This is a genomic window from Gallibacterium sp. ZY190522 (genome assembly GCF_054166015.1).
Genome location: NZ_CM135118.1, coordinates 519,044 through 632,915 on the forward strand (window position 1 = coordinate 519,044; position 113,872 = coordinate 632,915).

Genomic DNA, 113,872 nt, shown 5'->3' on the forward strand with positions numbered 1-113,872 from the left:
TGCCATTAAAATATCGTTAACTGTTAATCGCCCACTAAGAGTTTGATCTCCTGTAGTGTTTAGTTTTGAATTGTCTTTATTACCTTTAATAGTTAATACACCTGAGGCATCACTATAAACCTCAGCCAATCCTGTCCCAGTTACACGTGTTGATGATCCTACTGCGTTTGCAGATTTTCCTCTCGTCTCGACAACATTGAGATAAGTATTGCTGTTAGATGTCGCAACGTTAGATATACCAGCTTCAGATGTACTAGTAACAAGCCCGACAGTTAAATTATCTGCAGTATTAATAGATAAATTACCAGAGCCGTCAAAAGATCCTGACCCTGACACTGCTCCCGTCAACGAAATCGTACGTGCGGTTGCCAATTTGTTAGCGGCAACCGCCGTCGCAGTAGCACCTAATTTGCTATTTGCTGTATTTAATGCTTCAACACCTTTTTCATATGCTGTTTTAACACTCAATGCTGAACCAGCAAATTTACTTGATGCAAAGTTTATACTATCAGTAAGTTGTGTAATGCCGTATTGAGATGTTGTTGCTTTATCTATTGCGTGTGTATGACCTGTCATATCAAAAGCATTTGTTGTATTTCCAGTGATCCCTTTTGGTTTCACTTCAAGTCTAGTTGCATAAACAGTTGTGCCATCAACAGTTAATTCAACGTTATCTACTGATTGCACTTTCAAGATAAGTCTAATCAACAATGATTGACCGCTTCCGCTGGCTAAGATCGGTTTATATGTTTCAGGGTAGTTTCCGACCGCAATTAATTGATCTCTATCGTTATACACACCCAGCTCCCTTATGTACCATCCCCCAACATCTGGCGGTATATTTAGTTCAACAACTACATTTTGTGGATTTTTTGTATCTGCAGCGACAGATGTTACTGTGTTACGATATACTTCATTGACTAGCTTAGTTTGAGTTCTTTTCGGTACAACAATTACACCATTCCCATCTCCAATTGCGATTTTTTTTATTTTTATAGTACCAGCGTCAGATATTGCTTGTGCAATATCTAATTCACCTTGTGCGGTTAAAATAGAGTAATATTGTTTTTCCATATTTTAGTCTCGCGGATAGATTTCTGTTATTGTTCCTGATGTGATAGTACTTGCTACGTTTGTGTCGCAGATGTTTGTTAATGTGATAATGAGTTGACGTAGCGTGCGTGATACGGGTTTTGTGTTATCAATTAAGCGTAGTAATTCTTTATTTAGCTTTTCCGTTAATCCTGATGCGGGCACTTCAATCGATAATCTAAATGTTCCCTCTTGTGCTGCGGGAGTTTCTGCAAACCATTCCGTCAAATCAGTGATATAGCCAAACGGCTCAATCGCGCGCTTGATTGCTGAAATTGTTCCTTTGTATTTATGCGTTCTGAATGCATTACGAATTACTTCACGTTTCTTTTCTTGATTCCAACTTTCTTCCCAATAATCGACAGACAATGCCCATGCCAAGAAAGGGAGTAACGGTTCTGGGCATTTGTCTGCGTTCCACAAAATCGAATAGTCCACATTCAGATGCTCAGCTAATGCACAAATTTGAGCTGCTTTTTGTTCTAGCTGACTTGAGCCAACGGGTAACAGTGATTTAGTCATCTGATTCTGCGACCTCCAAATTGATGGACTCACAGTAACCAGCTTGGTCATGTGCTAGCACAATGTTTTGCGTTGGTTGTGTTACTTCTACGCGTTGTACGCCTTCAACGTGTAGTGCTGCATGGATTGCAGAGATATTAATATCTTTACCAAGCCGCAATTGGCGACTAACAAATTCATTAATTCTTTTTAATGCTTCGGCTTTAATCGGTTCGGCTTCTGGACCCTTATATGTGTATAACGTTGCTTGGATTTGATAGGTTTTAATTTGTGCGGATTGTACTGTTACACGGTCGGCAACAGGACGCACATTTTCATCATTTAATGCAGCGCGTACTTTATTTAAGAGATCTGCTTCTGCTGTCCCGTTGCCGTTATACGACAAAACGGAAACAGTCACATAACATGGCTGTGGCGAATAAACATCAACATCCGCAACACGTCCATCACTCGATAAAGTGTGATATTCATAGCTTGACTTTGCGCCAGCGGTACTAATCGAATCAAATGCTAATTGAGTGCGATAGCGTAACGCTTCATCACTTTCTAATATTTCAGGGATCGGTGGATTTGCAGTATTGTCTGCTTGCTGAATAACTAAACGTGCTACATTGTAATTAGCGGCGATAGCATCAAGATCTGCACCAGTTGCGTGTGCCAGTGATACAGCTAATGCACCATTATTAATACGTTGTCTAAGTAATAATTCTCGATAAGCATTTTCTTGTAATAGCTTAACGATTGGCTCGCTTTCTAACTGCAATCGTTGTAGCCAAAAATCTTTGTCTTCTTGCTTGTCGTATAATGCAATAAATGCTTGTTTTCTTGCTTCAAAGATCGCTTCAAAATTTAATGCTTCGACAAAATCTGGCTGCGGTATCTTTGATAAATCAATTAATGCACTCATAACGTTAAGCCTATTTTTTGATAGTTGATGTTTTGTTGATTACGTTTAAGTACACCGCTTAGATCTGCGACAATTTTTTGATCTTGCAGATAGACCTTAAATGCTTTTATGTCGATACGCGGCTCCCATTGCTTTATTGCAATAATGCAAGCCGCAGATATTTGCAGCATTAGCGCTTGACTTAACGGACGATCGATAAGTTGATAGAGATAACTCCCGTATTCGCGTCGTTGAATTCTTGATCCGACTGCGGTAATTAAAATATCGGTAACAGACTGTTTAATATGTGCTATTTCATCGGTGATTTGTGTGCCGTTACTTTTGTTCATTACTGCGGTTTCCCTGTTTTGCCACCGCTGTCGCCCGGGTGAATGTGCTTAACTAGACTAATGCCTGACGCGATTACATCGCCATCAACCGTCACAGTTCCGCTAATATGCACATTGCCAGTACAGTTGACTTGTGGGGTATCAGCAGTAATCGATTGACTTGCTTCAATCTGTGCCGTTGCAATACCACTCGCGGTTAAAGCGTGCGTTTTTTGGTTGTATTTGATGACGGCGTTATCAGCGAATTTGATAACGTGTTCATCAGGGCTATTGCTCGGTGATTGATTTTTTAAATAGATACCAGTAATAACCACGCCTGTATTGAGTTCGCCGCTTGGTGCAAGCAATAGGCATTGTTCGCCGATAGTCGGCGGCGACCAAGTGACGGTTGATCCCGTGCGCAAAGTCAAAAATGGCAACCAGTCACTAATGATTTGTCCTGATTGCACCCTTGCTCTTGCTTGTTGATAATCCACGGCGTGGATAACGCCAATCTTGATCAAGCTTTCAAGTCGGCGAATGATGTCTGCGATATTCATACCGCTATTATTGAGAGGATAAAGAGGGTTGGCGAGCTGATAAGATTGTGAGATTAGTTATCACAAAAAAGGAAAGTTGTTCACTTTCCTTTTTGGTTTGATTTGTCAATTATTGGGTAATGTATTGCGTTTGGTGGCTTGCTTGATTAAACGGTTTAATTTCAGCAAGCGCAATAGCAATTTTTTCTTCTGTGATTTGTGCATCGTAATGTGTTTGTAAGTTTAGCCAACTTTGTGCGTCTGTGCCAAAAAATGCAGCTAAACGCAATGCAGTATCAGCAGTAATACTACGTTTACCTTGCACAATTTCATTAATTCTACGCGGCGGCACATTAATAGCTTTAGCCAACGCGTATTGACTAATGTTTAGTGGGATTAGCCAATCTTCTAATAATATTTCACCTGGATGTACTAGTGGCACTTCACGATCTTTCATATTGCCTCCTCAATGATAATCCACAATCTCAACGTTAGCAGCGTGTCCATTTTGCCAGACAAAGCAGATACGCCATTGATCGTTAATCCTGATACTATACTGACCGACTCTATCGCCTTTTAATGCCTCTAAATGATTAGCAGGTGGAATCCGTAAAAAAGCTAAGTCTGTCGCCGCATTAAGTTGTTGTAATTTTCTCATTGCAACACGTTCAAAACTGATAAATTTCTTTATCCTTTTGCCATTAAAAAATTGTTCTGTTTCTTTGCAGCGAAAACTTAATATCATTATTAACGTTCCTCGTTATTGGTTGTTATAATAATAACGTTATTCGTTATTAAATGCAATGCTTTTAATCTCTATCGGACAATAAACTACGATTTTTTACTTGTTGTTGTCGTTGTATAGACTCAATTTCTTTTCTTACCGCTGTCGCGATTGCTTCTGGATTGCCGTTTTGCACATTGATATTTATTGAGATATTCATTGGCGTAGATTGCACTTGTGTTTGTCGCTGTTGTTGCACGGCAATAGGCGGTCTATTGTCAACGCTAACAGGTTGAGCAAAGGCGACACTACTCGCTAACCCTGCTGCAAGCATTCCCGCTTTGGCAGTTTTGGCTTGGTGTAGCGTGGATAAAAAGCCCGTACCTAGGCGAGATGTTGCCTCTTTTGTAAAGACAAATTCGCCACGGTGTACAATGCCTGCTGGATCGTATTTGCCACCGCTACCAGTATAACCGCCTGTGGCGTACAAGTCAGGATCGCTCATTGCCCCGACAACTCTTCTCGCTGTTCCTGTTTTTCCGTAGGCTGCGTCTAAGACTTCCTCTTTTGTTTTTTTTGCCTCTTGAGCTTTTTCATTTATCGATGGCGTGTTATCTACAATCCACTTGATAGCATTAATTACCCATTGCAATGGTTTTGTGGCAATATCTATCCCTTTTGCGATCCATTTGCCTAGTTTTTTTCCTGCTGCCGCTGCTTTATCGAGTTCAGCTGATGTCGATTTAGTTGGCGATAATAAATTACTGATATAGTTAAATGCTTTTTGTACCCAACCGACAAGCACCCCGAAGAGATCGCTTAGCGGTCTAAACGCCTCGATCACAGGTGCTAGTCCAGTCATTAAGCCACCAATAAATCCACCAAAAAAGGCTTTTACTTTGTCCCAGTTTTTGTAAATTAGTGTAGCACCAACAATTAGAGTGGTAATAAATAATCCAATTGGCGTCATTGCCAACAAACGTATTACAAGCAACAATCCCTTCAATATATTTATTACTGACAATGTTGCAAATTTTATATATGTTAATGGGTTTAATAGTTTAAACAGTGTAACACCTAAAAATTTTGCTCCTGTTAAAGCATTACGTCCTGCTTTATTCCAATTCAACCACGCACCAGCATTAGTAATACTGGCTTTATTAACATTTCCTATCACTTTAATTAGATCTTTAAATGATTCTATTTTTAAGCGATTAAGTCTTGTTATATTTGCAATTCCAAGCCCCATTCTAGCAAGAGGATAAAGCATAAAACTGGATGCAATACTTACAGCACCGATTACTGTTGCGGCACTCGCTAAAATAGCAACCCATCTAATAATTTTCGAGGTAAGTTCTGGATTTGCTTTGATCCATTCATTCACTGTTCTTAGCCAACCTGTTGCGGTTTGTGTAAGTTCTCGCAAGGCTTTTGATTGTCCGTCAAAAATAGTAATACCTAAGGCTTCACGAGCAGAATCAAGACCTTTTAAATCGCCCATTAAGTTATCAGACATAACATCTGCAACTTTTTGACTAGTATCTTGAGCTTCTTTTAGTTTTCTAAAAAACTCTTCAATATTTCCTTCGCCTGCTTGTTTGATTAATTCTGCTGCTGCGGTTGCGGCTTCTTCGCCAAAAATGTCTTTTAAAATGGCAATTTGATCTGCACTACCCATTTTTTTTGTTTTCTTGGCAATATCAGCTAAAATATCAGGTACTGCACGTAAATTTCCTTTTGCATCTTTTGTCTTAATACCTAATTTATTGAGTTGTTTTGTCGCTTCTTTAGTTGGTCCAGATAATCGGTTGAGCATAGCCCGTAACGCCGTCCCTGCTTGTGATCCTTTAATCCCTACATTACCAAGCAACCCCACCATTGCTGCCATACTTTCAAAACTTTGTCCTGTTTTAGTAGCAATAGGACCGACATATTTCATCGATTCTCCGAGCATTTCTAAGTTTACGTTGGAGATAGTAAAGGTAAGCGTTAGCACATCTGCAACATGCCCCATATCTTCGGCTTTTTTGCCAAAACCGCTTAAAATATCTGAGCTAATATCTGATACTCGCCCCATATCCATATCAGCCGCTTTTGTCATATTGAGGATGGCTGGCATTGATTGAGTGATTTGATCAGTGTTAAATCCTGCCATTGCTAAATAATTTTGTCCATTAGCGACATCGGTTGAGGTAAACGAGGTAGTTGCTCCTAGATTGATCGCTTGATCTCGCAATGCTTTTATTTTTGCTGCGTCTTCTGAATTGTTCTTATCTAAGCGAGTCAAAGCTTGTACTTTTGCAAAGGCTTGCTCAAATTCAACCGCTGGCTTTATCATTGCTGCACCAGTCCCCAGCACAGCGCCGCCCATTACCATTGAGCGTTGTCCAAATTCTTTTGTTTTATCACTCGTATTTTTTAAAGTTTCTACTTGTTTTTGATATTTTTGTTGTTGTGCTTGTACTTTATTTAATCTTTCTAGTGATTGTTTTTGTTTATCAATAGATTTAGTAACACTATCAATTTTAGTTTTTAGTTTTGTATCTTCTGCCGATAAATTTTTACTGCTTATACCAGCTTGCTGTAACGCTGTCCGCATTTCTTTTAATTTTGCGATTTGTTCAATATGTTTTACTTTCAGCTTTTGCACTGACTCTTGTGCCTTTTTATAGCTGTTTGTGAGTTTTGTTGTTGGGTTATCGCTATTTTTTAACTCTGTTTTTAGTTGCGATGCTTTTGTTTTCGCTTGATCAAATTGATTAGCCGTTTGAGAGAGTGTTTTCTCTAACTCGCGATAAGCACCAATAAGTTTTTGCTGTTTTTCTAATGTTTTTCGCTGTTCATATTGGTCTTTTAATGCTGTTGATAATGTATTACTAGCTTTTGCTGCACTTTTAAATGGTGCAGTAATTTTATCTACTGCACTTAATAAAATATTTAAATTGAGATTACTCATATTTTGCCCTTATTTTTATTGACATTAATGATTAATGCTATTAATAATGCTCTTAATAGAGGAGATAAAGTAAATGGCATTGTTATTAATACCGTTATTTCTAATAGGCTTTTTTGTTGCTTTACCGTTTGTTTTAATGGCTTTCGCATTTGATACATTTATTCAGTTATTACCAAGTTTAATTGCTGTTTATGTTATGTTTCTTGTTATGGGCTTTTTTGTATTGCCACTAAAACCAATAATGAATAAATATGCGAAGCAGTTAGATACCATAGGGAAAATTATTGGCTTGATTTTTTTCGGTCCTCTTGTTCTATTTTTATTAGGTACAATTCTTGCGTTGCCTTTTGTGCTAATTTATTCTTTATCTGATAATCCCATTCAATCTCTCGTGATGACTTTCGCAATAATCTTTGCTGTTATTTTGATTAATGTTATTTATTACAAATTACATCGATAGTTGATGAATAATTAACTCTTCCACTAATGCCTTATCCTGTTCAGTGAACCCTAATAATTCCCGTTTGGCGTATTGAGTTGAAATATTATGTTTTTCGTTTACTACACCTCGTTGCCCAAATTGATGCACGGCAGCAATATTTGCTGCAGAACCGCTAAAGCCAACCACAACTTGATTGGCGGTACTTTTGGCTTTTAAGTGACGCGCCATTTTTAACTTTACAAACATCTTTTGCCGTTTAATTCGCCCTTTCTTTTTTCTTAAATTTTTACGCGGAATAAAACTTGTGCCATCTGGGTTTTGTTGATTAGTAATACGTTGGCGTTGGGATTGTGTGATTTTCTGCCCGATATTTTTTGCGAGATGACGTCTAGCTTGCGGTGATAAATTAGCGATTAAAGCACTTAATTTATTGGTTAATTCATCAACGTTATCCATGATGCTCACCATCAGTCGAGGTAATAAATTCGTCTTTGATATAGAGTTCTAATCGCTCAAGCGTTTCGTTGGCTGCGATTGGCTCTGGTAGGTAAGTGATTTCAGTACCTTTTTCAGTTTGTTCGACTTTTACGCGTTCGGTTAATTTGATTTTAAGTGATAAATCTTGAGTAGTCTGGTTAATTAAATCTGTTTCAAAGGCAACTGTGTCTTGTCGTTTTGCTGGATTATCAAACAGTTCATTCTGGTTTTTGCGTAAGTAGGCAAGCAGTGGCACGATAATGATCGCCATATCCTTATCAAAATCGGTAATGATAATATTTAGGGTATATTGATATTCGTAGCTTAGTGATGTGGCATTTGTTGCGATAATATGCCCGTCATCAATAAAAATTTGTAGCCTATCTGGATTATTGCGTAAATATGGATAGGCTTTTTCAATTACTTCTCTTAATTGTGCTGGCTTTTTCATTTGCGATATTGCTTCTGTTGCTGTTCGTAAATAGTTTGACAGTCAATACAACGTGTTACGCCCTGTAACTTTCTTCTATTTTCTGGGATAGGTTCGTTACAATCGATACAGTGCGTTAAACTTTGCCTTACTGTTTTTTGTTGTCGTTGTTGCAAGTTGTAGTCACGTTCTAATTGCGCCAATTCGTTAGCTCTGTCAATTTGATCCATCTTTATTCTCTATACAGTCAATTAATGCTTGTTTTTCAATTTTGCAGATTTCAATCGTATTTAATGTGTCTGTTAATGTTGTTACTAAATCGCCATTGGTTTTAATTTGTATGTTTGGCGTTTGGCATTGATTGCTTTGTGGGCAAATAATGCGGTTAGTTGTTGGTTTTGTTTGTGTTGAGCAGGCGGCTAATGTCATCAGGCACAGGCTGATCACGCCAGCTTTTATTGTTTTCATGTTGTAACACCTCGTTAATTTTTTGCTTTTGTTTCGTTGCTTGTTGCTGTTGTTGTTCCAGTAATCCCAACAGGCGCTGTTGTGATTGTTTAAATTGATCAATTTGTTGTGTTGTTTGTTGTAATTGTTGAGTAAGGTCGCTGATTGTTTGATGTTGTCGCTTTGTTTTGTCGTACAGTGTGCTGCTTAATGTTGCTAACACTACACAAGCAAACAAAACGATGACCTCGATCACGATTGTTAGTTTAAGCATAATGTACGCTCCTTGTTTCGGCGCTGGATTAAGCCGTTGGATTTCTGCCCAGCAATATAGACCCAACGGGTAAACTGATCACACATGGCAGGCGTGTAGCCTTGGCGAGCCATCTTAAATAACGTTGAATTTTGTAATTTTGTGCAGCCAACGTTAAAAGTAATAGACGTTAAAGCATCGAATGCCCCCTGTGGCATCGCTTGTCCATTAGCGTAACGATTAACGCATTGTTCAGCGATTTTTATATCATTGACCCAGCGTTCTGCGATTTCTTGCAAGCTGAATTTACGTTGTTCTATTGCTTGTCCGCTTGCTTCGGTTGAGCCTATTCCAACGGTTAGTACGTCATTTGGGCATTGGTAAGGTTGTTGCACGCAGCCTTCCGCATTGCCGATTAGTGCTAATCCTTGATGTGACGTTCTGATTTCTGTCCCAAACTGGCTTAACACAAGCGCAATCACTGCCGTTACACTGCAATATTTAATGGCTTTCTTCATCATATTGTTGTTTCTTTAGTTTGAGTTTTAATTCTTCGTTTTTGAAATACCAATTAACTAAAAATGTGGCGATACCTAGTCCAATCCCAATGAGCGATGCCCATTCATTGATTGACAATCCGCTCAAAAATGAGAGGACTGCACCCCAATATGCATAAGTTGTTGAATCTTTCATACTCAATCCCATAGATTCACAGTTTGAATTGTTTTTCCTTGTTTTATTGTTTCTTCATCGGGTAAATTGACTTCCGTTCCCATTTCAATTATTGCGTTGTTGGTTAGATGTGGATTGAGAGCTAATGTTGGCTCTAGCAAGCCGTCAACCCGACCAAAATAACGGTAAATAATCGCATCTAAGTTATCGTTTTGTATCGCAAATACTTTCATAATAAAGTCGCCGTGATTTTTGGTTTGCCGAGAATCGTCCGAATCGCAAAGCGTGCATCGCGCCGTAAATCGCCGATACTTTCTTCTAGCATTGTCATGCGTTTTTCGCCGTCGTTAGTCAAGTCATAACTAGCGTATCGCTCGTACAACGTCGCCACCGCTAAACAGTAAACCGCACGCAAGTAGTGATGTGTTTGTTGATTTTGGTTATCAATCATTACACTTTGAATGTTTGCAAGTGTGGTTACGTTAGCTTCAAGCTGTGCCGCTTTAAATGCGGTTAACTCTTCATTGACATCTAGCACGGCGTGCAATGTAGCCTCTTTTAGGCGTTCGTTTGGTACATTGCTATCAATTCGCATTGCGTTGCGTAATACTGTCAGTTCAATGTTAGGGTAAAACGGATCGTTATTGATGATGTCGTTTGCGGGTTGCGATTGCTCCACGTTTTTTTGTACCGCTGGCATAGCAAGATCATCATCTGGATACATAGTAATCGTAAGATCTGCCATTTTGTTACTCCTTAAAAAACGGGGTGAGGATTACTTAATTACCTCGAAGAGGCTTTTTCATCCGCCCCGTGCGTTGCGTGGTCGCATTCTTGCTATTCGGTTTCTTCGATTAAATTTAATTTTTTGCGCAAGGCCTTAATTTCACCTTTAACCCCGACATTTTGGTTAAGTGATAAAGCACGAGTTAAATTGATTAACGCTTGTTCTGGGTTACTTTCTTTTTGTTGTAAGCCCAATTCTTTCAGTAATCGCGCACGGCTTTCATCTGGCATATCGCTATTTTGAGTGACGTCATTTGCTTTTAGTAATAAATTCAAATCAAATTCTTGATTTAATGTTGCTGCTTTACTTGCTGCGTCGGCAAACTCTTCGGCGATTGCGGTTGCTGTGGTACGGTTAAAGCCGTCTGGTAGCGTCAGTTCGTGGAATAGGGCATATTCGCCGATCTTTAATGCTAATTCGTATTCGCCGCAGTCTGTCGCCCAAATCAGCCACATCATTAATACATCATCTTGGCGTCCTGTTCCTGCTTGCATCACGCCGTTAAGCCAGTCGAGATAGTCGGGCAAAATTTTGCGTTTATATTCAGCTTTGGCTTCCCGTGACTGAATGTTGTGTAAGTCTTTTTTGTGACGTGCTAGCAAGTACAACATCTTGTCGTATTCGCTAAGGTGTGCTAGATCTTGTTGTTCGCCTTGTAACTGTGCAGCGATATGCTGCACATGGCGTTGAGCGGGTGATAATCTTGTCATTATGCTGCGTCCTCGAAAGTAATATTTTCGATTAATGCGGCACAATCGTAGTCTTCAATTTTGAAATCAATGTTTTTCGAGATGTAATCTTCAATGCGATTGCGTTTTGGGTTGTTGATAATCGCACGGCGGAGCGATTGATTTTGATAATACACAGATAGGTTATCTAATCTGGTGATCAAGATCGCATTCGCCGGGAAATAAGGAACTCGAATTGCTTTTAGCCCGCCGATTTGTTTTTGTGACATAATGATTTGTCCTGCAAGTTCTTCGGTTGGCCCAGTAGTTTTGTTGACCATTTGGAAATATTTATCATTCAGGATTTCTCTGCCACAAATTGCAACTAATTCGGTATCATCGGCATACACTTCACTAATTAAATTGTTCGTTGCGTCTAATACGAGTGCATCAAGGTTTTCATAGCCTTTACCTGCGTTTGCGCCTGTGCCTTGTCCTTTTCCGACTTTGATTTTATTTTCAGTGGTTGCGCCATTCATTACGTGCGTTGGCATATCTTCACGGAGTTGTTGTAACCAACCTTTTTTAACATCTTGTAACAAAGTATTGCTGTTTGGGTTTGAGGTTTCCGCGCGGCTAGTACCGTTTAATGCCATCATTATAATATTAAGGGCAATAGTTCGCTGGGTTTGGTTGGCTAATTTTTGTTGGAAATCAGGGAATTTTGCCCATTGGTCTAAACGTTGGTAAGTGACGTGAGTGTCAAAATTGACTTGTTCGCAGAGATATTTGCGAGAGTCTAATTTTACAATATCTTTTGTTTCACGATCTTTAGCGTTGGTGTCAGTAGTGCTAGCGATAACATTCGCAACTGACAAGCCAATTAATTCTCCTGTCATTTCGTCAACATTAACTGAATTGACTTTTTGCAAAAATTCGGAACTTAAAAGAACCTTCTCAAATAATTTTTGTTCTGGTGTCGGCTCAACGCTGAAACCCTCTGCCACATCTTTTTCAGCAATTCCATTAAGTTGAGCAATACGAGCAACGTAAGCATTATATTGTTGTTTTGTAGTATTTTTCATTGTGCGTTCCTTATTAGCAATCTGTTTCAATCATTGATTTTTCTGCACCCGTAATTACTGGGCGATTAAATTCAACGGGTTCTTTTTCTATGGTGGTGACTTTTTGTTCTAACGCTTGTAATTGTTGCGTTAATTCGATGTTCGCAGTGCTTAATTCGTTAAGTTGTTGCGTAAGATTTTCGTTTTCTTCTTGGACTTGCTTAATTTGTTCAGTTAATAACGTGCCAACATCTTCTAGCATTTTGTAGAGTTGTTGTTCTGTTTGCTGTGAGTTTGTTTTTGTTGTAAACATTGCTTTGAGTTTATCTAACAAACTTTCTTTTTCTTGCTCTTCAAGTTCTAGCGTAAATTCGATCGCTTCACTAAAGAGGTTATCTTTATCTTGTTTGCGGTGGGCTAATGGGTTTTGTTTTGCTTGTGCAGAAAAAGCGAGCATTTCTGTGCCTAAACTCGCTGGGTCGTCAGTAACAGCAAGCCCCACAAGATAAGCACTGTTTAAATCAGCAAAATTTGGGTTGACTTCAATCGAGGTATAAACTTTTTGTTTATTTTTTACCATTTCGATCAAGTCTTTTGTCGGTTCAATTTGTGCTAACAAACGGAGCTTTCCGTCGCGTTCTTCGGTTTTTAACGCTAATACATCGCCAAGACGTTTAAAGTCGCCGTCAGGAAAAATACCTTTGAAATGTTCCAAGTTGACCCTTGCTCCGTAAAGTGTTGGATCATAGTTAACCGCCATTTCTTCCAGCCATTTTCGTTCAATATTGCGTCCGTCTGCGGTTGCGCCTTCAGTCGCTACCACAAACCATTTTGATTTTGTTGACATAGTTTTTGCTCCGTTTTTGACATTGCCAACAATATTGAACGCTTAAAAATATTTTTCTATTTTTGGCTAGTGTGGTAACGAGAATCACAAATAACAAAACAAGCCAATTTCTATGCGCTATCTATGATTAACGCATGGAAAAAGAAAACATTAAAACAACACTATCCGCGGAACAAAAACGCCAAGCACAAATTATGTACTGGGCGGGTTATCGTATTGCCGAAATTGCGAAAACCTTAGCCATTCCCGCCTCGACAATCTCAAGTTGGAAAGAACGCGAGAAATGGGAAGATACGGCACCAATTGGGCGAGTAGAAGTTTCTCTAGAGGCAAGGCTTTGTTTGTTAATTAACAAAGAAGATAAGACGGGTCATGACTTCAAGGAAATTGATCTATTAAGCCGGCAAATGGAACGTATCGCACGTATTAAAAAATATAGTAACGGCGGTGGTAATGAAACTGATTTAAATCCAAATATTAAAAATCGTTATAAAGCAGAGCGCAAACCTGCAGAAAAAAATGCGATTAATGAGGAACAGGAAGAAGCATTAATTAATGGCTTTTTGTCTGAAATGTTTGCGTATCAGCGCAGGTGGTACGACGCTGGACTGCAATATCGGATTCGCAATATTTTAAAAAGTCGTCAAATTGGTGCGACTTATTATTTTGCGCACGAAGCTTTTATTGATTCGCTAAAAACAGGGCGGAATCAGATCTTTTTATCAGCCAGCAAAAAACAAGCTTTACAATTTCGTAGTTACATTTGTGATTATGCAAAAAAAACGGCAGATGTTGATTTAAAAGGTGAAACAATCAAATTACCTAATCAAGCCGAATTGATTTTTTTGGGTACAAATTCTAATACTGCGCAATCGTATCATGGTAATTTGTATTTTGATGAAATCTTTTGGGTGCCGCGTTTTGAGGAAATCCGAAAGGTGGCGTCTGGTATGGCGTCGCAAAAGCAATTTAGGCAAACCTATTTTTCTACCCCATCTGCTATTTCTCATTCTGCTTATCCTTTTTGGTCAGGTCAACGTTTTAATAAAGGACGTCCTGCAGATCAACGCAAAGAGTTTAATTTATCGCATGAATATTTAAAAGCTGGTCGATTAATGCCTGATGGGCAATGGCGTCAGATTGTGACAATTTATGATGCTGAAGAGGGCGGTTGTAATCTATTTGATATTGAAGCCTTGAAGCTAGAATATTCCGTTGAAGAATTTGAGCAGCTTTTTTTATGTCAATTCATTGATGATAACAGCAGTGTATTTAAGTTCATTGATTTGCAGAAATGTGGTATTGACTCGCTTGAAGTGTGGAAAGATTTTAACCCATTTTATCAACGCCCATTTGGTAATCGTCCTGTATGGATTGGCTATGATCCCGCTTATACAGGAGATAGGGCCGCGTTGGTAATTGTTGCTCCGCCTGCGGTTGAGGGCGGTAAGTTTAGATTGCTGCATTATCAAACTTTTCACGGCATGGATTTTGAGCAGCAAGCTGCACGGATTAAGCATTATTGTGATTGCTATAATGTGGCACGTATCACGATTGACAAGACGGGTATGGGGGAGGGCGTTTTTCAATTGGTTAGTAAGTTTTTTCCAACTGCTCAAGGTCTATCTTATAACTTAGATGTAAAAAATGAGATGGTCTTAAAAACGTTGAATATTATTCAAAAACGCCGCTTTGAGTTTGACCAGGGAGATAAAGATATTATTACTAGCTTTATGACCATCAAAAAGCAAGTAACTAAATCTGGGCGTCAGATTACTTATATATCGGATCGCTCCGAAGAAGCAAGCCATGGCGATATTGCGTGGGCAATTATGAGTTGTTTTATTAATGAGCCTTACGATGCTAAAAACAACACCTCGGCCAGAATTATTGAATTTCACTAAAGGAACTAACAATGACTACACAACCTAAACTATTTGCTTTTGATGATCCAATCCCTGTTATTGATAAAGCGGAGATTTTATCTTACTTTGAAAGTTCGATTTATCTTAATAAGTATTATACAACGCCAGTGAACTTTACTGGTTTAGCCAAAGCATTTCACTCAACTTCATATCATTCAACTGCACTTACAGTAAAGAAAAATATTTTATTAAGTACATTGCAAACATCTTATTTAATCTCACGTTTAGATTTAGAGCGATTTATCTTAGATTATTTGATTTTCGGCAATGCTTATTTTTATATTCACAAAAATAAATTCGGAATGCCGATTAGACTACAAGCTATGTTAGCAAAGTATGTCAGAAAAGGTGTTAAAGATGGAATCTATTATCAAGTCACTAATTTTGTAGAGGACTTTGAGTTTCCTAAAGATAGCATTTATCATTTTATCCAACCTGATTTTAATCAAGAAATTTACGGCTTACCAGAGTATCTATCGGCATTGCAATCATCATTTTTAAATGAAGCTGCTACTTTATTTCGCCGCAAATATTATATTAATGGTGCTCATGCAGGAAGCATTATCTATTTGACTGATCCGCTACAATCGGAAGCGAGTATTGATAATTTGGAACAACAAATCAAATCCGCAAAAGGGAAAGGTAATTTTAAAAACCTTTTTATCTATTCGCCAAATGGCAAAGAGAAAGGGTTGCAAGTAATACCGCTTTCCGACATTACCGCAAAAGATGAATTCTTGAACGTCAAGAACACTAGTCGTGATGACATCTTAGCCGCGCACCGAGTACCTCCTCAATTACTTGGCATTATCCCTAATAATACAGGTGGCTTTGGTGATGTTGAGAAAGCGGGGAAAGTCTTTTTTATTAATGAGATTGAGCCGTTACAAAGGAAGCTCAATGAAATTAATGTTTGGTTTAGAGATAACTATAATATTAATCAAAATTTGATTAAGTTTAGTAATTACAGACTGCTAGACACAGAAAATTAATTTATATTTTTATAATTAGATAAAGATAAAAAGCTATTGAGTGTTTTCTCAATAGCTTTTTTCTTTTTTTGATGTTCGTTACCAAAAAATCGCGATGCGTACCTCGCCACGCCCGCACAATAAATGTGTAGAAAATTACGCAAAAACGCAAACATCACAGATCCTTTTTATAGCTAACAGATCTTCTATTTGATACCAGATCTTTTTTAACGCATTTTTACGCAAAACAATGCAATTTTTATGATCTAAACTGATCCGTTTTTTTTGATTTAGATCACAAATATATAATATTTTTAATCTTAATATCAGATTGCTCAATATTGCACCCAACATATATTCTATTATTGATTTATAAGATTATTTTGTACAGGCCCTAGGCACCACTAAAAGATTTCAAAAAAAGACCGCCGATAAAAAGGCGGTTTTTTGTTGTCACTGTATCTTCATTGTTCTGTTTAATTAAATCTTTACGAACTATTTTATACTTTTCAAGCTTTTTGAAAGCGCTAGAAATTTTTTATTTGTCCCTTTGTCAGACCTAAGATTTTATCTATTGCATTTAATAAAAAAGTAAGGTGCGAACTGTTCATAAATTAGTTCAACAATTATTCCTCAATAGATGTGATAAATAAAAAAGAGATCTAACCATTTAGATCTCTTTATTATGCAGATATAGATGATAAATTATGCTTGGTAACGTTTGAACACTAATGTTGCGTTAGTTCCGCCGAAACCGAAGCTGTTTGACATCACAGTCTGTAAGTTGGCATTACGAATGGTTTTAGTGATGATATTACAACCTTCAGCACGTTCATCAAGTGTTTCAATATTGATGCTTGGAGCGATAAAGTCGTGTTCTAACATTAACAGACTATAGATAGCTTCGTGTACACCTGCTGCACCTAAAGAATGACCGGTCATTGATTTTGTTGAAGAGATTGCTGGTATTTTATCAGCAAAGACATTTTTGATCGCTTCAAGTTCTTTTACATCACCAACCGGAGTTGAAGTGCCGTGTACGTTAAGATAATCAATCGGAGTATCAACGGTAGCCAGCGCTTGTTTCATACAACGTTCTGCACCCTCTCCACTTGGAGCTACCATATCGTAACCATCGGATGTTGCACCATAGCCTACAATTTCAGCATAAATTTTTGCGCCGCGAGCTAAAGCGTGTTCTAATTCTTCAACCACGACAATACCGCCACCACCGGCAATGACGAAACCATCACGGTTTGCATCATAAGCACGAGAAGCTTTTTCCGGAGTATCGTTATATTTTGTTGAAACTGCACCCATCGCATCAAATTCACAGGCACATTCCCAAGACAACTCTTCAGCTCCGCCAGCGAAAACAACATCTTGTTTACCCAATTGAATTAATTCAACTGCGTGACCAATACAGTGCGCGGAAGTGGCGCAAGCTGAACTGATACTGTAATTGACACCTTTAATTTTAAATGGAGTTGCTAAACAAGCTGAAACACTTGATGCCATTGTACGGGTTACTGCATAAGGTCCGATAGCTTTAACTCCGCGAGGTGTACGCATTGCATCAGCAGCTACGATTTGATTATGTGCGGAACCTGTACCAGCACCTACCACTAAACCGGTTCTTTCGTTGGATACTATCTCTTCGCTTAATCCAGCATCTGCAATAGCTTCTTTCATAGAAAGATAGGCATAAGCAGCAGCATTTCCCATAAAACGCATTACTTTGCGATCAATGTGTTCGCTTGGTGTGATTTTCACTGTGCCGGCAATGTGAGAACGCATTCCCACTTCGATAAATTCCGGCATAGTAGTAATACCTGATTTCCCTTCTAATAATGACGCCAACACTTCGTCTTTGTTATTTCCAATGCTGGAAATAACGCCAAAACCAGTAATTACAGCTCTTTTCATTTGTTGTCCTTAATGTCGTTTTTGATGTAAAAATTAAAAAATTGTTGGTTGTTATACTAGGAATTTCAGAGATTACAAGAAATTTTTGCAAAACCACCAACAGATAAGACCATTTTAAAACTCTATTGAACAATTCAAACATAGAATAGTGAAATTATTCATATTCGACAGGGTGTTTGATTCTTCGATAAATTATCGGTGATAAAGTCGAATGTTTCAACTGATCAGGAGATTTTGGTGAAATTGAGCGCTCATTATAATATCATTAGCTACCTTGATAAAGATTGTTATGAGTTGTTATGTCTATTCAAAAAATCTCGTTTGCAAAGATTTCTTTTGAAGTGCAAACGCCGAAATCGGAACAGTTTGGAGATGTTTATTTTTCCGCTGAAGATGGATTAGAAGAGAGTCGTTATGTTTTTCAGCAGGGAAATGCGCTATGGCAGCGTTGGCAACAACATTCTGCATCACATTTTGTGATTGCAGAAACCGGATTTGGTACTGGTTTAAACTTTTTTGCGGTTTGTGAACTTTTTCATCAATTTAGAGAGAGTTTCCCGCAATCACCGTTGAAACGGTTATTTTTTATTAGCTTTGAAAAATATCCGCTTACTAAAACTGCATTGGAGCAAGCTTATCAGGATTACCCTCAATTCCAATCATTGTTACAACAACTGTTGTTTCATTGGCAACAACCGATTGCTGGTTGTTATCGTTATCATTTTTCGTCAGATATTTATTTGGATTTGTGGTTTGGTGATTTGAATGAGAATTTGCCTCAGCTTGGCGATTATTATAATGAACGTGTAAATGCTTGGTTTTTAGATGGTTTTGCGCCAAGTAAAAATCCAAGTATGTGGAGCGATTTTCTATTTCAACAAATGTTCCGTTTAACAGCGATAGGTGGCACATTTTCTACTTTCACATCGGCTTCTTTAGTGCGTAAAGGCTTACTTTCAGCAGGTTTTCAAGTGGAAAAACGGAAAGGTTTTGGGCGAAAAAGAGAGTGTCTACAAGGTGTGAAAACTACGGCGATAAGACAGGAGTTTGTGTTACCTTGGTATTTACCACAAGAGGCACAACAAAAGGATGAAGTGGCTATTATTGGGGGTGGTGTTGCCAGTATTTGTTTAGCTTATTCTTTAATTCAGAGAGGTTGCCGAGTAACGATATATTGTAAGGATAATGCTCCGGCCTTAAATGCTTCCGGCAATAAGCAGGGAGCATTTTATCCGCAATTAAGCGATGATGATGAACGTCATTGCCGATTTTATGCTTATGCTTTTGCTTATGGACAGCAGTTTTTAAAACAGTTAGCAAGCAGGGTTGATTTTGAACATCAATGGTGTGATGTGTTGTTATGTGGTTATCAAGCATCAGTGTTGAAAAAATTGCATAAAATTGCCGAACGTGGTTTTCCGGAAAATCTGTTCCAGTTACAGACGGCGGAGCAGTTAAGTAAACGAGCAGGTGTTGAGATAAATTGTGATGGTGCTGTGATTCAAGGCGCTTCTTGGCTGAATCCACGACAAATGGTGCAGAATACGGCTCAATTTTTGCAACGACAAGGGGTAAAAATTGTGACACAAACTGATATTGATTGTTTGCAGTATGAGCAAGGGAAATGGACGTTGTTCAGTGGTAAACAGCAGTTTGAACATCAAACAGTCGTGATTGCTAATGGGCATAAATTAAATTGTTTTTCACAAACAGAAGAATTGCCTACCTATTCGGTACGAGGGCAAGTTAGCCAAATTCCGACTTCACCTCATTTGCAGCAGTTAAAAGCAATATTATGTTATGACGGCTATTTAACTCCTGTGGATACAGCTAAACAATTCCATTGTTTAGGAGCAAGTCATATACGAAATTGTGAAACGAGAGATTTTAGCGAACAGGAACAACGAGAAAATCAGCAAAAAATTCAACAAAATTTAGCACCGTCACGCTGGGTGGAAGAGATTGATGTGAGTACGAATTTAGCGAGAACAGGTGTACGCTGCAATGTTCGTGATCGACTGCCGATTTTTGGTAATGTCGGTGATTTTGCTCAACAAGCTCAGGATTATCATAATATTTTTAATTTACGTCGACGCCGTCAATCAATAGTAAAAGCGGCATATTATCCGAATTTATATCTGCTGGGCGCATTAGGTTCAAGAGGTTTGACTTCCGCACCATTATTGGCAGAAACCTTAGCTTCCTTAATTTATGGTGAACCATTACCGTTGGGGCAAGATATTCTAACAGAGTTGGCTCCGAATCGTTTTTGGTTACGAAAATGGCTCAAGGGTACGCCGGTAGTGAGTAGAGCGAAAAGAAAAATAGAGGGATTTGATTTATAACTGTTTTAAGAAGGTAAGAATGAAATTATATAGTAAAAATCAAAGAGTATTAGATCTTTCTCAAACACAAGTGATGGGAATCCTTAATGTAACACCAGACTCTTTTTCTGATAGCGGTAAATTTTTTTCATTGGATAAAGCATTGTATCATACAGAAGAGATGTTAAAGCAAGGAGCGAGCATTATTGATGTTGGTGGTGAGTCAACACGTCCAATGGCGGAGGAGGTAACGTTACAGCAAGAATTGGATCGAGTGATTCCTGTGGTTGAAGCGATTAGGCAGCGTTTTGATTGTTGGATTTCAGTAGATACCTCAAAAGCAGAGGTAATGAAAGCCGCTGCGAATGTTGGAATGGATTTGATTAATGATATTCGAGCATTAACAGAAGAGAGGGCTTTACAAACGGCTGTGCAATTAGATTTACCAGTCTGTTTAATGCATATGCAGGGACAACCGAAGACAATGCAAGTTGATCCTGAATATCAGAATGTAGTAGAGGAAGTGTTGGCGTGGTTGCTACAACGAGCAGCAATTTGTGAACAGGCAGGTGTACGAAAAGAAAATATTATTTTGGATATTGGATTTGGTTTTGGTAAAACCTTACAGCACAATTATCAATTATTGAATCATTTAGAACAATTTGTTTCGACCGGTTATCCGTTGTTAATTGGTTTATCACGAAAATCAATGATCGGTAATCTATTACAGAAAGATGTCAATCATCGCTTAGTCGGTAGTGTTGCCGGTGCTTTAATTTCCGTAATGAAAGGAGCTCATATTGTAAGAGTACACGATGTTGAAGCGACAGTTGATGCTTTAAAAGTATGGCAAGCGACAAAAGCAGCAATTTGAATAAATTTTTAGGGTTTACATACAGATTAATAGTCAATTTAGAGTAGAATAGCGACATTTTACTGTTTGAACAAACTGAATAAGGAATAAAAATGGCAGAACGTAAATACTTTGGTACTGACGGCGTGCGTGGTCGTGTCGGTACTTATCCTATTACACCAGAATTTGCATTAAAATTAGGATGGGCGGCCGGAAAAGTCTTGGCAACCCAAGGTTCAAGAAAAGTGTTAATTGGTAAAGATACGCGTATTTCCGGTTATATGCTGGAATCAGCATTAGAAGCTGGTTTGGCGGCAGCGGGGTTGTCAGCGGCGTTTGTTGGTCCAATGCCAACACCTGCAATTGCCTATTTAACCAGAACTTTCCGTGCGGAAGCAGGAATAGTAATTTCTGCATCACATAATCCTTATTATGATAATGGTATCAAGTTTTTTTCAGCCCACGGTACCAAATTACCAGATGATATTGAATTAGCTATAGAAGAGTTATTAGAACAACCAATGACCTGTGTAGAATCAGCAGAATTAGGTAAAGCTAGTCGTATCAATGATGCCGCTGGTCGTTATATTGAATTTTGTAAAAGCACATTTCCAGCACATTTAAGCTTGGAAGGGTTAAAGATTGTGGTTGATTGTGCAAATGGTGCCACTTACCATATTGCACCTAATGTTATGCGTGAGCTTGGTGCAACCGTGATAGAGATCGGTACAAAACCGGATGGTATGAATATCAATGAACGTTGTGGTGCAACCGATGTGCGTGCGTTGCAGGAAGTGGTTGTACAAAGTAAAGCGGATGTTGGTTTAGCTTATGATGGAGATGGTGATCGTATTATGATGGTTGATCATCTAGGAAATAAAGTTGATGGTGACCAAATTCTTTTCATTATTGCGCGTGAGGCCTTGCGTTCCGGTAAACTTTCTGGTGGTGTTGTGGGGACTTTGATGAGTAATATGAGCTTGGAATTGGCATTAAAAATGTTGGGTATTCCATTTATTCGTGCCAAAGTGGGTGATCGTTATGTATTGGAGCAAATGCAGGCACGCAACTGGAAATTAGGTGGTGAAAATTCTGGACACATTATTATTTCTGAGAAAAACACAACCGGTGATGGTATTGTTGCTTCATTGGAAGTATTGGCAGCAATGGTTAATCACGGTTTATCATTGAATGAGTTGGCTAGTGGGGTACAGTTATTCCCACAAGTGTTAATCAATGTTCGTTTTGAAGCAGGAAGTAATCCTTTAGAAAATGAAACTGTTAAACAGGTGGCTACTGAAGTTGAACAAAAATTATACGGTAAAGGTCGAGTGTTGTTACGTAAATCTGGTACAGAACCTGTTATTCGTGTGATGGTTGAATGCGAAGATCAAGAGTTTGCTCAACAGTATGCAGAGGAAATTGCGGCAATTGTGAAGAAAAATTAATTTAAATAAATGCAAAATGTGCTTTTATTCGGTAGAATTAAAAGTGTTTTTTATTATTTTTAACATAAAGGATAAAGTTTATGAAATTGACAAAATTGCTCATTCCTACAGCATTATCTATTATATTGTCTGCTTGTGGAAATTTAAGTAAAGTTAGTGATGAGGGAACAACGGATAAACCGGTATGGCCAAAAATTGAAGAAAGCTTATTCAATAGTAATGGTTCTCAAAAAGGAACTTGGCCAAATTGGGATAATGTTCATATGATTGAAAAAGGAATGAACAAAGATCAGATTTATTACTTGATTGGTCGTCCTCATTTTGCTGAAGGGCTTTTCGGTGTACACGAATGGGATTATGTATTTAATTATCGTGAAAATGGTGTGCATAAAATTTGTCAATATAAAATCTTGTTTGATAAAAATATGGAAGCACAATCTTTCTTCTGGTTACCGGAAGGTTGTGGTGATCGTACCGAGTATCAGCTTTCAAGTGATTTCCTATTTGACTTCGATTCAGCCAACTTAAAACCGGAAAGCCAAAAAGTAATTGAAGATTTAGTCAATAAATTGTCTAAAAATAAACAGATTTGGATCACTGGTTATACGGATCGTTTAGGTTCAGAGTCTTATAATTTAGCTCTTTCTCAACGTCGTGCTGTAGCTGTGAAAAATGCGATGGTGGCGTTAGGTATTCCAGCTTCTCGTATTCAAGCAATAGGAATGGGGAAAGCAGATCAGGTTAAAGCTTGTGAAAAAGAAACAGGCTCTGCATTGCGTCAATGTTTAGCACCGAATCGTCGTGTTGTGATCTCAACTAATTAATTGCTCTTCTTATTTGATAAAAGGCTTGTTAAAAATATTAATAAGCCTTTTTCTTTTCAATTTATTTTTAGTAGTGCTAAGTGTAAAATAAGTCATTTATCTTAAGCTATAACAACCAATAATCAAATGGCTTTTATATGCGTTAATCTTTTTTATTAAGATTAAACATAAAAAAGAAAGCATAAAGGATATCTCAAGTATGACATCAGAATCTAATGTAAGATCAGACAATAATTTTAATCTTATTATTTTATTTCAATATTATTGGCGTAAAAAATGGTGGATTTTGTTATCTACTTTATTGTTTACTTTTGTTTCTTATCTTTATGTAAGTACAATTAAACCGGAGTGGAGTAGTAGTGCTGAAGCAGTGCCGGCAAGTAATGGTTCTATTGAGGCATTGTTAGATTTGCAGCAACGTTATAGCTTAATTAGTAATGAGCCTTTTTCTATGCAGGGTATTTCAAGTTCTTTGTTTAATCAGTTCGTTAATAATATTTCGATTATTGATATTCGTAAACAATATTTTTTGGAATCTCCCCTTTATCAACGACTCAGTGTAAATCAAAGCGACACGCAGAAGCAAGCTCTTTTGAATAGATTAATTAAAAGTATTTCAGTAATTACACCAGATATGACGAAAAAAGGAAATAATATTACTGTAATTACGGCAGAAAATAGGGCTTTAGCAGATATTCCATCCGTTAAAATTAGTTTTATTGATAATGATGAGCAGCTATTGCAATCAACATTGGATGGCTTTGTAAAATATGTCAATCGTATTACTTATCAACAAGAAATTGAAAATTTATTAATTCAAATTAAACAGAAAATTAAGGCTTTAAAATACCAACAACAGCAAATTACTGATCAGTTAATGTTGGAAAAACAGACTTATTTGCAATATCTACAGACTGCTTATAATGTTACTGCATTAGTAGAGAAAAATAAGGGAAATAATATTAATATCAATGTTAATATTGATTTGGCGAAAAATATAACACAATTAGATAATCCTTATCTGTATTTATTAGGACGAGAAAATTTAGCTGCACAAATTGAAGCAATACAGCAGCAAAATATTATTTATCCTATTTCTTATTATCAAGCAAAAACACAGATAGCAGAGTTGGTAAAATTGGTAGATGAAACTGATAAATTGAAAATAAATATTTTTCAATATAAAAATCCTCCAAGTTTTCCGGTTAAAATTAAACCACAAAAAAGTTTAATTTTGGCAATTGGCGTGTTGTTTGGATTTATATTATCGTGTTTAATTTTACTATTTATTAAAGTATTAAAGAAAGATTAATATGTCGAATACAATTGGTGATAAGTTGATCAAAAATACCCTGATCTATAGTATTGGTAGTTTTGGTTCAAAAATTTTATCATTTCTATTATTGCCTATTTTTTCTCTTTATTTAACGACAGTAGAAATGGGGCAATATGATTTAATTTTAATCTTTGCTTTGTTGATTACTCCATTAATAACGTTACAATTATCAGATGCAGTTTATCGATGGTTAATTGTAGATGATAAAATAAATATTGCAGGAAAAATAATTACAACAGCTTTAAGTTTATTCCTAGTTGTGACCATAGTTGTATTTATTGTGGTGGGGATTATTGTTTATTTTTATCCACAACCTTATGTCGTGGAAACAATGTTATTTCTTTTCTTTTCTGCACTCTTTTTTATTTTACAACAAGTATTACGTGGACTAGGATTAATACAAAAATTTGCATTAATCGGTATTTTATATTCGTTATTATTAGTATTATTTTCATTAGTCTTTTTATGGACTTATGATAATAAGTTACGAGCTATATTATTAGCAATGATTGTAGCAAATGTTGTCGTTAATATTATTATTTTATGGCGTTGGAAAGTTTATCATTATTTATCAGGAAAATATATTGATATAAAATTAATCATACCGATGTTAAGTTATTCATTACCATTAGTTCCTAATGCAGTGAGTTGGTGGTTAATGACTATGGCAAATAAATATATTATTTTTCAACAGCTAAATATGGAAGCAAATGGTATTTATGCAGTTTCATCACGATTACCTAGCATTTTAATGATTGTTTTTTCACTCTTTTTACTCGCGTGGCAAGATATCATTTTAAAAGAGGATAAAGCAGATTATTTTGAGGAAATAACAAATACATTTTCACAGTTATCTAGATTTATGTTCTCAGTAGGTCTAATTTTTATCAGTATTAGTGAACCATTAATTCATTATCTTTTTTCATCTCGCTTTTATGAAGCTTGGAAATATATGCCGATATTGGTATTAGCAACAATATTTACTTCATTCTGTGCATTCTTAGGGATAGCATATCAACAGAAAAAGAATACATTAAAAATATTAACGACAACAATTTTTGGTGCTGTAATTAATATTATGGTTAGTTATTTCCTAATTGAATATATTGGGTTATTTGCAGCAGCATTGGGAACGTTATTAAGTTTTATTTTGGTATTTGTTATTCGTCAGCAGGATGTAAAAAGTTTTTATCCTGTAGTTTTAACAATAAAGTCTTTCTGGATGCCGCTTATTTTAAGTTTAGGCTATTGTTATCTTGTTAGTTTAAATCAGGTTTATATTAATTGGAGTTTGTTTGTAATTGCATTAATTATTTCTCTATTTTTAAATCAGCAATTACTTAGCAAAATCGTACAGAAATTAAAAGAGAGAGTTTTATGATTAATCCAAATAGAAAGCAGTTATCTCGTTTAAGTGAAATTATTTATGATCGTCTTGATCCATTAATTGATGGAGATTATGTATTATTAGACATTCCGGATCATCAAAATATTGGTGATCAAGCAATTTGGGCAGGTGAATTGGCGTATTTATCTCGACTTCCACATAAACTCAAATATTCAGCGCCTTATTACAATGTCGATATGAAGAAAATCGATAAGAGTGATATTATTTTATTTCATGGTGGTGGTAATTTCGGTGATGTGTGGGAAGTGTGTCAAAAATTAAGAGAAAATATTACTTCTCATTGCAGAGAAAATAAAATTATTGTTTTTCCACAAACAGTTTATTTCCAATCACAACAAAATTTAGAAAAGAGTGCTGAAATTTTTAATGCACACGGTAATGTAACTATTTGTGCTAGAGATCAAATTTCTTATGGTATTTTGAATAAATATTTTACAAAGTGTCAGATCTTACTGCTGCCTGATATGGCATTTTGTTTAAATTTGGATAATTTTATTCAAGAAGAAAAAAGTGGAAAAACATTATTTGTAAAACGTACAGATAAAGAATTAAATATAGAGGTAGATTATCACGAAGTAACCGAATTAGAAAATGTTACTGTATCTGACTGGCCAAGTTTTGAAAAAGAATTTAAACAACTGATTAAATATAATCCTAATTTTTCTTCTTTTAGTTTTAGAGAGTTTTTATTTAAAGTCGCTAATCATATGCCGATATTTATGCCGTTGTATTGCCAGCCGATTGAAAAAATAGAAAATCGTCGAGAATTTTATATGGAATTAGGAATTAATTTTCTGAATTATTACGATACTATTTATACTACACGTCTTCATTGTTTTATTTTGGGTATTCTTTTAGGGAAAGCAGTTTATATTTATGATAATTCTTATGGTAAGAATGCCTCATTCTACCAAACGTGGTTACAAGATTTTGAACAATGTTATTTATTGAATGAGTCAAAATAATGAAAAATGAAGCTTTAGTTTCAGTTATTATTCCCTGTTATAATGCTGAAAAATATATTGAAGCGGCGCTAATGTCGATTTTGCAACAGAGCTACCACCATTTAGAAGTTATTGTTATAAATGACGGTTCTACTGATAAATCAGAGGAAATTCTATTGCAATTTGCTCAGCAGGATTTACGAGTTCGTTATATTGAAAATGAAAAAAATCTAGGCTTAATTGCAACCTTAAATAAAGGTATCCAGTTAGCACAAGGGAAATATATTGCACGAATGGATGCTGATGATATAGCTTTGCCGGATCGTATTGAAAAACAGGTAGATTTTTTATCAATTCACCCGAATATTGCCGTATTAGGTGGTGCAATGAAAACATTTGGTGAAAATGTTCAATCTGAAATTTTAGCATTACCAACAGAAGATAATGAAATAAAAGCTTATTTATTTTTAGCTTCGGCTTTTAATCATCCGACAGTGATGTTTAATTTATCTGTATTGGATCGTGATGATATTTTTTATCAACAGCAATATTATCGTGCAGAAGATTATGGTCTATGGATACATTTATTGGCGAAAGGATATCAATTTGCTAATTTAAAAGATGTGGTATTGAATTATCGCATATTGGAAAATAGTGAAACACGTCTATCAGCAAAAAATCTTGAGCAGCGTAATCAGATAATATCAAAGATTCACTATTATTTATTGACTCATCTTAAATTATCATTAACGGATAATGAAATATTACAATATTCTTTGTCTACGAATAGAGCTAATATTGCGCAATTAAATTTAATGATGCTATGTCATATTTATCGCAAGATCAGTAGGACAGTGAGTTATCCAGTGGGTAAATTATTATTTACCCGATGGATCAAACTTTTAGGTTTAAAATGGATGAGAAAATAGGTATAACTAAGTGAGGAAAATAATGAGAAAAGTTATATTTTATTGGTTATTTCTCACTTGGTTATTTAATATCAAATATAATTTTATTCCATTACACCCATCATTTACGATGGGTGTAATTGGTATTTATTTAGTATTCCAAAATTATATTAACCGAGAGCGTATCGCAGTGAATATACTGCCACTAGCTTTCTTATTTTTGCCTTTCGCCTTTTCATTATTGCCGGCAAAATTATTAAATCCTAGTGGGTTTGAAGTTGCTTATTTAATCCAAAATGGATTAACGCCTATTGTTTATCTGTTCGCTGCTTATTTTCTCTATTGTTTTGCTACTTGGATTTATCAACGTGTTGATTACCAGAAATTAACTTCTATCTGGATTACTGCAGTTGTAATTCAGTCAATATTGACACTTGGCGTCAATATGTTGCCTTTTATGCAACAATTATTACTGTTTCTGATTAAATATAGTGAAGGTCGGGGGTTAATCATTGCTTCATTGGAGCAAGGAAATCGATTTATTGGCTTTGGAACACAATTTTTTGGAGCGGGAATTATTTATGCCTTCACTTTAATTTTGTTGAGTTTCCGTTTATCAAGACAGAGAAATAGTATTTTATTTATTCGTGATTTGATTTTATTTGCGTTTATCAGTTTAGTCGGTTTATTGTTAGCGAGAACAGTGCTTGTTGGTATTGTTATTGGTGCAGTGATTTTCTGTTTTCAGCGTTATTTTATTAATTATTATCGATTAGCGTTACTTTGCTTCTTATTAATTCCAGGCGTGTTACTATTGTTATTACTGTTCCTTTATGCTGTATTAAATAATTTACTTGGAATTGATTTAATGCATTCTAAATTATTCTACTTTGCAGCAGAACTTTTTATTAATCTATTTTCCGGGCAAGGACTAGAAACAGAATCAACAGATATTTTATTGGAAATGTATCAAATTCTACCGACAACATTGACAACTTGGTTGGTTGGTGATGGATTTTATTTAGCACAAAATAGCATTGATGGACTCTATTATATGGGAACGGATGTTGGCTATTTGAGAATTATTTTTGCTACTGGAATTATTGGAGTAGTCATTAATATTGCTGTGCATGCCTATTTATGTGCAAAAATAATGGCAATTACACCATCAAGAGCAATGCTTTATTTTGCTTTATTGAGTCTTTATTTAATTTTATTGATTAAAGGGATGGTGAGTTTTATTGCTTTATTTGGTTATTTTTATATTGCTGAATTAGCGAATGGAACAGAGAAAAATGCAGAATAATAAAATACATATCTTATATTTTTGTGGTATAGCAGTACACGGTGGAGTAGGTAGTTATTTAAAAACAGTAGCGCAAAATTTCCCACAAGGAAATTATGTCTTGCATATTAGCTATTATGCGCCACAGCGATTTGTTGAATTTGAAAATCAAATTTTAGCAGTTAATCCAAGTGTGGTTTTTCATCATCTACCAATGTTTTCAATTAAAAATTTAATTACCGGAAAATTATGGAAAGCAACCAAGCAAATTTATCAACAATATCATTTTGATTTAGTCCATGCACATAATCCTTATCTATCTTTTATGCATTTTTACTGTGCAAAAAATAAACATATAGGGCGTATTTTGCATTCACACAGCAGTCAGCCTTCGGGTAGTAAGATTAAAGCCTTAATTAATCGTTTATTTTATTCATTAACAAAACCATTAGTAACAGATCGAATTGCGTGCAGTCGGGTAGCAGGAGAATTTTTATTTAAAAATCAGTATTATAAAATTATTTATAATGCGATTGATTGTAATAAATTTGTTTTTAAAGCAGATATTAGAGCATTATTACGTAATCAATTTAATTTATCTGATAATACTATTGTTTTAGGGCATATTGGTAATTTTGAACCTGTTAAAAATCATCATTTTTTATTAAATTTAATTTCAATATTAGCGAAAAGAACGGAAAATTATAAATTGTTTTTAATTGGTGTCGGTGCTAGAGAAAATGAGTGCAAGCAATGGGTGCAAAAGCATAAATTACAAGATAAAGTTGTCTTTTTAGGTTTTTGTCAGGATGTACCGCAATTATTAAATATATTTGACCTTTTTTTATTACCCTCTTTTTTTGAAGGGTTTCCACTTTCCGTGTTGGAAGCACAATGTAACGGACTACCTAATTTGATCAGTGATCGAGTTACAAACGAAGTGGCTATTACCGATTTAGTTCAGTTTTATTCAATAGAAAATATTGATCAATGGATTGATGCAATTAGTGTGATGCAACAGAATCAGAAGCGTGAGGACTATGCTCATATTATGTCGGAAAAAGGGTTTTCTATTGAACATCATATACAACAATTAATAGATGTATATCAGCAAGTTTTACAACGTTCACACTGAGTGTGAAGGAGTTTTTAATGAAGTTTTCAGTTTTGATGTCTTTGTATTATAAAGAAAAAGCGGAATATTTGTCTCAATGTTTTGCTAGTTTAGCGGTACAAACTGTTCCGGCGAGTGAAATTGTTTTAGTGTTTGATGGGCAGATACCGCAGCAGTTGCAAGATTGTGTTGATGAATGGCAACAGAAATTACCGATTAAGATTGTGCCGCTACCAGAGAATGTAGGTTTAGGTAAAGCGCTAAATGCTGGATTGATAGAGTGCAGCAATGAATGGGTATTCCGGATGGATACTGATGATCTGTGTGTTCAAGATCGTTTTGCGAAACAGGTTGCTTATATCGAAGCCCATCCGGAGGTGTCTATGGTTGGTGGACAAATCGAGGAATTTGATGAGGCTAATCCGGGAGTTACTTCAATTCGCCGTGTGCCGGTTGAAGATGCAGATATCAAAAAAATGGCACCGGTGCGCAGCCCGTTCAACCATATGGCATTGGCATATAAAAAATCAGCAATTCAAGCAGTAGGCGGTTATCAGCATCACCTATTTTTAGAAGATTATAATTTATGGTTACGTTTTTTAAGTGCCGGTTATATTGCACATAATTTGCCTGATATTTTAATTAAAATGCGAGCAGGGCAAAATATGTATAATCGTCGTCGTGGTATGCAATATTTTAAGAGTGAATGGAAATTAGCCAAATTAAAAATGAAATTAGGTGTACAGAATCCAATCGGCGCATTAGTAGTATTTTTTGTGCGTGCATTTACCCGAATTTTACCGGGAAAACTATTAGGGAAAGTTTATAAATTATTAAGAAAAATTTAGGAATAAAAATGAAAAAAGTGGCATTAATTCCGGTATTTTCATCAGAAAAGTTAATGAATAAAAATGTGTTGATGCTGGAAGGTAAATTAGTTGCCGGTTATAGCATAGAAGCAGCACTGGCAACAAAATGTTTTGAACGAATTATTGTTATTACTGATAAACAACAATATCAAGATGCATTAAACACTTACCCTATCGATGTTTTTCAAGTAGAAAAACCGATCTGTTCAGTACAAGCATTATTGACTATTTGGCAACAATTAGATCCAAAGGCAAAACAAAATGATTATGCCGTGATTTTAATGCCTGAAACACCTCTACGCACAATCGAACAGATCGTGCAATGTTGTCAATTATTCGAACAACAGGAAACAGATTATTTATATTCTATTGATCCGAAAAAACAGGAAAATCATTCAATTTATTTGTATCGATTACCATTTAATACGTTAAATAAATTGGCGAATATTCAAACTTATATGATGGATAAAGAAGGATCATTATTTATTGAAGATAGCTTTGAATATGAATGGGTAAAAGCAATTTTGCAATTAAGAATAAAAAATCAAACTTCTTTATTAAATGTTCAACGTAGAATAAGAGAAAAATCTAAAGATTTTAATCGTATTTCCGATATTACATTGGTAGGGCATTCTCTTTGGGATTATTGGCAAATTGAACAGTTAAATAATATTGAAGTGAACAATTTAGGCATCGGCGGCATTACCACTCAACAATATGTTGAACTAATTTTACAGAAGCAATTAATAAAAGGGTTAGGAAAAGATACCTTAATATTTTTAGGTATTAATGAAATGTTTCGTGTTGGTTGGCACGCAGAAGATACGCTTTATTGGTTGGATCAAACAGTGCAATATTTGAGAAAAATTAATGCAGAAAGCCGACTCTATTTAATGGAAGTGAGTTATGTTGCTTTTAAACGAGAAGTTAACAGTAAGATGATTGATGATTTTAATCAGCAATTGAGAGATTATTTTTCTGATAAAAATATTACATTGGTTGATGTGAACAGTGTTTTGCAGGATCAATATCATCAATTAGACTTAGCATTCACTTCTGATGGATTGCATTTTAATCCTATTGGATATAAAAAATTAGCCACCTTATTGCAAACTGTATTATTTAATTAGGACTTAATAGATGCTGCAATTAAAGCTACCAGTAAAATTACTTATTTTTTCAATTTTTTTATTTTTATTTTTCCGATTATTATTTATTGGATTATATCCAGATTATTTTCTTGATCAGATTAGTATAAAAGAGCTACTACAATCTTTTTTGTATGGAATTAGGTTTGATCTTAATATTAGTGTTATTTTCTTGTCTCCTATTTTATTAATTAGTATATTACCTTTTTCTATAATTGGTTCTTTAAGATTTCAAAAGGTTTTATCTTATTTTTCACTAATTGTTTTTATTGTTTTTTCTATCATTTCTTTGATAGATTTGGCTTATTTTGGTGAAGTGTATCGTCATTTGGGTAGAGAAATTTTTTTAGTTAATAAAGATATAGGTTTTCTTTTTGATGTTGCTTTTAAATCACGTTTACTATACACCATTTCAGGATTTATTATATTAGGGATGATAATATTAAGTTATATTGCTTTTATTATTTATCCATTAAAAAATAGTGTAAATCTGAATTCGAGTTCTATATTTTATCGCAGTTTATTGGGAATTTTTTTTCTTATTTTTTGTTTTTGGCTAGCACGAGGAATGATTATTCAAGGTAGACCAATTAGTTATGCGGATGCTTTCGAGAATACAATATCAGCTTCACAAGCTAATCTAGTTTTAAATAGTCCATTTGTGGTGTGGAAGCAGTTCCGTAAGCAAGAAAAATTAGGGCCAATAAATTTATTAACGGATAAAGAAAAAGATCAAATTTCTTTTAGAGATGATGTATTTTTATTCCAATCAAATGAGAAAGAAAATTATAAAAATATAGTTTTTATTTTACTGGAAAGTTGGAGTTATAAATATATTGATGGTTTGGCACATCGTAATTATAATGTTACACCTTTTATCGATTCATTAATTAAAAAATCAATAGTTTGGGATAATTATTATGCTGCAGGGAAAAGGAGTATTATTGGTATTCAAGCAGTTCTATCGTCTGTACCAGCATTAAATAATCATCCGGTATTGGGTTTTGGATTAGAATTAAATAAGATAAGTAGGATTGGTAAAATATTAAATGATCATCAGTATCGCACTATTATGATGCAGACATCCAACCGTAGATCTTTCAATGTAAACAGTATTGCTAATGTTCTTGGATTCCAAGAATATTATGGCAAGGAAGATGTTCCTATTATAAAAAAATATCCACAGGAACCACCACATTTCGGCTGGGATTATGATAGCCTACAATTTTTATTAAATAAATTAAATGAAACACCAGAAAGTAAACCTTTTTTTGCTTTTTTATTTACTGGATCTACACACGAACCTTTTGCAGATGCTGGTAAAGAGTTTCATATTTATCCGCATGATCAATCTAATGAAAATGGTTTTTTAAATACTCTTCGTTATTCTGATTGGTCATTGGAACAATTTATGAAAGCAGCCGAAAAACAGCCTTGGTATCAAAATACTATTTTTATTTTTACTGCGGATCATACATTAAATTCATTGCCTTCAGAAAATTTAAAAGAGCAGTTTCATATTCCTTTGATTGTTTATTCACCGGATGGCAGTTTATCGGCAAAAAGAGAATCTCAATTTGCTTCACAATATGATTTATTTCCAACAATGTTGGATTTATTGGGTATTGATACGCCGATATCTACTTTCGGACAATCTTTATTACATCCAAAAACAACTGCACCGACATTATTTGTCAGTAACGGACAAATTATTGGTATGATCAGTCCTGCCGGAACAGCTACTTTTTTAGAACAGAAGCAGTTGTCTATAAGTAATGATAATGATGAATTAAGACAGCAAATATTAAAATTCAAACAAAGAGTTACTTTAGCGGATATGATGTTGGATAATAACCAATGGGCTAAGTAAAGGGAGATAAATATGCAACAGCTAAATTCGGAAAATAAAAATATAGATCAGCAAGAATTGGATAAATTTTCCAAAATGGCGGCGAGTTGGTGGGATTTAAATGGTGATTTTAAACCAATTCATCAATTAAACCCTTTGCGTTTGAATTATATTTTGCAACACAGCAATGGGTTGAATGGGAAAAAAGTGCTGGATGTTGGTTGTGGTGGCGGTATTTTATCTGAAAGTATGGCAAAATCCGGCGCAAACGTAACCGGTATTGATATGAGCCCACAGCCACTTGCCGTTGCCAAACAACACGCACAAGACAATAATTTAATAATCGATTATCAGCAATCTACAATTGAGGATTTTTTACAGCAACATCAACAACTTCAAGCAGAAAAATTTGATGTAATTACTTGTATGGAGATGTTGGAACACGTTCCTGATCCGCTCTCAATTATTCGTAGTTGTCGGGAGTTATTAAAACCTGATGGTGTATTGTTTATGTCCACCATTAATCGCACTTTGAAAGCTTGGGCATTAGTGGTAATTGGTGCAGAATACATTTTGAAAATGTTGCCAAAAGGCACGCACGATTATGAAAAATTTATTAAACCGGCGGAATTATTGGCTTATTGTGATCAAGTCGGACTAACCTGTCAGCAGTTGAAAGGTTATCACTATAATCCGCTTACCGGTAATTTTTGGCTTAATGATGATGTCAGCGCCAATTATTGGGGAGTATTTTGCCATAGTCAGAATGAGGTATAACAATGTTGTGTGCTATTTATAAAAGTCGCAGAAAAGAGGGAATGTATCTTTATATTGAAAAAAGAGATGATTTTTCATCAGTGCCTGAATCATTATTAAACGCTTTTGGGACACCTCAATTTGTGATGTTGTTTAATTTAGACGGAAAAAAGAAATTAATTCATACAGATAATCAAAATGTTAAAGAGCAGATTGAGCAAAATGGATTCTACTTACAGATGCCTCCGCCGGTAGAAAATCTCTTGAAAACACTTAAAAATTAGTTAATTCTTCCGCAACACAACCCACTCAGCACAATATTGTGCTGAATATGTCGAGGAAAGAAAATTGTTTAGATAATGCTGCTATGGAAAGTTTCTTTGGTCGGATGAAGGTGAAATGTTTTTATAACAACACCTTCGAAAGCATTGAAGAACTGGAATTTGTTATCAAAGAATATGTTCGTTATTACAATGAAAACAGAATTTAATTAACATTAAATGGACTGAGTCCTGTTCAATATAGAATTCAGTCCTTAAAACAATAGCCAAACTTTTCGGGATCAGAGCATTCAACTCTTTTGCTTTTTTCTTTATTTATATTGTTTACGCCAAAATGGAGTAGTGATATTAAATTTTCTGTTTATACAAGCTAACATATTGATTATATTGAGTTTATTTGAAAGGTGTTTTTAAATATTTCTATCCTTACGTGTAAATTTACATTTATTTAGTAAAATTTACTTGCCCCCCCCCCCTAAAAACTTATGTATACTCCTACGTAAATTAACTTAATCCTGAAGGAGTATTTGAAAAAATGAAAAAATTACTTTTAACAACTTTAATTACCGCTGGTTTAGGCTTATCGGCACAAGGTGCGTTTGCAGATACACCAGCACAAAAAGGCACTATTACTATCAACGGTAAAATTGTGGATACTACTTGTACGATTAATGGTGGCTCTGGTGCTGATATTACTTTTACCTTAGCTACAATTTCTAAATCTGCATTGCCTAACGAAGGTGATACTGCAATGGATACTCCATTTGAAATTAAACTAACAGGTTGTACTAAATCAGGAGGCGGAGCATTTACTAGTAGCGAAAAAATTTATGCTGCCTTTATTAATGATCCTCAAAAAGTGAGTACAGGAGGGCGTTTACTTAATAAAGCCACTGATACTCCAGCCACTAACGTGACTATTGAAATTGCTAATAATGCTTTGGATAACACTAGCGTAATTGATATTTCTAAATCAGATATTGCACAAGGCTCTAAAACTGTAGCAATAGAGGGCGATTCACCAAATGGTGAAGCGACTTTACGATATAAAGCACGTTATTATGCAGAAAAAACTAATGGTGTTACTGCTGGTAATGTTAGAGGTACAGTTGATTATATGATCGCATACGAATAATCTATGTTCTAGTTCTTTTTCGGGCAGATATTCTGCCCGATTTTTTATCATCTTTGTATTTGTTGGCGGATGTTTATGTTAAAAAAAAGATTTGCTACGATTTTTATATTGGCTGCTTTCTGGGCTTCTTCCTCGACAGCAAATATTGTTATTACAGGCACGCGGGTAATTTATCCGTCTGATGCCAAAAATGTGAGTGTTCAATTAACCAATGTAGGCGACTCACCTTCATTAGTGCAAGCTTGGATTGATGATGGTGATGCTAATACACCACCAGAAAAAATTCAAACGCCCTTTGTGATTACACCGCCTATTTCTCGTGTTGATGGGAATAAAGGTCAAACATTGCGTTTAATTTATACAGGGGGATCATTGCCCTCAGATCGGGAATCACTTTTTTATTTAAATGTGTTAGATATTCCACCGTCACCAAAAGATAAGAGCAAAAATTATTTACAAATTGCATTACGCAGCCGTATTAAGCTATTTTACCGCCCTGCGAATCTCTCTCTTTCACCATCAGAAGCTTATACCAAAGTAAAATGGCAATTAAAAGGTAAACAATTACAAGTGGATAATCCAACACCATATTACATTACCTATGTCGGTGCGGGTGTCGGTCAAGGGAAAAATATGGCTAAAACCTCACGAGCTAATATGATTGCACCGTTTTCTAAAGCTGTTTTTGAATTGAACAAAGTTCCTTCAGGAAAAGATACTACTGTACAATGGGATATTCTTAATGACTATGGTAGTGATTCACTTGGAAGCAGCCCATTACAACATTAATGCCTAATGATTATGCGAAATATTTTCTTACCCTTAACAAAATTTAGACGTAGCTATATATCATTGGTGCTATTTAGTAGTTGTTGCATCAATAGTTATGCTAGTGACTACGTTGAATTTGACCCTGGCTTCTTATACGGCAGTGAAGCTCAAAAAAATATTGATATTCAACGATTCAGTTATGGGAATCCCATTCCTGCTGGTGAATATCTTGCGGATGTTTATGTAAATAATGAATTACGTGGACGTATTACTTTACAATTTGTGGAGCTTCCTGATCAAAAATCTATCGGACTTTGTGCTACACCAACGTTGCTAACATTATTAGATTTAAAATCTGCTGCGTTTTCAGGTAAAACTCATCAAGTTAAGCAATGTCGCTTATTTGCACCACAAGTGCCAGAGGCAAAAGTAAATTTTGATACTGGACAATTGCGATTAGATGTAGATATTGCACAGGCTCTAGTTGTGCAACGTCCAAAAGGTTATATCTCACCTGCACAATGGCAAGATGGTATTCCTGTGGCATTTTTGCGTTATAACGCTAGCCATTATCGCTACCAATACAGTGATCAAAATTTTTATCAAAGCTATCTAGGCATTGAGTCAGGTATAAACTTGTTTGGTTGGGCATTACGTCATCGTGGGTCTATGAGTTGGAGTCCGCAACAAGATTCTCATTACCAACGGATCGCTACTTACTTACAACACGATGTTGCCGCACTTCGTGGGCAATTAACTATCGGTGATTTATATACTAATGGCGTTTTGATGGATAGTTTATCACTGCGTGGAATAAAGTTAGCATCTGATGATAGAATGTTGGCTAGTTCTGAACGCGGTTATGCTCCCGTTATTCGTGGCGTTGCGAATAGCAATGCTGTTGTTAGCATACGGCAAAATGGCAATTTATTGCGAGAAGTGTCTGTTCCTCCCGGTGCGTTTTCAATTGATGATCTCTTTCCAACAGGGTATGGTGGTGATATTCAAGTAGAAATTTTAGAAGCAAATGGAGAAAAACGCACTTTTACTGTTCCTTATACTGCGGCAGCACAATTAATTCGTCCAGGCTATAGCCGTTATCAAATTGCTGCTGGACGTTATCGTTATGGTAATGTTGTTTTTGATACAAATGTTGCACAAGCCACTTGGCAGTATGGTTTAACTAATAATTTAACATTGAATCTTGGGGCGATCCTGTCTAAAGATTACCATTCTGAGCTGTTAGGTCTTTCTTTTAATACGCCGATTGGAGCATTTGCGGCAAATGCAACGCTCTCTAATGCAACTTTTCATAATCTTGATCAAAAATTTAAGGGATACAATCTTTATTTTAGTTATAACACGCATATCGAACCAACAAATACAAACGTTACTTTAGCTGCATATCGTTATTTATCACGCGATTACTTCAGTTTACAAGATGTCATTTTAGCAAATGAACGGAAATTTGCTTACGAAAACGGACTGAATTTATCATTGAATAGCTATCGCCCAAAAAATCAATTTCAGGTATCTGTAAGTCAAACATTTAAAGATGGATGGGGTGGGGCTTATATTACTGGAAGTACGTTTACCTATTGGGGAACTAAGCAAAAACGCAATGAATACCAAATTGGCTATAGCAATAATTACAAGAAATTAAATTATAGTCTGTCATTTTCTCAATCAATTAATAATGATGGCAACAATGATAAACGAATTTATCTTTCTCTATCATTACCATTAGGTGATAACGCGAATGGCTCTTATCTTTCACAAGATATTAGCCATAGCGTTAAGGATGGCTATTCTGCCTATACGTCATTATCTGGTACATTGGGTGAACAACAGCGTTATACCTATACTCTCTCTGTCAGTAAGCAACAACAAAGTGATGTTAGTTCAATTGCTTTTAGTAACACCTATTCTAGTTCCTTTGCTCGTCTTAATGGTTCATGGAGTCGTAGTAATAAAGGTAATCAACAAATGTCTGTTGGTGCTTCTGGAGCTGTTGTAGCTCATCCAAAAGGCATTACATTATCCAATGATTTAGGTGACAACTTTGCGATTATTCACGCTAAAGGTGCAAAAGGTGCGTTGATTAATAGCGCAATAGGTAATGAAATTGATTATTTTGGTAATGGTATCGTGCCATATGTTGAACCATATACTATCAATTATATAGGATTAGATGGCAATAATTTGCCGAGTTCTGTTGAATTAGCTGCTACCGAGCAACAAGTTATTCCTCGTGCTAACCAAGCACTTTTAATTAATTTTGCAACCACAGCAGGCTCAGCCGTGTTCTTTGAAATCGAAAACAAAGAACAATTGCCACCATTAGGAACAGAAGTATTTGATCAAAATGAGAAATCTATTGGTGTTGTTGCACAAGGTGGCAAAATTTATACCAGAGGTATTGCTGAAAAAGGTGAGCTTCATCTCAGCTGGGATGAGCATCGTTGCCGAGCGAATTATCAGTTACCAGAACAAGAAGACGGTAAATTACTTATCGTGCCAATACAATGCCAGTTTTATTAAAAGGGGAAAAAATGAAAGGGAAAATAATTCATTGGTTTATATCGATGATGGCTTTGGTGATTTTGTTTAAACCATCATTTTCTTTTGCCTATACATTTGATGGGAAAGATGTTGGAGGACCAAGTGGAGTACCAACACAAGAAAAATATATTAGCGCTAATTATAATCGTGTTGGTTATAATGAGGTGGTTTATCGTTGGAATATAGGTGAAATAATGGCGGGAGGCTACTGTAAGAGACGCGCCGGTGTAACGAATCCAACGGATCAATTTTGGCTAGAAATTAAATATTTTGATACACAAGATAAAAATAGTCAGTATTTTGAAAGAAGATTACTGGAAGTAAATAATCATCTAGTAACTATTGACGGTACAGGTCCATATCAATTTGCCATTGTTGACCGAGGAGAATCACTGATTTTTGATTTAAGACTAAAGCTAAAAGATACTTTTCTCTATAATTCAACGCCAGCGGATATTTCTATTCCGGCAAACACGCCTTTGGCAATCATTACGATGTTATGTGTGGATAAAACGACATCAGGTAATACCGTAGCGGATTATCAAGCTAATGATAATAGGGCTTATAAATATAACTCATTCTCTATGATAAAAGTTACCTCCACGAATCAGGCAACTTTTAGTTTTGCCCGAACCTGCACACTGGAAAATAATAACCAAACGGTTAAACTAAAAGATGTGACTGTAAAAGAACTTAATGAGAATGACGAAGTGCTAGGTAACACTTTTGATATTGGGCTTAATTGCCCCGGAGGAAGTGTAAAAAATGCTTATATTCTTTTTACTGATGCCAATTCTTCATCAAATACAGGCACGCTACCGTTTTTGGGGGCAATTGGAGGATTGAGTTCACCTGAAACCGCTGCTACACAGACTGTATTAAGCGTAAAAGATTCAGTGACTAAACAGTATTTAACTTATAGACAACCTTTAATAGCAAACGGTGATTTTTTTAATAAGCCAACAGGAGATCAAGCGGCAGGTTTTTACTCATTTAATCAGGAGGCATTAACTATTAATCAAAAGCCTAAGCATCGTTATGAGGTTTATTATCGTAAAGTACCAAATAAAACACCAAAAGGTGGAACAATATCAGCCAAGATGACTTACAATATTTATTACGATTGATAAAAAACTATTCCCACTTTTGATCTGCACCCTAAAGTTGGACTGATTATCCAACACACAGAGGTGCAGATTTTTTATGACCAAAAACAGCCAAATATTTAAAAATCTGTTTTTTTACCATCCAGAAAATCTGACCAGAATGAGGAAAAGCAAGCGCTCAGAGTGCTTTCCCCATTCTCTTTGGGCAAACAAAGACAACCCTACGGGTTGAACGTTGCTTTAGCAACGGCACGAAGTGCAAGGCGCAGCCGCAGTAAAATGGGGTCGCTCTTTAGGGTGAAATCTAAGCCTCAATACAAAACCAAAACATTAACATCCTCACCATAATGCATTACAATAACACGCCAATTTCCTAACAATATAATTAACCAAAATGTTCAAAAAAGCAGTACTCACCGTTCTCACCTTAGCATTGGTAGGTTGTGGCAGTTCCACTAATAAAACGCCATCCGATGTTAATTATTCCCAGCCACGCTCTGTTGCTAACTTTGATCAATATGTCGATTATCTGCGCCAACAGGCGGTAAAACAGGGCGTTGATGCCAATGTGGCATATTCTCAACAAAATATCCGTTTTGTTGAACGTTCAATAGAATTGGATCAACAGCAGGCAGGGCGTAAGCGTACAGCTAAACCTAATCAACCTAATCCAAACGGTGTGACCAATTATCTTAATAAAGTGCTGACAATGAATAAAATTGCGTTGGCAGTGCGTTATTTCAGCGAACAGAATCAAGAAATAATGACTGCCAGTCACCGTTTTGGTGTGCAACCACAATATTTGGTGGCATTGTGGGGAATGGAAAGCAGCTTCGGACGTTATCAAGGTAATTTTGATGTACTGTCTGTATTGGCAACATTAGCCTTTGAAGGCAGACGAGAATCACTGTTTGCACCGGAATTTATTAAAGCGTTAGAAATTATTGATCGAGGTCATATTGAGCGTGAACAGATGAAAGGATCGTGGGCAGGCGCAATGGGACAAACGCAATTTATGCCAAGTTCATATTTAAGTTATGCCAAAGACGGTGATGGTGATGGTATCGCTGATATTTGGACAAATTATTATGATGCGTTTGCCTCTATCGCTAATTATTTAGCTACCGTTGGTTGGAATGATAAATTGCCGTGGGGCGTTGAAGTTCAGCTTTCCACTTGGATTGATCCTTCATTAAGTGGAATAGAAAAATATAAAGCAAAATCAGTCAGTGATTGGTTGAAACGAGGCGTTGTTGTGCCACAGGATCGATTTTCACAACAGGCATTGGCGAAGCTTCAATCCGATCCGGTTTGGTTAGTGTTGCCAAACGGCTTGGCAGGACGGGCATTTTTAGTATCTCAGAATTTTAAAACCATTATGGACTGGAATAAATCTTATTACTTTGCTATTAGTATCGGTAAGTTTGCCGATGCAATAGCACAACGAGTGATGTTGTGATGTTAACAACTGTTTGTATCTAAACTCCGTTTCTAGCGGAGTTTTTTATGAAATTTAGTCTTGTGTATGGTTTTATCTTGTTCAAGAAAGAAGAATAGACAACGGAAACTTTGAATAAAGTTTAATAACAAAAAGGAGAATATTAAGGATTATCTGAGATAATATGAAAAGGATGGCGGAGGAAAAGAGATTCGAACTCTTGGAGGACGTAAATCCTCGCCGGTTTTCAAGACCTTTGCTATTAAAATAAGATAATTATAAATTACACTATATAAATCAAAGACCTACGCACCTAGTCGCACCACTAACCGACGAAATTTTATTTAATTAATTGCCATTAAATACCATCAATTCACACCAAAATTGACAAACTTTTGTCAAACACTCACGCCGTTTTCCTCAATAAAATCTTTCATTTTCTCACTAGTTTCTTCATCAATTAAACCTTTCTCAACACCGTTATTTAGTCGTCTGAATAATTCCTCTTTGATATCGTCTTCTGTTATTTCATCAATTTTAATATCGTTATAACTTAAATCATCTCGTCTGTTTAATTCGTATCGTAAGGCATTTAATTGATTCGGTAATCCAATAGGTAATTCAATATTCACAATTTCAAATGCAATACCGACATCGTTGCCAAATCGCAAGTAAAGCACATCGCCTTTTTCTAAAACAAAGGCATTCTCTTCCAACGGCTCAATTAAGGCTTTTCGCCTAACAATACTATCATTCATCATTAGGCTGTCCTTAATAATATCCGATACTTCATAAGGATCGACAAACAATAGTCTTGCCATACCTATGGGGATATATTCCACGTCAGGATGATCTTCACCTTCAAGTCCTAAAACCTGAATGCCTGCTATTGTATTTTTGTCGTCCTCTTCTCGTGTGTACTCCGCACGTGAGCATACCACGTAAAAGCCATTAGGATGATTTAAAACGACCATTCTGGCCGCTTTAAATGTTTGTGAATGTGTTTGAATTTGCGCCATTTTTTAAATACCTTCGCTTTTTAATATTTCCATTGCCAATTTGATCTGTTCTTCTGAGAATTTGCCTGTCTGGCTAAATTTATTCAGTAATCCTTGATATTTAGTGATGTTGTTTTTAACTTCACTAGAAAACTTGCTGTTTGTCATTTTCTTTGATTTTTTAATGTTTCTTGTGATCACATTTTTATCATTCGTGAAAAGCGTACTTTTATTATATTCTTTCGCACGGTTGGCAGATTTACGACCTCTTGTTGTTAACACGGTTTCGCTGTTTTCTTCCATTTCTTTAATGTGTTTTCGTGCGTCTTTTTCGCTAATTCGTTCTTTATTTTTCCCTTTCCGTTCCATTTCGATCGCTTTTGCTAACTGATTATGAAAGCGGCTGTCACCAATAATTGTCTGCATTGTCCTTAATACGTGTTTACAAGCAACACCGCTTAATCGTGGGTTGCGGATTTTCGGGAAAGCGTGTTCCGCTCGGCTATCTCCACCGATATAGGCAAATTTACCTGCAGTTGCTAAATAGCGATACCAGAATGTATGACGGCCACAATCGCAATCGAACTTCACATAAGAGTTAGTTAGTCCCTTGACAATTTTATCCATTTTAAGCGGAGAAGAAACCGCCTGATAAAATGCCGGAAACTCTACAGTAACATAGTGTTTAGTAGCATCATTTTTTTGACTGGCGTCTGTCGTAAATTTAAAGACATTCCCTCGCCTATGCGACATAATCGAAAATTTAATCTCGTTATTCGAACGTTTCCTATCAATAGGCAATGAGCGATTTATAACTTGTTGCGGTGTAATGCCACCTTTGTATTTTTTCCCGATTTGAGCAGCCGTGCGTTGTATCTGTTGCAAGTCTTCCAGCGTTAACGCCTGTATAAATTGCCCTTTTGTGCTGTTTAATCGAGTTAAGAGGGTATTAAAATCAGTGTGAAAGTCATCAGGCGATAACATTTTCCCTTGTCTGTTCGCCTGTTTCCATTTAAAAAGCCCTTCTTTTGCGAGAGAACTTCTTTCTTTTAATGAACCTGTAACAAATTTTTCAACCCTTGCCATTACATAATCCTTTGACCATTTCCAGCTATTCCACCTGTCACAATATGAGCGATTTTCCGATCGGATAAATCTTGTGTGAGAAGAACACCTAAATCATTATTCGATTTTTTATTCTCTTCCTTTTCTTTCTCACGTTGTTTTTCTTTTTCCTTTTTCTCCGCTTGATAGCGGCGTTGGCTTTCTTGAACAGCTTTTTGTCCTGAACGCTCAATAGATTGCGTTGTTTCAGTCACTTGAGATTGAATAGCTAAACTAGAAGGTATAGGAATTGGCGCATTAGTAACAACATTACCAGTAACATTACCAGTAGAAAATGGCAACTGAGCCGCTTTTGATAATTTAGCATTAATAGAAACGCCTGAATTAGGCACAGCTTTATTTTTCTGATAAGTGGCAATAGCTTCACGATAATATTTACTTGCTGCTGTTCCATTACCATCTTTTTTATCAGTTCCTTTAGCAATATATTTTGCCGCATTACCTGCGCCAACTAAATGTGAAGCTGCGAGATACCCTAGTAATTCTTCGACGTTTGCCGGTTCTCTACCGATTAACTTTTTAAAAGATTTAGCATTTCTTGCGGTGTATTGTTTCATTACAACATCTTGCAACTGTTTATCAGCTAGGAATTTTTCTTTAGAAAGTCCATTGTTCCAGTTGCTAGGATCAGCTAAAAAAGCCTTATGTGCTTCTTTATTTACACCTTTTTTCACGCCACCATATTTTTTATCCCAAGCGTCAAGTTTATCTTTATTAACTAGCCCTAGATCAGCCAATGCAGCTGCACCGAATTGATATGTTCCGATATAACCAAAATCATTTTCCGCAAATTGATTATTACCACTTTCTTTATAGCCAAGATAACTCATTAAAGAGTCTGTCTGCTGGTGATCTAATCCTTCAACATTGCCTGCAGTAAAATTACCTGCATTGATATTAGGCACGGCACTACTTCCCATACCTTGTTCAGTGTATTGCGTGTAGTCAGTATTATTAATAGATATTTTTTTAACAGCAGAGATCAAGTCTGTAAAATATCTAGTAAATTCTTTTCTAGTTTGTTTAGCCTCGTCTTTCAAATCCTTAGTAGATTTATCCACAGATTCGGTAGTTTTACTAATATCATTAGTGGTTTCAGAAACAGTAGATACATCACTTTTTACTTCTTCACTGGTGTCGTTGTTCCAAATATTACTAATAACATTTTTTGCTGATTCTAAACGTTTAGAAACATAATTACTGACTGCGGTTTTCGTACTTTCATAGGCATTTTTAACAGTTTCTTTAGAACCTTGCCATTTATCAGAAACCCACGATTTAGACTTATTCCAAGCGTTGGAAATCCTATTTTTTGTTTTTTCCCACGTTTCAGAAAGACTATCTGTAACAGAGTTCCATTGTTTTTTAATAAAATCAATAGAACTATCCCAAGTGTCGCTAATAAAACTAGTGGCGGTTTTCCAATAGTTTTCAATATTTTTAGAAACATCTGACCAATTTACGGTTGAAAGCCAACCCCCGATTTTTTCACCAACAATATCACCTAGGATTGAGCCGATCGCCATTCCTAACGGGCCACCTAAAGCACCGATCGCCATACCTGTAATAGAGCCGACGCCGCTACCAATCTTTTTAGCTCCATTAGATTGACCGGTTTCATCAACAGTGTTATCTCGTAATCCATCAATAATATCAAAAGCGGATAAGCCAGCACCTAACAAAGGAATGCGTTTAAATATACCTTTACCGAATTTTCCGACTGTTCTCGCCGCTTTGCCGGCGCCTGTCGCTGCTTTACCTAATGCGCCTCCACTGGCTTTATTAAGTTTACCGGCGGTGCTTGCAACAGCTTTTGCACCTTTACTCAGTAATCCGCCACCGGCTTTTACTCCTGTAGTAATGGCATTTTTAAACAGTTTTCCTGTAGAGGTAATAACCCCAGCGATACCTTTTAAGATAGCATCAATAATTGATTTAACGCCTTTCTGAATCAGTTTAAAAGCACTGTGAATAGGCTTTGTTACGCCTGAAATTATTGATTTAACAGCCTTGCTAAAGCCACTAAAGATAAATTTAAAGCCTTTCCCAATGCCTTTTAAAATGCGATTAAAACCGGTTTTAACTCCTTTTACTGTTGAGGTCAGCATTTTCAACAGTAATGAAAAAATAAAAATGAAAGGCGAAAATATGGTTAACAGAGAACGTAAAAATAACCCTGAAAGTAGTCCAGAGAAACCATCGCTTGATGATTTTTTATTTTTAATATCCTCAAGATTTTCATTTGTTTTTTTCGCTTTCTTGTCGCTTTCTTTGACTGACTTTTTATGAAAACTGAAAAAACGATCACGCCAACGGTTAGCCTTAACTTCTTCTGGATTATCTTTCTGGTTAAATAGCTTTTTAGTGGCATCAAATGCACCGCCAACAGTAAATTTAATTACTTTCCCTATAACTTTTCCAATACCTGCACCGCTTTTAATGGTTTCGCTAACTTCATTAATCGCATCAATGGTAGGATCGACATTTTCGGGTGTGGCGGTGTCTTTGATTTCTTCTCCGACCTCCTCCACCGCCTCAAGAATTTTCCTAAAACGTGAATTTTCTTTAGTTTCTAAAGCACTGTCATCACCGTTTTTACTTATGATTGGTCTTCCTTTTTTATCAAATTTAGCAAAACGACCTTTTTCATCACGCCATTTGCCATTTTTATCTTTTGACCAGTTATTAGGTATGCCGTTAGATTTACCTTTTTTAGCTGTTTTTTTCTTATTGTTATTCTTATCTTTCGCTTGATCATTTTTAGCCGTGGATTTAGCGTCTTTTGTTCTTGGCTCAGGAAAAACGTTATTTTTTAATTCTGGTGATACGTTGTTTTCTACTTTTTCTACTTGCGAAATAGCCTGTTTTAATTTTTCCTCTTTAGGAAGGTTAATCTTGACTACCTTATCATCATCTGTTTTAGCAACGCTTTTAACATTGTTTTTAACATTATTGTTAACATCGTTTACACCATCTGCAATCTTGTTTAATGTAGATAAAATTGCTTTCTGTTCTGTTGTCAGGTTTTTATGCGGTGTTAAATCAATTGTTTTTGGCAGATCAATAGCCGTTTTAGCCTCAGGCGAAACGTTATTTTTTAATTCTGATTGAGTTTTAGACGTATTAGGAAGAGTCGTATTGGAAAGGGTAGTATTTAACTGTTTAAATCCCTCTTTCTGCGCTTTTTCAGCCGCTTTCATTCTGGCAATCGCTTGACCGCCGAATCTGTCTAAAATAGATTGAATGCTCGTTGTGTCATTCTTGATCTCTTTTAGAATCTCATTATTTTCAAGATCAATACTTTTATCGTTAGGATTATCGAAAAGACCGTCATCAGTCTGTTTAAAAATAGCCATAAATAACCTCAAGTTTAAAATTTAATAGGTCTAGTATGGCGGTTTAAAAACGTGATCTATTTCTACTTTTCCTGTGATAAATTTAAATAAAAAGCCCCTTAAATTAGGGGCTGATTTTTGCTTAAAATCCCATACGACGGCGGATTTTAAACGATTTAATACGGCGCATTTTAGCCGCACTTGAGTTAGCTTTTCGTTGTGCTTTCCGTAAAGCCTGTTTCTGTTTAGCGGTTAAGCGAACCACACCGGAAACACGTTTATTTACTCGTACTTTTCTACCATTACGAATTGCGAAACGTTTACGGTAAGCAGCATCAAGATAGAATTTTTTAACTTCATCTTCATCAGTGCTATCGAAAATCGATTCGTTTTCATCTGCGCTAAAGACAACTTTATCAAATTCATCATTTAAAGCGTCATCGCCTTCCGGTAATTTTTCAAGTAAGAAATTGCGGACGGTTTCAGCTAAGTCATTGTCAAATTCTTCTAACAATGAAACAGCGTTTTCGTTAGAAACGCCTTTAGATACCAGATAATCATAAATGGCATTTTGAGCAATGTTAGCAATATCGGCTTCATCATCATCAATTTCGCCATTTTTATTATCATCAGCCACACCGACCACCATCGCAAATAAACGGTCGCCATAACCTTCGCCTTCTTCTAAATCCTCTTCCTGTGTTTCTAACCATTCAGAAAAATATTGAAGGGCTTGACTTGCAATGGCTTGTTCTTGATAAACCGCAATATCACTAGATAACGCCGCTTCTGGATCGTCGCTGATATCATCTAAATAGTTTTTTTCAACGATTTCTTTCGCAGTTTTACGACGTCCGTCACGTTGGTGAATTTGTCCAAATTCACTGACTAAGTTTTGATAAATATTCATTTATAAAATCCCCTTTACTTCGTTACTTCTGGAGTAATTATAACTTGTCGTACACAACCTTCAGGGTGCATTCTTACTTTGATATTCATTACATCTAGAGGTCGCATTTTATTTGCCACAGCCCCAATTTCAAAGCCAGTTGGCAATGTTTCAGAAACTGTTAACCAACCTGATTTTACGCAAGATTCTAAATAAGCTGTTCCAACTTCGATTGTCGTTTTGATCGCCTCTTGCATTGGAAGGAATAGTAAATAGTGTTTAGCCATTCTTGCAATATAGCGTTCAATGGATGTAACAATTTCAACTGCAGGTAACAGATTTAAAGCACTGGTATTTTTACCTAAAAGACTAATTACATCGTTGAAGATAAATGCACCGTCTGAATAGATAACTGGAGTAATACCGGCGGCAGCTAAATCTGATAATTCCTCATCGTTCGGGTTATATAAGACCTTCATTCCTTGCCGTTGAATTGGGTAATTCGCACCAGCAATTGGATATTGTTTCGGAGCTAAACCAAAAGCATTTAATTGTGCGTTTCTTGCTGCCGCTAAAGAGCAACGCAAAGCGGAAGTAGGCATAACAATTCGACCACTTACACCTGCAGGATCACGACATTCAACCGGATGCCATAATACAGAGATTAAATGTCCTTTTAAGCCTAGCTGTTTAATCCACGCAATCGCTTGTTTAGGCTTGAATGTTCCGTTAATATCAATCGCTACTGTAATATCACGATCGAACGCCAACTGTGCTAAAGCGGCACATAATGAGGTATTTTCAGAGCCAAAAGAGGATAACTGAATAAAACGCACGCTAGCTTGGCGTAAGCGTTCCACCGCCTCATTATAGTTTTGAGTAGTGAAAGAGGTTGAACCTTCTTCAAAAGCGTTTAACACGTCAGAAACGACTTCACGTTGAATGCCGCTCGCATTTTTACCGTAAGCCATTGTGTCTTTAGCAATTACCGCATCAGCCGCAATGACCATTTCATAATCTTCTGAAGAAAAGTTTTCGACAATGCTCGCTAAATCATTAGGATAACCATCAGCGTCAACAGAGTTACTATCAATAGAACCGGTGAAAGAATCAAGTTCAGTTCCGTTTCTATCCATAATTCTTAAAGTAATATCTGTAGCATCCTTTTCTGTTTCGCCGTCGTCTTCATATACCGCTTTAGCAGATACGGCAATTTTAATACCGTCATTAAAACAACCTAAATGCTTGATAGCAAATAAAAAGTTTTCTGTTGGCTTTTCATCAGCTACTTTAATATCAAGTTTAAACCGTTCAACCTCTACAGCATCTTTCGATTCACTTTTCTTAACTACTACCCATTTCACTTTTGCGTCAGAACCAACTAAACGGCTCACTAACACACGCTTCGCTCCTTTTTGAGTAGCTTCCATAAGCAGAGATTGTGCAATGTTAAGAGGGTTTTTCTTGATTGATTCAGGCATTCCCACAACACGATAGAAGTTTGCTTTATAGACCTCGAAAGCACGATCGATCGGACCACGTGTTAAGCGCATTACACCGGCGATTGTTTGTTCTTCCACAGCGTCATAAGCTAGCCCACCTGAATTATCTACAGTAGGACCTAGCTGCACACCGGGTTCATTCCCTAACTGTCTTGTAAAATCAGCCATTTTATCCTCCGTTATCCATTATTTTTTTTAGAATTGCGTGTCTTTTTTACAGCATTAGCTTCTTCTGCTTCTTCAGCTGCCGGTTGTTCCTTTTCAGCTGTTTCAGCTGCCGGTTGTTCCTTTTCAGCTGTTTCAGCTGCCGGTTGTTCTTCTAAACCGTTGATTTCTATCACTTCTTTAAAACCGTGCGCTTTTGCAATGTATTGCATATCAGTAATGAAATTGCGCAATAAAAAGGCTTTATCAAAAATAACTTCTGATTCATCGCCGACTTTACCTTTCGGCTGTAAAAAAATGGGCGGATGACTCATTGTGGAAACGATTTGAATCGGTGATAAATTTCGTAAGCGTAAAGAAACAGGGAAGTTAAACTCCCCGTGTTTCTGTAACGCTTCGTTGATCACATCGTCTTGTGAATTGATTCCAATAATCAACATAAGCGTATCTCCTTTTAATTAACCTAAAGCGGTGTTAGTTACTGTGATTGAAGCGTATGATTTTGCATAATCGCTGTAAGGGTTTTGTGACAAGAACGCTTTTCCAAGTAACCAAGAGCCAGAGTTAGGACTATCTACGGTCGGATTAGCAGGCTGGATTTGAGGCGGTGTGGCATCACCGATAATGACTGGATTAAATGCACTGTTGGACGCATTAGCCCCGATTAACAACATATTAGTTCCAGTGCGCAATCCTTTTGGTGTGTAGTAAACTTCATATTTACCGGCTAGGCGACCTAAGCGATATGCACCGGCACGATCTTCAATGCCAGACGGCACGAAGTATTTCGGATCAAGCGCAAGTAAAATTGCACGCACTTTTTCATCAACATAAATATGACTTACGCCGTGAGAACCGTTGGTGTTCGCCATATCTTGAGAAATTTTGCCGATCATTGCTAATAATTCAGCAGTGATTTCAGCTGTGCTTTTATTTTTACCGGCTTCGCTCCAGTTGTAGTCAAAAGTCGCACTTAAACCATTATGTTTACCGATTTCACAACCGTCTGATAACGCTTTATAGAGGTTTTCTTGACTCAATAAAGAACGTGCAACCATAATCCCTTCGAATTTCGGATCAACCCCGATTTCATTTTGGAATTGACTTAAAGCCTCAGGAGTTACGACCACTTTCGCACGATACGGAGTTGCCCACAAAGAACGTGTAAATGTATCGGTTTTAATTTCCGGAGAAGAGTAATTGGCGGAATTAGCCTCAACATTCAAGTAGCCACGCACTTTTACTTCATCATTCGCTTCCAATGCAGGGTTGAAAGTTACTGTAGCTTCACCGGTTTTAATATTAATAGTTGCGCTAGTGATGTTGATTTCTTTATCGTGCAATGAGAAAGCGCCAGAAAAATTATCTTTTTCTGAAGTCGACATTTGAGATGTTGCAACAACAATACCATTAACGATCAATTCAGAACGTGCAGAATAGAGCGGATGCGGTTGAGCTGATTGATCGCAGGTATCAAGAGAAGTCATAATCGGCGTAATTTTACCGGTATAGGTCGCCTGATCTGAACTTTCCATTTTGTGAGTGCGATCTGAGCGGATGAATACATCACCACCAGCTAAACCGTCTAGTAAAGTGTCCGCCTTATACATACCGCATTTATTGCCGGAGCTGTGAGTAACAAGGATAAATTTAGCTTCGCCACGAGTATCAGCCGGTAAGTAATGAGCAAAAGGAATAGAGGACATAATCGCCGCACGAATGGAAATAATCGCATCACGAGGAACTAAAGCACGGCTATTACTTGCTTGTGAATTAGCAGAAGGCTCGCCGGAAAGAATATCATCAAGATAGAACTTACCTTGTCTGACCGCAGAAGTAACAACTTCGACCGAAGGCTCAACGCCGTGCATTCGTTTATAGTCTTCAATACCATCAAGAATAGCTTGTTTTACTGAGTAACGATCGTCTTTGTTAGTCTTATTGCTGTTATAAACAGCATCAATAGCATCTTCTGCGTCTAGATAAACCTGAGGTTTATTCTCTCCATCAATATCTTTTAAAAAAGCCTCAAGAGATTTATTGGACATAACTTTTTGTCTCCTTTTTATTTAAATAAAAACTGTTTCGACGTGTCGCAAAAGCGACCGCCTTTGCGTACGTATATATTTTTAAAGAGAAAAAAAGTTAAGAATTTCTATTTTTCCTGAAATTGTAGTTTGCGTTGAAAAAAAGATAAAAAAATTAAAAAAGTGCTTGCATTATTATAATGTGCATTATGATATAACTACATCAAGACAAGATAACCACAAAGGAGAATATTATGAACGCAACAACAGTAAAAAATTTATTTAATTTATCAAACAGTGCCGTAAAACTCTGCCCTTCAGGGCGGAGATATAAGGCACAAGCGAATCTGGCGTTTGTTGTTGTCGATGTTGGCGAAAAATCAATAACAATATAAAATAGCACCATTTTTACACTCCTATTTTTGTATGTTACTCCGCAAAGCTTTTAAGTTCGAGATAATGCCCAACGGCGAACAAAGTCGCAAAATCAAGCAATTTTGTGGCTGTTGTCGTTTTGTGTTTAATCGGGCATTGGCGTGGCAAAATGAGCAATATCAACAAGATAATAATCAAAAATTCAGCTACAGCAAAATTGCCAACTTACTTCCGCAATGGAAGAAAGAGCTAATTTGGCTCAAAGAATGTCATTCGCAAGTGCTGCAACAGTCGTTAAAAGACCTTGAAAAAGCGTTTAAAAACTTCTTTCAACAGCGAGCAGACTTCCCAAAATTTAAGAAAAAAGGTTTAAAAGAGCGCTTTCGCTTTCCGCAAGGTTGCAAACTGGAACAACAAAATAACCGTTTGTATCTGCCAAAAATTGGCTGGGTTCGTTACCGTAACAGTCGTGAGGTCGTTGGAGAAATTAAAAATGTGACGGTAAGTCAAAAGTGTGGTCGCTTTTTTGTCAGTATTCAGACTGAATTTGAATATCAAATTTCAATACACAACGGCGGTGAAATTGGTATTGATATGGGTGTGGCTCGTTTTGCTACACTTTCAAACGGTGAATTTTTTACACCGTTGAATGCGTTTAAAACCTATAAAGGCAAATTGGCAAAACTGCAAAAACGGCTTAAAAGCAAGGTCAAATTTAGCCAAAATTGGCAGAAATTAAAGGCAAAAATCGCCAATTTACATCATAAAATCGCTAATTGCCGCAAAGATTTTTTGCATAAAATCTCAACCCAAATCAGCAAAAACCACGCAATGATTTACATTGAAGATTTGCAAGTGGCAAATATGTCGAAATCCGCCAAAGGCACAGCAGAGCAACACGGCAAGAATGTAGCCGCAAAATCAGGATTAAATCGAGCCATTCTCGACCAATCGTGGTTTGAATTTCGCCGTCAGTTGGACTACAAAACCCAATGGCAAGGCGGATTTTTGGTTGCCGTTCCACCGCAAAACAGCAGCCGAACTTGCCCTTGTTGTGGTCATATCTCAAAAGAAAATCGCCAAACGCAAGCACATTTTGAATGCGTAGAGTGTGGCTACACAGAAAATGCGGACGTGGTTGGTGCGATGAATGTTTTAGCGCGTGGGCGAGCAATCGTTCAGGCATAATGAAAAGCAGGCGAGGACATCGCCGTAGCGCTTGTGAAGTGAACCTCGTTAGAGGTCAGCAGCAAGAACCCACCGAGAGTAGCCCATTGCTTGCAATGGGCACTAGTAGGAATCCCCGTCCTTTAGGGCGGGGAGGATGTCAAGCGTTTTTGCCAAAAATTGCAGCTAAATCATTAGGGGAAAACCGCCACGCCTCTTTTAATCCGAGTAATTCTGCTGCAAATTCTGAACAAAAATACCGGTCTGAACGGTCTTTTGTTTTAAAAACCACGCCTAATGCGCCTATAAAATCGTATTTTTTCCCTTTCACCTTGTCGAAGAAAATTCTTACTTCATTTTCAGTGATATTTAATGGTATCAAGTCCCATTTATCATCAAGCGCAATCATTTTACAGCGCACGCCTTTATCACGGATTGAAGAGCTATAGCAACAGTAATAGGGTGAGTCTACTTTAACTTTAACCGCAATTTCACAATGTGAATATTTTCCTCTAGTTAGCTTTCTAGTGAGATAATCTCCAATTTTAGCCTTTAAAACCTCAAAACCTTTTCCCTCTCTATTGCCTTTATATAAAGCTAAGTATATGTTATTCTTCATAAATATCACTCCAACCAGTAAAATAGTCATACTCAAGCGGTTTATCTGTGTTGTAAACCGCAAAACGGTGAATTTCAGCATTTTGAAAGTCGTGTTGTTCTTTCTTGATAATTTCATTAATGATAATTTCAATGGAATCTTTATTTAATTTCACAAAGGTATTATCCATTGTTTTCCATTCTAAATCAGTCGGTAACGTGGTTTGATTTTTTAAGGTTGAGTATTGTAATTTCGAGTTATCATCGGTATGAAACCATTTACCCAATTCCTCAACGTAAACACCACCGCTAATTCGCCTTGTGCGTTCCTGCTTAATCTGTTCCCATACCTGATCTTGTTGCCGCTTGATTAATGCTAAGCGTTTTTCTTCATCAATCACCCATTCTGTGCCGTTCCATTTGTGGATTTCACTAGGTTGTGTTTCTACTTTACCGTTGTACCAGTAAGTGTTCTGATTGGTAAAAACAGCCTGAATTTTACCGTCTGTATCGTGGATATAGATATAACTAGGGTATTCAGTGCTAGCCTTTTCCTTTAATTCTTCAATCGTTTTATACGGATAAATCAAAGGGAAAGACGTTTCACGCTTTCTAGTCTTAGGATTTACAATAATTAAATATTCAATCGGTTTTTCCATTTTTTGCCTCTTTTTTATGTGAGATGAATAAATTTTAAGGTTGCCATACGGCAATAATTTTTTATTTTTCCAATGTTAAGAAAGGAGTTTAAAATGAGATTACCTAACGGTTACGGTAGCGTTTTTAAGTTAAGCGGAAAGCGGAGAAAGCCATTTATCGCAAGAAAAACAATAGGATATAATGAAAATAAACGGCAAATTTATCAGAATATTGGCTATTTTGCGACAAAAGAAGATGCGCTAAATGCGTTGGCGGCATTTAATCAACAAGATATACCTGAGCCGTCAATCACGCTAGCTAAAGTATTTCGATTGTGGTACCCGGTACACTGTAAACAAGTCAGTAAATCAACGGCGGAAAGCTACAAGAATAGCTACAATCATTTAGAATCAGTGCTTGCTATGCCTATCACATCAATAAAATACCGCCACTTACAAGCCGTTATCGATAAGATGAAAGAAAAGGGCTTATCTTACGCTAGTATGAAAAAAGTCAGAACGCTAATCAATCAATTATTTGCCCACGCCATCATTAATGAGTGGACGGATAAATCTTACGGACAATATCTGAAAATGGGGAAAAATATACCTGTAAAACCGCATAAACCCTTTACTAGACAACAGATTAATAAAGTCTGGAACTCAACGGAAGATACTGATTTAACACTAATTTTACTCTATAGCGGAATGCGTATCGGTGAGTTACTACAGATGAAAAAAGTGAACGTTAACTTAAAACAAAAATACTTTGACATCAAAACCGCTAAAACAAAATCGGGTATCAGATTAGTACCAATACACGATAGAATTTTGCCTATCGTGCAAAAGAAAATGAAAGAAAAAGGTAAGTATCTATTTTCGGATGAAAATTTAAATCCGCTTACTTACTCAAAAGCTATCACTATCTTTGACAAAGTAATGAAGTCAATTAAAGCGAAACACTCTAGCCACGATTGCCGGCATACCGTAGCTACATTACTAGACGGCGCAGGGGCTAACAAGATAGCAAGAGATAAAATACTGGGCCACGCCTCAAACAACGTTGGTGATGCGGTTTATACACATAAGTCATTGATACAATTAAGAAAAACGATTAATTTACTGAAATAATGTAGTTATTAGTTTGTTTTTCAGCAACGCACAAACACGCATAAGTTATTGATATATATAAATTTATGCGTGTTTGTTATTTGTGTATTACAAGGCCTACTTTTAAGATTTAAATATTGTTTTTAAGGCTTATATTTATAACGGTTATTGTTGTCCAAGGGGGACAATGTAACAATGATAATATTGATTTTTTAATCTCTAAGCCTATCAGCGCCAAAACTATCTATTGTGATGTTGTAGATATAGGACCAAGCAAGCCAATCTCTTTTTCTCTAACCATTAGTCCTAGCCAATCGTCATTATATGTGTGGGTTAGATCTAGCGCCAAAATTGGTGTATGTAAGTGGATTGATTTCGGAGTATAGCCAAGGGGGATTTGTTGACATCTTCAACGCAACAAAAATTACTGTTAAATTACCCATTTATGTTAATAAAGTGCTGTTTGCGACAAATGCACAAATTGAAGGAGTAGCAAGTAAAGCTCCAGATATTTTTTATGGATGGCATCAAGGAGGGGCGGATAACAAAACTGAAATAGAGTTTTTAACAACTTTTATTACCAGAGATACTCAACAGTGGATTATTATTGCTTATTCCTAGCCAAGGGGGATACGGAACTATAGCTATGATTAGCGGATATTTTGCAAAACGGTTAATACAGCTACCTGTTGCTTATAAATCTGTGAATTTTTACAGTGGCGGTGAGATGAATCTTGGAATGTCTAACAAACATCTTTCCAAAGACACAGAAAATTTATCTACTACATCATTTGAATTAATTGTGTCGTCTGGAATAACTTATGACTATAACTTGATATTTAGGTGGATAAGTATCGGTATATAGCTCTATCCTATCGCCAAGGGGGATTTTTTTACATAGCACCTAATACATATGGGACTATTGTTAAAATTCCAATCATTGTCAAAAAAACTCTTTTTGCCATAAATGCACAAGCTGAAGGAAATACAGAGTCAGCAATCCAAACATTTTCTACTTGGCATGTAGGTGGAGCAGATAACAAAACTGCAATACACTTTTTAATTAACAGATTGCTGTCATACCAAGACTCGATGGAGTGGATAGCCATTTGTATTGCTTAAATACCAAAAGCAATCCACCTTAAGGGTCCGTAATATATTGAGGTCATATTCATCCACGGCGAGTTGATTATAAATATAGTTTTATCAGTATAACGGATAAATGCTCCGTTATCAGAGTCAGCGCTACCGCCGCTAACAACACCAGCTGTAGATGATAAGATTGGTGTTAAACTATTTTTGCTAAAGTTTATTGGGTATCTGATACTAATCTCTGCGTTATTGCTAAGTGCAAACGAGGTAACATTTCCCCCTTGGCTACACGCCAAAGGTAAAATATTTAACAGCACCAGCGTATGGTTTACCAGTATTTAAAAAGCGTATCAATGATGTCGAGTCTTTTTTCCCATAATTCCACATAAATAAAAATGAATCTACAGCTCTTGTTGATTCTTTATATAGCACATCATAAGCAAGCGCGGACAAGCATTCTGTTTTGAACTTAACCGGCAATGTAATATCCGCATAATAGGCATTACAATCAAAGTGTCCCCCTTGGATAATTAGACCACCATAAAGCGGGCCAAAATTAATCCACCACGCATTAGCATTTGAAAAATCGTAACTTACACCTAGTGGAGTAGTGCCGGATTGCCCCCAGCTATTGACTATATTTTTTAATCCGTCACGGTTGCCTGTAAATAAACAGTTAAACGCATTAATTACTTGAGATAGTGAGCGGTTGCCATTAGAGGCTAGTAAAATATCATCAACAGTTAATTTACCTGCTAGGCTTTGATTCCCTGATGTGTTTAATTTTCCGTTATCTTTGTTGCCTCTAACCGTTAAAACCCCGGAACTATCGCTGTAAACATCAACTAAGCCAGTACCGGTTACACGTGTAGAAGAGCCTACGGCATTAGCCGCACCGCCTCTTGTTTCGACAACGTTAAGGTAAGTATTACCGTTTGATGTTGTAGTATTAGATATACCAGTTGATGATGTGCTAGTAACAAGCCCGACTGTCAGATTATCTGCTGTATTAATAGATAAATTACCAGAGCCGTCAAAAGATCCTGACCCCGACACCGCTCCTGTCAACGAAATTGTACGCGCAGTTGCTAATTTGTTAGCAGCAACCGCCGTCGCAGTAGCGCCTAATTTTGTGTTGGCAACATTTAATGCATCTACCGCTTTATCATAAGCGGTTTTGACGGCTTTACTGGTCGCCACGGTATCACTGCTGGCTGAAGTGACGGAATCGGATTTTTTACTGATTGGAATAGCGGCATTGGCGGTCGTTTGTGCCTTATTCGCCGCCGTTTGTGCCGCATCGGCTTTATTCACGCCGTCTACTGCTTTGTCATAGGCAGTTTTGACGGCGTAACTAGTAGCAACAGTATCAGAACTAGTAGAGGTAACGGAATTACTTTTATCAAGATTGGTTAAAAATTTAACCCAGCCCGGTGAACCACCTGTTGCTTGATAATGGAAATAAATAAACTGCGCTTTTATTGTTCCACCGTCATTATCTACAGCAGGGAGTGTGGTAACCCTAATCATATAATTATCTACATTTTCAGAAATTACCTCTATGACGTTTCCTGCTAGCTTAATGTCCCCACAGCCGGTATCTTTAATTATTTTTGAATAATTCCATACAAAAGATTGTTTTAACACCCAGTGACCAGGACGGCTAAATGCCCCATTCGTCTTTAACCAAGCTATAAACTCCGCCGTTGTCCAATCGCCTGACGAACCTTGATTTAAATTGTATTTAAAATTAAAGTCTGAAACAGGGCTGTCGATAGAAATGACGCCATTGGAACTGGAAACGTTTGTCGCTCCAGTGCCTTGCAAGCGAACACTCGTACCATTAGAAGTTTTTTTCTTTCCAGTTGTTTCAACAACATTAATGTAAGTATTTGTATTATAAGAATTTGAATTTGACGTAAAAGAACTTAATGGAGCAGTCACCAATCCAGTTTCAACAGTTCCACCACCAGTGATAATCCCTTTATTATTAACAGTTACGCTTTGATACGTTCCGGCATCGACGCCGGTATCAGCTAAACCGATAGCAACATCGGAATTTAATGAACCTCCACCAGTAAGCCCATCACCAACGGTAATTTGTGTTGTTTTCTTAACGTATTGAGGATGTGGATCGGCTGCTTGTTCGTGTTGAGAAACAATAAGTGAAAGTAGGTCTTTTTTCTCGTCAAATACAACATTAACACTGTCTGTATCAATCGTATCAACAGTAAAAGTAAAGCTCACAGTAGTATCGATTTTGTCGGAAATATAGAAAGGCTCAATAGTGCCACTTCCAATAGCAACCAGGGTGTTATCTTCCCATAATCCAACTTCTTTAGCCCAGAACGGAGTGCCTTGATTAGCTTTAAAAGTTGTTCTGAATTGAATTGAATAAGGATTGGGATTTCCACTGTGAACGAGAGTAGTGCGATATTTTTCAGTTTTTAACTTAGTTTCCGCACCTGTTACAGTGTACGAGCTATCACCTAGAGAAATATGCGTAATATTTAGAATAACGGTTTGACCTTTTCGGTCTACCATTAATTGTCTACCCACGTTTGTGAAAATAAGATTTAATACTTGATTCGCCATAAAATAACCTTAATTACTGAATTTTTCGGTTATATTATGGCGTGATAAAAGGACTAAATTTTTATTTTTCCTGTCTGATTAAATCGAGAGTAAGTCTTCTTGAAAATTAATAACATTTTGATAAGTCAGAAGTTTTTCAGCTAAGTAACAAATTGCGATAGTACATATTTGTTCATTTGGAATATCTGGATAAAGGCTATAAGTTACGCCATTTTCTGTTATTTTATCTAATTGAATAGACGGTCTAACCCTCTCCATTCCACCGGAATAAAAAATAGCATTTTTCGCATTAAAAACATTAAATGATTTTATAGCGTCCTTAAATATTGTTTCATCAAAAAAATATTCATATTCATTCATTGGGATATTTGTAATGATCGACGCATCTTTAATTCGTTCAATAACCGCTTTATCTGCTTTTTTTAGATAAATTGCGCCATTATCCGTGTCTAACGCTCCAATTAGTGTAGACGGTCTGCCTTGAAAACCGCCGATATTAGCTTGCAACAATAAAAGCATTTTCGTCCTCAGAAATTAATAAATTTTCAATACCATTTTCGCTAATTACTGACTTATAAATATCGTGGCGTTCATTCGCCTCGTCTTTTAAAATAATTTTTGTTACAACCGGCAAATAAGGCGCAACTTGTTGATTCTTCTCATTAATTTGACCTAGAAAATACGGCGTGTGACAATTAAATGTAATATCGAATGTCAGAATGGTTAAATTATCCTGCCCATCAATCGTCTGTGTTGGTGCGAAAATATTATTATCCTCAATTGACATAGGAAAGGCGTAATTAATACCGTTATAATCGGTTACGGCATATTGATGTCGCACATCATAACGAGCGCAATATAATTTAAATTGACTAGCAAAACTAAAAGCGGTTTCTTCATCTTGAGAAAACAACGCAATCTGAACACGTTGATCGTGTTTATCCAATCTGAGATTAAAATAATTGCCTTGATTATCGCTCACGACGTAATTATGTTGAGAAATAGTCTTCCCTTTTTCTAATCCGCTAGAACTATATTCTTTACCAAAACCCATAATAAAAACAGGCAATTTGTGATGATTTTTATCTTGATCTGGATTAGTTCGCCACTTATTCAGCATAGCCTCAGCCTGATCAACCAGTCGCCCTGTAACAAGTTTAAATTTACTGCTAATAGGTCGTTCATTAAACGCTTTAATACATTGATTTGTTGGCATAACCTCATCAAGAAATTTCTTAAAAAAGATAACTGCACCTTCTTTAATTGCTGGCGTCATTTTTTACCTCCTCATTAGAAAAAACGCTTTAATAAACTGCCTACGCTTTTCGTTTTTTCAGCATCAATTTCCTTAGTGGCATTTCCGTCATTTTCAAGTACAATATCTGCGTTATCGAAAATAGCGGCTTGTTTTTTTACTTCGTCCAGCCTTTCAGTGCTAAAACGGTTATTTTTGTATTTGTTTTCCAATTCCAGCTTCAAAGAGACTGTTTCATCCAATAAAGCCTGATTTTGATTAGTAAGATTTTCAGAAGCATCCAATAAAAGTTGATATTGTTTTTTCAAATCTTCATTAATACTTTCAATATGTTGTATATGATCAAGCAAAAACAACCGCTCCTCATTCATCAATTCTTCGGTAGAAATATCATCCATCCACAAAATGGCGTTTTCATCATATTCTTGCGTTGAAATATCATCAAAAATAGGTGAATAAGGTCTGTTTTTAGCAAAATTTGGTGAACGAACATAATCAAAGCCGTAAAAGATATAATCGCCGTTATTTTTCTGTGCAATAGCGGAAGAAAAACCGCCAGTGTTCTGTTGCAATAAATAGAAAGCTTTTCGACCATATTCATTGTCGTAAAACTCTGCTTCGTGTTCGATTGTTCCATCGTCTAACGCTTTTATATAGGTCGTTTTAAAGCAAGGATCGAGCGCAATTAATTTATCTCCGTCATAGACCGCATCTTTAACGCCCAATCCGTATTTAATACGTGGTAAATGGCTGTAAAATCCTGTAACTTCGCCAAGTCTAACTTGCTCTTGAAAAGCCGGATCATTAATTGCTTTTACAATTCTGCCTACATCAAAATTGCGTGGTTTACCAGTATGTTTTCGCCCAATATCTTTAATATTAAATTTAATAATACCAGTCTTCATTTTTTCCATTATTTTGTCTCCATTACTTAATTGTGCCAGTGAAATCAACTGAATAGTAAACTGTGCCTGCAGTAGCTAGACCTAGTCCAACTGCTCCAGAAAACTCACGTAAAACCTCTAGCATTAATACAAATCTTGCGCTAATCAGTGTCTGTAAAATCGGTGCGTATCGATAAAATAAATCCCCTGTTTCTTCCCAGTCTGTAACGGAAATTTTTACCCTACTGGTAAGCCAGTGCGGTGTCCCTTTTATTTCCATTTCCTCTTTATTAGATAATGCGATAGGGTAGTTTTTAGCCGTTTCCTGATACATTTGAGCAATGCGGAATGAATTAGGGTAAAGCATCTGCAGGTAAGTGTTTAAAAAATGAAAACCACGCTTAGGATTGCGGATTGTCCAAGCCTTCATCAAATACGCTAACGGCTTTACTTCCTGTAAATTTTTAATGGTATTTAATCCACTCATTGAGAAAAAAGGGTAAAGCACATCAATATCTTGCGAAACGTAAGGCATACCGTATTGAAGTAATCCATCAACCCTACTTCCTAGCGTTTCTTTAAACACTTCAAGGAAAATGTTTTTAACTTCTTTTTCAATATCGCCAATTTCTTTCTGGTGGAATAAAGGTGACCCTGTTTTAAAAGGCTTATTATCCATTACCTAGCCCCCCCCCCATACGTCACTTGCGTACTCTGATGTTTCTACCGTTACATTAATTGAGCCGTTGTCCATAAAACAGAAAACTTCGGGCTTGTTGGCGTCAGGCAAAGTAAAAGTAACATCTAAATCTGACCGTTGATCGGCTATCGCATTAATATTTTTTAACAGTAAATCTGCTATGACTTTATTTCTTAAATGCGCACGCCCAACTTTCCCTATACTACTTTCCCCAAAAGTAGAAATTAAAACGTCATACACTTGCTGTCTGACCGTGTCTTCGTCATAAAGCCTTGAAATAGTTGCTTTTACTGTAACAGGAATTTTCTTAATAACAGGTGCAATAAACTTGATCTTGTAGCTATCATCTGCCTGTTTAATGATATGTTCGATCTCGTTTTTTATAGCTTCATCGCTACGCAAATCATTTGTTGCTTTTTTAAATGAATAAAATAACGTGTTAACATTATCAATGTTAGCACCTCTTGCGAGTTCCTCTTTTTGCTCATTCCACACATTTAAAAATGGCAAATCACCAAAATGTGCTTTTACTAAGCGGTTAAATTCGCCCAAATAAACAGCGTTATCGTCATAAACAGAAGGGAATTTACATAGTTCTTTTAATGTTGCTAAACTTACAGGATTAACGCCTGATTTAGTCAATGATTTCATCTCAAACTTTAAGTTGTTTTCATTGTCTTTTTGAATATATTCGAGCGTAAAAGGGCTTTCTGTTTCTGGTAAAACATTGCCAAACGACATATTTTTTACAATTTTAACGGTTGAGTTTAGCGGAGGTTCAACACCAATAACGCCCCTCATTCCAAATTTAATAAATAACCGTTTAAATTCATCACTTTCAACGTGGAAGACCTTTTCTCCTGCTTGTACGCCGTTATATCGATAACTAGGCAAATAAACCTCATCATCAATTGATACTGTTATTCCCGTGATATAACTACCGTCTTTAGGCTGTTCCACTTCAATCGACATAAATGGCTCTGGATTATCAATATAAACGGTCTGTGTATCTGTTGTTTCTTGTATAACCGCTAGTTCGCCTTCTTGCTTTCCTTTGATCGTCAAAGGCTTAATCACCTTGTAATAACGTCCGTTGCTATCTAATAAGACCCGACCAACACCAAGATAAATTGTATCTTCACTGTCATTAGTAACCTTTAAAACCATTTCCGCAGAAGAGGCGGTAAATAATAAGCCTTTTGCTGCGGCGTCTGCTAAGACTGTCGCTTCACGTGATTTAACAAACGGTTCTTGACTAGAAACCTCTAATTGTTGACTGAACATTGAAAGCATTTCCGCCATTGATTCTTGAATTTGAAAATAGCGAGGATCGCCGGCGTGGAAAAGTGCCGCCATAAGCGGATATTTCATTGAAGTGGCTTCAATAACTCGTAAAAAGTCTGATTTTGTCAACATTAATTAACCTCCACAGTGACATCGCCGACTTGAATAAAAATCTGTAATTTATCGGGAGGTATCGGAACGCTAAACATATTCACATTTACACCTGAGAAAAGCGGTATATCGTGTTTTAACTTTGCTATCATTTCATCTGCTTTATTCATCGATAACGGTGTAAATAGAAGTGTATTTTTATCAAAACCATAACTTGATCCAAGATAAGTGTTCACTGGTGTATTTAGCCAGTGTCTGAGCATTTTTTCTATTTCTTGTGATGTAATCGTGACTTCATCCATTTATAACCTCGCCGGTAGTCATAACGGCTATGATTATGAAGAGATAAAAAACAAGAACGTTTTTATTTTTCCTAGAAAAGAAGAGGAGAGTAGCCAAATTTAGTAACTATAATAATCTTTAAATTTTCTTGTCTGTTTTTTGCTCGATTGTTAAGCATAATCAAAAATATTTTAGTAATTAAGAGGTTAAAATGATTGAAAAAAATAGCATTGCTTGTACAAGATTAGTGCAGCTAGTAAGTGACTTTTCTACCAGCGTTAAAGCGTGGGAGTCTGCCATTCGTTATCAAACTAAGCCTGATGAGATACACGATATAACTTTAATTTCTCAGCGAGTTTACGGTCGCCGTAATGAATATTTAGTAATTATGGCAGCGGCTGGATTAAGCACATTTGATGAACCCTTGAAAGAACAAGTCTTAACACTTCCTACAGAAGCACAGTTACAGTATTTAAAACAGCGTGCAGGATTTGAAAATAATGAAAGAAAACGAGATTTTAATATTGAAGAATATCGGTAATAATGAAAGTGAAAAGCCGGTAAACTTTTTACTATTTACCGGCAAATGATAAGTTAAGCGGCTTTCAAGGCTTTAAGGTGCTGTTGTGCCTTATTAATTTCCTGATCAAGTTCAGCTTCACGCTGTGTTAAGGCTTTTTCTTTAGTCACAACGGTTGATCTCATTTTTGGAAGTTCAGCTTTCTTTCTTGCTAGTTTACGTTGGAACGCCACTCGTACACTGTCTAACTTTTTCAGAATTTCCCCAACTGCTTTTTTTATATCATCCTGATTCTTAATAGGAAGTTCGCTTTTATTCACTTTAACTTTAAAAATATCACCTGTTTGCTTAATTAATAAAGTCACAGTTTGTGAATCGTTAGCTACAAGGTTTAATTCTTTATAAGAAATGCCACTTGCGCGCTTAACAGGCGAGGCTTCTACTGAAACAATCATTGCGCCACCACGCTTTAATATTTTAGTGATTTCTTTTGTTGCTTTTTCGCTTTTTTCACCTAATTTTTGAAAATCAAAAACTAATGCCTTTTCCATATTTTATGCTCCTCCATCTCCGTCATCGTCCGTGACTGATGAACCGTGAATTGTGCCTGAGGCTTTAATATCCCCAGTTACAGTTAAAGAACCTTTAATTGTTACATCGCCGATTAATGTTTGTGTAGGCGATTTAATTGTCGTTGAGCTAGTTTTAAGATTGATCGTATTGTCAGCCTCCACTTTAAAATTCTCGTGAGTAAATGCCCGAGTCTTTTTATCTCTGCCAGTGTTTTTATCACGGAAACCTAATGCAATAGGGCTATCAAAGTCATCGCCATTAAACAATATCCAGATAGCGTCACCAGGTAAAATACGGTAGCCAGTATAATCAGGACGATCACCGAACGGATAAACAATACCTGCCGCCTTAATTGGTTTACTTCCACCATCGGTATAACCGGGAATTTTTATTTTTAAATCCTTTCCGTCCCAGCTTACCACTTCTGCCGGAATTAATTTCATACAGATAATTCTCCTAACCATAACCTACTGGATTGCCCACCTGCGCCAACGTCCGGATTAGAAAAGATATGCGTTGCGGTAATAATAACGTAATCTTTTGTTTTAATTCTAATTAAATCGCCAGCGTTAAGATCGGCGGATAATCCTAAAGTAAGCACTTTTTTTTGTAATAAATACGTTCCCAAATTATTCAACTCTTGCTTGTCAATATTCACTTCAAAAGAGGATATTCGACCGCCTTTTTTATTGTTCGCAATGGAAATAGTGCCGTCAGCAAGATTAGAGTAATGGCGAGGGGCTTGATGTCTTTCAAGAAACGAGCTTTGATAATCTTGAGTGTAATCATTTTCAAATACCTTTTTAGGCTTTTGTTTAAACAAATCACGCAATCGATAAAAATTAACGGTATCTTTGCCATCCCAAACAATAGTAGCGGCGGCTAATTGCAATGCTTTCTGAATTGAAAAAGAAGGAACTTGACCAATTAAACAAGTGAATTTATTAATTTTGATGTCTTTACCTACCTTTATTTTTGCACCACACGCACGATAGGCTGAAGCAAGTGAGGTAGATTCTTCGGTGACCGCACGCTCTTTTGTAAAAGCAATCTCATAGCAAGACTCCAGTAATCCGATAACGTGAACGAAAATAAAACTAGGATCGCCCCTTACAGATAAATTCTCATTGATTGTTTTACAGGAAATAATTTTATATTTCGCTGTTGTCTCACCAACAGAAATGATTTTCCCTTCTGTAATGTAGGGGAGAATCTGATCATCTGCTCTAAACATCACCTCTACAGTGCTAGGAATAGCGACAAGATCAGTGCGTTTAATAATGGTCGGCGTTAAATCACCTTTTAACGGTGTGCCGTTTTCTAGCGTAATAATCATATCGTTACAATATCATACTGGAACGCAAGCAATTGAATTTCTTGCTCTTTTTGTGTTATTTCACTTGAAATTTCAGAAACGGAACGACCATAGGTTTCAATCCCTAATGATCGTGTTGCCTCAAGAATCAAGGCGTTTTCTCTTTCTGTGTAAAGCTCAAATAACGGTGCGATCATCGCCCATTCACTGTTTAATAATTCAAGGTTTTCATCAATGGTAGATTCCCTTTCTGCTTTTAATTGAAACACGCCAAACCCTTCATAATATTTCGCCGCACGAATAGCCTGACTTAGTACCGTCTGAAAGTCTATTACTGTGCCGGTCGGTCTGATATTATCGAAGTAAAATTTAGCGTGTTCTTGTAAAGTCATTTATTAAAATCCACCCATTAATGTTTTAACGTTACCTTCTTCAATTTCACCGAAATAGTTACCTGTAATATCGCCTTCAAGCAATAGAATTTCAGTGTTTGACTGGAAGTCACGTTGCACCGGCGCACCCATCGCAAAAAAGCAGTTACGCAATTTTTTACGATTCACAAATTTATCCGGTGTGCCGTGATATAACCAAGCATCGAAGTAGCCACCTGTTTCGAATTTAATTTCAGTAAAAGTACGTTCGATAACTCGATCTTCTGTTTCCACAAAAGACGCACTACCACTAAACGAGGTTTTCGCCTGACCCGGTTTATTTGTTTCATTCCCTAATGGAAGAGGAATAACAATCGGTTCAGCCGGCAAACTGGTAGGATCAGGAAACGATTTAATCTTAACGTGAAGATTTTCTCGCCCGATAATTACTAGGGTAGCATCTGAGTTTGTTGCGTCAGTCCCGATAGACTGAGCAATATTATAGGTGTTATGTAAAAAAGCACCTGTATTTACAGCCATTTTTGTCTCCTTTTATTTTTGATAAAAATCATCAAAAACAATTATCAAGGTGACAAAAAACGGCGATTTTCTATTTTTCCTGTGTTGTTCCTTGTGCGTTTTTTCGCTTAATAAACTCGTTTATCAGTTCTATTTTTTTATCACATCCTATTAAGGCATTTTGTAATTTAACTGCATATTCAGCTAAATCTCGCCATTTTTGACCGCCAATAATTGGCTTTTCACAACGAGAAAGTAGTGCTGCCGGCGGTTCAATATAAACAGTCGTCTTTTCGTATTTTGTTAAATCTTCACTCTTTTTTTTCGTCTGTGTAGTGCAACTGGTTGAGCAAAGGATAAGGAAAATCACTGTCAGCACACTGATTCCCTTGTAATAACGTCTGAATTGTTGAAATTTGTGCATTTTGCTTTTCCCTTAATTCTCGTTCAAAATCAAGTTGTTTTCTTGAGATCTCGTTCTGTTCGTTAATTGTTTTTTTTAGTGAATCTATTTTTGTATCTAACTGATTAATTAAAGCAAGTCGCTTTTCAGCGATATCATTCATATGTTCATTAGTTTGCTGTAGCATTTTTATCCGTTCAGCTTGAAAGACTGATTGAAATGTCGTGATTGCAATGCCAATGATCAACATATAAAAAAGAAAATTGCTTACAGTCGTTGTTTTCGTGGCTTTCTTTAAAATCCAGAAAATAAACATTGATATTTTTTTAATCATCGTACACCTCTTCAAGAAGTAACTTAATTTCAGCCGTTCTGCGTTTAACTAAACCGGGTAATATGACTTTTCTGCCTCTAATGGTTATTTTGTTGTAAAGTGCCATTCTGGCCGCAACATCCAACATCCCTTTTCCACTATTTAAATAGCTTAATGCGCTGCTGTTTTTAAATGCTCTAACCCCAATATTAAAAGCAAAAATAAGAAGCGCATCAAATTGATGTTGTTCAAGTTTTACCTTAATCAGTGGTGATATTTTTTCCGCAAAGTGCGAACAATCCTCAGCTAAAAGCTGTTCAGCTTTTTCCTCACTAATAGAAAGATCTTTAGTGATAGGCTTACTATCAACCATTCCAATATGCCCATAGCCAATAGTTAAATTACCTGCACTATCTGCGTAAGCCTTTAAACGCTTACCTTCCAACCGTTTTAACAAGGCGAAGCCTTTATTGCTTAATTTCATAAAATTGTCTCCTTTAATTTATTTATTATTCGTATAAAACTTACTAATGGCTTTAACTGCAATTCTTAATGCCCCTACACCGCAAAAACCGGATAATCCAGAAAAACAGAAAATAACATAAATACTTAAGCCCTTTTCTATTCCGTATAACGTGGCCAACGCCCCAGTAAAACCGCCAATAATCATCTGAATCACTACACCGTCACACGTCACTTTTTCTTTCTTTTCTTGTACATCGGTTAAATGTTTTACAAGTCCGCCAAACATAGCGAATAGGGTAGAAAATGCGATCAAAAGCCAGTCAACATTGACATTTAACACTTTCTTTATCTCCTACTGTTGGCTATCGTTTTAAATAAAGCATTCCATTTTCGTTGTTCAGCTTTCCAGTGTTCTTTAAATGTTTCTGAATCAATTAAATCCACCACTTCGCTTACACAGGATTGATTTGCCTCACAAAGAGAATGATGAAAATGTACAACAAGTTGATTAGTGATCGTTTTTAAATTTTCCAACCAGTCTTTTCGTAACTTCATTGATTGCGGAAAGAGAGCAAAATCGACCTGCTGTAGTCGCCCCCTCCCGTGGGAGCGACAAGCAAATAATTCCTTCTTCATCAAAATTAATATTGAATAAGTGATTGTTTTTATTATCTATTGCTTGAGTAAATAGCGAAAATAACACTAAAAACTCACTTTCTGGATAGTTATTAAATGTGGAGTATTTATGTTCAATACGACGTTCAATTTCACTGGTATCAGATACCTCTTCTTCATTTTCCAGTAATAAACACGCCGACATTGCATAGATAAACCAGTCAAGGCGAGTAGGCTTATCCGCTTTTGAGAAAATCAACGCTTCAATAATCTCAATATCTCTGCCGGTCAGGGGCTTAATAAACCATTTATCGCCTCCAGCCTCACCAAGAAATAAACGATTAAATTCAGGTTGATACTGCTTTTCATAATTTAAATAATCAGATAATTTTAATTTTTCACCTACTAAGAAATCCGGTGTATTAGAAGATTGCCCAATATAAATACTTTCAATAAAAATACGCTCTTGAACGGTTAAATCACCTAAATCTACTTTAAGGCTATAATTTTCATTCCAATGAATCTCTTTAATTGCTCTTTTTAAAAATTCACCTCTTGTTTTTTCAAATAAGTGTGGTGGAATATTTAATAAATTGCGAGTGTCTGCTATTGTTAATTCCTGTAATGTGAAAGAAAATCTTGATGTTCTAACGTTTTGAAAATAAAGCATTTTTTCTCCTTACCCTATGATTCCTGCAATACCTAAAATTCCACTTCCGTAAATTCGATCAATATCGGTTTTATCCCAAGCAGTAAGAGAAGCAATTGATAGATTGACTTCAGCGGAAGCATAACCACCGGAAGAAGTCGTAGGAGAAGTAATCGGATCGGAAATAGACTCGATCACCATTGGTTTATAAACTCTTCCTTTATATTCCATCCCAATTACCTTAGGGGCTTTTGAAGGAAGGATTGTATCGACGGTGCCTTGCACCAGTCCTTTATCACTTGATATGTTTTTGGCCATATTTACAAGCGCACTGCTCCCTGATAATTCTTGAGGAACTGCCCAGCTTAATAATTGGTGGATAGGCTTCATCACTTCTATTTGTTCATTGCTTCTTGCTCTAAACAGCAATTTCATATTGATTTTAATTGGTGGCATCCCAGCGAAAATCTGGATTGAATTAAGTTTTGTCACTCCAGTTTTTCCTACATTGTCGGAAAAGACTTTTTGAATTTTTGCTGTAACAACGCTTTCTTGAACGGTTTCACTCAGCATACCCAAGGCTTGATTAATGGTATCGCCAAGCGCACCGGATTGAATTAAATTAGCAATTGCAGGAACTTTTTTATCTACGCCGGTTTCTTCAAAAGGGCTTTGCCAATTAAGCACATATTCAACTTCCGCACCCTCTAAAATAGGCGCACGCACAGATAATTCGAGTGGATCTTCTATCCAACCTAATTCAGTTTTTTTTACAACAAAAAAGCGTGCGATTAGATTATTGTTTAATCCTTGCCAGTCCGAACCTAGACTTAAAACAGAACCTAGCCCAAGATTAAGACTGCTGCCTAAACTGTCTATAGCCGAGCTAGCTTTATTAAATCCCTCTGAAATACTGCCTGAAATGTCGTCAAATACGCCCATAAAAAATCCCCTATCAAATAACGCTATTGTTAAATAGATAAGGGAGTTTTAAATTTTATTTTTCCTAAAGATTTTAACTTATGGCATACATTTCCATATTAATATCGTGTAAGCGATAAGGCGTGTCATCCTCAAATGGATAGAATGTATCACTGCCTTGAAACAAATTAGCGTTGTAATATTTCTTAAATTCAAACGCTGCAATAATGGTTAAAATCTCACTGGAAATATCATCTGTTTCCGGTATGGTGTAAGCATCGATCAAAATAGGCGGCTCATCATTAGTAACACTTACTGGCATAAGCCCTAGATTATCTAAGGCTTTCAATACTGCACCATAATAAACGCCGAAACGCAAATAGGCTTTAGGTTCATCTCGCAAGTAACTTAAACAGATTTTCCCGATTGTTTCAGCGTTATACTCGTTACCTGTTCTTGCTTCATAACTCAATTTAAAATCGAGGTATAAATCCGCAATGTTTTGCGGATCGAATAAATAATTAACAACTTGTTTCATTTTTTATCTCCTACAAGTTTTCGCCATAAACGTCAAATGCGTGAATGCTTGAGTTTTCTTGAAGATACTGCCAGAAATCGCCTCGCATTACCCAGCATTTACCGTATTTAGTAAACACGTCTGCTAAATTTGGAACAGTGGCAAAAAACTCACCATCCCACGGCTTCCCACCAGTGCGATCGTACAAGAAACCAATAACGCCTTCTTTAGCTCCTTCTGATTTTGCGAAAGATTTCGCCCTATCACGGAGTTTTGTTCTCGTAGAGAAGTCATAAGTGTCACGTCCAAGCATTGCCACAAAAGCCGGTCCTTCATAAGTTTCTTTCTCAATAAACTTAGTGATATTAGGGAGAATTGATAAGAAACCGTTATCATCTAACCCTCCTAGATTTAACCCAATATCAATAACAGCTTTACCATTGCTTTCTGAATCAACAACCTTTTGTTTAACCCAATATTTAACAAGTAAATCATAGATTTTTTCTTTAGCGTTCTCTTCTTTCGCAATGTCTTCCGGTAAATTATCAATAAAATCTTGATAATTAACTAGATCAATAAGCCCCCAGAATGAGCCATTTAAAATACTTCTTGCTATATTATCGTTTTTAATTGCCAGATATTTAAGATAATCCACCATATCACCATTAATAATTTTCAATGTTTTTAACAAAATTCGGCTAAAATTTGATAAAAATTGATTTGGCAAAAAAGCAGATTGTAACTGCGAGAAATTAAACGATAAAGGTGCGTCATATTCGCCTGTCTCTTGATTGCGTTTTAAATCATAATGTTCTTCGCCTTTTTTGAAATGCTCCTGCATTTTCGGCAATTGAATCAATTTATAAACTTCTTCATCTACCAATTCTTTAATATCCGGAGAAAAGAACATATAGTTATTATCATCATAACTTGCAAAGCCGCTTACCTTAATCATTTTTCTATGATCTACAAGATATGGCTTAACCTGATCGGCGAAAGTAAATCTGCCTTCATTACTATATAAAGGCTCATTGCCCTCTTGAATGCGTTCAAGCTCAACTTCAGCGATTTTCTTGAAAAGGAAAGCACATTTATCATCTGCTGCTTGTCCGAAATAATTAATTTCAATATCGCCTGAAAGATTATCAAGATTGAACTGACTTCTTAAGTAATAATTTTCAGCCTCTGGATTAATAAATACCTGCGCTATATTAATATCTTCTTGTTTTTCCAAAGAGGCAATCGTCACATTTCCACCTATAGGTTCGATTTCAATCGAACCATAATAAAGATTTCCATTAATTTTAATCTTAACAATATCTTTTCTTTTCGGTATCCATCCATTATAAACTTTATCTTTATGAGTAATATTGATTAAACGTTGTTTTAATTCCTCATCAAGACTAACGGTATTAGATAAGCCTTCAATTTTATCTGTAATGCCTTGAATATTATTATTAAGCAACGCCAAATCTTCCTCATAAAAATGTTGAATTTTTTCGTCAAATTCATCTAATTTATTTGAAAGATTTAAATCACAGAATTTTTTAACTGCGTCAAACTCATCTTCGTAACCATTAACCAGCTCTGAAATTTCACCAAATCTGAAAAGTGATTGAATTTCATTGAAATACCGACCGGCATCATTGCCTTTTAATTTATCCAATCGTTTATTAAGGGTTGTTGTTGATTTCCCCTCGATCTCATTATCCTTAATTTTATTTTCTAACTCATTAATGATATTAATGTAATTTTTATTAATAGATACTTGTAAGCTATACAAATCTCTATAAGAGCGATTCCTATAGGAAGAAACATCTTTAAATGCCTCCTCATCCTGTCTTAATGTGCGCATCACGTCTGCCATACTGCGTAATTCAGTCTGTTTTGCTTTGATAAAATTATCTTTCTGGCGTTTCTCAATACTGTCAATGGCTTGTTGCAATTCTTCTTCGTTTGAAATGGAAGCCAGAATTTCCATATCTTCATTAGATAAACCACCCTCAATATTCACCACAGAATTTTCGCCACGGACAAGCTCACTAATCCAGTCACTCTTACTGTTCACGATTTTACGTTTATATTTATCAAACGTGCCGTTTACATCGTATTGATAGATTTTAACCTCATCAACATAGTTACCTTGTCTTACGCCACGACCATTGCGTTGTTGTAAGCTGTCCGGTGTCCATCCAACAGTTAAGTGGTGGATTGCTTGAGTGCCTTTCTGAAGATTGATACCCACTTCAGCCTTTTTATTAGCAATAATGATACTATAGCGGTTATCTTCTGCTTCAGCGTTAAAACCATCCTGAATATCTTGCATTTCACCTTGATCAGGTACAACTTCCGCATTAATGATTTTAATTTTATCTGCAGGTATGCCACATTCGTCAGTCAATAAAATTTTAATCGCATTATGCGAGGCTAAAATATCGGAGAAGATAATTTGCTTACATAATCCACCATTCGCTTTAGGGTGAGCTAGCTCACTTCTGACATTATCCACAAGTGCCGCCATTTTAGCGGAAATATCCACTTTTAGCGGAATTTTTTCTAACATTTTCAATAAGATATTTTGCAATTTCTGATCGGTGCAATTTAACGTGATTTTATTCCCTTCAATATCGGCTTTAACCCGATATTTATAAATGGCTTTTTTCAAGTTACTTTCACCGCCAACATCAACAAAAGTTACATCAAGAATATCGCTTTCATCCAACCCGATCTTGTTAGTCCGTTCGCCACTTTTTTCTAATTTATTGAATGCCTCAACCGCTTTTTTAGCTGCATCTAAATCTTTATCTTCCTTAACATAATAAACGGTCTTTTGCTCTGCGATATTCGGATCAAGCAAGGATTGAGAAAGTTTATTCACAAAATTGAATGGGTGTGCTAATAACTCAATATTAACCCCTTGTGTAGCTACCGCAGCATCCAATTCTTTGACTTGTTCTTCTGTCATTAAACCTTTTGTTGATTCTTTTAATTGTAGCCTTGCTAATCGATAAATTTTCCGATATTCATCAAGCAAGTTTTGTTGTTCTTCACCGATAGCCACATTAGAAACTACCTCAATGCCTTCTGGAATATAAGTAGAACCCTCTTTAATATCTTCAGCGTTTTTCATTGTGGTTACGCTGTTAAATAGACGGCGGAGAATATCGCTGTTTTTAAAGCCGGTAAAGGTTTTAAATACATCTAAGCGATCATCGACTGTACGTTGTTGAGTGTTGTCGATATTGCAGAATGTTTCGAGGAAATTATTTACACCGCTTACCCCGACCATTTTATTGACGTAATCTTCTCCGTTCGCTAATGAAAGCATCGAATAAATTTCTTGAGGGCTATTCGTGATAGGCGTTGCGGTTAAACATAAAACACCATCATTCTTAACATTGCCTTTGCGGATATACCACGTCTTAGCCAAAGCATTAGCCGCACCTGCAGAAGGTTTACCTAGAACAGATAGGAATTTCGCACCGCCAAAGGTCGCCCCAACCGCATTTTTATAAATGTGAGCCTCATCAATCACAAGGCTATCAATACCCATTCCTTCTAGTTCCACAAATGTGGCTTTCATTTGAGAACTGATCAACTTACCTAATTCACCAAGTTTCTGTTCTTTCTTCTGTAAATCCTTGTGTCCTAAGCTTTTTCCGCTGCCATTAGCCATATCAACATAATCAAGATAATCTTCAATAGTGACTTTTTTCAACATTATTGCAATAAAGTTGGTGGAAGTCATAAAAATCTTATCGTGTTTATTTTCATAGATTGAAGCAATATCCGCTGTCACTTCTTTTGTGCCTGCAATAGAAAGACTGCCGTTTTTCTCTCTTACACCAACGAATAAACAACGATTAAACACCTCTTCGCTGTAAATGCTTTTAGCCTCTTTTCGCCAGTTGGTAAGTGTCGTATTTGGGACAACAAACAGCGTTTTTTTCTTAACATTAATTGATTGTAAATGTTGAGCCACCATTAATGCGGTGTAGGTTTTTCCAAGTCCTACATCAAATCCGCAAATACCGCCCATTTGCCGTGCTTGTTGTCGCACAAATGCCGATTGATGTGGTCGAGGAGAGAAGTTGCTATTAATGCCTTCAATATGAATATCGGTGTCATCCTCAACTTGATCGAATTGAAGCACGTCATCATTATTCAATAAATCATCAAGTTTTCCTAACAAGCGTTTATTACGTTTCACCGCACTGTCGAATTGTGCATTAATGGCATCAATCTCACGTTTTAATCCGGCTAAAATTTCCTCTTGTCGCTTAATGTCTTTTTCTTCTTTAATTTTCACGCCTGAGCTTACAGAACCATTATTATTTAAGTAAAAAGCGATTCTTCGCAAAATGGCATTACGATTAGATTTGTCCCTCGAACTTGCCTCTTTAAAGACGTATTTAAATCCGCCATCGTCTTTCTCTTCCAAAGAGAAAGTACCGCTATTCCTTGCTACATAGGTATTTAAGAAATTGATTTTATCTTGAGGATCGATAAAGCTGGTGGTTAAAGATAAATTAATTTTATTCAAATCTACCTTCGCTACACGCTCATTCATTAGCTGCATTTGATTGATCAATTTTTCTTTCAATGCGTCATCCGCTTTAGCGATTGCCTCACGATATTTATCTTTTAATTTCCCTACATTGCCGACAAAGTGATCATTGATAGAAATGATTTTTTTACCGTCTAAGCTATAAACCCAATCATCTGAATTATCTAAATCAACATCAGGGAAAAGTGCTTTAAATCGATTTAATTCAATACCTTGATCAGCTGTGTGTCCGTTTTTATAAAGCTCTTGTTCATAAATCTGTCTAGGCGTTAAGGCTTTTTCTTCCATTTCAGCGAATTCACCCCGCCAATATTCAGTAAAGGCTTTTGCTTTTTTGTCGTAGACAAGATTTAAAATAGCCTTAAATGCGTTACTTTGTTCAGCAGTACAACCGCCCGGAGCTTTTTTCGGTCCTTTAAGCACAATAGCTTTGATTGCCTCACTTAAGTTAGGGTATTTCTCAGCAAGATTTAATTTAGAATCAAGCGTTTTTTCCTCTCTGGCATCCATAAATGCGTGAATGATGGTGACTAACCGCTTATTCTTTTCTGCTTTAAAATCAAGCAGATTAATTACCCAATCTCTGAAAACGGTATTTAAGATAAGATTTCGCTGTCTAGCTTGTGCAAGCAATTCATAAAGTTCTGCCAACCCACGTTCATTGTGTTCAAATACATTTAAAGCCGTATCGTCAAAGGCTTTTGCTTTTTCATTAATATCAATAACTTCTGAATTACCCACATTTCCAGCATTTCCAGTATTTTCAACCGGAACAAATGCGCCATTTTTAAAGACTTTTTGCTCACCGCCAAAATAAATCATATCGCCTTCTTGATACTGTTCTTCTGATGGTGGAACAGCATCAAGCAAGTCCCATTTAATAGCAGAATCATCGCCAAAGCGAGTCATCATTCTAGAGATATTGGCAATACTATCATCGTTAACCACTTTTAATACTTGTTCGCCATAACGGCTTTTAACTTGAGTTGTTTTCCCTAAAATATAGCGTTTCCCTTCGGTTTCGAAATACCGACCGTTAATAAAGGTATCTCTAAACACATTGGCTTCTGTTAAAAGTGCCGGATTTTCTTTATAAACATCATCAATAATCTGTTTATTGGCTTTCGTATGTTTTCTTAACACCATTACATCGGTAACAACATCAGCACCTGCAGTAGTAAATAGCTTGTTTGGCATACGATAAGCCCCGATAAATTCCGCTTTCAAGGCAATACGTTTCCGCAAATTCTCCTTGCTTTTATTGGAAATAACCGAACTTGATGACATAAAGACGGCAACACGGCCCGGTTTTAATTTATCAAGTGAACGCAAGATAAAGTAACCGTCTAGGCTTTCATCCTGATAGCGTTCATCCAAGAATTTATACGAACCTCTATTATCGCCGAATGGAACATTAGCAATTACAGCATCAACACTTTCATCTTCTGTTGCTTTGGCATATTCTTCAAACGGTTGAATAGAAACCGTTTTATTATCACCTTCAAATAACGCTTTATTAATTGTGCCACTTACCGCATCCAGTTCTACCGATTGAATCAAAGCCTCTTTCGGTGCGACCGCACTAAACACACCTGTTCCGGCGCAAGGATCAAGCACTGTTCCGGCGGTAAAGCCGTAAGACTGCAACAAGTCCCACATTCCTTTAGCGGTTGCTTTCGGTGTGTAATATTCGTAAGCCGATCCCTTAATGCCATCAGCAGAAACCACACCGCCACCGCTACCGCTGTAAAGTGATAATGTTTTGCGTTGATCATCGGTAATATCACTATATTTCAATTCACCGCTTTGTAGTTTTTTCACGATAGCAATAGCTGCATCATTACGTTTTTGCCTTGTTCTTAACCCTACACCTTCTTCATTGTAGTTAAATAATTCTTCATTGGCGGTCTTATCCATTAAATCAGCAGTTGTTTTCACTAAATTAGGCGAGGATTGCGGATTTTCTTCTGTATTAGCAGCCTTATCAAGTTGATCTAAATCAATTAAATTACCTTCTTTATCACGAATTTCTAGAATTTCCACTAAATAATCATCTTGTTCTTGAGTATCATCTAAAATAGTGTTATTTTCTTCAGTAATGGCAACATAGCCCCCCGAAGGTCTTTCGCCGTTTGGTGATGTAAGTACTGGGGGTGCGTTGCCAGTTTCATTGATACTATCAAGCAATTTATGAGAATATCCGATTAATTTCCCTGTTACTTCTAGTTTTCCACTGTCTTTCTCTCCTGCTTTTACTTGTAAAAGTAAGTTCATTTCATTAATTTCAACTTTTTTACGATAGATATGGAAAGCGACAAAACGATCTCTTCGTTCTTTATAGAGTTCTTCTCGTTTAATGAATTCACCAGAAGTAAATACTTCAGCTATCTTACTTAATACTTTTGTTTCTAGTTTTCCAATTTGAGCATTAAAAGAGAAGTGATCAACGCTTTGATCTCGATTAAAATGAACTGTTTTACCGTCTACAGTTAGTAGCTTCTTGCCTTGTAAATTATTTTTTAAATAATCTTGAGCAATATTGTACAACTCTTCTCTGTTAGGATTTTCAGGTAAAATTAACTCAGGCAAGTTATCATCAACCGTTTCTTCTTCCTCTTTAGATTGAGAGGTTCCTGTCGAGGAAATTTTGTCTTTAGAATTAATTACTGTAATCAACCCAAGCTGTTGTCTTAACGATTGAACTTCTTTTGAAAATTTTAATTTCTCAAGTGGTTTTTTAGATTTATCACGTGCAATGATTGCCTGTTGTAATGCTTTGCTTAGTTTTAGTTTTTCTAAAGTGTTCATTTTTGTCTCCTTAAAATCATAATTATTAAGCGGAAAGCTCATCGAGTTTAGCGACAAAAACATCTACCGCTTGCATTACTAAAGCTTCCATTTCATTTTCTTGCCCATCATACCGTTCAGCAATTTCTGTGATTTGTTGCTCAAATTCCTCACTTAACGCATCAAAATCACCGGCAATCGTTTTTTCTAGAAACGCACGATCTTGCTGTTCTTGTTGGTTTGCACTGTTCACGGTTTTATCCTCTTGCTCTTGTTCAGCTTGTGTTTGTTGACTTAGCAAAAACTTAGCATAGTCATATTCATATTTATTCAGTTCAAAACCGAGTTTATCTTCTCCCTGCAAGAAATATTCCATTGCTACTTTCAGCCCTTTTTCTTTGGCTTGGTTATATTCTTTTTCAGAAACATAATCCCAGTAAAATTTTTCTTTGCCAATGATGTTGTTTTCGCTTTTTCTGACTTTATACCGAACCTGTAAATCAGTATTGCCATCTTCAATTGCTTTTTCTACCCTCTCTTTACGGTTGTTGACGACAACACGTGTGCCGTCTTTAAGCTCAAGCCGTATCGGATTGTTTTTGGTTAAATCCGCAACAGCACGTCGTGCGGCTAGGGTATTAGGGGTTAATCCCAATGCCTCTGCAAGGCGAGCTTCTTCCGCATCTTTTTCAGCTTTCATAGCTGCTTCTTGTTGAAGCTCTTCTTTTTTCTTTCTTTCTGCCTCTTCGCTTTCTTGCTGTCTGTATTTTTCTCGCTCTGCTTCGTATTGTTCTACCTCTGCTTGATTTAAATTTAAAAATTTCACAAGCCATTCATCCCAAGAACGATTTTGTGCGCTAACTTTCAAAGGTACGCCTAATGTTTCAATAGCGGCAGTACGACATATCTGTTTAACGTTTACTTCATCGTTATTGAGCCACGCTCTGGCGTAAAGGTACGTTGGGGCATCGCCCGATTCTTTGGCTTTCATTAATGTGCTAACCACTCGGATGGCGGAACTAATGTAATGATGACCATATTCTGACTGAATGAACTCTGCGTTGATTTCTCCGGTACGAACTTTTTTCAAGTCTTCATTAATTCGCTCACGGTCGCCCTCTGCACCGCCGTAAGTACTGTTCTCAATGGCTTGGCGTATTGCGCCAGCATTCAAAGAAACGCCACCTTGAAAGGTAATGCGGTAATCATTAGGTACATCTACTGTTTCTGAATTATCTTGTTCACTCTTAACAAATTTAAGCGTATTGGCTGCAAAGGCTCTTGCTACATCACCTATAGTTTTTTCATCAAACGGAAGATCTGTGCCTCTTGTTAAACCGACTCTTTCGCCATTGGCTTTATACCCATACATTTCAGTAGTAAACGTATCACCGGTTTTCTCAATGGTTAAGAATGTGCTTAGACGAGTGCTTTCTGAAGAAGCGGTAAATGTGAAAATATTTCCGGCATCAGGCAATCCTAAAGGATTAGCACCGCCACCGGATTGAAAATTAAACCCTATCTTTTCCTTCAAAAACGGTGAAACAATGTCCATCACGATATTTGGTACTGAAAGAGGTTCGGACGTTTTTTCATCAGATTTATTTTCTTCTGGTTCATCAGCCTTTTTAATCGCTTCTAGGGTTTTCGGCATCCAATAAAGATCAAGTTCGGCATTTGCACCGGTGATTTCATCGATACTGATATAACCTAATTCCGGATCGCCGTTCATCACTGTCATACCAAAGGCTTGCCGTGTGCCTGCACCGCTCATATCTTTTTCAGTGATGTAAAAATCACCGTTGCTAACGAAATAGTGAAGTTGTGCGATTGCGCCATATCCTTGTCCGTCTGTTTCATAACTCTTAGGCATTGTATCAATACGCTTAAATAACGGCTTCAGCGTGTCCACCATACCGGTAGACTCTTCGCCTTTTAACGCATCTTGAATGGTTTTATATTGGCTTTTTGAGAAAAAGGCTTTATGCGTCTCTAAGGCTTTTAACATTTCTTGTGCGTCAATCGCCTCATCCGTTTCTTTCATTGATTGTGTAGCCTCTAACAGGTCAATTTCTTTATAAAGTTTTTCTAACGTTTTTTCTTTTTCCGCTATACGTTGTTCCATTTCCTCAATGCGTTTCACTTTTTCCGCACGTTTTGCATTTTGTTTAGCAAACGCCGCCGAATTTTTTTCAGCTAATTTCATTACACGCATTGCCACTTCACGAATATTAATATCTGCTCCACGTTCAGGTGCGACTAAAATCGTTACGTCTTTTTTGTTTAATACCCATTTATAAGAGATAACATCATCCTGTGGTGCGATTTTCTTCGGTGTAGTGTCAGGATTATGGAAGAAGATAGAAATAGTCTGTCCGTCTGACAATTCAAACAGAACGGCAACGTTAGCAGTGCCAAGACGCATAAAAGGATCGGTGATTTGCATACCTGCAATTTTAATTTCGCCGCTTGCTCGATTTAACGCCATATTTAGTTGTCGCATTTTCATCTCAAGTTTGGCAAATGGTGCGACAATCGCATCAAGTAGGGTAATTTGTTCCGCCTCATCAAGAATATCTGCAATGGCGCAAGGCTCATAAAGTAAACCGGTTTGCATATCCTCATTACGGAGAGAATCGAAAATTGCCGTAAAACTGGTGTTCATCGGCTGTTGTTGTTCTGTCCAAAAAACTCTATTCATTTTTAAATACCTATATTGTTGAAGAAATAAACTAAATAATAAAACGAGAGAAAACGTCATTATTTCCATTTTTCCTATTTAAAATTAAAAACCTTATTTAAATTTATCAGATTCGTGCCGTAAAACTCTGCCCTTCAGGGCGGAGATATAAGGCATAGACCGTACAGCAGTCATATGTTAGACTGAAAAAGTGTATTAACAGGGATACGCTCAGGCTTTCTCAATGACGATACACTGTTCAGGGTAGGGCATACCCGTAGCGCTTGTGAAGTGAACCGCATTAGCGGTCAGCAGCAAGAACCCACCGAGAGTAGCCCACGCAAGGCGTGGGAGCTGGCAGGAATCCCAGTCCTTTAGGGCGGGGAGGATGTCAAAATATATTAAATGGTAATAAAGAAACTTTTGTTAACTTCGCAAAAGAGAAGATTATTTGTAATTAATTTAAAACCCACAACAAAAAAATTGTGGGTTTTTCTTATCAAATAAACGTATCTGTTTGAATAAACCGCATTGTAAATTCTTCCATTGCTTGCTCACGTCTGGATAAATCATATTCAACGCCTACCGGTCTGGCGATAATTGTTTTATCATAACCGCCAAGATTGGTGCTATCACCAACGAAAGCGTGAAGAATGCGAATCATCAATAAACGTTCCGCCATTACGCCTACTGTGCCGTCTGTACGAACGGTATTAGTTGCCCATTTCTCAAAACAACGCTTAATTGTGCCATACTCATCATCCATTGTTGTGATAGTTACATCCACCGGTTGCCCTGATTTTGGCGCATCAACCACTGAAGAACCAATATTATACTGTTCCCCCTCTAGTGTGATTAATGAATAAGTTAAATCAGTGGCTAGCATATTAATCATAGAGGTTATGCCACCACCATTTGCGCCGGATAGCTCAGAACCAATAATAGGAATAGAATTAATTGTGCTTGAAATTAATTGCGAGGTAGCTTTGCCGGCAATGTTCGCTATGCGAGAACCGCCAAGCATTCCACTAATTTTATTACCGACCACGCCTCCGATAGCACCAGATAAATTACCTAATAAGCTGTTTACGGAAACCGGATAAGGCGAAATATTAACTAAAAATAAATTCTTTCTAGCGTGTTCGATGGCAAAAGCCAATGCGGTAATACGCTCAACCTCTTTAATTGGCAATTTGGCGTGAAGTTGGCTGTTTAAATAATCGCCCATTAATTTATGATAAGGTGATGACCGTTTAACTAAATCATTGATCAACCCACTGTTTACGGCGGAATCTAGTGCGTCAGTAATATCGCCTTTTTTCATAAAGGCTTGAGCAATACTTACTCCCTTGTTTAATAGCGGTAATTTATCCGTGCTCATTTTAGTCGATAAAATGCCTGCACCAGTATTAACGGCAATTCCGGCTATTTGTTCAAATAAACCCATAATATTTAATCCTTTTTTGTTATTTATCCGATTATTGTAAAAAATAGAAGAGAAGTGTTCTGTTTGTTTTTCCAGTGGAAAAAATCAAAATACATTGGAAAAATAAAAATACATTGCCTTGTGATAATTGGATAATTTCTCTTATTTGTTATTCAAAAGAGGATTAAATTTGTGAAACTGCCATCATTTAAAAGCATTTTCTTTTCTGATGATGAAACTAACCGTTACGAGGGTGCGAAAAAGAAGAAAAGTAATCAAGAGGTTTTAGGTGTTAACTCTTCTATGTTATTGAATGACTTAGATTATTCTTCTATTTCTCTTTCGTCATCCTCATCAATTTTAGTTAATGAAATAAGAACAAGAACCAACATTTTTAAGCAGTGGCAAACAATGGAGCGTGATCCTATTATTAGTTCTGCGTTAAAAATTCATACTATTGCGGCATTGGGTGGCCACGAATCAAAAGGTGATTTAATCTTTTTAGAAGAAACTTCTTTTGCCACAGATAGCGATAAAAAATTAATTGATGAATTGCGTTCTGATTTACTGGATATATTTAATAATATTGCTTTTTCTATCACTTATAATGCGATCGCTTTCGGTGATAGCTACGTAAGAACCTATTTTGAAGAGAAGAAAGGCTTAGTTGCTTGCTACTATGATGAATTACTTCATCCTGCGCTGGTTTTACCTTATGAACAAGCTGGCATTACAAAAGGCTTTTTAATTAATAGCGATAATAAACATCCATTCAGGCTAAATGCATTACAGATAGCTAGATTAAAAATGCCAAGAGTGCAATTAATTCCTCAAGATTCCGTTTTATATAAAATGGCGCAATCAAATTTAGAAATAGACGTCGTGGAAGACTTGCCTTTTTTACCTTCGCTTGTCGGTGGATCATTCCTTTATCCTGCAGAAAAACCATTTAATGATTTATATACATCATTAGCGGCAATCGTTGGTCAGCGGTGGGTTGATTCCATTGATGAGTCTATTTTATCGGTTAATTTAAGCGGTGGAAGTCCGGAACAGCAAGGAAGATTAAAAGATTCCATTATTAAAATGCTCACGAAAAGTAAACAAATGGCGGATCAAGCAATTAATGGAACACCGATATTGAGCAGAATGCGCCACGTTTTATTTACGACCAATGAAAAGCAGATTATTACTAATAACGAGGGTATTAATTCAAAACGTGCGAACACAATAAATATTGAAGATATTATGCTACACGCAAGGTTATTAGCTGGCGCACTAGGCGTTGATCTATCAATGTTAGGTTTCGCTGATCAGCTTTCAGGTGGTTTAGGTGATGGTGGATTTTTCCGCACGTCAGCTCAAATGGCGGAAGGCTCAAGAATGATCAGGGTAGCCCTAGACCGTTTTTATCACTCTATTATTGATAATCATATGCTGTTTAAATACGGAAAGAAATTTGAACCTGGCAAACGCCCATATGACATAAACTTCTATGGCTCAATCAGTGCTTTTGAAGCGGAAAAACAACGCACAAGATTAGACGCTATCAACGCTTCAAGTCTGGTTACGCAAACGCTATCACAGATTAAAGACCTAGGACTAGGTGAGAAAGAACTCATCTTGTTTATGACTAAAGAAATGATGCTAGACAATGAAGACGCTCAGGCTTATGCGAAAGCAATGTTACAGAATAAATCAGAAGAAGAGCAAGGCGGATTTTAATTAAAAAAAATCCTACCGAGAAAACTAAAAACCGGTAGGATTTTTTTATTTAACCACAATCAACCATCATTAAGAAAGCAGCAGCTTTCGTGTTACATTTTACATATAAGTTATTATTTAGGCAATATTTTATATTAAAAAAATAACAACGTAACATAAATTTTTATTTATCAAAAAAGCCGTCAATTCCGTCAAAGGCTTTTTCAAGTTGATTTTTCATTATTCCTGTAATTTCCATTTCTTTATCTTTTCTTTCACAAACAATGTAATCAACCCCCTCCATAAATAAAAAAGCGAAACTATCCGCTATATCCGGTGAGGGTATGCCTTTCGATCTCATATCTTCTTTAGGCATAATCTGATAACGTGCTTTATTGTCATAACCGTAAGGTATGCGAGTCAATTCAGTGATGATCCTGCTACCGTATCTGTCGGCTACTTTTTTGCTAATGCCAAACCGCTTTTCCTGAATTGCTCTAGCCATTGAAACAATCGCTTGCGCACGTAAATTAAAAAACATATCTCGATATTCTTTTCTGAAACAAGGATTGCCCCATTTCACTTTAACAAGGTTAGGTGTCCCTAAGTCATTTAAATTATGAATAAATGCACCGCCCATACCGCCAAAGTCCACCGCAGTAGTGGCGTTATCATAGCTTGTAATTTTATTGTATGCCGCACGTGCAAAGCGTACAGTGTCCATCCTGTCACTTAAAATCGGTATTTCATCAATATAAACCTTCCTTGCTCCATCGCCAAACATCCCAAAGCCGGTGACTCTTGCCACTGTTAATACGCTGTCATCCCTAAAATCGCCACCGCCAACGTCGATCGCTAAAATGTAGCCCCACTCTTCATTTTCTTGTATCGGATTAAAGCCCATAACAGCATCAATTTCACTGCGGCCCAGTAAAAAACCATCACTTTTATTCGGAAATTCACCACGTACTTTTATCGCATATTGTTCCGGTGAGTATTGTTTTTTCTTCTCTAGGATAAATTCCTCTGAAACAATCGGACTTTCTTCAGAATTTAACCTAAAAGTTGTCCAGCTTCCGCCAAATTCCAATGATAAAGCGTGGTGAGTGTCATAGAAAAAGCCTACATTTCTTGTTGGCTGTGAGGCTAGCATCATTCTGTTATCTCTATGTGTTAAAGCCCCTGTTAATACGCCAAAATGCGTATCTTCCACACCCGAAGCCTCATCAACAATAATTAATAAATGGTCGGCGTGCAAACCGGCTAAGTTTTCCGGTTCTCCTTTCGGTGCGGTTTTAGCCAAAACGTGCCAGTACGCTTGTGCGCCTTTGATATAACACTCTTGCCCGAGAAGTTCCACGTTATCCGCTACCCATTTAAAATGTCCGCTTTTCATCCGCCGTAAACTGGTCGAAATCTCTTTAAAAACCTGTTTCCGCACCTGATTAATATTCGGTGCAATAATGGCGGTAACTGAGCCGTAAAAACAAACTAAATGCCATAAAGCGATCACACCAAAGCTCGCTGTTTTTCCTGTGTTATGAAGAACGCTGAAGTCTCCACCTAAAAATTTATGATTTCCATCAAGTTCAAAACCGTAGTAATTCCCGATCCCAAGAGGCTCAACGGATTTTATAGAAAAATGTAAATTGGTTCGTTGCTTTGGTAAGTTAAATGCCTGTTTTCGTTTAACTCTTGTTGGAATAAGGTCAATATTTCGCCCAATAGTTACTCTGTAATAAGTTCCAATTTTCCCATTATTATAACATTTCTTTTCAGTCTCTTTGATTGTAGCGTGGCAACCAATTGATCGAGCAAGAAATAGGACTTGTTCCGCTAATAATTTATTTTTTTGTACAAAATCAAAACTATGCTTACTTAAACTGCCATCAGTATCAATTAATCCTGCTAATATCTGTTTTCGACTTTCTAAATCAGAATAGAGATAATGTGTTGGAATATGTTTATTGTTTAGCAAATTCAACGCTCTTAGCTTTGAATTAAAGCTATCTTTACGCTTTATAAATTTACTTAGACCAATATATAAATCCTCAGCATTTCCACTTTTGCCAATATTTTTTAATGTATAATTATTTTCATTGCAAAACTTCACTAGTGACTGTTTAATTTCATTATCTTCAGTATAAATTTTTGAGCCACGAGAATTACCATCACCTAACCATACTCCTAGAATATAAGGATCAATAGTTAGTTCTTGTTCTTTATTCTTGTTATGAAATTTTTTTATTGGCGAACGATAAATACAATGGCAACGTTTTTTATCTTCACCCCAAGTTAGCCACTCACGTACAGTTACAGTAATTTTATCGCCTGTTTTTCTCTTACCTTTTGAGTTCGTAGCAACAAGGCATAAGATATGGCTTTCATTGAAAACGTGTGAGCTGCCATCTGAATAATTAAAACGATACAGTTTTTCCTTCCCTCTATAAAGCTCAAGAACATTACGGATCGTGCCATCATCACCCATTAATTTATCGCCAACAACAATATCTTCAACGTTGCGAATATTTCCATCTGATAACATAATCTTAGTTCCTGCACCAAAACAACCGTGGCCTGATGATATGGTCGTCCTACTGCCGGGAATCTGGACATTTTCGCAAACTTCGACCTGTTGCCAAGTTAAATCCAATCCGCACACTTCTTTAGCAAAACGAGGAAGATCAAAACAATAACGCTTTACAAAATCAATATAGCGGCTATCTTTCAGTAAAGCGACATCATCTTTACTCATTATTCTTCCTCATCTTCGTCTTCTTCTAATGCTTCTATTGCTGCTCGCCTTTCAAGCATTTCTTGTTTCTGTTTTCTTAACCGTTCTCCTTCGTTTTTGTAGATTTCATCCAATTTAACAATCACATCTACTTGTTTAATCGTTGTGGTGTTATTGCTTTCCACTTCCACTTTCTCCACATTTCGAATATTGAAATGCGCACCAAGCAATAAAGCGGTAATACTGGTGTTATACGTTCCGGAAACACCACCTTTCAGCAACAAGGAACATTGCACCTCTTTAAAAGTCTCGTAGGCTGCTTTTAACTGTTCGATTAAAGGATTGTCATTGTCTTTTTTATTAATTACTTCAAAGAAATAGGCTTTGCTAATCTTTCCAATCAAGACATCGCCAAGCGTAGGATATTCGCCACCTAGTACTTTAGCGGAAGTGTTTGATGTTTTGATTAAATTGAACGTTTTATACTCGCCTTTAAGGTATTTTTCGATAACCTCATTAAAAGCATCTAACACTTGCTGTAAATCAACCACTTTCCCAATGCCGTATTTATATTTTTTATAGCTTTCAGGAATATCTTCAATGGTATTAGGAACAAGCAATTTGCCGGCGTTTTTTGCTTTCTTCACACTTTCCCTAGGCTTAGCTTGCTTTGTTCTCTTGCTGGTATTTTTTTCTGGTGTTTTTTCGGTCTGTGCAGTCATAGTTAAACTCCATCTGATTAAATTCAAGTTCAGATAAGACTGCCGCTACATCATTAATGACGGTGTGATCGTATGGTGATTTATTGATGAAAAATTCTGATTTTTTAATGGTGCTACTTAATTTCTTAATAGCTTTAACCAGTGTTGCACCGCCTTTTAATTCTTCATCAAATTGTGGGTTGATTTTTCTTACTTTTTCAAACTGAGCAACCGCTTCTACTGCCTCATTTATCAATGCAGTGAGATAGGCGATAGAATTTTGTTTTGGAACGTTTTCCAAAATAGCAAGCGTAAATTTTTCAATTTCCTTTTCCATAAAGGCTTTAATCGAAGTGAAATACGCCATATGTTCCACCGTCTGAGGCTCTCGATCTGGATAATCGCTTGCACCTACAAGGTAATCAAGCGAAACCCCATAGACTGAGGCAGCTTTGATCAGAAATTCCAAGTTAATTTTAGTGGTTGATGAAATACTTTCCATTTTGGAAAGCATCGCCGTATTATGGTAACCCATAGCCCTAGACGCCGTTGATTGGTTCATCTTATTAAGTTTTCTGGCAATAAATAGTCGTTGTCTAATGACATCGGAATTCAGCTTAGCAATTTTTTGCATTAAAAAAATCCTTAATTATCAAGGCTTTTAATTCTCAAAATAGTGCGACCGTTTTTAATCACACCTTTTTCCTCTATGCTGTACTTCCTAATGATTTTTCGATTGTCGTCTTTAATTAATCCTGCACCGACAAGGCTGTCAAATATACCTTTCGGGAGGTTGTCTAAATCCCTAGGTCGGTTATCTGGGAAATAGATTTCAATTTTTATTTCTACCGGACCTTCAAAAGGATCGAACTGTTGGCAAATCTCAGTAGCGATACTTTTAAAGGCTCTACCGGCTTTTGAAATATAATGCCTACCTTGCCTTGTATGCTTCCAATAATGATTCACACTAGGCGGGTAGGGTAGGCATATTTCTAAATATTCACTAATACTAACCCCCTTATAATAATTCCTCAGGATAAACAAAAGGCAAATGATTAGCCTCTGCATAAGCCTTTAATTTCAAAACGATTTCTTTATCCGGTTTTCGCTTACTTTTTATATTGGACATTTTCATAGGCGTTAGACCAATCGCTTGCGCAATCTCTTTAATCGGAACTAATCGCCCTTGTCGTTGGTTTAACGCCTCAATCATTTTAACAAGCGTTAAATCTAATGGTCTTGATGACATACTACCTCTTAATCAACAATGTAATTCAAAACACTTAAACCGATAGCACAGAACAAGGCAATAACTTGTAACGCACCGGAAACCATAAAAATACGAAAAAATCTATCTGCAAGTTTGATGCCTTTAAAGTCAAAATAAATCGCTAGCAATACTGATAAAAACCACATTGCACCGAAAGTAATAAATGCATATAAAATAAACGCTTTCATTGGTTAATCTCTCTTTCTGCTCAATATTTTTATAATGATTTTCATAATGGCATTAATTAGCTTACCGAACCCTTTAAATAGCGGATAAAACAGGTGAAAAGCCCCACCACCAATAAGGGCAAGACTTAGAAATACAAGAAAAGATAAACTGATTAAAAAGTGATTAATCGCTCTCAATAGCGTTTTACCTTCTTTCTTCCAATCAGCATAAATTATTTTCAGAACATCCATCTAATAACCTCGCTTTTTCTCCAATCTTTTTGTTTTTTTATTAAAAATTCTGACAAGGCGTTTTAATTGCTCGTCAGTGTAGTGTCTTTCACGTTGATCAGCTTCAATAGCCTCCACTTTTTCATTACCTAACCGTTCAATTAATCCGATTCTGTATTGATCGTGATTCCCACTTTCCCATAGATTGCACCGGCGGCATTGACCGTGAATATTTAATGTGTAAAAGCGTAAATGTGGCGCAGAACCCACGCTGCGATAGTGTCCTGCGTCAAATCCGCCACCGTGTCGTTTTCCCACTAATGGCGTACCGCAAGAGATACATTCCTTGTTTTCATCACGCATACGGATATATTTATTTACCGCACTTTGCGCCTCTTTAATTAAATCGTTATGCGTTTTATTCGCCTCTTTATAAGCCTTTAAGCGTTTGCGGTTTTTTATCCGTTCTTGCCTATCTAGCTTTTCTTGTTTCTTTTTCTTTTCCGCTTCAGCAAAAGCTAAAGCGCATTGATAACTACAGACCTTTTGTAAGCTACTGATTTTCTTAACAAATTGCTTTTTACAAACTGCGCATTGATATGTTTTCATTTTATTATAAACCGCTCAAATAATAACCTAAAATAAAAATAATTGATAATACTGTTACGCCAACACTTAAAGCGAAATTAGCCACCAACAAAAAAGCAAAAAAATTAGCCGCTCTGTTGTAATGTTTTGTTTCTGAATAAACGCCGGCAAGCAAGAAAACAACATTTAAAATCATTAAGCAGAAAATCAATAATGCTGCAAATTCAATCATTCATCCCCCTTTTAAAAAAATGCGTATAGTTGATTAATTAAATTCTGATCGGTAGTGTTATTAAAAATATGTTTGATTGCTGCATTGATTAGAGCAGAGTAGCATTCCTCAAATTCAAGCTGATCCATATTGCTAAACTTTAAACTTTGCGCCTCAACCCTTATCCTGCCATCTATCGTATAACTGACTTCTTTATAGCCGGCTAATACCGTTAAATGCTTTCTAAACGTGTCAAATTGTTTCCGTTCATCAAAATACTTCCATTCTGTTTTATCTGCCGCCCAGTGGTCGAAACAGAATTTTAAAAACTTAAACACTTTCTTATGAAATTGCGGATTGCGGCTATATTTAAGTTCAACCTCATACATCTCACCGTTTTTAAATTTCTGTAACGCGGGGAGATACATTTCATCTGCGGCGGTAAATACGCCACCGGCGGATTTAATCATTTCAACAATCATTAGCCTTTTAATGCCCCTGCCATACAAAGTAAACTACCGGAAAGACCGCCATTACTGAATTTTTCTACTTCAATCATCTGACAAAGTTCATCACAAAAACCGTCAAAATCCTGTTCTGTCATCTCACCTAGTAAAACATTTAACTTGCTTAACTGTAGGCTACACTGAACATTTTGCTTTAAGGCTTCACGCGACAAACCTTCAAGATTAATAGGATCGATTTTCTCTTTTGGTGCTAAAGGTGCGCTAATCGTGCGCCATTCGCTTTCTATCTTGATTTCATCGCTTACTACGATAGTCCCCTTAGCACAATCAAAAAGTTCCCTATGAACGTCTTCCGTTGTTTTTAGCTTATCAATCACTAAAAACATTACCGGTATAGCGGTATCATCAAAACCGTTTTCAATCCGGTTTAGTTCTACTAACTGATTACCGATAATTTTTCTAAAAGTAGCTTCAGCGCTTCTTGTGCCTACGCCTACCGCAATAATGAAAAAGCCAAAGCGTTTAGCCTGTTTTAAGCCTTTTAAAATAAAAATATCATCCATCACGCCGGATTTTTTCCATTGAAACTCGGCTTGAATGCTTTCACGTTCTTCATCTGATAACTCTTTGAATTTCAGAGAAAAAGGCGGATTCATTACAGTGCAATCACATTGATTTTCTTTGCTTTCATACGTGAAAAAACTTTCATTAAAAATAACGGCTTCCGGATAATTTATTTTTAACGCTTCGCAACTTTCTTCTTGAATTTCAACGGCTACTAAATGATTTAATTTGATGAATTGCTCAAGCTGTCCGCTACCGGCAGCGCCATCAAATACAGATATATCATTACCGACATATTGATGTACTTTCCCCGCCATATAACGGCGTAACGGCTCACTAGTAATGAATTCCGCTAACGTTTTCGCTTTCTTGCGGTTATTGTGTTCTTTAAATGCCATAGCCGCCTACTTCCTTGATAAAATCTAAAGTAACTTGTCTAGTAACGATGCCTTGCATCGTTGGATCGAAAACCGCGATAAGCGATCCCTTATTATTGCCTTTTACCTCTTCACCGGTTTCAGGGTGTAAAAAATTAATTCTACCGCCTACAATATCAATCACTTCAGTAGCGTTATCTTGGATCACCTGATACCATTTTGTTGACTTATCCGCAGGTAATAACATCGCTACTAAAAAGCCTTGTTTTTTAAGCTCTGCCGCACGTTCAACAAACGGTAATGGATTGCTATAAGGCGGATTGACAAAAATCGTAAAATTACAAAATTCTAAAACCGCAATTAAATCTAACGGATCGAACGTTAAAAAATCCTCCGCAATGCCATCTTTGCCGATATAGTGATAGCTCAAGTTGTTTTCTTCAGTTGCGCATCCGTCAATATCAAACTTAAAGCGGCTATCTAGCCACCTAAACACGTATTTAGGTGTGCGGTAGGCATCTCGATTAAAACTCATTACTAGCTCTCCTTTTGTTGTTTCGTTCGTGCTTGCTTGCTCTAATTACCCCTTCTGCCTGATTACACTCACTTAATACGCCATTGATAAAATCAGCGTAAATAGTGCCTGTGCTTCCGTTGCGGCGTAAGCCTAAAATGATCTCGATTAAATCTTTATCCGCTTGTTCTGAATAAACAGACGGTCTGTGTAAGCCGATCCAAAAATCGCAATCTTGCTCAATCTGTCCGGTATCACGGCTATCAGAAGGTTTAGGACGTTTGTCCGTTCTGTTTTCTAGCCCTCTGTTTAATTGTGTGAGCAGTAAAACAACGCAATTTAATTCTTTCGCTAACTCTTTCAATCGTTTAGTGATTTCACCGTATGCCAGATCGTTTCTTTCCGCTTTTTCCGCTCTCATCAAAGTTAAGTAGTCAACCGCAATTAAACCTATCTCGCCTTTCTCTCTTGCTAGTTTTCGACATTCGCGCTGTATATGCGCCAATGAAATTCCCGGTGTATCATCGATATACAGCCTGTCATTTTCAGTAATTTCTTTAGCGGCGTTAGCAATTCTTAATTCAGCCCCTACCTCGTCAATATGATCTAGCATTAAGTGATCGGCGTTAGATTTAGTACGTTGCCAGACAATACGATCGAAAAGTTGTGAGGTGGTCATCTCTAAACTGAATACAGCGGCGATCTTTTTATCGTTTGTTACGCAATTCATCACTAAATGCGACAAGAACGTTGTTTTACCGCATTTAGGTCTAGCCCCGACAACTACTAAAGCCCCTTTGTAAAACGCTTCACGTCCTAGTAATTCATCCAATGCTGGAATACCGCTCGTTATCCCGATTACCGATTCCGGATTGTTGATTAAACGCTCTTTTTCATTAAGCCAGTTTTTCAAAATTGTTGTGCCGTCCACTAAACCGCCACGGTTACCACTTTTAGCATAATCGCCGATCTCGTTAATCATTTTTCCGATTAAATCAATACGTTCATTAGCGCTTAATTCAGATTTTCCGGTAATTAAACTTTGGCAATCTTGTAATTTGGCTAACGTAAACCGCTTGATAGCATCCTCTTTCACGATCGCTGCATACTGTAAAACGTTAGCCATATTCGGAGAACGTTGAACGATTTCAGCTAGATACGCAAAACCGCCGATTTTTTCTAAATTGCCATCGCTTTTTAATTTATTTTCTAAAGTTAATAAATCCACCGGTTTATTATTTAGCACTAAGTTTTTAATGGCTTTGAAAATGATTTGATGTGCGGCAACGTAAAAACTATTCGGGTTAAGTAGGCTTAATGCTTTATCAACGCTAGCTTGATTCGGGTTCATTACTAAGCCGCCTAAAACGCTTTGCTCAGCCGTTAAATCGTAAAGGCTTTGTGTCATAATGCCTCCTCACGGACTTTCGTTAGCGTATCTTCACGGAGTAAGTAATCAAAACTTGCTCGCCAATTCCGATTATTACCGCCAAAATAAAATTCTGTTGCTCGCTCAAAAAACGCTTCAATGTAATTTTTAAAGCCATCTAGTGTTGATGGTTTAAGTAAGTTTAAGATTTTAACAATCCCTCGCTTTCGCTTATCGTTTAAGTCAATCGCGGTAGGTAATCGCTTACCGTGTAGTTCGTTTTGCTCGTTGTAAAAATCTAATATCGCTTGATAATCGATATTATTTTTTTGTTTTGTAGGTGTACGTTTTTTAGGTTTAACGTCATCAACATTTTGCAAAACCGTATGGTCGCCGTTAGGCGATCCCCCGTAAGGGGGTGGGGGGTTATTATTTGTAATATTGTTTTTAATATTGTCTTTTGTAGAGTACCAATTTTTGGTACTGGTACTAGTACCATTTTTTGGTACCGGTTCAGGAGAAAAATTGGTACTAGTACCATTTTTTGGTACCGGTTCAGATTTAGGCGTTTCAGGATTAAAATTTAACGAAAATTCATTAATTTCTCCGCTATTTTTAAATGTTAGAATTAAGTTGATGTTTTCTAATTCTTTTAAACATTTCATTGCTGTTTTTTTGTTTTTAATGCCGCATTTTTTCATAAATTGGCTAACAGAAATTTTGTCGGATTGTTTTTGCCAACCTGTTGTTTGACGAGCTATTAACGCATAGCACTTAAATGCATTACCTGATAACTTAGCTAAAAAATTATCAATAATGGCATTAGGGATTTGAAATGAATTTGGAATAAAATTACTCATAATTTTAGAGCCTCTGCAGCAAATTTAATACGTTGTTCATACCGTGCAGGCGTTAAGCCTAAATTACTGATTTGGCGTTTATAACGCTCATAAATTGTTAAACGCTCTTGATAAGAAAGGTGTTGATTTTGCCCTTTATTTAAATTAATATTCTCCATAATTTATTGTTCCTAATTTAACTAACCACCGCTGCAACGGTGGTTTTTATTTGCCAAAAAAGTACCAAGCCAATAACATAAAAATGACAAGGTGTATCAAAACAAAATCATCACTGTGATAAACTACAATCAATTTTTTCAAAATTGCTTTTATATGTTTCATATCTACTTTTTCTTCTTACGAAGAACTGACCAATTAATATCTGGTCGCAACTCCTCACAAGTCACTTTATAATTTGTTAAAGCTTCAATATCTGGGCAACGTTCTGCCGGAACTTTTGTTTTTTCCCACTTTGAAACAGCCCAAGGCAAAATACCAAAATGTCTGGCTAAAGCAGATTTACCGCCAACAATAGAAAATACTTTTTGTAATGGTGTCATAAAAATTCCTATTTAAAACTACTTTTTGTAGATATATTACTACTTAAAATAGAATTGAGGCAACTTTTTTTTTGCTTTAATATCTACCATTAGTAGAAGATGAAAGGTAAGGGAGGGACAAAATGAGCCTAGCTACTCGTCTATCAGAACTTATGAAAGAAAAAAATGTTAGTGTTACAAAATTGAAGGAAATTGCTGGTGTTAGTTATGAAATGGCACGACGTTATACATTAGGTACAGCAGAACCAAGAACCGATAAATTAATAAAAATAGCTGAATTTTTAGGTACCACCCCTAGTTACTTGCAATTTGGGACTGATGCAGATATTGATGCTCTAATAAACTCAAATGATGTTGATATTATTGAAGGTAAAGACTATAGCGACACTCATGTACAAATAGAGTTATATGATGTAAAGCTATCAGCTGGAAATGGAAAAGGGTGTACTATTGAATGGATACCAAGGAAATCTGACGAACCATTGCTGTTTCGCCAAGCATGGTTTAAACATAAAAATATTACACCAGCAAGCTGTAAAGCTATGTATGTGCGTGGACAAAGTATGTACCCTGTTTTAAAAGATTGGGACACCGTAATAGTTAATATTCATGATACAGAAATTATTGATGGGGAAATATATGCTTTAATCTATAAAGGTCACTTTTATATTAAACAAGTTGTAAGAAGTGGTGATAGTATAGAATTAATAAGTTTTAATCCTGACCCTCAATATAAACCAATAATTATAGATGAATCACAATTACCTGATCTTAGAATTATTGGTCGTCAAATTTGGCGTGGCGGTTGAGTATAGGCTGGGGTTGTAACAATAGTCCTCCAAAGCCAGAAGCTGAATTTTATTGGGTAGGTAGGTGTAGCGGTTAAGCATCGGAGTTATTTGTAGTAAGCAAATAACTATTTTATTACTGAAGTTGAAGGTTCAAAAATGGGCATTATTCAAGTAAATCAAATTAAACAAAAAATCAAAAATATCTTCCAAGAAAAGATTGACATTTCAGATATTAAGCAAGAAAACAGAAAAGAAATCACATTATTAACAAGGGGGCTTGCAGCTTATGCTATCTTAATCCTAGGTCAAACATCTGAAAGTGATGCTGCAAACTCTATTGTGGATGGTTATGATGACAATGGTATTGATGCAATTTATTATTCCTCTATAACTAAAAAGCTTTTTATTGTTCAGTCAAAGTGGATCCAAAACGGAGATGGTGAGCCTGAAAGTGGAGATATTGCCAAATTTATTAACGGAATAAAAGACTTAGTAAATAGTAACTATGACCGTTTTAATAGCAAAATACGCCATAAACAGTCTCAAGTTGAGTCAGCACTCAATGAGTATGGAACAACAATTGAGATTGTTCTTATCTACACAGGGAAAGAAAGGGTTAACGAACGTAGCCAACGCCTTATTCAAGATTTGATAGATGAATTAAATGACATTGGAGAGGGTAAAAAATCTGATATTGCCCATCAACAGATATTAAATCAAAGTAAAATTTATTCTACTCTCGCTCAGCAGACAGAAGGTGAACCTATTACACTTAACTTTGCCTTATCTCAGTGGGGTAAGATTGAGGATCCTATTTTTGCTTATACAGGTATAGTATCAGGAAGAGAAATTTACGAATGGTACCAAAAATACAATCATAGACTATTTGCTAAAAACATTCGAAAAATGCTAGGAAACACCGAAATTAATAAAGAGATCGAAAACACTATTTATGAGCAACCAGATAAATTTTGGTATTTTAATAATGGACTAACTTTAACTGCTGACACTATTACCAAATCCCTTGCCGGAGGAAATTCAAGAGATATAGGATCCTTTGAAGCAAAAAATATCAGTATTGTTAATGGAGCTCAGACAGTCAGTACAATAGGTAAACTTGATAATACTTTAAACAATTTATCAAAGTTAGAACAAGTTAGAGTACCAATACGCATAATTTCTCTGAGCCAAGCTGAAGAAGACTTTGGTTCAAAGGTGACAAGAAATAATAATAGGCAAAATAGAATTGAAAATCGCGACTTTATTGCACTAAACGAATATCAGATAGCTCTAAAAACGGAGCTCGCTATTGATGGAATTGAATACAATATTACAAGATCGGAAGATTTTATACCGTCGGAAAAATCATTTGATGTTAATGAAGCGGTTATCGCTTTGGCTTGTTCATCCAATATACCTAGCTTAGCAGTCCAAGCTAAACGTGAGATTGGTAAATTCTACGAAAATCTAACTAAGCAACCTTATACATTAGTATTCAATAAAAGTGTGACTGGGGCTTATATGTTTTATACCGTACAATGTTTGCGATATATAGATAGACTAATTTCAGCAGAAACCAGTAAATTAGAAAAACATAGTGGTAAGAGATATGGGATCCTTGTTCACGGAAATAGAATGCTAGCTCTGCTTACTTTTACTACACTCAAAGTTTATGAGCAAAAAACAAATTCAATATTTACTGTAGAAGAAGACAAAATTAAATCTACCTTCTACAAAGTATTACCCTCTCTTGAAAATGAAATTAGCTCTCGTTATTCAGATAAATTACTTGGAACACTATTCAAAAATCAAAGCTTATGCAAAGAAATATTCAATACGATAACGACGCAAATAAATTAAAAATACTCCAGCTAACCGCCTTTATGGCGGTTTTCTTTTATCTAATCTTGCTTCTTTCATACCAAAACTTGCTTAACTAAAAAATTATCAATTATTTCAATATAATAGATAAATCTATGCCTCTTACTTAATCATTATTCTTCCGTGCTTAACCATTTTAGTGAAAACATCAACCGTTCATTTATACCGCTCAACAACATTAATTTAATCAAAAATTAAGCAGTTAAACATTTTTCCAAAATTTTTATTTCATTTAAATTCAATAATTTACTACTTTTAGTTGCATTTAATTCTACTTTTAATTCAAACTTTAGTTGACTTTATTTCTACTTTAAGTAGAATTATACACATCAAAACGAGATGGCGCAAAAACAACATCTCAATGTTCTTTAACAAATTGGCGTGGCAATGGCGGTAAGTGATCAACTGCGTTAAGTTGAGTAACCCCCGAGCAGAAAACTGTACTACGTGTTGAGAAATCAGAAACGAAGAGAGGCGTTTGGTAGGTCAAGGGCAGCACTGCTTACTAGCTTGAGTGGAAAACCACGACTAGAAATAGTTGCTACAACGGTTGGGGAAATAGGCGAACAAGCCCACGAACCGTTATTTAATGCCTACTTAGCTATTTTTAATAGTGATTTGAGTGTGTGTAATTTAGGCAGTTAAGTAGGCATTAAGGTATTCATTTCAGAAAGTGAATACCGAGCTAGTATGTAAATTTTAGCTAGGCACGTAAAGGGATTTTTTTAGCGGAAACGCTTGCCCTGTGTGCTTTGAAGGTCGGTATAGGGACTGGATTGTAGCCGTATCTCTGAACAATGGTTATTAGCACAAAGAAGCCTGATTACAGGTGAGCGGTCTATACACGGTAAGCAAGCACCCCACAAGCGGCAATGCTTGCTAAGACGGCTTAAACGGTATGCAGTTTAAGCGTGGAAGGAAGACGAAACGATAGCATACTATCGGGTCAGATACGCCAATGATGATGACGGAATCATTTAAGTATCGTTCAGACTAGTAGGTTGAACCGTCCTGAAGGTGCTGTTTCAGGCAACAGTGTAGCAAAAGCCTGATTAACCATTAATTTAGTCAGATTAGTGGGGATTTTCTGAGGTGATAACAGTCTGCTACAAGGCTGCACGAAACTATTTCAAGTAGTCAAATGACACGACATCGTCTTTATTCCTTAGAGTTGGAGAGACAATAAGGGGCTTGCTGACTGTGGCAAGGGTAAATAATCACAGTCAACCTCATTCAAAACTGCATTCTTAGCCATTCGTTTTTAGTTTTTTTCCTCGTGGCTTTGAATGTGGTTCTGAATGAGATAAGAAATAGGAGAAACACAGTGAAAAAATATGAATTAACCGATGAATATATCGAGATCGGACTTGTAACTAAAATTAAACTCTATCGCATAAAAGCTCTAGTTACAATCGCATCAATCGGTGTTAGTGCCGGTGATTTAGGTGGCTATGTTGAGAAGGAGTCAAACTTAGATCAGAGCGGCAATGCCTGGGTGTCCGGTAATGCCAAGGTGTCCGGTAATGCCGAGGTGTCCGGTAATGCCGAGGTGTGCGGTAATGCCAGGGTGTGCGGTAATGCCAGGGTGTGCGGTAATGCCAGGGTGTGCGGTAATGCCAGGGTGTGCGGTAATGCCGAGGTGTACGGTAATGCCAAGGTGTCCGGTAATGCCAAGGTGTACGATGATGCCTGGGTGTCCGGTAATGCCGAGGTGTCCGGTAATGCCGAGGTGTGCGGTAATGCCAGGGTGTGCGGTAATGCCAGGGTGTGCGGTAATGCCAGGGTGTGCGAGAGATCTGATATTGTATGGTTTTCGAATGTTGGTACGGAGTACGGCACATTAACCGTATTTAAAACTAAGCAAGGAGTATTGTGGGTCACTAGAGGCTGTTTTAGTGGTTCTGTTGAAGAGTTTTTGAAAAAATCCGCAGAAGTACACGATGAAAAAACCAAAAGAGAATATCAGCTTTTGATCGAAGTGGCTAAATCCAGATTGGAGGAAACACAATGAACGCTTGGAAATACGACAGTGATGAAGATTACTATGAATCGCTCTCCATTAACTACGACGATCAAGAATATGACGGCGATGATGATGATTTTGATCCACGAGAATGTGATAGAGCAGCTGAATGTGGGAAAGACAGTTTTTAGATAATTTTTATAGATAATGCTAGATTACATTATGTTATTTATGGCAAAATAAAGCTAAAGTTGTAAATTGATCTTTGACAGCCTGTGTAAATATTTCATTACATAGGCTATTTTTGTACCTTAAACTGTTTATTTAAGGAGGTGAGTATGGCTTATTCAGCAATGCAAGTTGCTAATGCTTTTATTCAGAAAGCACAAGACGGATTAATTCCAGCTTTAACACCAATGAAATTACAAAAACTGATGTTTTTTGCTCAATCTTGGTATCTAAAAAAATATAAAAGAAGATTAATTAATGATGAATTTGTCCGCTGGCAATACGGTCCTGTTGTTCAATCTGTCTATTATGAATTTTCTAAAAACAGAGGAACCGAAATAAAACATATGGCAAAAAATGCCTTAGGTATTAATTTTGATTCTAGATTAGATATAAAAGATGAGCAATTCCTTGATGATATTATAGATGCTTATGCTCATTATAATGGTTGGCAATTATCAGATATGACTCATCACAAAGACGGTGCTTGGCGCATGGGAGAATTAGGTACAGTTATCACTGATTCGGAAATGTACAATGGCAGAGTATAAACCAAAATCAAAAATTAAGCCAACAATTAGTCCATCTGCAAATATACGTCATAATAGATTTGAACAAGAAAAGCCAACTAAAAATATAACTCCTTTAGAAAAGGAAGATATTAACGATAAAATATCTTCACGTAGATTAAGATTTATATATGCAATAGTTGCTCTACTTTTTGCTATAGCGAGTGTCGTTTATTGGATGCGTTTTATTCAATTTTATTATGACCCTAATAAACACTCTGATACAGTCTTTATTGCTATTACTTCTGCTTGCACAGTAAATATTCTTGCAGCTTTTATATCAATAATAAAAGGGTTATTCCCTGTATTAAGAGAAAAATAATACTCCTATTTAGTTTGACAACCAACAGGCTTTTTTATTGTCAATTTTATAACCGTATTCTCCTAAGGTTGCCTTCAAATGAGATTTTTTCACCAAAATATGAATAGTAGTATTTTTAAAAGTAAGATTTTGTTATATCATACTCACAACTTATCAAGTTTTATTTATTAATAAAGCTTGTTTAAACAATAAAACTTATTGATAAATAAGAGTATTTTTAGAACAATATTTGGGAAACACCGTGAATAGTCATCAAAATCCAGCATATTTTGCTGAAACTGTACTTAACAGCTTTTGGAATAATATTATTCCTGTTGATCCTATTGCTATAGCAAAGTGTTTCGGAATTAACGTTGTTTACGATAATTTGCCTGGCGATGCATCAGGAGCATTGGTAAAAACTAAAGATATGGATTATCCGATAATTTTAGTAGATCAATCTGATCCTGATGTTCGTAAACGTTTTACCATCGCTCACGAAATTGGACACTATATCTATAATACATTTATTCTTGGACTAAAGAACTATGAAAAAATTGATTATAGAAATAGCAAATCAAGCGGTGGAACAGATACTGAAGAAATTTTTGCCAATAAATTCGCAGCAGCTCTATTAATGCCTGAAAGCTATTTAAAAACGTTAGACCTATCAAATCGTAGTATAGTAATTGAACAGTCGGCTGCTCTTAGAGTGTCTGCTGAAGCATTAAACTATCGCTTAGATTCCTTAAAAGGTTATTAGTTAGATGTCCCGACCTCCATTTGAAGAATTTATTCATCAAGTTTCAGAAGAAAAGAAACGAGAACAAGAAAAAGATATCATCAAAGAAAAAGCGGAAAAAAGTGCTAAAGATGAAGAAAGTTGGGCTAAAACCGACGAAGAAGAACAACGCTCAAAGAAACTCGACAACGATGATAAAGAAAATGATATTACCTTAAAATCACATTATGCTTACTTGTTAATCGGTGTAATGATTATCCAACTTTTTGTAATGAATAGGGTTTTCATAGGTGTTGGTGCCGGCGAACTAAAATATGATAACTATGTTCTTCATCTCTACATAACAGGAACCTTACTTGAGCTATTCGGCTTAGTACTTGTGATAACTAAATATCTCTTCAAAAATAAATAATTTGACAACCACCGCCCTTTATATTAGGATAGCCCCACTTTCAAACGAAAGTCGGCAAGCCACAGTTAAGTGGCTTTTTTTGTATCTGAATTAAGGAGTGGGTATGTTCAAAAAATTTTTTGCTAATCTCTTTAAAAGTAAAGATAACATAAAATCTAGCATTAACCAACGAACAGAAATTACAGATTTTAAAACTCAAATATCTATTCCTGCTGAACCTGGATATTTTATTAATTTAGATAAGCAATTAAAACAAAGAATAGAAAATGCGTTATCTAAATATGATTTTGTAAAGAAAGAAAAAGTCGCACTTCTTGCTAATGAAATAATCAATAATCATTCAAAATATAGCAAAGATATTTTATCTTTAGATGAAAAGAGAAAGTTAGGACTAAATACTAGAGCAAAGTATGCTAGGAGTTTTATTGAGTGTTTTTCTAATGTTGAGAACCTAAACTTTGATCCTAAACTCTTCTGTCAAAATCTCCTTTATACTGAACGTACCATATTATACTGCTTAGATGACATTGATAGATTAAAGAAAAATAGAGCTTCAGAACAATTTATCATTGAAGAGCAAATTATTACTGAAGAAAAAGAAGAGTTTACTAAAAAAATATATAATATTAATGAAATTCCTGTATTTGAAGAAATTGACTATACAAATAAAAGAGTGCTCTTTTTCGTTATCGCAAATATTGATCTTGACATCTAGACTGATTTTTCGGTAGGATACCCGTACTTACTTTCCAAAAGCGGTTTCCGCTCCGACAATTTGCGGTTTTTTTGTACCTAAATTTTAGGTTATATCCGATGAGATCGGGGCGAGAGAACGATATACAATACATCTGAATAAGTTCCGCCCATCTTTTGGAGGGTAAGTTGAACCCCGATCACCACTTAATGATCGGATTAATAACTTAAATCCAAAAGGTACAAAATTATGTCAAATCAAATTCAATTCAACACCTTTAATTTTCATTCAAATGACGTTCGAGTTATCACAGATCCAACAGGTGAATTTTGGTTCTGTGGTACAGATGTTTGCACGATTTTAGGCTATATCAATGCCCCTGATGCACTGAAAAAACATTGCAAACAAACTGGTATAGCGAAACGCTATATCAGCTATCCAAGCGGTAGAAAAGAAGCTATCTTCATCAACGAACCCAACTTATACCGCCTAATCATCAAATCACGCAAACCAGAGGCAGAACCATTTGAAGCGTGGGTATTTGAAGAAGTCTTACCGCAGATTAGAAAAACAGGTAAGTACAGTTTAGAACAGCAACAACTCGCCTTGCCCGAGCCAGAGAAAAAATTTACTCTAAACTGGACGGAAAACGAACTTAAACGATTAGCCTCATTTTGGTGTGCTGCGTATGAAATGCACCAAATACTTAAACACCTTGAACAAGGATTAAGTACGATTGGCTCAAGTTTTGCCTCAACCGTCCATACTCAAATTAGGGAATATCAATCTACACTTGACCTTATTCACGCACGACTTCAAGTAGATATTGATCCACTGCAATATGCAGACCCACAGAACGCACATTGGCAATATTGCTTAAATACAATCAATAGCTACAAGCCGAGAGCGAAACTAATACCAGTTCGTAAATACAACTTCTAACTTAACCAACCGCCTTACCTTACTTTTTAGTGAGGCGGTTTATTGCACCCTAAATTCTGTAAATTGTTCAAATAAGGAGCAAAAAATGAAATTCACACTAGAGCCGATTTACCTTATTACCGCGTTAATCATCGCCGTTGTCTTAGGCATTAGTTGCCAACCGCAACCCGTCAAAGCACTGGAAAAAGACACGGATTATTACGACCACACGCTCAACCTTAAAACTACCTTAAGCGAGGAACAGCAACAATGGCAACAATGGGCAAAAGAAGAATGGAAAAAGGAACACGGCAATTTACAAACACCGCTAACAGCGGAACACGAAGCGGAAATTAGAGCGCAATTAGCGGAGGGAATGAGATGATGGATATTTTTGAACAGCTTAATCAACAAGCGAAACAGCTTAACCGCCAACGGCTTGAAATGTTATTTCATCAACTCACGTTAGCGCTACACCAATACCGCACGGACGAACAATGGAACGGCTACTTTGCAACGCTTTTGGAACAACACGATTATCAGGACATTGTTAACGCTATTGAGCGCTTACCGATTGAGGCGCAGACAAGAGAAAGGTTGCGCCACTTACTGGAGGTTAATCAGTTTTATTCCGTGCAAGAAAACGAAATCGCAGACCACAGAACATTAAACCAATTCAAATAAGAGGATAATAATATGGCACTTAAAATCATTTCATCAAAACAATCTATCGAAGTAAAAAACATCACTATCTGTATCTATGCTCCCCCAGCTTATGGAAAAACATCAACCGCATTTACAGCAAAAAATCCACTGCTGCTAGACTTCGATAATGGAGCATATCGTTCTCAATTCCGTAAAGATACGGTACAGATTGAATCTTGGCAAGATATTACAGGCTTAACAGAAGAGGATTTAAAGCCTTACGATACCATTATTATTGATACCGTAGGTCGTGCGTTAGATATGATTACGGTTGATATTCTAAGAAGTAATCAAAAAGGAACAACTAGAAATGGTGGAACTGAATTAAGTCAACAAGGCTATGGCACACTTAAAAATAGGTTTATTTCGTGGTTAAAACTTCTCCGCTCTTTCGGTAAAGATGTCGTTTTACTTTCACATATGACTGAGGAAAGAAAAAATGATGAGTTTGTAGAACGTTTGGATATTCAAGGCGGAGCGAAAAACGAAGTTTATAAAGTGGCAGATTTAATGGGAAGATTAGTCTTAAATGGCAATAAAAAAGTTCTCGATTTTAACCCTAGCTCAACAGGCTTTGGTAAGAACCCAATAGGCTTACCTGTGATTGCTGTACCTAACTTTAAAGTTGAGCCTTTGTTCTTAGCGAATATTATCGAGCAAGTGAAAGCAGAATTAAATAAACAATCTGATGAAGCTATCAAGGAACAACAAGAACTTGATGAGGTGCACGCTAAATTCAGCGTTTTGTTAAATCCTGAAGAGTTTAACGAAATGATAGATCCAGATATGCCAACTTTACATAAGCAGCTATTAATGGATTATGCGAAAAAACAAGGAATTACTTTCAATAAAGAAAGCAAACAATTTGAAAAGGTCGCCGCATGATAAGAATCTCCGCAACAACATTAGAAGCCTACCGAAGATGGCTTGATAACGAAGATGCAACCATAGAAGATATGGTTGCTTATCTTGATAGAAAAATAGAACCTACTAAAGCAATGATGGCTGGCACTGCTTTTCATAAACTGCTTGAAACAAAACAGGGTAATCTCACAGTAGAAACAGTTGATGGTTTTACTTTTGATTTTAGTGAAATTGATAGTGATGTTTATATTCCCAAAATCAAAGAGTTTAAATTCACGGTTATGAGAAGAATTCTTGATGAAGATGTGACATTTGTTGGTGTTGTTGATGCGATGGATAGCAACACTGTTTTCGATCACAAGCTAACCTCATCAATAGATGTCGAAAAGAATTATGAGCCATCAATGCAATGGCGAGCGTATCTATCTTGGCTTAATTTAGATCATTTTACCTACAATCTTTTTAGACAGTATAACCCTGCTGCTACTCCTGATACCTTTCTGATTAAAGAAGCTGTTACTGTATCATTTCACAGATATGAAGATATGGATCTAGATGTTGAGAATATGGCAAAAAGTTTAATAATTTTTATTAAGGAGTACGCTCCACACCTAATTAATAGGGAGTAAATAATGGCAGGCGTAAATCGTGCAATTATATTAGGCAATTTAGGACAAGCTCCCGAAATCCGCACAATGCAAAACGGCGATCTAGTAGCTAATATCAGCGTAGCCACTAGTGAGCGTTGGCAGGATAAACAGAGTGGTGAATGGCGAGAACTCACAGAATGGCACAGAATTGTGCTTTATCGGCGGTTAGCGGAAATCGCCGAACAATACCTTAAAAAAGGCTCAAAAGTGTATGTTGAAGGGCGTATCAGAACCCGAAAATGGCAAGACAAAAATGGGCAAGAACGCTACATCACAGAAATTCAAGGCGACAGCTTGCAGATGTTAGATAGCCGTCAAGAAGGGCAAAACGCACAGGCTAACGCACCGACACAACAAGCACAAGCCAACAAGCCGAATGCTTACGCACAAGCAAAAAACGGCACTTACACCCCACCGCCACCAGCTGATTTTGATGATGAGATGCCTTTTTAATGGAGGATAAAAATGAACACATTAAAGTTTTGTGACGTGACTTTAATTGATGGACATAGAGCGTGGATTAATTTTCATGAAATTGAATGTATTGAAGATTTCTATATTCACTATGACGAAGAAACAGATAGTTTTATAGAAGGTCTTGACCGTACGTTTAAAAAAATAACTAAAGTTATAATGAAAAGTGGTCGTATCTATTATGTGGAATTTACTTTAGATAGTTTTGACGATAAGTTTTATATTTCAAAACATTACAATCATTTCAACCTAGATTTAGACAAAAGCGCCCTCGATTGAGGGCTTTTTTACGAGGCAAAAATGAAAAAATGCTATGAAGTGCAGCTGAATGATCTTTCTGACCTAGAGCTAAGCGCAAGCTGGGAAATAGATTTTGACTTCAAAGACTTTTCTGATCTTTTAAAAGAAGAAGGAATAAAAACTGTCGAGCAAGCCATTATCTATATTAATCAGTTTTGGTCAGATTCTCCCGATGAAGATGACGAATTTAACGAGCATTTAAATTACTTTTTAAAATACGCAACATTGAAAATCCATTATATCTATAACAATACCACACTATGGGAAACCGATGACTTAATACAATACCTATTCGGCAAAGAAGAAGGGTTTTGCGTCGGAGAATGTGGGATTAAATTAACTAGCTTTTATGATGGGTTTGTATTAAATGAAGATTTATTAGAGGTACACGAACAATGAACACAGACCTACTCAACGAACGGGCCAAAACGCACGGCGACTTTATCAGCGGTGCAGAAACCTTTTATCACCTGATGAAGCCAATTATTGATAGTCAGTTGTTTGAGCGAAATAAAGTGGCAGCTTACGCAATGACAATGATACAAGCTAAAGTAACAAGAATTTGCAATGGCAATGAAAATTTTCCCGACCACTGGGCCGACATTATCGGCTACGCTCAATTAGCAACCGGCAAGCAATTTGAGCCACAGCAAGCGGTAAGTGTGTCGGTTGTGGATTATATAGAAACTCAGAATATGACAGCGAACCGCTAAGGAGCAGTTAAAATGGGGAAAATAATTACTCGTACCGTCAATATTGATACCTATGTTGATGTAGATATTGACATTGACGACTTAGACCTTTCTGATTTTATGCCTGATATTCCTTTGCAAGAATTTTTCCGTTGCAACTGTGGCAATTTACATTTCGTTGCTATTGAGGCAATACGAGAACGGCAGAACTTGCAAGGTGAAAAAACAAATCTTGTGAAATTACTCGAAGAATTAACAGGTGCATATATTTAGGAGATAAAAAATGTTTTGGTTTAAAAACACAATGATTTACCGCTTAACAAAAGCGATGGATTTTTCCAACCTCTCAAGCCAACTTGAGGCGTGTGAATTTACGCCTTGCGGTAGTAGTGAGGCAAGTAAATTTGGCTGGATTGCACCACTTAGCACGAGCGAACAACTCTGCCTTGAGGCTAACGGACAAATTTTACTTGTCGCCCAGCGAGAAGTAAAAATCTTGCCGAATCAGGTTGTAACAAAAGAGCTGGAACGGAGGGTCAATGAACTTGAGAAGAAAGAAGAACGCAAACTAAGAAAATTAGAACGGTTATCTATTAAAGATGACGTTGTTGCCACCTTACTACCACAGGCTTTTACGCGTAGCACACAGACCGCACTTTGGATTGATACGCAAAACCGGTTGATTTATGTGGACGCAGGCTCAGCAAAACGGGCAGAAGATGCGTTAGCGTTATTGCGAAAATCCCTAGGCTCTTTGCCTGTTATCCCACTTGCTTTTGCCAATGACCCATCGCTCATTATGACAAGCTGGCTTAATGAAGCACCTGATTGGCTAACCGTGCTAGAAGAGGCTGAATTGATGGGGCTAACAGAAGATGGCATAGCTAAATTTAAGCGGCAAGATTTAAATAGCAATGAAGTTTACTCATTACTTGAAGCAGGAAAAGTTGTTACGAAAATAGCTTTAGACTGGGAAGAAAATTTAAGTTTTGTGCTTTGCGAAGATGGCACACTCAAACGCCTTAAATTTGCTGATGAAATCAAAGAGAAAAATGATGACATTGCCAAAGAAGATATTGCTCAACGCTTTGACGCGGATTTCTTATTGATGACGGCAACGTTAGCAGAATTAACTAAGAGATTGCTCAATGAATTTGGAGGAGAAAAGGAGAGAGTATGAAGATTATAAAACGATTAGCTGAACGGGTGCTTAGAGATGATTTTATTTACCTCGAAAGAAAAGTTGCAGAAAAAGTTAGTGAATTAAGTAAAGAATATCAGGAAATAATTGAAGAGCGCGATAAAACTATTGTTGGCTTGAAAACAGTTATCGAAAATCAAAAAGCAGATATTCTTAAATTAAGAAAACAAGCAGAAAAAAGACCGCACTTTTACCCGAAGAGAGCTTTGAGCCTGAAAAGAAAATCCTAGAACCCAGCTGTGGCACGTAAAACAGTGTGGGAATGAATTATAAAAATTGGAGTTTGTTATGTTATGCGACCATTTAACAGAAGAAAAATACGATGAACTTTATCAATTTTGTGATGAAGAGATAGAGAGTATTTTAACTAAGAAAGGGTTAAAGGATTTTTATTCTGATATTGAGGGTACTGATGCTTATGTTAATGCGGTACGCAATGAAATGAATAGAAAAATAGAAGAATTTAACTTGTGGGGATATATACGATGAGAAAAGAAGAGCGCTTGAAAGAAATTAAAAGAATTGTGAAATGGCTTACAGAACAGGAAATTGTTAAGCAGGTTATTTTATCTGGCGGTGATGCTAGTACACCGTTAATTGTATTTTTAAAAGATGAGGATGAAGAGAATGGATAATACTTATATTATTTTATATAAATACAGCTTTAATAAACAATTTATGGAATTTAAAACAAAATATTTAATCATTGCTTTATTAAAATTCATTTCTTTAAGATGTATGTCTTATAATGAAATTAAACTTAATTTTAAACAATGGTCATTATTTGATAATGAGGAGAAAGAATGAGTGTAAACAATTTAGGCTATGTAATAAGACATTGGCGGATAGTTAAAAAAGTAACATTAGGCACGATGGCAAAAGCGTTGGGAATGAAAGCATCAAGATTAAGTGGCATTGAAACCAGAGATGTCGAGCCTACAGAAGAAGAATTGCGTCATATTGCTTACTATATGGCAGGATTATCTAAACAGAAAATAATGGCAGCAGAAATGGAACACAAAAAGCTAGATGTATTTTGGAACACGATAAGAATGGATCTTGGTACAAAATTACTAGAAGAACTAAAAAAGAAGCACTAAGGAGAAAATAATGAATGGTTACGGAGTAGATGTCAATATTGAGGTAAGTCAATATTTCACCATTTATGTATGTGAAAAAGAGATTAATGTAGAAATTCTTAATGATGAAACTAATTCTAAATTAGTAGGAATTTCTATTCATAATAATGAATATGGTGAGAGCCAATTCATTAAGTTACCGCTAAAGGCGGCAGAGGATTTTATTTATTATTTCACCGGAATATTAAAAGAGATTAAGTAAAAATGAAAATGAGCAGTTAAAGCAAAAAATTATTAATCTTAAAGCTGAATTAAATGCACCAAAATGCACTTATTGCGAAGGCACAGGAATAGAAGTAATAAAAAGGAATGATGGCAGCACTTATACTACAGATTGCTATTTTTGCCACGGCAAGGGAAAAAGATAATGGAAAATAAAATAACGCTTTTAAAACCTGATTTTGAAGGGATGTTAATTTGTAGTGTTAGATACGCTTTAACCAGAAAAACCTATGTGACACTACTTAATATCGGCTATATAAAGCAATATTGGGATGAGTTAAGCGATAACGCTAAGAAAGTAATTACTGAAGATATTAAAGAGGGTGTAGAGCTTTATAATAGCGAAGAATTTAAAATTGATAATAATTCTTGGCGAGAATGTTTATCTTGGATTTTATCAAAAGGGAATGAATGAATAATAAAATAATTATGCGTTCAGGTGTTAAAATTGATTTATTAAATATTAAGCCTGAACAAATTAGGCTTTCAGATATAGTCTATAATTTGGCTAGAATCAATCGCTTTAATGGCAGAGGGAGGAGAATTTTTACGGTAGCAGAACATTTATTATTTTGTACTGAAATTGCGGAGGAATTAAATTTGTCGCCGTATTTAAAATTAAGGGTATTGGCGCACGATTTTTCAGAAGCCTACACGGGCGATATATTACCGCAATTAAAACCGTATGGATTTAAGGAAATTGAAGAGCAAATAGAAAAAGCAATTAATCTTTATTTTGGTTTCGATCGTGCTATGAAATTATCGCAACGTGATAAAGCGAAAATTAAAGAAATTGATTTGCTTGCGTTAAAATATGAAGCTAAATATTTAGATATTAAACTAAGTGAGGAATTAGATAATCTCAAAAAGATTAAATCCAGACCTCAACATAGAAGCATTGAAACGGCACAATGTGAATTATTGCTTAAATTTGCTGAACTATCTAAAGCAGCGTTTAGCGCAATTCCGCACGCACCATATTTAATTGTTAAGGAGGGCGAGAATGAAAGATATTAGCTTTGAAATAATTTTTATCGTATGGATAGCGCTTGTTGTTATACTTTATGCTTATTCATTTAAGAACTTAAATGAAAGGGTTGAATTACTTGAAGAAAAAATGTCTTTGCTTATAGAGATAGTTTGCAATGAAGTTGAAGTGATAAAAAAGTTAAATGAAAATCACCAGTATCTGGTTAATATATTTAATCAGATAGAAAGCGCAGACGTTAGGTTTAGATTTGATAAAGATAATCCAACGAAAACGGAAAAGAAAACATTAAATTAATAAAGCCTAGAAAATTCTAGGCTTTTTTATTATGAGGAGAAAGGTGTGAAACATTTTAGAAATATTATCAGTTACAAAATTATCAAAGATATTAATTTATCAGATGAAGTATTAGAGCAAGCATTAAGCGATGGTTTAGAAAAAATGCGCTTTATTGAGCCAATTAAGGGATGTGGAAAGCTATATCATAGGGTAGAAGATTATATTTATCTTGCGGCAGAAAAAGAATTTATCAAAATTCCTAGCTCGGCGGTTAATAAAGAATTTAATCAACGTGTTGAAAAATTTGAAAAAGATTTAGCAAGAAAATTAAACAAAGATGAAAGGGATAATATTAAACAAGATATTGTCGCCAGATTATCCGCTAAAGCAATTAAAGAATATCGCTACTTTAGGATGATTATTGATACAAAAAATAACCATATTTTAATTGATGAAACTTCTACTAAACAGGCAGAAGATTTACTCCACTTATTAAGAAAATGTTTAGGAAAATTACCGGTTGCGCCTTTAGCATATACTGAAGATATATCAGTTAAAGTTAAATACTCTTTATTAGGAGGTGGTTATGAGGAAAAAATAACATTTTCTAAAAATAATTTAAAAATATCAGGCGATGACGGTGAATTAATTACATTATCTAATGCTGATAATGATATTGATGTTAATGATTTATTAGTGCGGTGGCGTTATGTTCAGACAGTGAAATGTGAATATAAGGGCGAAGGTGAAGATATTTATTTTACCCTTTGCAAAAACGGTAATTTAAAAAGCCTTAAAGCATTTCAAACGCTTGATTTAGAGGGAAATAAACAAAAAGAAGATGATTTCGATGCAGATTTAATTTATATGATGGGCGAATATAGAGGTTTATTTGAGGCGTTGGCAGATATTTTCGGCGGAGAGGAAGAGGTAAATAAAGATGAAGAATAAAAATATTATTTCAGTGACAAAATCATACGCACAAGAAAAATCACTTGTTGAAAAAATGGCAGAGCAAAAAGAAGAATTAAAAAAAGAGTTATTAAATTCTTATGGGGTAAGTTCTGAAAAAGGAAATAAAGATACGGAAGTTATAACTAAAATTAAAGAATGGTTTGAGGTTGCCGTTCCGCAGCCAACAAAAGAAAATCAAGCGATTCAAATAGGTTGTCATTTAGAAGAAGTGACGGAAATGCTAAATGTATTTAATCCGAGATTGGGAAAATATATTGATGTTTATGCGCAATCTTATAAAGAGTGGAAGACTTTAGATAATATTGATTGGACAGATTATAAATTAATTGAATTACTAGATGCACTTTGCGACCAGATAGTAACCGCAATCGGAGTAGCGCATATGTTTGGGTTTGATATTAAAAAAGCCTTGGCGGAAGTGAATAAATCAAACTGGTCAAAATTTGAAAACGGTAAACCAGTTTTTGATGAGAACGGAAAGATTAAAAAAGGGAAATATTATAAAAAACCTGAATTAGAGATGTTTATCAATAAATAAGACGCTAAATGCGGCTTTTTATTTAGGAGTAAAAATAAATGTTAAGAGTTAAAAAATTAAATTGGGAACCACATAATGAAGTGATGGGCGCATTTATTGTTGAAAATAACGAAATTCTATCTATATATCCTAAAGGTACTCACAATGGATATGTTATTTTGGGTATTTTGCACCCTTGTTACGGATTAGATTATGAAGAAATTAATGAAGAATTATATGACAAAGACCTAGAGCCACCTCACGGCGGAATTACTTTCGGTAGGACTTTATTTGATTTTCATAGAGAGGATTTAAGAAATATATTAGATGAATTATATCCGGGATTAGGAATAAAAAATATTAATTATCACATACTTGGGTTTGACACTCTCCACCTTGATGATAATGAATTTAATTGGAATCAAGAAGCGGTTGAGAAAGAAACAATCCGCTTTGCTGAAACGATGGCAAAAATTAAGGAGTAAGTATGGCAGAGAAAAAACCTGAATTAATTGTATGCGCCGCAATCAAATTTATCGAACGAACGCAAAGGGAAATTAATTTAAACCGTAACGGCGTTGAATTAATTGTCCCTATGGTAAGACATTATTCACCTGATGGCAGAGAGGTTTTAGAGAGTATTAAATCAGATCGTGAATTAGAGGAATTGGAACAAGGCTTTATCACTAATAAAGGTAGATTTGTTGGCAGGGAAGAAGCCTTTAAAATTGCCAAAGAGAACAATCAAATTAAATTTGATATTGGCTATAACACAAAATTTTTATTTTCTGAAATGCTTTATTAATTTAATGGATGAATTTATGAAAAAGAAAGTATCTTTTAAAAGAAGAGAAATATTTAAACGTTTTAAATACTGGTGTAAAAAATCAAAATTGAAAACAAGCTCAGATATGTACCGCATTAATCACTTTTGTCTTAAAGGTCGTGGGCATTATTGGCGTTTTTACGAATATAAAGGC

At 36.2% G+C, this 113,872-nt stretch carries 131 protein-coding genes and 1 pseudogene (2 of these 132 cut by a window edge); 64 read left to right on the top strand and 68 right to left on the bottom strand.

Annotated features, from left to right (window positions below):
• The 8 genes from ACXPAV_RS02405 to ACXPAV_RS02440 all read right to left on the bottom strand — a co-directional run.
• On the bottom strand, positions 1-1,074 hold the 5' portion of the coding sequence (locus tag ACXPAV_RS02405) for a phage tail protein (protein WP_458003908.1). 432 nt of this gene lie to the left of the window's left edge; the window shows 1,074 of its 1,506 coding nt (coding positions 1-1,074); the start codon lies at positions 1,072-1,074; the stop codon falls past the left edge of the window.
• A 3-nt stretch (positions 1,075-1,077) separates the two neighbouring features.
• Entirely contained in the window at positions 1,078-1,614 is a 537-nt protein-coding gene (locus ACXPAV_RS02410; protein ID WP_458003909.1) for a phage tail protein I, read from the bottom strand.
• On the bottom strand, positions 1,607-2,521 hold the full coding sequence (locus tag ACXPAV_RS02415) for a baseplate assembly protein (protein ID WP_458003910.1): 915 nt from the start codon (positions 2,519-2,521) through the stop codon (positions 1,607-1,609). The genes ACXPAV_RS02410 and ACXPAV_RS02415 overlap by 8 nt, the downstream gene beginning before the upstream one ends.
• Positions 2,518-2,850, bottom strand: coding sequence for a GPW/gp25 family protein (locus tag ACXPAV_RS02420; protein ID WP_382372441.1), 333 nt, complete (start codon positions 2,848-2,850; stop codon positions 2,518-2,520). Before ACXPAV_RS02420 ends, ACXPAV_RS02415 begins: the two co-directional genes overlap by 4 nt.
• Positions 2,850-3,389 (bottom strand): phage baseplate assembly protein V, encoded by a 540-nt coding sequence (locus tag ACXPAV_RS02425; protein ID WP_458003911.1) that lies wholly within the window; start codon positions 3,387-3,389, stop codon positions 2,850-2,852. Before ACXPAV_RS02425 ends, ACXPAV_RS02420 begins: the two co-directional genes overlap by 1 nt.
• A 109-nt stretch (positions 3,390-3,498) precedes the next feature.
• Positions 3,499-3,825, bottom strand: coding sequence for a HigA family addiction module antitoxin (locus ACXPAV_RS02430; protein WP_458003912.1), 327 nt, complete (start codon positions 3,823-3,825; stop codon positions 3,499-3,501).
• A gap of 9 nt (positions 3,826-3,834) precedes the next feature.
• A complete protein-coding gene (locus ACXPAV_RS02435; protein WP_458003913.1) occupies positions 3,835-4,113 on the bottom strand; it encodes a type II toxin-antitoxin system RelE/ParE family toxin in 279 nt (92 codons plus the stop codon).
• 64 nt (positions 4,114-4,177) lie between these two features.
• Complete coding sequence (locus ACXPAV_RS02440; protein WP_458003914.1) at positions 4,178-7,048, bottom strand: phage tail tape measure protein; 2,871 nt, start codon at positions 7,046-7,048, stop codon at positions 4,178-4,180.
• A 73-nt stretch (positions 7,049-7,121) separates the two neighbouring features.
• Between ACXPAV_RS02440 and ACXPAV_RS02445 the strand changes: the two genes are divergently transcribed.
• On the top strand, positions 7,122-7,508 hold the full coding sequence (locus tag ACXPAV_RS02445) for a hypothetical protein (RefSeq protein WP_039173889.1): 387 nt from the start codon (positions 7,122-7,124) through the stop codon (positions 7,506-7,508).
• Here ACXPAV_RS02445 and ACXPAV_RS02450 read toward each other — a convergent pair.
• The 12 genes from ACXPAV_RS02450 to ACXPAV_RS02505 all read right to left on the bottom strand — a co-directional run bounded on the left by ACXPAV_RS02450 (position 7,497) and on the right by ACXPAV_RS02505 (position 13,135).
• On the bottom strand, positions 7,497-7,946 hold the full coding sequence (locus tag ACXPAV_RS02450) for a phage virion morphogenesis protein (RefSeq protein ID WP_458003915.1): 450 nt from the start codon (positions 7,944-7,946) through the stop codon (positions 7,497-7,499). The genes ACXPAV_RS02445 and ACXPAV_RS02450 overlap by 12 nt on opposite strands.
• Positions 7,939-8,418 carry a phage tail protein gene (locus ACXPAV_RS02455; RefSeq protein ID WP_458003916.1) on the bottom strand — a complete coding sequence of 160 codons (480 nt, stop codon included), beginning with the start codon at positions 8,416-8,418 and terminating at the stop codon, positions 7,939-7,941. The genes ACXPAV_RS02450 and ACXPAV_RS02455 overlap by 8 nt, the downstream gene beginning before the upstream one ends.
• A complete protein-coding gene (locus ACXPAV_RS02460; RefSeq protein ID WP_039173884.1) occupies positions 8,415-8,627 on the bottom strand; it encodes a TraR/DksA C4-type zinc finger protein in 213 nt (70 codons plus the stop codon). The genes ACXPAV_RS02455 and ACXPAV_RS02460 overlap by 4 nt, the downstream gene beginning before the upstream one ends.
• A complete protein-coding gene (gene lysC, locus ACXPAV_RS02465; protein ID WP_458003917.1) occupies positions 8,614-8,865 on the bottom strand; it encodes an Rz1-like lysis system protein LysC in 252 nt (83 codons plus the stop codon). The genes ACXPAV_RS02460 and lysC (ACXPAV_RS02465) overlap by 14 nt, the downstream gene beginning before the upstream one ends.
• On the bottom strand, positions 8,783-9,118 hold the full coding sequence (locus ACXPAV_RS02470; protein ID WP_458003918.1) for a hypothetical protein: 336 nt from the start codon (positions 9,116-9,118) through the stop codon (positions 8,783-8,785). Before ACXPAV_RS02470 ends, lysC (ACXPAV_RS02465) begins: the two co-directional genes overlap by 83 nt.
• On the bottom strand, positions 9,106-9,618 hold the full coding sequence (locus tag ACXPAV_RS02475; RefSeq protein ID WP_458003919.1) for a lysozyme: 513 nt from the start codon (positions 9,616-9,618) through the stop codon (positions 9,106-9,108). Before ACXPAV_RS02475 ends, ACXPAV_RS02470 begins: the two co-directional genes overlap by 13 nt.
• On the bottom strand, positions 9,599-9,790 hold the full coding sequence (locus ACXPAV_RS02480) for a phage holin (protein WP_458003920.1): 192 nt from the start codon (positions 9,788-9,790) through the stop codon (positions 9,599-9,601). The genes ACXPAV_RS02475 and ACXPAV_RS02480 overlap by 20 nt, the downstream gene beginning before the upstream one ends.
• 2 nt (positions 9,791-9,792) lie before the next feature.
• On the bottom strand, positions 9,793-10,002 hold the full coding sequence (locus ACXPAV_RS02485; RefSeq protein ID WP_039173879.1) for a tail protein X: 210 nt from the start codon (positions 10,000-10,002) through the stop codon (positions 9,793-9,795).
• A complete protein-coding gene (locus ACXPAV_RS02490; protein WP_458003921.1) occupies positions 9,999-10,514 on the bottom strand; it encodes a head completion/stabilization protein in 516 nt (171 codons plus the stop codon). The genes ACXPAV_RS02485 and ACXPAV_RS02490 overlap by 4 nt, the downstream gene beginning before the upstream one ends.
• 92 nt (positions 10,515-10,606) lie before the next feature.
• Positions 10,607-11,266: a phage terminase small subunit gene (gene gpM / locus ACXPAV_RS02495; protein WP_458003922.1), complete on the bottom strand. Its 660-nt coding sequence runs from the start codon at positions 11,264-11,266 to the stop codon at positions 10,607-10,609.
• A complete protein-coding gene (locus ACXPAV_RS02500) occupies positions 11,266-12,309 on the bottom strand; it encodes a phage major capsid protein, P2 family (RefSeq protein WP_458003923.1) in 1,044 nt (347 codons plus the stop codon). The genes gpM and ACXPAV_RS02500 overlap by 1 nt, the downstream gene beginning before the upstream one ends.
• 13 nt (positions 12,310-12,322) lie before the next feature.
• Positions 12,323-13,135, bottom strand: a complete 813-nt coding sequence (locus ACXPAV_RS02505; protein WP_458003924.1) for a GPO family capsid scaffolding protein — start codon at positions 13,133-13,135, stop codon at positions 12,323-12,325.
• Positions 13,136-13,269: 134 nt separating this feature from the next.
• Here ACXPAV_RS02505 and ACXPAV_RS02510 point away from each other — a divergent pair, with 134 nt between their 5' ends.
• Positions 13,270-15,039, top strand: a complete 1,770-nt coding sequence (locus tag ACXPAV_RS02510) for a terminase large subunit domain-containing protein (RefSeq protein ID WP_458003925.1) — start codon at positions 13,270-13,272, stop codon at positions 15,037-15,039.
• 11 nt (positions 15,040-15,050) lie between these two features.
• Positions 15,051-16,052: a phage portal protein gene (locus ACXPAV_RS02515; protein ID WP_458003926.1), complete on the top strand. Its 1,002-nt coding sequence runs from the start codon at positions 15,051-15,053 to the stop codon at positions 16,050-16,052.
• A gap of 684 nt (positions 16,053-16,736) precedes the next feature.
• Here ACXPAV_RS02515 and fabB read toward each other — a convergent pair.
• Positions 16,737-17,957 (bottom strand): beta-ketoacyl-ACP synthase I, encoded by a 1,221-nt coding sequence (gene fabB / locus ACXPAV_RS02520; RefSeq protein WP_065231123.1) that lies wholly within the window; start codon positions 17,955-17,957, stop codon positions 16,737-16,739.
• A gap of 305 nt (positions 17,958-18,262) precedes the next feature.
• On the opposite strand from fabB, the gene mnmC reads away from it, so the two are divergent.
• From mnmC to ACXPAV_RS02625, 21 genes and pseudogenes are all read left to right on the top strand, one after another.
• Complete coding sequence (gene mnmC, locus ACXPAV_RS02525; protein WP_458004381.1) at positions 18,263-20,302, top strand: bifunctional tRNA (5-methylaminomethyl-2-thiouridine)(34)-methyltransferase MnmD/FAD-dependent 5-carboxymethylaminomethyl-2-thiouridine(34) oxidoreductase MnmC; 2,040 nt, start codon at positions 18,263-18,265, stop codon at positions 20,300-20,302.
• Positions 20,303-20,321: 19 nt separating this feature from the next.
• Positions 20,322-21,155 (top strand): dihydropteroate synthase, encoded by an 834-nt coding sequence (folP, locus tag ACXPAV_RS02530; RefSeq protein ID WP_039135344.1) that lies wholly within the window; start codon positions 20,322-20,324, stop codon positions 21,153-21,155.
• 92 nt (positions 21,156-21,247) lie between these two features.
• A complete protein-coding gene (gene glmM / locus ACXPAV_RS02535; protein ID WP_039173857.1) occupies positions 21,248-22,582 on the top strand; it encodes a phosphoglucosamine mutase in 1,335 nt (444 codons plus the stop codon).
• A gap of 80 nt (positions 22,583-22,662) precedes the next feature.
• Positions 22,663-23,406: an OmpA family protein gene (locus ACXPAV_RS02540; protein WP_039087573.1), complete on the top strand. Its 744-nt coding sequence runs from the start codon at positions 22,663-22,665 to the stop codon at positions 23,404-23,406.
• Positions 23,407-23,605: 199 nt separating this feature from the next.
• Positions 23,606-24,718 carry an LPS O-antigen chain length determinant protein WzzB gene (locus ACXPAV_RS02545; protein WP_458003927.1) on the top strand — a complete coding sequence of 371 codons (1,113 nt, stop codon included), beginning with the start codon at positions 23,606-23,608 and terminating at the stop codon, positions 24,716-24,718.
• A 1-nt stretch (position 24,719) separates the two neighbouring features.
• A complete protein-coding gene (locus ACXPAV_RS02550) occupies positions 24,720-26,123 on the top strand; it encodes a lipopolysaccharide biosynthesis protein (RefSeq protein ID WP_039135337.1) in 1,404 nt (467 codons plus the stop codon).
• Positions 26,120-27,115 carry a polysaccharide pyruvyl transferase family protein gene (locus tag ACXPAV_RS02555; RefSeq protein ID WP_039173853.1) on the top strand — a complete coding sequence of 332 codons (996 nt, stop codon included), beginning with the start codon at positions 26,120-26,122 and terminating at the stop codon, positions 27,113-27,115. Before ACXPAV_RS02550 ends, ACXPAV_RS02555 begins: the two co-directional genes overlap by 4 nt.
• On the top strand, positions 27,115-28,023 hold the full coding sequence (locus ACXPAV_RS02560; protein WP_039089442.1) for a glycosyltransferase family 2 protein: 909 nt from the start codon (positions 27,115-27,117) through the stop codon (positions 28,021-28,023). Before ACXPAV_RS02555 ends, ACXPAV_RS02560 begins: the two co-directional genes overlap by 1 nt.
• A gap of 22 nt (positions 28,024-28,045) precedes the next feature.
• On the top strand, positions 28,046-29,308 hold the full coding sequence (locus ACXPAV_RS02565; protein ID WP_458003928.1) for a hypothetical protein: 1,263 nt from the start codon (positions 28,046-28,048) through the stop codon (positions 29,306-29,308).
• Positions 29,298-30,422: a glycosyltransferase gene (locus ACXPAV_RS02570; protein WP_458003929.1), complete on the top strand. Its 1,125-nt coding sequence runs from the start codon at positions 29,298-29,300 to the stop codon at positions 30,420-30,422. Before ACXPAV_RS02565 ends, ACXPAV_RS02570 begins: the two co-directional genes overlap by 11 nt.
• 17 nt (positions 30,423-30,439) lie before the next feature.
• Positions 30,440-31,249, top strand: a complete 810-nt coding sequence (locus ACXPAV_RS02575; RefSeq protein ID WP_458003930.1) for a glycosyltransferase — start codon at positions 30,440-30,442, stop codon at positions 31,247-31,249.
• A gap of 8 nt (positions 31,250-31,257) precedes the next feature.
• Positions 31,258-32,400: a GDSL-type esterase/lipase family protein gene (locus tag ACXPAV_RS02580; RefSeq protein WP_458003931.1), complete on the top strand. Its 1,143-nt coding sequence runs from the start codon at positions 31,258-31,260 to the stop codon at positions 32,398-32,400.
• A gap of 10 nt (positions 32,401-32,410) precedes the next feature.
• Positions 32,411-34,288 (top strand): LTA synthase family protein, encoded by a 1,878-nt coding sequence (locus ACXPAV_RS02585; RefSeq protein WP_458003932.1) that lies wholly within the window; start codon positions 32,411-32,413, stop codon positions 34,286-34,288.
• A 12-nt stretch (positions 34,289-34,300) separates the two neighbouring features.
• Positions 34,301-35,044: a bifunctional 2-polyprenyl-6-hydroxyphenol methylase/3-demethylubiquinol 3-O-methyltransferase UbiG gene (gene ubiG, locus ACXPAV_RS02590; RefSeq protein ID WP_335802122.1), complete on the top strand. Its 744-nt coding sequence runs from the start codon at positions 34,301-34,303 to the stop codon at positions 35,042-35,044.
• Between the two features lie 2 nt (positions 35,045-35,046).
• Complete coding sequence (locus tag ACXPAV_RS02595; protein ID WP_039135313.1) at positions 35,047-35,307, top strand: YcgL domain-containing protein; 261 nt, start codon at positions 35,047-35,049, stop codon at positions 35,305-35,307.
• Between the two features lie 44 nt (positions 35,308-35,351).
• A pseudogene (locus tag ACXPAV_RS02600) lies at positions 35,352-35,513 on the top strand (IS3 family transposase); the annotation flags it as partial.
• A gap of 326 nt (positions 35,514-35,839) precedes the next feature.
• Positions 35,840-36,439, top strand: a complete 600-nt coding sequence (locus ACXPAV_RS02605; RefSeq protein WP_458003933.1) for a fimbrial protein — start codon at positions 35,840-35,842, stop codon at positions 36,437-36,439.
• A 75-nt stretch (positions 36,440-36,514) separates the two neighbouring features.
• Complete coding sequence (locus ACXPAV_RS02610; RefSeq protein WP_039089455.1) at positions 36,515-37,228, top strand: fimbrial biogenesis chaperone; 714 nt, start codon at positions 36,515-36,517, stop codon at positions 37,226-37,228.
• 12 nt (positions 37,229-37,240) lie between these two features.
• A complete protein-coding gene (locus ACXPAV_RS02615) occupies positions 37,241-39,751 on the top strand; it encodes a fimbria/pilus outer membrane usher protein (protein WP_458003934.1) in 2,511 nt (836 codons plus the stop codon).
• On the top strand, positions 39,736-40,899 hold the full coding sequence (locus ACXPAV_RS02620) for a fimbrial protein (RefSeq protein ID WP_458003935.1): 1,164 nt from the start codon (positions 39,736-39,738) through the stop codon (positions 40,897-40,899). The genes ACXPAV_RS02615 and ACXPAV_RS02620 overlap by 16 nt, the downstream gene beginning before the upstream one ends.
• A 373-nt stretch (positions 40,900-41,272) precedes the next feature.
• A complete protein-coding gene (locus tag ACXPAV_RS02625; RefSeq protein WP_458003936.1) occupies positions 41,273-42,337 on the top strand; it encodes a lytic murein transglycosylase in 1,065 nt (354 codons plus the stop codon).
• A 377-nt stretch (positions 42,338-42,714) separates the two neighbouring features.
• Here ACXPAV_RS02625 and ACXPAV_RS02630 read toward each other — a convergent pair whose 3' ends face one another.
• The 7 genes from ACXPAV_RS02630 to ACXPAV_RS02660 all read right to left on the bottom strand — a co-directional run bounded on the left by ACXPAV_RS02630 (position 42,715) and on the right by ACXPAV_RS02660 (position 52,378).
• Positions 42,715-43,335, bottom strand: a complete 621-nt coding sequence (locus tag ACXPAV_RS02630) for a hypothetical protein (RefSeq protein ID WP_458003937.1) — start codon at positions 43,333-43,335, stop codon at positions 42,715-42,717.
• Positions 43,336-43,338: 3 nt separating this feature from the next.
• Complete coding sequence (locus ACXPAV_RS02635; RefSeq protein ID WP_458003938.1) at positions 43,339-44,400, bottom strand: hypothetical protein; 1,062 nt, start codon at positions 44,398-44,400, stop codon at positions 43,339-43,341.
• A complete protein-coding gene (locus ACXPAV_RS02640) occupies positions 44,400-47,795 on the bottom strand; it encodes a hypothetical protein (RefSeq protein WP_458003939.1) in 3,396 nt (1,131 codons plus the stop codon). Before ACXPAV_RS02640 ends, ACXPAV_RS02635 begins: the two co-directional genes overlap by 1 nt.
• Positions 47,796-47,916: 121 nt before the next feature.
• Complete coding sequence (locus ACXPAV_RS02645) at positions 47,917-48,684, bottom strand: hypothetical protein (protein WP_458003940.1); 768 nt, start codon at positions 48,682-48,684, stop codon at positions 47,917-47,919.
• Positions 48,685-48,698: 14 nt separating this feature from the next.
• Positions 48,699-50,333: a hypothetical protein gene (locus tag ACXPAV_RS02650; protein WP_458003941.1), complete on the bottom strand. Its 1,635-nt coding sequence runs from the start codon at positions 50,331-50,333 to the stop codon at positions 48,699-48,701.
• Positions 50,334-50,344: 11 nt separating this feature from the next.
• Positions 50,345-50,770, bottom strand: coding sequence for a hypothetical protein (locus ACXPAV_RS02655; protein WP_458003942.1), 426 nt, complete (start codon positions 50,768-50,770; stop codon positions 50,345-50,347).
• A gap of 18 nt (positions 50,771-50,788) precedes the next feature.
• Positions 50,789-52,378 (bottom strand): hypothetical protein, encoded by a 1,590-nt coding sequence (locus ACXPAV_RS02660; protein WP_039095675.1) that lies wholly within the window; start codon positions 52,376-52,378, stop codon positions 50,789-50,791.
• A 233-nt stretch (positions 52,379-52,611) separates the two neighbouring features.
• On the opposite strand from ACXPAV_RS02660, the gene ACXPAV_RS02665 reads away from it, so the two are divergent.
• Both ACXPAV_RS02665 and ACXPAV_RS02670 read left to right on the top strand, forming a co-directional pair.
• On the top strand, positions 52,612-52,752 hold the full coding sequence (locus ACXPAV_RS02665) for a hypothetical protein (RefSeq protein ID WP_458003943.1): 141 nt from the start codon (positions 52,612-52,614) through the stop codon (positions 52,750-52,752).
• A 31-nt stretch (positions 52,753-52,783) separates the two neighbouring features.
• The gene (locus ACXPAV_RS02670; protein ID WP_458003944.1) at positions 52,784-53,920 is read left to right on the top strand and encodes an RNA-guided endonuclease InsQ/TnpB family protein; all 1,137 of its coding nucleotides are present in this window, start codon (positions 52,784-52,786) and stop codon (positions 53,918-53,920) included.
• Between the two features lie 139 nt (positions 53,921-54,059).
• On the opposite strand, the gene ACXPAV_RS02675 is transcribed toward ACXPAV_RS02670, so the two are convergent.
• Entirely contained in the window at positions 54,060-54,548 is a 489-nt protein-coding gene (locus ACXPAV_RS02675; RefSeq protein WP_458003945.1) for a hypothetical protein, read from the bottom strand.
• Entirely contained in the window at positions 54,508-55,155 is a 648-nt protein-coding gene (locus tag ACXPAV_RS02680; protein ID WP_458003946.1) for a DUF4376 domain-containing protein, read from the bottom strand. The genes ACXPAV_RS02675 and ACXPAV_RS02680 overlap by 41 nt, the downstream gene beginning before the upstream one ends.
• Before the next feature lie 93 nt (positions 55,156-55,248).
• Between ACXPAV_RS02680 and ACXPAV_RS02685 the strand changes: the two genes are divergently transcribed.
• Together ACXPAV_RS02685 and ACXPAV_RS02690 are read left to right on the top strand one after the other, a co-directional pair.
• A complete protein-coding gene (locus ACXPAV_RS02685) occupies positions 55,249-56,265 on the top strand; it encodes a tyrosine-type recombinase/integrase (RefSeq protein WP_458003947.1) in 1,017 nt (338 codons plus the stop codon).
• 303 nt (positions 56,266-56,568) lie between these two features.
• Positions 56,569-56,865, top strand: a complete 297-nt coding sequence (locus ACXPAV_RS02690) for a hypothetical protein (RefSeq protein WP_458003948.1) — start codon at positions 56,569-56,571, stop codon at positions 56,863-56,865.
• Between the two features lie 756 nt (positions 56,866-57,621).
• Here the strand turns inward: ACXPAV_RS02690 and ACXPAV_RS02695 are convergent.
• The 7 genes from ACXPAV_RS02695 to ACXPAV_RS02725 form a co-directional block, all read right to left on the bottom strand.
• Positions 57,622-59,931 carry a phage tail-collar fiber domain-containing protein gene (locus ACXPAV_RS02695; RefSeq protein WP_458003949.1) on the bottom strand — a complete coding sequence of 770 codons (2,310 nt, stop codon included), beginning with the start codon at positions 59,929-59,931 and terminating at the stop codon, positions 57,622-57,624.
• 78 nt (positions 59,932-60,009) lie between these two features.
• A complete protein-coding gene (locus ACXPAV_RS02700) occupies positions 60,010-60,450 on the bottom strand; it encodes a hypothetical protein (RefSeq protein WP_039095694.1) in 441 nt (146 codons plus the stop codon).
• On the bottom strand, positions 60,428-61,207 hold the full coding sequence (locus ACXPAV_RS02705) for a hypothetical protein (protein ID WP_039095696.1): 780 nt from the start codon (positions 61,205-61,207) through the stop codon (positions 60,428-60,430). The genes ACXPAV_RS02700 and ACXPAV_RS02705 overlap by 23 nt, the downstream gene beginning before the upstream one ends.
• Before the next feature lie 14 nt (positions 61,208-61,221).
• Positions 61,222-62,100 carry a hypothetical protein gene (locus tag ACXPAV_RS02710; protein ID WP_458003950.1) on the bottom strand — a complete coding sequence of 293 codons (879 nt, stop codon included), beginning with the start codon at positions 62,098-62,100 and terminating at the stop codon, positions 61,222-61,224.
• A 13-nt stretch (positions 62,101-62,113) separates the two neighbouring features.
• Positions 62,114-62,749, bottom strand: coding sequence for a hypothetical protein (locus tag ACXPAV_RS02715; protein WP_458003951.1), 636 nt, complete (start codon positions 62,747-62,749; stop codon positions 62,114-62,116).
• Positions 62,750-62,752: 3 nt separating this feature from the next.
• On the bottom strand, positions 62,753-64,186 hold the full coding sequence (locus ACXPAV_RS02720; protein WP_458003952.1) for a hypothetical protein: 1,434 nt from the start codon (positions 64,184-64,186) through the stop codon (positions 62,753-62,755).
• A complete protein-coding gene (locus ACXPAV_RS02725; protein ID WP_458003953.1) occupies positions 64,186-64,467 on the bottom strand; it encodes a hypothetical protein in 282 nt (93 codons plus the stop codon). The genes ACXPAV_RS02720 and ACXPAV_RS02725 overlap by 1 nt, the downstream gene beginning before the upstream one ends.
• 191 nt (positions 64,468-64,658) lie before the next feature.
• Between ACXPAV_RS02725 and ACXPAV_RS02730 the strand changes: the two genes are divergently transcribed.
• Positions 64,659-64,988 carry a hypothetical protein gene (locus ACXPAV_RS02730; RefSeq protein WP_458003954.1) on the top strand — a complete coding sequence of 110 codons (330 nt, stop codon included), beginning with the start codon at positions 64,659-64,661 and terminating at the stop codon, positions 64,986-64,988.
• A gap of 53 nt (positions 64,989-65,041) precedes the next feature.
• Here ACXPAV_RS02730 and ACXPAV_RS02735 read toward each other — a convergent pair whose 3' ends face one another.
• The 15 genes from ACXPAV_RS02735 to ACXPAV_RS02805 form a co-directional block, all read right to left on the bottom strand.
• Positions 65,042-65,518 carry a defense against restriction DarA-related protein gene (locus ACXPAV_RS02735; protein WP_458003955.1) on the bottom strand — a complete coding sequence of 159 codons (477 nt, stop codon included), beginning with the start codon at positions 65,516-65,518 and terminating at the stop codon, positions 65,042-65,044.
• Between the two features lie 3 nt (positions 65,519-65,521).
• Positions 65,522-65,983 (bottom strand): hypothetical protein, encoded by a 462-nt coding sequence (locus ACXPAV_RS02740; RefSeq protein WP_458003956.1) that lies wholly within the window; start codon positions 65,981-65,983, stop codon positions 65,522-65,524.
• A complete protein-coding gene (locus ACXPAV_RS02745; RefSeq protein WP_458003957.1) occupies positions 65,980-66,876 on the bottom strand; it encodes a hypothetical protein in 897 nt (298 codons plus the stop codon). The genes ACXPAV_RS02740 and ACXPAV_RS02745 overlap by 4 nt, the downstream gene beginning before the upstream one ends.
• Positions 66,873-67,247: a hypothetical protein gene (locus tag ACXPAV_RS02750; protein WP_458003958.1), complete on the bottom strand. Its 375-nt coding sequence runs from the start codon at positions 67,245-67,247 to the stop codon at positions 66,873-66,875. Before ACXPAV_RS02750 ends, ACXPAV_RS02745 begins: the two co-directional genes overlap by 4 nt.
• 3 nt (positions 67,248-67,250) lie before the next feature.
• A complete protein-coding gene (locus ACXPAV_RS02755; RefSeq protein WP_458003959.1) occupies positions 67,251-67,766 on the bottom strand; it encodes a hypothetical protein in 516 nt (171 codons plus the stop codon).
• Positions 67,767-67,836: 70 nt separating this feature from the next.
• Positions 67,837-68,169 carry an Rz1-like lysis system protein LysC gene (gene lysC, locus ACXPAV_RS02760; RefSeq protein ID WP_458003960.1) on the bottom strand — a complete coding sequence of 111 codons (333 nt, stop codon included), beginning with the start codon at positions 68,167-68,169 and terminating at the stop codon, positions 67,837-67,839.
• Between the two features lie 305 nt (positions 68,170-68,474).
• Positions 68,475-68,945: a lysozyme gene (locus ACXPAV_RS02765; protein ID WP_458003961.1), complete on the bottom strand. Its 471-nt coding sequence runs from the start codon at positions 68,943-68,945 to the stop codon at positions 68,475-68,477.
• An 18-nt stretch (positions 68,946-68,963) separates the two neighbouring features.
• Positions 68,964-69,266 (bottom strand): phage holin family protein, encoded by a 303-nt coding sequence (locus ACXPAV_RS02770; protein WP_458003962.1) that lies wholly within the window; start codon positions 69,264-69,266, stop codon positions 68,964-68,966.
• Between the two features lie 5 nt (positions 69,267-69,271).
• The gene (locus ACXPAV_RS02775; protein WP_155275200.1) at positions 69,272-69,481 is read right to left on the bottom strand and encodes a hypothetical protein; all 210 of its coding nucleotides are present in this window, start codon (positions 69,479-69,481) and stop codon (positions 69,272-69,274) included.
• Entirely contained in the window at positions 69,435-70,211 is a 777-nt protein-coding gene (locus ACXPAV_RS02780; protein ID WP_458003963.1) for a hypothetical protein, read from the bottom strand. Before ACXPAV_RS02780 ends, ACXPAV_RS02775 begins: the two co-directional genes overlap by 47 nt.
• A gap of 9 nt (positions 70,212-70,220) precedes the next feature.
• Positions 70,221-71,132: a hypothetical protein gene (locus tag ACXPAV_RS02785; protein WP_458003964.1), complete on the bottom strand. Its 912-nt coding sequence runs from the start codon at positions 71,130-71,132 to the stop codon at positions 70,221-70,223.
• A gap of 73 nt (positions 71,133-71,205) precedes the next feature.
• The gene (locus ACXPAV_RS02790; protein ID WP_039095725.1) at positions 71,206-71,649 is read right to left on the bottom strand and encodes a hypothetical protein; all 444 of its coding nucleotides are present in this window, start codon (positions 71,647-71,649) and stop codon (positions 71,206-71,208) included.
• 10 nt (positions 71,650-71,659) lie between these two features.
• Entirely contained in the window at positions 71,660-79,003 is a 7,344-nt protein-coding gene (locus ACXPAV_RS02795; RefSeq protein ID WP_458003965.1) for an LPD3 domain-containing protein, read from the bottom strand.
• Between the two features lie 25 nt (positions 79,004-79,028).
• A complete protein-coding gene (locus tag ACXPAV_RS02800) occupies positions 79,029-81,683 on the bottom strand; it encodes a defense against restriction DarA-related protein (protein ID WP_458003966.1) in 2,655 nt (884 codons plus the stop codon).
• Positions 81,684-82,161: 478 nt separating this feature from the next.
• Positions 82,162-83,109, bottom strand: coding sequence for a hypothetical protein (locus tag ACXPAV_RS02805; RefSeq protein WP_458003967.1), 948 nt, complete (start codon positions 83,107-83,109; stop codon positions 82,162-82,164).
• Positions 83,110-83,280: 171 nt separating this feature from the next.
• Here ACXPAV_RS02805 and ACXPAV_RS02810 point away from each other — a divergent pair, with 171 nt between their 5' ends.
• On the top strand, positions 83,281-84,813 hold the full coding sequence (locus ACXPAV_RS02810; RefSeq protein ID WP_458003968.1) for a hypothetical protein: 1,533 nt from the start codon (positions 83,281-83,283) through the stop codon (positions 84,811-84,813).
• Positions 84,814-84,976: 163 nt separating this feature from the next.
• Here ACXPAV_RS02810 and ACXPAV_RS02815 read toward each other — a convergent pair whose 3' ends face one another.
• From ACXPAV_RS02815 to ACXPAV_RS02890, 16 genes are all read right to left on the bottom strand, one after another.
• Positions 84,977-87,547: a Hint domain-containing homing endonuclease gene (locus tag ACXPAV_RS02815; RefSeq protein ID WP_458003969.1), complete on the bottom strand. Its 2,571-nt coding sequence runs from the start codon at positions 87,545-87,547 to the stop codon at positions 84,977-84,979.
• Positions 87,547-88,248: a hypothetical protein gene (locus ACXPAV_RS02820; RefSeq protein ID WP_458003970.1), complete on the bottom strand. Its 702-nt coding sequence runs from the start codon at positions 88,246-88,248 to the stop codon at positions 87,547-87,549. Before ACXPAV_RS02820 ends, ACXPAV_RS02815 begins: the two co-directional genes overlap by 1 nt.
• Positions 88,187-88,861 (bottom strand): helix-turn-helix domain-containing protein, encoded by a 675-nt coding sequence (locus ACXPAV_RS02825; protein ID WP_458003971.1) that lies wholly within the window; start codon positions 88,859-88,861, stop codon positions 88,187-88,189. The genes ACXPAV_RS02820 and ACXPAV_RS02825 overlap by 62 nt, the downstream gene beginning before the upstream one ends.
• A gap of 11 nt (positions 88,862-88,872) precedes the next feature.
• Positions 88,873-89,235, bottom strand: a complete 363-nt coding sequence (locus tag ACXPAV_RS02830; protein WP_458004382.1) for a RusA family crossover junction endodeoxyribonuclease — start codon at positions 89,233-89,235, stop codon at positions 88,873-88,875.
• Positions 89,236-89,245: 10 nt separating this feature from the next.
• On the bottom strand, positions 89,246-89,476 hold the full coding sequence (locus ACXPAV_RS02835; protein ID WP_458003972.1) for a hypothetical protein: 231 nt from the start codon (positions 89,474-89,476) through the stop codon (positions 89,246-89,248).
• A gap of 8 nt (positions 89,477-89,484) precedes the next feature.
• Entirely contained in the window at positions 89,485-89,685 is a 201-nt protein-coding gene (locus ACXPAV_RS02840; RefSeq protein WP_458003973.1) for a hypothetical protein, read from the bottom strand.
• A 3-nt stretch (positions 89,686-89,688) separates the two neighbouring features.
• On the bottom strand, positions 89,689-89,916 hold the full coding sequence (locus tag ACXPAV_RS02845; RefSeq protein ID WP_458003974.1) for a hypothetical protein: 228 nt from the start codon (positions 89,914-89,916) through the stop codon (positions 89,689-89,691).
• Positions 89,917-90,504 carry a recombination protein NinG gene (locus ACXPAV_RS02850; RefSeq protein ID WP_458003975.1) on the bottom strand — a complete coding sequence of 196 codons (588 nt, stop codon included), beginning with the start codon at positions 90,502-90,504 and terminating at the stop codon, positions 89,917-89,919.
• A 4-nt stretch (positions 90,505-90,508) separates the two neighbouring features.
• A complete protein-coding gene (locus ACXPAV_RS02855) occupies positions 90,509-90,715 on the bottom strand; it encodes a hypothetical protein (protein ID WP_018346011.1) in 207 nt (68 codons plus the stop codon).
• Between the two features lie 11 nt (positions 90,716-90,726).
• On the bottom strand, positions 90,727-91,176 hold the full coding sequence (locus ACXPAV_RS02860; RefSeq protein WP_018346010.1) for a DUF1367 family protein: 450 nt from the start codon (positions 91,174-91,176) through the stop codon (positions 90,727-90,729).
• Positions 91,176-92,123 (bottom strand): N-6 DNA methylase, encoded by a 948-nt coding sequence (locus ACXPAV_RS02865; RefSeq protein ID WP_458003976.1) that lies wholly within the window; start codon positions 92,121-92,123, stop codon positions 91,176-91,178. Before ACXPAV_RS02865 ends, ACXPAV_RS02860 begins: the two co-directional genes overlap by 1 nt.
• Complete coding sequence (locus tag ACXPAV_RS02870; protein ID WP_458003977.1) at positions 92,113-92,637, bottom strand: DNA N-6-adenine-methyltransferase; 525 nt, start codon at positions 92,635-92,637, stop codon at positions 92,113-92,115. The genes ACXPAV_RS02865 and ACXPAV_RS02870 overlap by 11 nt, the downstream gene beginning before the upstream one ends.
• Positions 92,627-94,024 carry a replicative DNA helicase gene (locus ACXPAV_RS02875; protein WP_458003978.1) on the bottom strand — a complete coding sequence of 466 codons (1,398 nt, stop codon included), beginning with the start codon at positions 94,022-94,024 and terminating at the stop codon, positions 92,627-92,629. Before ACXPAV_RS02875 ends, ACXPAV_RS02870 begins: the two co-directional genes overlap by 11 nt.
• Positions 94,021-94,845, bottom strand: coding sequence for a replication protein (locus tag ACXPAV_RS02880; protein WP_458003979.1), 825 nt, complete (start codon positions 94,843-94,845; stop codon positions 94,021-94,023). The genes ACXPAV_RS02875 and ACXPAV_RS02880 overlap by 4 nt, the downstream gene beginning before the upstream one ends.
• Positions 94,842-95,003, bottom strand: coding sequence for a hypothetical protein (locus ACXPAV_RS02885; protein WP_458003980.1), 162 nt, complete (start codon positions 95,001-95,003; stop codon positions 94,842-94,844). The genes ACXPAV_RS02880 and ACXPAV_RS02885 overlap by 4 nt, the downstream gene beginning before the upstream one ends.
• Before the next feature lie 165 nt (positions 95,004-95,168).
• Positions 95,169-95,384: a transcriptional regulator gene (locus tag ACXPAV_RS02890; RefSeq protein ID WP_285096409.1), complete on the bottom strand. Its 216-nt coding sequence runs from the start codon at positions 95,382-95,384 to the stop codon at positions 95,169-95,171.
• 122 nt (positions 95,385-95,506) lie between these two features.
• Between ACXPAV_RS02890 and ACXPAV_RS02895 the strand changes: the two genes are divergently transcribed.
• The 34 genes from ACXPAV_RS02895 to ACXPAV_RS03060 all read left to right on the top strand — a co-directional run.
• Entirely contained in the window at positions 95,507-96,193 is a 687-nt protein-coding gene (locus ACXPAV_RS02895; protein ID WP_285096408.1) for an XRE family transcriptional regulator, read from the top strand.
• A 138-nt stretch (positions 96,194-96,331) separates the two neighbouring features.
• On the top strand, positions 96,332-98,035 hold the full coding sequence (locus tag ACXPAV_RS02900) for an AIPR family protein (RefSeq protein WP_458003981.1): 1,704 nt from the start codon (positions 96,332-96,334) through the stop codon (positions 98,033-98,035).
• A 1,345-nt stretch (positions 98,036-99,380) separates the two neighbouring features.
• Positions 99,381-100,067, top strand: a complete 687-nt coding sequence (locus tag ACXPAV_RS02905) for a polymer-forming cytoskeletal protein (protein WP_458003982.1) — start codon at positions 99,381-99,383, stop codon at positions 100,065-100,067.
• A complete protein-coding gene (locus tag ACXPAV_RS02910) occupies positions 100,064-100,210 on the top strand; it encodes a hypothetical protein (protein ID WP_458003983.1) in 147 nt (48 codons plus the stop codon). The genes ACXPAV_RS02905 and ACXPAV_RS02910 overlap by 4 nt, the downstream gene beginning before the upstream one ends.
• Positions 100,211-100,357: 147 nt before the next feature.
• A complete protein-coding gene (locus ACXPAV_RS02915) occupies positions 100,358-100,798 on the top strand; it encodes a Panacea domain-containing protein (RefSeq protein WP_458003984.1) in 441 nt (146 codons plus the stop codon).
• Entirely contained in the window at positions 100,785-101,138 is a 354-nt protein-coding gene (locus ACXPAV_RS02920; RefSeq protein ID WP_458003985.1) for a hypothetical protein, read from the top strand. The genes ACXPAV_RS02915 and ACXPAV_RS02920 overlap by 14 nt, the downstream gene beginning before the upstream one ends.
• Before the next feature lie 241 nt (positions 101,139-101,379).
• On the top strand, positions 101,380-101,880 hold the full coding sequence (locus tag ACXPAV_RS02925; RefSeq protein ID WP_039137007.1) for an ImmA/IrrE family metallo-endopeptidase: 501 nt from the start codon (positions 101,380-101,382) through the stop codon (positions 101,878-101,880).
• Between the two features lie 4 nt (positions 101,881-101,884).
• Entirely contained in the window at positions 101,885-102,271 is a 387-nt protein-coding gene (locus ACXPAV_RS02930) for a hypothetical protein (RefSeq protein ID WP_458003986.1), read from the top strand.
• Positions 102,272-102,374: 103 nt separating this feature from the next.
• Positions 102,375-102,986, top strand: a complete 612-nt coding sequence (locus ACXPAV_RS02935; protein ID WP_458003987.1) for a hypothetical protein — start codon at positions 102,375-102,377, stop codon at positions 102,984-102,986.
• Positions 102,987-103,214: 228 nt separating this feature from the next.
• The gene (locus ACXPAV_RS02940) at positions 103,215-103,907 is read left to right on the top strand and encodes a BRO family protein (protein WP_458003988.1); all 693 of its coding nucleotides are present in this window, start codon (positions 103,215-103,217) and stop codon (positions 103,905-103,907) included.
• Between the two features lie 85 nt (positions 103,908-103,992).
• Positions 103,993-104,271: a hypothetical protein gene (locus tag ACXPAV_RS02945; protein ID WP_458003989.1), complete on the top strand. Its 279-nt coding sequence runs from the start codon at positions 103,993-103,995 to the stop codon at positions 104,269-104,271.
• Positions 104,268-104,570, top strand: coding sequence for a hypothetical protein (locus ACXPAV_RS02950; protein WP_458003990.1), 303 nt, complete (start codon positions 104,268-104,270; stop codon positions 104,568-104,570). Before ACXPAV_RS02945 ends, ACXPAV_RS02950 begins: the two co-directional genes overlap by 4 nt.
• Before the next feature lie 12 nt (positions 104,571-104,582).
• Positions 104,583-105,476: an ATP-binding protein gene (locus tag ACXPAV_RS02955; RefSeq protein ID WP_458003991.1), complete on the top strand. Its 894-nt coding sequence runs from the start codon at positions 104,583-104,585 to the stop codon at positions 105,474-105,476.
• Positions 105,473-106,084: a hypothetical protein gene (locus tag ACXPAV_RS02960; RefSeq protein WP_458003992.1), complete on the top strand. Its 612-nt coding sequence runs from the start codon at positions 105,473-105,475 to the stop codon at positions 106,082-106,084. Before ACXPAV_RS02955 ends, ACXPAV_RS02960 begins: the two co-directional genes overlap by 4 nt.
• A gap of 3 nt (positions 106,085-106,087) precedes the next feature.
• Positions 106,088-106,558 (top strand): single-stranded DNA-binding protein, encoded by a 471-nt coding sequence (ssb, locus tag ACXPAV_RS02965; RefSeq protein WP_458003993.1) that lies wholly within the window; start codon positions 106,088-106,090, stop codon positions 106,556-106,558.
• Between the two features lie 12 nt (positions 106,559-106,570).
• On the top strand, positions 106,571-106,858 hold the full coding sequence (locus ACXPAV_RS02970; protein ID WP_458003994.1) for a hypothetical protein: 288 nt from the start codon (positions 106,571-106,573) through the stop codon (positions 106,856-106,858).
• Positions 106,859-106,879: 21 nt separating this feature from the next.
• Complete coding sequence (locus ACXPAV_RS02975) at positions 106,880-107,278, top strand: hypothetical protein (protein ID WP_458003995.1); 399 nt, start codon at positions 106,880-106,882, stop codon at positions 107,276-107,278.
• Positions 107,275-107,592, top strand: a complete 318-nt coding sequence (locus ACXPAV_RS02980) for a DUF6378 domain-containing protein (protein ID WP_458003996.1) — start codon at positions 107,275-107,277, stop codon at positions 107,590-107,592. The genes ACXPAV_RS02975 and ACXPAV_RS02980 overlap by 4 nt, the downstream gene beginning before the upstream one ends.
• A 12-nt stretch (positions 107,593-107,604) precedes the next feature.
• Positions 107,605-107,844 carry a hypothetical protein gene (locus ACXPAV_RS02985; protein ID WP_458003997.1) on the top strand — a complete coding sequence of 80 codons (240 nt, stop codon included), beginning with the start codon at positions 107,605-107,607 and terminating at the stop codon, positions 107,842-107,844.
• Between the two features lie 10 nt (positions 107,845-107,854).
• Positions 107,855-108,751 (top strand): recombination-associated protein RdgC, encoded by an 897-nt coding sequence (gene rdgC, locus ACXPAV_RS02990; RefSeq protein ID WP_458003998.1) that lies wholly within the window; start codon positions 107,855-107,857, stop codon positions 108,749-108,751.
• On the top strand, positions 108,748-109,002 hold the full coding sequence (locus ACXPAV_RS02995) for a hypothetical protein (protein WP_458003999.1): 255 nt from the start codon (positions 108,748-108,750) through the stop codon (positions 109,000-109,002). Before rdgC (ACXPAV_RS02990) ends, ACXPAV_RS02995 begins: the two co-directional genes overlap by 4 nt.
• Positions 109,003-109,060: 58 nt before the next feature.
• Positions 109,061-109,261: a hypothetical protein gene (locus ACXPAV_RS03000; RefSeq protein ID WP_458004000.1), complete on the top strand. Its 201-nt coding sequence runs from the start codon at positions 109,061-109,063 to the stop codon at positions 109,259-109,261.
• Complete coding sequence (locus ACXPAV_RS03005) at positions 109,258-109,407, top strand: hypothetical protein (RefSeq protein ID WP_458004001.1); 150 nt, start codon at positions 109,258-109,260, stop codon at positions 109,405-109,407. The genes ACXPAV_RS03000 and ACXPAV_RS03005 overlap by 4 nt, the downstream gene beginning before the upstream one ends.
• The gene (locus tag ACXPAV_RS03010) at positions 109,400-109,579 is read left to right on the top strand and encodes a hypothetical protein (protein ID WP_458004002.1); all 180 of its coding nucleotides are present in this window, start codon (positions 109,400-109,402) and stop codon (positions 109,577-109,579) included. Before ACXPAV_RS03005 ends, ACXPAV_RS03010 begins: the two co-directional genes overlap by 8 nt.
• On the top strand, positions 109,576-109,872 hold the full coding sequence (locus ACXPAV_RS03015) for a helix-turn-helix domain-containing protein (protein WP_458004003.1): 297 nt from the start codon (positions 109,576-109,578) through the stop codon (positions 109,870-109,872). The genes ACXPAV_RS03010 and ACXPAV_RS03015 overlap by 4 nt, the downstream gene beginning before the upstream one ends.
• A 10-nt stretch (positions 109,873-109,882) precedes the next feature.
• Positions 109,883-110,113 (top strand): hypothetical protein, encoded by a 231-nt coding sequence (locus tag ACXPAV_RS03020; RefSeq protein ID WP_458004004.1) that lies wholly within the window; start codon positions 109,883-109,885, stop codon positions 110,111-110,113.
• A 165-nt stretch (positions 110,114-110,278) separates the two neighbouring features.
• On the top strand, positions 110,279-110,548 hold the full coding sequence (locus ACXPAV_RS03025; protein WP_458004005.1) for a hypothetical protein: 270 nt from the start codon (positions 110,279-110,281) through the stop codon (positions 110,546-110,548).
• Positions 110,545-111,150, top strand: a complete 606-nt coding sequence (locus ACXPAV_RS03030) for a hypothetical protein (protein ID WP_458004006.1) — start codon at positions 110,545-110,547, stop codon at positions 111,148-111,150. The genes ACXPAV_RS03025 and ACXPAV_RS03030 overlap by 4 nt, the downstream gene beginning before the upstream one ends.
• A complete protein-coding gene (locus ACXPAV_RS03035; protein WP_458004007.1) occupies positions 111,137-111,418 on the top strand; it encodes a hypothetical protein in 282 nt (93 codons plus the stop codon). The genes ACXPAV_RS03030 and ACXPAV_RS03035 overlap by 14 nt, the downstream gene beginning before the upstream one ends.
• Before the next feature lie 45 nt (positions 111,419-111,463).
• Positions 111,464-112,351, top strand: a complete 888-nt coding sequence (rdgC, locus tag ACXPAV_RS03040) for a recombination-associated protein RdgC (RefSeq protein WP_458004008.1) — start codon at positions 111,464-111,466, stop codon at positions 112,349-112,351.
• Positions 112,341-112,913, top strand: coding sequence for a nucleoside triphosphate pyrophosphohydrolase family protein (locus tag ACXPAV_RS03045; RefSeq protein WP_458004009.1), 573 nt, complete (start codon positions 112,341-112,343; stop codon positions 112,911-112,913). The genes rdgC (ACXPAV_RS03040) and ACXPAV_RS03045 overlap by 11 nt, the downstream gene beginning before the upstream one ends.
• A 38-nt stretch (positions 112,914-112,951) precedes the next feature.
• Positions 112,952-113,377, top strand: a complete 426-nt coding sequence (locus ACXPAV_RS03050; RefSeq protein WP_458004010.1) for a hypothetical protein — start codon at positions 112,952-112,954, stop codon at positions 113,375-113,377.
• 2 nt (positions 113,378-113,379) lie between these two features.
• On the top strand, positions 113,380-113,697 hold the full coding sequence (locus ACXPAV_RS03055; RefSeq protein WP_458004011.1) for a hypothetical protein: 318 nt from the start codon (positions 113,380-113,382) through the stop codon (positions 113,695-113,697).
• Between the two features lie 16 nt (positions 113,698-113,713).
• Positions 113,714-113,872 carry the 5' end (the start) of a hypothetical protein gene (locus ACXPAV_RS03060; protein ID WP_458004012.1) on the top strand. It continues 285 nt past the right edge of the window, so the window shows 159 of its 444 coding nt (coding positions 1-159); the start codon lies at positions 113,714-113,716; the stop codon falls past the right edge of the window.

Bases quoted from the DNA above. Each gene is read 5' to 3' on its own strand.
- ACXPAV_RS02410 (WP_458003909.1), bottom strand. From the start codon at position 1,614: ATGACTAAATCACTGTTACCCGTTGGCTCAAGTCAGCTAGAACAAAAA.
- ACXPAV_RS02415 (WP_458003910.1), bottom strand. From the start codon at position 2,521: ATGAGTGCATTAATTGATTTATCAAAGATACCGCAGCCAGATTTTGTC.
- ACXPAV_RS02420 (WP_382372441.1), bottom strand. From the start codon at position 2,850: ATGAACAAAAGTAACGGCACACAAATCACCGATGAAATAGCACATATT.
- ACXPAV_RS02425 (WP_458003911.1), bottom strand. From the start codon at position 3,389: ATGAATATCGCAGACATCATTCGCCGACTTGAAAGCTTGATCAAGATT.
- ACXPAV_RS02430 (WP_458003912.1), bottom strand. From the start codon at position 3,825: ATGAAAGATCGTGAAGTGCCACTAGTACATCCAGGTGAAATATTATTA.
- ACXPAV_RS02435 (WP_458003913.1), bottom strand. From the start codon at position 4,113: ATGATATTAAGTTTTCGCTGCAAAGAAACAGAACAATTTTTTAATGGC.
- ACXPAV_RS02440 (WP_458003914.1), bottom strand. From the start codon at position 7,048: ATGAGTAATCTCAATTTAAATATTTTATTAAGTGCAGTAGATAAAATT.
- ACXPAV_RS02445 (WP_039173889.1), top strand. From the start codon at position 7,122: ATGGCATTGTTATTAATACCGTTATTTCTAATAGGCTTTTTTGTTGCT.
- ACXPAV_RS02450 (WP_458003915.1), bottom strand. From the start codon at position 7,946: ATGGATAACGTTGATGAATTAACCAATAAATTAAGTGCTTTAATCGCT.
- ACXPAV_RS02455 (WP_458003916.1), bottom strand. From the start codon at position 8,418: ATGAAAAAGCCAGCACAATTAAGAGAAGTAATTGAAAAAGCCTATCCA.
- ACXPAV_RS02460 (WP_039173884.1), bottom strand. From the start codon at position 8,627: ATGGATCAAATTGACAGAGCTAACGAATTGGCGCAATTAGAACGTGAC.
- lysC (WP_458003917.1), bottom strand. From the start codon at position 8,865: ATGAAAACAATAAAAGCTGGCGTGATCAGCCTGTGCCTGATGACATTA.
- ACXPAV_RS02470 (WP_458003918.1), bottom strand. From the start codon at position 9,118: ATGCTTAAACTAACAATCGTGATCGAGGTCATCGTTTTGTTTGCTTGT.
- ACXPAV_RS02475 (WP_458003919.1), bottom strand. From the start codon at position 9,618: ATGATGAAGAAAGCCATTAAATATTGCAGTGTAACGGCAGTGATTGCG.
- ACXPAV_RS02480 (WP_458003920.1), bottom strand. From the start codon at position 9,790: ATGAAAGATTCAACAACTTATGCATATTGGGGTGCAGTCCTCTCATTT.
- ACXPAV_RS02485 (WP_039173879.1), bottom strand. From the start codon at position 10,002: ATGAAAGTATTTGCGATACAAAACGATAACTTAGATGCGATTATTTAC.
- ACXPAV_RS02490 (WP_458003921.1), bottom strand. From the start codon at position 10,514: ATGGCAGATCTTACGATTACTATGTATCCAGATGATGATCTTGCTATG.
- gpM (WP_458003922.1), bottom strand. From the start codon at position 11,266: ATGACAAGATTATCACCCGCTCAACGCCATGTGCAGCATATCGCTGCA.
- ACXPAV_RS02500 (WP_458003923.1), bottom strand. From the start codon at position 12,309: ATGAAAAATACTACAAAACAACAATATAATGCTTACGTTGCTCGTATT.
- ACXPAV_RS02505 (WP_458003924.1), bottom strand. From the start codon at position 13,135: ATGTCAACAAAATCAAAATGGTTTGTGGTAGCGACTGAAGGCGCAACC.
- ACXPAV_RS02510 (WP_458003925.1), top strand. From the start codon at position 13,270: ATGGAAAAAGAAAACATTAAAACAACACTATCCGCGGAACAAAAACGC.
- ACXPAV_RS02515 (WP_458003926.1), top strand. From the start codon at position 15,051: ATGACTACACAACCTAAACTATTTGCTTTTGATGATCCAATCCCTGTT.
- fabB (WP_065231123.1), bottom strand. From the start codon at position 17,957: ATGAAAAGAGCTGTAATTACTGGTTTTGGCGTTATTTCCAGCATTGGA.
- folP (WP_039135344.1), top strand. From the start codon at position 20,322: ATGAAATTATATAGTAAAAATCAAAGAGTATTAGATCTTTCTCAAACA.
- glmM (WP_039173857.1), top strand. From the start codon at position 21,248: ATGGCAGAACGTAAATACTTTGGTACTGACGGCGTGCGTGGTCGTGTC.
- ACXPAV_RS02540 (WP_039087573.1), top strand. From the start codon at position 22,663: ATGAAATTGACAAAATTGCTCATTCCTACAGCATTATCTATTATATTG.
- ACXPAV_RS02545 (WP_458003927.1), top strand. From the start codon at position 23,606: ATGACATCAGAATCTAATGTAAGATCAGACAATAATTTTAATCTTATT.
- ACXPAV_RS02550 (WP_039135337.1), top strand. From the start codon at position 24,720: ATGTCGAATACAATTGGTGATAAGTTGATCAAAAATACCCTGATCTAT.
- ACXPAV_RS02555 (WP_039173853.1), top strand. From the start codon at position 26,120: ATGATTAATCCAAATAGAAAGCAGTTATCTCGTTTAAGTGAAATTATT.
- ACXPAV_RS02560 (WP_039089442.1), top strand. From the start codon at position 27,115: ATGAAAAATGAAGCTTTAGTTTCAGTTATTATTCCCTGTTATAATGCT.
- ACXPAV_RS02565 (WP_458003928.1), top strand. From the start codon at position 28,046: ATGAGAAAAGTTATATTTTATTGGTTATTTCTCACTTGGTTATTTAAT.
- ACXPAV_RS02570 (WP_458003929.1), top strand. From the start codon at position 29,298: ATGCAGAATAATAAAATACATATCTTATATTTTTGTGGTATAGCAGTA.
- ACXPAV_RS02575 (WP_458003930.1), top strand. From the start codon at position 30,440: ATGAAGTTTTCAGTTTTGATGTCTTTGTATTATAAAGAAAAAGCGGAA.
- ACXPAV_RS02580 (WP_458003931.1), top strand. From the start codon at position 31,258: ATGAAAAAAGTGGCATTAATTCCGGTATTTTCATCAGAAAAGTTAATG.
- ACXPAV_RS02585 (WP_458003932.1), top strand. From the start codon at position 32,411: ATGCTGCAATTAAAGCTACCAGTAAAATTACTTATTTTTTCAATTTTT.
- ubiG (WP_335802122.1), top strand. From the start codon at position 34,301: ATGCAACAGCTAAATTCGGAAAATAAAAATATAGATCAGCAAGAATTG.
- ACXPAV_RS02595 (WP_039135313.1), top strand. From the start codon at position 35,047: ATGTTGTGTGCTATTTATAAAAGTCGCAGAAAAGAGGGAATGTATCTT.
- ACXPAV_RS02605 (WP_458003933.1), top strand. From the start codon at position 35,840: ATGAAAAAATTACTTTTAACAACTTTAATTACCGCTGGTTTAGGCTTA.
- ACXPAV_RS02610 (WP_039089455.1), top strand. From the start codon at position 36,515: ATGTTAAAAAAAAGATTTGCTACGATTTTTATATTGGCTGCTTTCTGG.
- ACXPAV_RS02615 (WP_458003934.1), top strand. From the start codon at position 37,241: ATGCGAAATATTTTCTTACCCTTAACAAAATTTAGACGTAGCTATATA.
- ACXPAV_RS02620 (WP_458003935.1), top strand. From the start codon at position 39,736: ATGCCAGTTTTATTAAAAGGGGAAAAAATGAAAGGGAAAATAATTCAT.
- ACXPAV_RS02625 (WP_458003936.1), top strand. From the start codon at position 41,273: ATGTTCAAAAAAGCAGTACTCACCGTTCTCACCTTAGCATTGGTAGGT.
- ACXPAV_RS02630 (WP_458003937.1), bottom strand. From the start codon at position 43,335: ATGGCGCAAATTCAAACACATTCACAAACATTTAAAGCGGCCAGAATG.
- ACXPAV_RS02635 (WP_458003938.1), bottom strand. From the start codon at position 44,400: ATGGCAAGGGTTGAAAAATTTGTTACAGGTTCATTAAAAGAAAGAAGT.
- ACXPAV_RS02640 (WP_458003939.1), bottom strand. From the start codon at position 47,795: ATGGCTATTTTTAAACAGACTGATGACGGTCTTTTCGATAATCCTAAC.
- ACXPAV_RS02645 (WP_458003940.1), bottom strand. From the start codon at position 48,684: ATGAATATTTATCAAAACTTAGTCAGTGAATTTGGACAAATTCACCAA.
- ACXPAV_RS02650 (WP_458003941.1), bottom strand. From the start codon at position 50,333: ATGGCTGATTTTACAAGACAGTTAGGGAATGAACCCGGTGTGCAGCTA.
- ACXPAV_RS02655 (WP_458003942.1), bottom strand. From the start codon at position 50,770: ATGTTGATTATTGGAATCAATTCACAAGACGATGTGATCAACGAAGCG.
- ACXPAV_RS02660 (WP_039095675.1), bottom strand. From the start codon at position 52,378: ATGTCCAATAAATCTCTTGAGGCTTTTTTAAAAGATATTGATGGAGAG.
- ACXPAV_RS02665 (WP_458003943.1), top strand. From the start codon at position 52,612: ATGAACGCAACAACAGTAAAAAATTTATTTAATTTATCAAACAGTGCC.
- ACXPAV_RS02670 (WP_458003944.1), top strand. From the start codon at position 52,784: ATGTTACTCCGCAAAGCTTTTAAGTTCGAGATAATGCCCAACGGCGAA.
- ACXPAV_RS02675 (WP_458003945.1), bottom strand. From the start codon at position 54,548: ATGACTATTTTACTGGTTGGAGTGATATTTATGAAGAATAACATATAC.
- ACXPAV_RS02680 (WP_458003946.1), bottom strand. From the start codon at position 55,155: ATGGAAAAACCGATTGAATATTTAATTATTGTAAATCCTAAGACTAGA.
- ACXPAV_RS02685 (WP_458003947.1), top strand. From the start codon at position 55,249: ATGAGATTACCTAACGGTTACGGTAGCGTTTTTAAGTTAAGCGGAAAG.
- ACXPAV_RS02690 (WP_458003948.1), top strand. From the start codon at position 56,569: ATGTGTGGGTTAGATCTAGCGCCAAAATTGGTGTATGTAAGTGGATTG.
- ACXPAV_RS02695 (WP_458003949.1), bottom strand. From the start codon at position 59,931: ATGGCGAATCAAGTATTAAATCTTATTTTCACAAACGTGGGTAGACAA.
- ACXPAV_RS02700 (WP_039095694.1), bottom strand. From the start codon at position 60,450: ATGCTTTTATTGTTGCAAGCTAATATCGGCGGTTTTCAAGGCAGACCG.
- ACXPAV_RS02705 (WP_039095696.1), bottom strand. From the start codon at position 61,207: ATGACGCCAGCAATTAAAGAAGGTGCAGTTATCTTTTTTAAGAAATTT.
- ACXPAV_RS02710 (WP_458003950.1), bottom strand. From the start codon at position 62,100: ATGGAAAAAATGAAGACTGGTATTATTAAATTTAATATTAAAGATATT.
- ACXPAV_RS02715 (WP_458003951.1), bottom strand. From the start codon at position 62,749: ATGGATAATAAGCCTTTTAAAACAGGGTCACCTTTATTCCACCAGAAA.
- ACXPAV_RS02720 (WP_458003952.1), bottom strand. From the start codon at position 64,186: ATGTTGACAAAATCAGACTTTTTACGAGTTATTGAAGCCACTTCAATG.
- ACXPAV_RS02725 (WP_458003953.1), bottom strand. From the start codon at position 64,467: ATGGATGAAGTCACGATTACATCACAAGAAATAGAAAAAATGCTCAGA.
- ACXPAV_RS02730 (WP_458003954.1), top strand. From the start codon at position 64,659: ATGATTGAAAAAAATAGCATTGCTTGTACAAGATTAGTGCAGCTAGTA.
- ACXPAV_RS02735 (WP_458003955.1), bottom strand. From the start codon at position 65,518: ATGGAAAAGGCATTAGTTTTTGATTTTCAAAAATTAGGTGAAAAAAGC.
- ACXPAV_RS02740 (WP_458003956.1), bottom strand. From the start codon at position 65,983: ATGAAATTAATTCCGGCAGAAGTGGTAAGCTGGGACGGAAAGGATTTA.
- ACXPAV_RS02745 (WP_458003957.1), bottom strand. From the start codon at position 66,876: ATGATTATTACGCTAGAAAACGGCACACCGTTAAAAGGTGATTTAACG.
- ACXPAV_RS02750 (WP_458003958.1), bottom strand. From the start codon at position 67,247: ATGACTTTACAAGAACACGCTAAATTTTACTTCGATAATATCAGACCG.
- ACXPAV_RS02755 (WP_458003959.1), bottom strand. From the start codon at position 67,766: ATGGCTGTAAATACAGGTGCTTTTTTACATAACACCTATAATATTGCT.
- lysC (WP_458003960.1), bottom strand. From the start codon at position 68,169: ATGCACAAATTTCAACAATTCAGACGTTATTACAAGGGAATCAGTGTG.
- ACXPAV_RS02765 (WP_458003961.1), bottom strand. From the start codon at position 68,945: ATGAAATTAAGCAATAAAGGCTTCGCCTTGTTAAAACGGTTGGAAGGT.
- ACXPAV_RS02775 (WP_155275200.1), bottom strand. From the start codon at position 69,481: ATGAAGTTACGAAAAGACTGGTTGGAAAATTTAAAAACGATCACTAAT.
- ACXPAV_RS02780 (WP_458003963.1), bottom strand. From the start codon at position 70,211: ATGCTTTATTTTCAAAACGTTAGAACATCAAGATTTTCTTTCACATTA.
- ACXPAV_RS02785 (WP_458003964.1), bottom strand. From the start codon at position 71,132: ATGGGCGTATTTGACGACATTTCAGGCAGTATTTCAGAGGGATTTAAT.
- ACXPAV_RS02790 (WP_039095725.1), bottom strand. From the start codon at position 71,649: ATGAAACAAGTTGTTAATTATTTATTCGATCCGCAAAACATTGCGGAT.
- ACXPAV_RS02795 (WP_458003965.1), bottom strand. From the start codon at position 79,003: ATGAACACTTTAGAAAAACTAAAACTAAGCAAAGCATTACAACAGGCA.
- ACXPAV_RS02800 (WP_458003966.1), bottom strand. From the start codon at position 81,683: ATGAATAGAGTTTTTTGGACAGAACAACAACAGCCGATGAACACCAGT.
- ACXPAV_RS02805 (WP_458003967.1), bottom strand. From the start codon at position 83,109: ATGGGTTTATTTGAACAAATAGCCGGAATTGCCGTTAATACTGGTGCA.
- ACXPAV_RS02815 (WP_458003969.1), bottom strand. From the start codon at position 87,547: ATGAGTAAAGATGATGTCGCTTTACTGAAAGATAGCCGCTATATTGAT.
- ACXPAV_RS02820 (WP_458003970.1), bottom strand. From the start codon at position 88,248: ATGACTGCACAGACCGAAAAAACACCAGAAAAAAATACCAGCAAGAGA.
- ACXPAV_RS02825 (WP_458003971.1), bottom strand. From the start codon at position 88,861: ATGCAAAAAATTGCTAAGCTGAATTCCGATGTCATTAGACAACGACTA.
- ACXPAV_RS02835 (WP_458003972.1), bottom strand. From the start codon at position 89,476: ATGTCATCAAGACCATTAGATTTAACGCTTGTTAAAATGATTGAGGCG.
- ACXPAV_RS02840 (WP_458003973.1), bottom strand. From the start codon at position 89,685: ATGAAAGCGTTTATTTTATATGCATTTATTACTTTCGGTGCAATGTGG.
- ACXPAV_RS02845 (WP_458003974.1), bottom strand. From the start codon at position 89,916: ATGGATGTTCTGAAAATAATTTATGCTGATTGGAAGAAAGAAGGTAAA.
- ACXPAV_RS02850 (WP_458003975.1), bottom strand. From the start codon at position 90,504: ATGAAAACATATCAATGCGCAGTTTGTAAAAAGCAATTTGTTAAGAAA.
- ACXPAV_RS02855 (WP_018346011.1), bottom strand. From the start codon at position 90,715: ATGATTGAATTTGCAGCATTATTGATTTTCTGCTTAATGATTTTAAAT.
- ACXPAV_RS02860 (WP_018346010.1), bottom strand. From the start codon at position 91,176: ATGATTGTTGAAATGATTAAATCCGCCGGTGGCGTATTTACCGCCGCA.
- ACXPAV_RS02865 (WP_458003976.1), bottom strand. From the start codon at position 92,123: ATGGCATTTAAAGAACACAATAACCGCAAGAAAGCGAAAACGTTAGCG.
- ACXPAV_RS02870 (WP_458003977.1), bottom strand. From the start codon at position 92,637: ATGAGTTTTAATCGAGATGCCTACCGCACACCTAAATACGTGTTTAGG.
- ACXPAV_RS02875 (WP_458003978.1), bottom strand. From the start codon at position 94,024: ATGACACAAAGCCTTTACGATTTAACGGCTGAGCAAAGCGTTTTAGGC.
- ACXPAV_RS02880 (WP_458003979.1), bottom strand. From the start codon at position 94,845: ATGAGTAATTTTATTCCAAATTCATTTCAAATCCCTAATGCCATTATT.
- ACXPAV_RS02885 (WP_458003980.1), bottom strand. From the start codon at position 95,003: ATGGAGAATATTAATTTAAATAAAGGGCAAAATCAACACCTTTCTTAT.
- ACXPAV_RS02890 (WP_285096409.1), bottom strand. From the start codon at position 95,384: ATGACACCATTACAAAAAGTATTTTCTATTGTTGGCGGTAAATCTGCT.
- ACXPAV_RS02895 (WP_285096408.1), top strand. From the start codon at position 95,507: ATGAGCCTAGCTACTCGTCTATCAGAACTTATGAAAGAAAAAAATGTT.
- ACXPAV_RS02900 (WP_458003981.1), top strand. From the start codon at position 96,332: ATGGGCATTATTCAAGTAAATCAAATTAAACAAAAAATCAAAAATATC.
- ACXPAV_RS02910 (WP_458003983.1), top strand. From the start codon at position 100,064: ATGAACGCTTGGAAATACGACAGTGATGAAGATTACTATGAATCGCTC.
- ACXPAV_RS02915 (WP_458003984.1), top strand. From the start codon at position 100,358: ATGGCTTATTCAGCAATGCAAGTTGCTAATGCTTTTATTCAGAAAGCA.
- ACXPAV_RS02920 (WP_458003985.1), top strand. From the start codon at position 100,785: ATGGCAGAGTATAAACCAAAATCAAAAATTAAGCCAACAATTAGTCCA.
- ACXPAV_RS02930 (WP_458003986.1), top strand. From the start codon at position 101,885: ATGTCCCGACCTCCATTTGAAGAATTTATTCATCAAGTTTCAGAAGAA.
- ACXPAV_RS02935 (WP_458003987.1), top strand. From the start codon at position 102,375: ATGTTCAAAAAATTTTTTGCTAATCTCTTTAAAAGTAAAGATAACATA.
- ACXPAV_RS02940 (WP_458003988.1), top strand. From the start codon at position 103,215: ATGTCAAATCAAATTCAATTCAACACCTTTAATTTTCATTCAAATGAC.
- ACXPAV_RS02945 (WP_458003989.1), top strand. From the start codon at position 103,993: ATGAAATTCACACTAGAGCCGATTTACCTTATTACCGCGTTAATCATC.
- ACXPAV_RS02950 (WP_458003990.1), top strand. From the start codon at position 104,268: ATGATGGATATTTTTGAACAGCTTAATCAACAAGCGAAACAGCTTAAC.
- ACXPAV_RS02955 (WP_458003991.1), top strand. From the start codon at position 104,583: ATGGCACTTAAAATCATTTCATCAAAACAATCTATCGAAGTAAAAAAC.
- ACXPAV_RS02960 (WP_458003992.1), top strand. From the start codon at position 105,473: ATGATAAGAATCTCCGCAACAACATTAGAAGCCTACCGAAGATGGCTT.
- ssb (WP_458003993.1), top strand. From the start codon at position 106,088: ATGGCAGGCGTAAATCGTGCAATTATATTAGGCAATTTAGGACAAGCT.
- ACXPAV_RS02970 (WP_458003994.1), top strand. From the start codon at position 106,571: ATGAACACATTAAAGTTTTGTGACGTGACTTTAATTGATGGACATAGA.
- ACXPAV_RS02975 (WP_458003995.1), top strand. From the start codon at position 106,880: ATGAAAAAATGCTATGAAGTGCAGCTGAATGATCTTTCTGACCTAGAG.
- ACXPAV_RS02980 (WP_458003996.1), top strand. From the start codon at position 107,275: ATGAACACAGACCTACTCAACGAACGGGCCAAAACGCACGGCGACTTT.
- ACXPAV_RS02985 (WP_458003997.1), top strand. From the start codon at position 107,605: ATGGGGAAAATAATTACTCGTACCGTCAATATTGATACCTATGTTGAT.
- rdgC (WP_458003998.1), top strand. From the start codon at position 107,855: ATGTTTTGGTTTAAAAACACAATGATTTACCGCTTAACAAAAGCGATG.
- ACXPAV_RS02995 (WP_458003999.1), top strand. From the start codon at position 108,748: ATGAAGATTATAAAACGATTAGCTGAACGGGTGCTTAGAGATGATTTT.
- ACXPAV_RS03000 (WP_458004000.1), top strand. From the start codon at position 109,061: ATGTTATGCGACCATTTAACAGAAGAAAAATACGATGAACTTTATCAA.
- ACXPAV_RS03005 (WP_458004001.1), top strand. From the start codon at position 109,258: ATGAGAAAAGAAGAGCGCTTGAAAGAAATTAAAAGAATTGTGAAATGG.
- ACXPAV_RS03010 (WP_458004002.1), top strand. From the start codon at position 109,400: ATGGATAATACTTATATTATTTTATATAAATACAGCTTTAATAAACAA.
- ACXPAV_RS03015 (WP_458004003.1), top strand. From the start codon at position 109,576: ATGAGTGTAAACAATTTAGGCTATGTAATAAGACATTGGCGGATAGTT.
- ACXPAV_RS03020 (WP_458004004.1), top strand. From the start codon at position 109,883: ATGAATGGTTACGGAGTAGATGTCAATATTGAGGTAAGTCAATATTTC.
- ACXPAV_RS03025 (WP_458004005.1), top strand. From the start codon at position 110,279: ATGGAAAATAAAATAACGCTTTTAAAACCTGATTTTGAAGGGATGTTA.
- ACXPAV_RS03030 (WP_458004006.1), top strand. From the start codon at position 110,545: ATGAATAATAAAATAATTATGCGTTCAGGTGTTAAAATTGATTTATTA.
- ACXPAV_RS03035 (WP_458004007.1), top strand. From the start codon at position 111,137: ATGAAAGATATTAGCTTTGAAATAATTTTTATCGTATGGATAGCGCTT.
- ACXPAV_RS03045 (WP_458004009.1), top strand. From the start codon at position 112,341: ATGAAGAATAAAAATATTATTTCAGTGACAAAATCATACGCACAAGAA.
- ACXPAV_RS03050 (WP_458004010.1), top strand. From the start codon at position 112,952: ATGTTAAGAGTTAAAAAATTAAATTGGGAACCACATAATGAAGTGATG.
- ACXPAV_RS03055 (WP_458004011.1), top strand. From the start codon at position 113,380: ATGGCAGAGAAAAAACCTGAATTAATTGTATGCGCCGCAATCAAATTT.